Raw genomic sequence first — 115343 nt, 5'->3', positions numbered from 1 at the left:
AGTTTAGTGCTACTAACCCGCAAGCACCCCCATTGTTAAGTATCAATGTTCCGATTGGGTTGGGATTTCGGAATAATCCTGGAGCAATTCAAGTACAAGGACCAGGGAACGAACTTGTCTATAATGCCAAGGCGGGACCCCGTGACAAATTCGACTCCAACGTTACAGGGTTACAAGTCGAACCTGGAAAAACCCTAGCGCTGGTAGGAGGAAATGTTTCTGTTAACCGTGGTGTACTTAGATCCAAAGGCGGACGTATTGAAATCGGTAGTTTCGATAGCAACCAAGTTGTGAGGATACTCCCACAAGAACAAGGCTTATCCTTGGGTTATGAAGGTACCCCCAGTTTGAGAGACATTGAGTTTTCTAACAAATCGTTCGTGAATGTGACTGGAGATGGCGGCGGTTCTATTGCGATCGTTGGTAAGAATATCAATTTAAATTCTGAATCATTTCTATTATCTGATACCCTTGGCGATAAAAATGGGGGAGAAATTAGGATTGTTGGCGACTCTATAATTTTCAATCGAGCCAGTGCCTTATCTAACACCTTCAGTTCAGGGAACGGCGCACAAATTAAACTGGATGCCAATAACATCACATTTCAGAATCAGAGTGGTGTAAGTATTCAGACATGGGGCAGTGGTAAAGCTGGAGACATTAACATTGGTGCAAATTCTTTGGAGATTGGAGGCGGCTCAGCCTTCGTAAGCATAACAATAGGAAATAGCACTGGTCTTGCCGGAGACATCAATATGAGTGTCAAAGGTCCATTGGTAGTTAACACAGCAGGTATAACAGCAGACTCATCTGGCACGGGTAATGCTGGCAAAATTAACATTAATGCAAATTCTTTGCAGATTGAAAATTCGGGTATCAATAGCCGTGCGTTTAACAGTGGTTTTGGGGGAGAAATCAACTTTAATATTGCAGACTCTCTTACGATCAAAGGGACAAATATAACTACTAACACCTATGGCAGAGGTGACGCTGGAAAAATTAATATCACCGCAGGTTCGTTTCGGCTTCAAGAAGGAGTAGGTGTTAGTAGCCAAGCGCAGGAAAATAGCAGAGGCAAGGGTGGAGAAATCAACATTACCGTGGCAGGTACGTTGGAATCAGGAAGAGGTGTAGGTATACAAACAAGCACCTATGGTCAAGGTGACGCTGGGAAAATTAATATTCGTGCAAATTCTTTAAGAGCGAAAAACTCAGCGATTTCTAGCAATACAACGGCAAGTGGCACAGGTAACGGTGGAGAAATCAAAATTACAGTGGCAGATCTGTTTGATCTCAACGCAACAGGTGTGAAGACACAAAACTTGGGCAATGGTAATGGAGGTGATATCCAAATACAAACCAACAATTTTTCTCTAAGCAATGGCTCACAAGTCTCTGCCAGCACCTCCGGAAAGGGAAATGGCGGGGGTGTCACCGTTAATGCAACTGGCAATATCTCAGCAGATGGTCAGTTTACGAACGGAAACAAAAGTGGATTTTATAGCACTGTTGGATCATCAGGCGTGGGTAATGCTGGAGGAGTTAACATCACTGCGCGATCGCTCTCTCTAACTAATGGCGGTACAGTCTCTACCAGTAATGCTGGCAGTGGTGCAGCAGGCAACATTACAGTTACAACCGCTAAAGACATCCGGCTGGACAACCAAGCATCTATTGACGCCAACACCAAAGGGGGACAGGGGGACATTAGCCTGAATTCTGGCGACTTCATTTTGCGTAACAACAGCAACATCACCACAAACGCCCAAGGCACAGCCGGTGGAGGTAATATCAGGATTAACACTGAAAACTTAGTTGCCCTAGATGATACCAGTATCACTGCTAATGCGGAAAAAGGCTTTGGCGGGAGAATCTTCATCACCGCTCAAGGTATATTTCGTTCCCCAGACAGTAAAATCACCGCCATTTCTGAAGCTGGCCAGCAGTTCAATGGAATTGTGCAATTTAACACACCCGAAATTGACCCCAGTCAGGGATTATTTGAATTGACAGAAACTGTTACAGACGCCGCACAGCAAGTGGCCCAAAATCCGTGTATAAAAGGTTTTGGTAGTACTTTCACCATCACCGGACGTGGCGGATTGCCATCTGATCCCAATAAAATCCTCAGTAGTGACAATGTGCGCGTTGATTTAATTGAGCCTGTCGTCAGTACAGTAAGTTTAACAACTGCAACAGAAAAGAAACCATCTCAACAGCCAACTGTCAAAAAGATAATACCAGCCCAAGGCTGGATATATAACGACAAAGGTCAGGTGGTACTGGTAGGTTATGATCCCACCAAAACTGGTCCACAACGTGAGCAGCCAGCACCTACTAGTAACTGTGCAGCAACCAGATAAAATTCTTTACAACTAGAACAACCAAATTCAACTAAAATACTTAAAATTAATACAATCTTTTGCCACTTGCTCTCTATGTGATGAGCGCAATTGGCAAATCTAATTTCGGGTAGACACTGCTTACCTGAAATTTGCCATTGTCATCGATAAGACAGTGCCCACCCAACAAATTAACTGCTGTAAATGCGTCAACAAGAAGGGGTGCAAGGGTGTTGGGGCAACGCCAAGATGAGCGCTCAGCGGCTCGACTGAGGGGAAGCTGAGCGGCGTCGTTCGCGTAGCGTCTCCGTTCGGCCTCAAGCCGTGCCCGTTCGCGCAGCGTGTCCCTTTGGGACTCAGGGCTCAGGAGATAGCTTCGCCGAACGTCCGAACGGTGTAAGGGTGTGAAAAATAAATCAGTGGACTGCTTGACACCTTTGGTGGTTCAGGGGCTTTGTTGTACAAAAATATCGTTTTTTCTTTCCGCTTACACCCGCGCGTTTTGGTTACAGCTTAGCTTTGACTCATAAAAACCAATGTAAAAAATCTTTAGAAAAAATGCATACTCGTATGAAAACATTTAGGCGATTGCACAACGTTAACAAAATCTATTTGCTGTCTTTACTCGCTGTACCTCTATGCACTCTGGGCAGTCTTGCGCCTATGAGTATTGCAGTTGCGCAAGTCTCTGCTGATGGAACTGTATCCACCACAGTTACCACTCCTGACGGCAAAAATTTCAACATCAATGATGGAACTAGAAGAGGAGGAAATCTTTTTCACAGCTTTAAAGAATTTTCTGTACCCACAGGTGGCTCGGCGAACTTCAATAATGCAACGGATGTCCTAAACATCATCAACCGGGTGACAGGTGGTTCTGTTTCTAATATTGATGGTTTAATTAGAACACTCGGCAAAGCGAACTTATTTTTACTCAATCCAGCAGGGATTATTTTTGGACCAAATGCCCAATTAAATATCGGTGGTTCCTTTTTGGGGAGTACCGCGAATAGTTTTTTATTTGACAATGGGTTTGAATTTAGTGCGACTAACCCGCAAGCGCCGCCATTGTTAACTATTAATGTTCCGATTGGATTGAGGTATCGCGATAATCCCCAAAATATTACTAGTCAATCTGCTGTTCTTAGTGTTCCTCAAGGAAACTCCTTCGCACTGGTAGGTGGTAACGTCAGTTTAAATGGCGGTGCAATAACAGCACCAGGAGGACGAGTTGAGATAGGAGGATTGTCTGCTCCTGGGATAGTTGGGTTGAGTAGTAATGGAAGCTTGAGTTTTCCTGTGGGAGTACAATTCGGTGATATATCGCTCACAAATGGTGCAACTGTTGATGTACGTGCAACAGGAGCAGGGAGTGTCGTCCTGAATGCCGGAAATATAGACCTTTTGGGAGGAAATATTTTTGCTGGCGTTGGCAAAGGATTAACAGCAGATAACTCACCACCAGGAGACATTACACTCAATGCGATTGGGAAAGTGACTATTAACTATCCCAGCCAAGTGACTAATATTGTAGATGAAGATGCTACTGGCAATGCAGGTAACATTAATATTAAAGCTGGTGAAATTTCGATCACGAATAAGGCTAGTACTCCAACAGATTCTCCGCTTCCTCCTACATTAAATACAAGCCCGCGTGGAAGTGGACCTTCTGGAAACATATCACTTGAAGCCACCACAGGCTCGATTTCTTTAATTGGGCAGGATGCAAGTGCTGGGGATACACTTATCTCCACTTACGGCGGTGTACCACAAAGCGGAAACATATCACTAAAAGCGAATACTTCTATATCTTTAGACAATGCTTTTTTGGTTGCGGGCAGCTTCGGCGGAAATGCGGGCAATATATCATTGGAAGGTAATCAGTTTGTATCATTAGTAAACAATAGCTCCGTTGTTAGCCAAGTCTTTGGTAGAGGAAGAAATTCTGGCAACATTACAATACAATCGTCTGGTCCGGTCTATTTGCAACATACTTTGGTCAACACTGCTGTTGGATTTCCCGATGCAACCAGAACATACCCAACACTAGGCAATGCAGGTGATATAAACATTAGTGGAAGCTCTATTTTTATCACAGATGGCACAGAAGTCTCCTCTAGATCCTTCAACAGTGGTAACTCTGGTAAGATTGTGATTAATGGCACTAATCGAGTAGAAATTTCAGGCAAAGAGCCACTTATATCGGACGACAGCGATCGCTCTGGTGACTTTGAAAATACTACGGTGACAACGACTAGTAAGCGATTTGCCGGAGGTAATGCTGGTGATATCACTATCAATACTCGTAACTTACGTGTATCAGATTATGGTACTGTCACAGCAACAACTGAAGGCAATTTTAGAGGCGGCAATATAAATATTAATGCCAGTGCTGTTGACTTGACTAACGACGGACAAGTTAGTGTTAGCAGTTCAGGAGGAGGAAGTGCAGGCTTGCTAACAGTTACGGCTAACTCCATCAAACTGGACAACCGAGCATCTATTAACGCCAACACCACAGCAGGACAGGGCAACATTATCCTGAATTCCGACGACGTTATCTTGCGCCGCAACAGCAATATCACCACAAATGCGACAAACATAGCTGATGGAGGCAATATTACCATCAACACTGACAACCTAGTTGCCTTGGAAAATAGCAAAATCACAGCCAATGCCCAACAAGGTTATGGAGGGAAGGTAAACATTACAACTAAAGGTAATAGATTTCTTTCTCCAGACAGCGTGATTAGTGCGACTTCCGAACGCGGTCCACAGTATAGTGGTACTGTGCAATTTAACACACCAGAGATTGATCCTAGTCAAGGATTATTTGAATTGACAGAAACTGTGATCGACCCCGGACAGCAGATTGCCCAAAACCCCTGTGCTAAAGGTTTTGGTAGTACCTTTACCATCACCGGGCGTGGAGGATTGCCAACTGATCCTAATAAAATCCTCAGTAGTGACAATGTGCGTGTTGATTTAATTGAGCCTATTCCCAGTACGGTAAGTTCAACAACTGCAACTTACACGCAACGATCTACCAATCCACCTGTCAAACGCATAATACCTGCTCAAGGTTGGATATATAACGAAAAAGGTCAGGTGGTGCTGGTAGCATATGATCCCACCAAAACTGGCCCACAACGTCAACCGCAAACACCTGCGAATAGTTGCGCCGCAGACAGATAAAATTCTTCACAAGTAAAACAACCAAATTAAACGTACAATACTGATACCATTCTTGCAGCATAATTCTTGTCCGCGAAGAAAGAAATTTCTTGGCTCAAAGTTTAAGTCCGTTTTAACTAACATCTTGCAGCATTCTCAATTATCGGGAGGCTGAGCCTCCCAACCCTCGTTCCTGGGCTACAGCCTGGGAACAAGATATCGAGGCTCTGCTTCGTTGTTGATACTGGTGCAAGATCTGATTTTTAACGGACTTTGGCTATGCAGCCCTGAACGTTAAGTTCAAGAGGTACTAAAGTCAAGGTGCAAGATCTAAATAAGGGGGTTTAAGTCCCTCACTAAATCTTTGATGAGCGTGCTTAACAAGACAGTGACGAACCCCAATCCCCCACTAAAGGATTGTTGACTCCTGTAGAGTGCAAAAGCGCAGCCCATTCTGAGTTGGTGAATTCTTCAATATTTTCTAAAACAGCTCAGGACTTACGCAACTAATACCTGCTAGTCGTTGTGCTGTACGTTGAGGTATGTGTCTGTTAACGGAACTTAGGAATTAGTAATCATTATATATTTTTGACAGAAGGAGCCAAATATGATATTCCACAAATATCTACTCAGAAAGATACGAAATTTATCCAAAAGAATATATAAAAAGCGATCGCTTGTTCTGGCAGCCTTATTATTTATCCTCTCAGGAATATCGCCTGTTGTTGGGGCTAAAGTTTCTTCGCCAACCTCACCAACCTCGATTGTCCAATCTCCATATGATGCTGAACAGTTAGCTAACAAAGCAGTCAAATTCTATCAGAGTGGAAGATTTGAGGAAGCAGCATCAGCTTGGAAACAAACAGCGAGTGTTTTTGCTGCTAGAAGAGATAGATTAAATCAAGCAATGGCGTTGAGCAATCTCTCTTTGAGCTATCAACAACTGGGACAGTGGGAACAAGCTAAAAAGGCAATCGAAGACAGTTTGGCACTTTTGAAAACACCATTACAAGGAAAACAAGAATTAAAAGTCTTGGCTCAAAGCTTGGAGATTCAAGGCTCTTTGCAAAGAGAATTAGGTCAAACAGCAGATGCTCTCAACTCTTGGCAAGAAGCAACTAAGATTTATGCAAGAGCGAATGATCCAGAAAAATTAGCACAGAGCAAGATTAATCAAGCTCAAGCGATGCAAGATTTGGGTCTTTATCCTCGTGCTTGTAGTACTTTATTAGAAGTTTTCAATCAAGAACTCGGGGTAAAAAGCTGTGATAAGTTAGGTCAATTAACTCCAGAAGAACTCACGAAAAAACTTCAAGCCATTGAACTTCAACGTCCTTCTGTATACAAAGTTGTGGGATTACGAAGTCTCGGAGAACTGCAGCGATTCATTGGTCAATTAGAGCAGTCTCAAATGATTTTGAAAGCAAGTTTAAAGCAAGCTCAAAATTTAAATTCTCCCCAAGAGCAAGCTGATGTTTATCTGAGTTTAGGCAATACAGCACGTGACTTAGGTGAAGTTGATCTAGTTCGGGACACAAGAGAGGAATCTCAACGAGAAGCACTTGATTCTTACACTAAAGTCGTGAAGCTGTCTCCATCGCCAACTGTGCGACAACAAGCAGAACTGAATAAACTGAGCTTGTGGTTGAGCGAGTTGAAACCAAAAAAATCGTCAGAATCACAACAGTCGGAGAACTTGTCGCAAGAAGATAATCAGAAAACAATATTAGAAGCAGAACAATTATGGAACAAGCTCAATCCTGAACTGAACAACTTGTCTGCTAGCCGGACAGGAGTGTACCTCCAAATCAACTTTGCTCAGAATTTACTCAAATTAGCTCAACAAGAACAATTCCCACTCCAAGCTAATTCCAAACTCCCAATCCTTGACGACATTGATAGGATATTGGTGAAAGCTGCACAACAAGCCAGAAGTTTGGAAGACAAAAGAGCCGAGGCTTATGCTTTGGGAAATCGTGGCAGACTGTACGAACTGAAGAAAGATTTACCGAAAGCAGAAGAATTAACAAAACAAGCTCTAAGTTTAGCTTCCAGTTTTTCAACACCAGACGTAGCTTACCAGTATTTCTGGCAGTTGGGGCGGATACGTAAAGATCAAGGAGAGACTAAGGATGCGATCGCCGCTTACACCAAAGCATATAATGCCCTTCAGTCACTACGCAGTGAGTTAGTAGCAATCAACCCAGAAGTACAGTTTTCTTTTCGGAACAATGTCGAACCAGTTTATCGAGAGTTAGTTGAGTTAGATTTAAAATATGTAGATTCCTTAAAACAAGCAGGAACAAAACAGGTAGATTCATTAAAACAAACTCAAAAAAAGGAAAACCCTCAAACATACATAGATCAAGCTCGTACCGTTATTGAATCTCTACAATTAGCTGAATTAAACAACTTTTTCCGAGAATCCTGCGTAGAGGCAAAAGCCCAAAAGATTGATGATATAGATAAAACCGCAGCAGTTATCTATACAATTGCTTTGGAAGACCGGTTAGAGGTTATTCTGAGCCTACCAAATCAACCTTTAACCCTTCATACAGCTCCTGTTGGTCCAGGAGAACTTAAGAAAATTGTACAAGACGATGTGCAACGTTCTCTCGCCACTTTTACCAGTAAAGAGAATGACTTTTTGCCTATATACCAAAAATTGTATGGCTGGATAATTCAACCACTGGAAGCAGAGTTAGCAAACAGTAAAGTCCAGACTTTGGCTTTTGTACTGGATAAAGACTTGCGGAATATCCCTATGGGTATTCTTCACGATGGCAAGCAGTATCTACTAGAAAAGTATGCCATTGCTGTAACACCTGGTTTGCAGCTAGTGAATCCAAAACCAATTTCAAAGGTTGGTTTGAGAGCTTTAACAGCCGGACTCAGCGAAAACCCCCCAAATGAGAGTTTTCCAAAATTAAGTTACGTAAAGCAGGAACTAGAACAAATCGAAAAATTTGGAGTTTCATCTAAGGAACTCCTCAACGAAAAATTTACTACCGCCGAGATTCAAAAACAGACTGCTGCATCTCGTGTTCCTCCCATAGTCCATCTAGCAACTCATGGTCAGTTTAGCTCCAGGGTTAAGGATACGTTTATCCTCGCTTGGGATCGCCGCATCAATGTTAAAGAATTGGGTGGCTTACTGCGAGACAACACCCAGTACCAGCGTACACCAATCGAATTATTAGTTCTCAGTGCTTGCCAGACAGCTAGTGGAGATGATCGAGCTGCTTTAGGATTGGCTGGAGTTGCGGTGCGTTCTGGAGCACGCAGTACACTGGCGACACTGTGGTCTGTAGAAGATAAAAGTACTGCTCAAGTCATGGGTGAATTTTATCGTCAGTTAGAGCAATCCAAGAAGACAAACATAAATAAAGCACAAGCCTTGCAACAAGCACAATTGGCTCTCAAAAATCAGCTGGCTCTCAAAAATCAGGATTACACTCACCCCCATTTCTGGGCACCGTTTGTACTAGTGGGGAATTGGCAATAAACGACACACACAATAAAATTGGGCACAGGATGCTGTGCCCATTGGTGTCAATTATACTGTGATCAAGGGAGGCTACAGCCCTCCAAATGGGTATTCCCAGTCGGAGACTGGGAACGAGGCAAAATAGCAAGTTATGTTGAATACAATTTGGCGATCACTTTTCTACGAGACGCTGCTTTGTATGCCTACGGCACGCCTTACGGAAGAGCGCATGATTGCGTGCTCTGCACTTACGAGGTCTGCGCAGAGCAGAGATTGACCACCCGTACAAGTAGAGTTTTACAACCCAGGGGGCATAAGTACCTTGTCAACTTCAATAATCACACCATTGCTTGCTTTGATAGAGGGATGCTTACCAATCGCATTATTCAGCTTGACTGTGCCTTCTGGGTCAACAGTTATTTTGATTTGATCCCCTTCAACAGTTGTGACTAATTTACCATTTAGGTCTTGGTCTTTACCAGTAATATTACTAGTAACTAAATGATACTTCAGCACTTTGGCTCGATTTTGTGGCTGGCTATATCGCTCAAAGTCCTTTTTAGGTAAAGCATTAAAGGCTTCATTGGTTGGAGCAAATATTGTGTAATTACCTTGCTTCAAAGTATCCAGAAGACCTGCTTTTTTCAACTCATGATAAAGATTAGCAAATTTAGTATTTTGGCTTAGTGTATCAGCAATGCTTTTCTCAGAGTTGCGGTAGGGATAACTGCGATGAGCTGAAGGCTGAAAAAGAGCCATAGGAGGATAGAATTTGGCTAACACAGGAACACTGATGAGGGTAGTGACACCAGCAATTCCTACAGCGCAAGCTAATTTCTTGAACTGGCTCTTGGTGATTGGGGCTTTTAGAGGATTTTGATTAAGCATAAGTAGATGAGGTTTAACTAAACACTTGAAAACTTTTCCAACTTCTAGTCGCAGACTCTTAGCCGGAAACCACCCTTTAAGATTGTACGGATAGGAGGCTATAGGAGAAAAGCTCGACGTCAGTCGCTACAAGGGACGTAACCTCAACGCCAGTTACCTGTAGAGGAGGCAGTACTATAACGCACTGTCTACCCACGGCTCTATCTTCTCCTACTCATGGTCTAACAGTTCATGTTCAGCCAAGTCTTAGTCTCAATGCTTACTACAACCCAATCAAGGGTGATTCCCGAAATCTTTTCTGAAAAATAGCAGCGATTTTTGCATTCTGTGATTCTGAGTCAATAAAAAGCTGCTTGTTTGCTGCAAAACCTTTTTTATAGTTCCAACGATTCGTGAAATCCTACTTCTTTTTATATTTCGCTGTTTCTAGATTTGTTGTTTGTTTCCCTTATTTTTTGTTTTTCTCTACAATTATACCTTTAGATTGTTGTTTGTAATTTGCAAACTCATAAAATTTTACACATTATTTGCGACAAATCGGTGAAAACACCTCAGATTGCACGTTTTGTCTTAAGGTACTCAAGAGCCAAGGTTCTCCGGTTAAGGATAACTTTTGGCTCTTGACAAGATTCACGGCTTAAGATATAAAGCCTGAGAGGTTATAGTCCGTCTTCAGAGCAAACAACTAGTTAATTTCTTCCTTTGAAGGAGTCAAGCCACTCTTGGACTTGTCCTCTGGCAATATCGCGAGCACCTAAACCAAACGACAATGCAATAGCAACGGCGATCGCTCCCAGTAAAAGTCCAAAAGCTAAATTCACAATATCACTAGCAACACCAATCTGTTGCAGTGCCATTGCAGATACAAAGGCAATAATCGCAATCCGGGTGAGTTGTCCCAAAATCCGTGCTTGGCGATTGCCAGAACTGGTAATAATGCTGAAAGCAAGATTTGCCAGAAACAAACCGATAGCGAATACGACCAATCCGGCCAAAATCCGCCCCAACACTACCACAATACCACTCACCAATACTGTGAGCGCTGGAATGTTCAGGATATTAACTGCTGCCAAAGTTGCAAACAGCATAATACCGACAAGAGCGATAATGCCGACGATTTCCGACGGAGTGCTCTTTGATACTCCAGGTGCTATTGGTTCTTGTGCAATGACGACTCGTCTGGTGGGTGATGGCAGACCGAGAACAGAGAAAATGTTGTTAAATCCTATACTTGTGAGTATATTAGTTACCAACTCTGATACAAACCGCCCAACAAAATAGGCAATAATCAAAATAGCTATTGCTGTAAAGATACTCGGCAGTACATTGAGAATCTGTTCCAGCATTGAGATTGCCGGTACGGAAATCGCTGCAATTTGCAGTTGATTGAGTGCCGCAATTGCGACAGGAATCAAAATCAAGACATAAACAATTGTACCGATAATCATCGATAGGGATTGCGTTCCTGAAGCTCCACTCAAACCAAACCGATTTCCCAAATTGTCAATTCCCGTTGTCCCCAGTAAGTTTGTGACAATTCGACGCACGATGTTAGCCACAAACCAGCCAATCGCAGCAATTAACGTTGCACCCAAAATATTGGGTATTATTGAGATAATCTGTGTGACAAGAGATTCAACTGGTACTAATGCTTGGGTTAACCCTAAATTCTCAAGCAACGGGATGAGAAAGACTAAAAAGATAAACCAATACAGAGCATTGCCAATCGTCTCACTGATAGACAAGCTATTGAGATTTAGCCTATCGTCTTGTGGTGGATTTAATCGTTCGTCTATCCGCAACGCTTGTAGTGCGCGTATGGTTATCAGCTTGACTAGACTAGCTACTAACCAGGCGACTCCTAAGATAACCGCAGCACTCACTAGTCTGGGTAAAAAGTCACCAATTTGATTGAGAAAACTGTTGAGCGGCTGAGAAGCAACTCTAAGTTGTAACGTATCTAAAACGGCAACTATTGTTATGAGTAGGATGCTCCAGAAGACTATGCTGGAGATAATTCCCTCTACTTGAGGAACATCCCTACCACCGGTTATCCCCGAAGCAATGCGGTTGTCTATATTGGTGCGTTTGAGGAGCGAGCGTACTACAGCAGATACAATAGCAGCAATCAGCCAGCCAACTAACAAAATCAGCACTGCTCCCAGCAAACGGGGCATAAAATTAAGTACCTGTTGTAGAGTTCCTTGCAGGTAAGTGACTGTATCGGGTCGTTCCGATGGCAAGGTTGGCGATTGTGCTAATAATTGTTCTGAGAAATATCGCACCCTCATTGATAAACCAACTTCCATCACCTGGGTTATGTCTTGCCAAGTTGTGTTCATGGTTGTTCAGAATTAAAGTTGAGTGTTATTGCAGAAAACACCTAGATGTTTCTGATGTAAATTGTCCTGATAATCCTACGCTTCCGTAAATTATCAGCGTTTTGTCTATAAATTTACCAGCAAAGTTCTACAAAAAAATGAATATCAAGAGTAATTTTTTGACTTTGATACTTTTTTTTGATTTTCTTAAACAATAGAGTATTTATACCATATACAGAGCAACACTCAACTGAGTTGCCATACTTTTACAAATCCGTTGGCAGTGCGGAATTTCGCGTTACTCTAAATGCAGCCATACCAAAAAAGATGTGGAATGTCTCAAGTCTTTGAACAGTCAATTCAAATTAACGCCACAGCCACAACTGTGGAACGCTGCATTACCGAAAATACTCTTATGCATCGCTGGCTCAATCCCGTCTTGCGTTGCGAACCTGTTGGTGTGTGGAGTACCAATGTTGGTAGCAAAAGTCGGTTTGTGATTCAAATACCAGTCATAAAGCCGACATTGGATAGCACAGTAGTGGAAAGACAGCCCGGTTTGGTTGTGTGGGAGTTCCAGGGTTTTTTTAAAGGGCGCGACGTTTGGGAATGTCAACCTCTAGACAAAGGAACCTGTCTAGTTAACCGCTTTGAGTTCGAGATTCCCAACCCTCTTGTCAGTTGGGGTTTCAAAACCTTTGCCCAAAATTGGACAAAACAAGATATGCAATCTCAACTGCGTCGGCTTAAGCGGGTTGCAGAGGAAATCCAACAAGGGTTTCAATAAGCTTGTTGTACTTTAAAGTCAAATCTTTTTGATTAAGATATGGTTATGTGATGCATCGGATTTCACGTAACATCTGGTGATTCTGGTTCACTTGGTGGTTCGTTACCAATGCCAAGCTGTTTTTTGCTGCGTTTTAACTGTTTCCATAGTGCTTTAATCTGGTTGTAAGCATCTGAGGGAGAGATTTTGCCAGATGTTTCTAAAGACGTGATATAGCCTATTTTTTGAGCGAATTGTTGGAGATTAGCGTTAAATACTAAGTTTTTGGGCTTAAATTGACCATAGTAGCGACCACGAGGATGAAGAAAGCTGTCTTTGTCTTTTTGATTTTGATCTTCCATCAGTTTAGCGATATTTATTTTATGGTATTTAACCTTATCTTAAATAGAGTATTTTTTTTAACAAATAACTCTTTGGAATTATGTATAATCTTTCTAAAGAGAGAGTTTGGTTCAGAGCAAAAAGGGCGCATTGCTCAAATGCAATCCGCCCAAGCCATCTCAGGAGTAAATAGATTTCCTGGTAGTTGTCGGGAAAAGGGAAAGGTTGTGTTTTTTCCTTTTCCCCTTTAACCTTTTCCCACAAGAGTGCAAAAAGCACTTTTGTGCATTGGTCTAATCAAGTGATCTAGTGGTTGCACTAACCTGGCTGATGTTTATGTTCAGAGTTATGAGAACAAGTTTGCAAATCTTGATGCATCAGTTTTTCAGTAATGTCTTTAAGAGTTGCATCCTTGGGTATTAAGCCAATCCAAGCATCTATTTTTTCTACCTCAAAGCCGACTTCACGGCGATCGCCCACTTCCATCAAAGGACGGCGAATTAATAGTGGCTCTTTTAACATCAGCATTAAGGCTGTTTGGGCATCCAAATTTTCCGGAACTATCTCACCAGATTTTACCCGTTTGGCAGAACGATTAAACCATTCAGATACAGGGCGATCGCCAAAAAATGAGCGTAAACGTTCAGCAGTCCAAGGTTCAGTGAGCAAGTTGTATGCTATGACTTGATGACCTGCAGCTGTAAGCAAAGTTTTTTGCTTTGTACCACCTTGACAGCCTGGTTTTTCATAGAAAATTACTGTTGCCATAGTATCGTCCTAATTAGTTAATTTCTTGCAACAATCCGGTATGGGGCTATTTGGAACCGCAGAGAAACGCAGAGAAATTAAAAGATTAAAAATTCTTCGCCGTATGGCTCACTGTATCAAATTCAAAACGATCTTGCATACGAGTTTCACCATAAATATTGAAGGTTACAGTTGGTTGAGAACCCACTGCCTCCACGCTGTGAATTGCATCAGGAGTCAAGCTAATAATATCCCCTGGAAATAAAGTTAATTCTCCTGTTCGTTCAATTTTATCCTGAAATTCTGAATTAGGGGTTCGCTGCCAAAATGTATTTTTTTCTTCTCCTTTTAACACAGCGACAATACCCCAAGTTCCATGATTGTGAATAGTTGATAACGTTCCTGGCGCAAATGTTACCGTTTGTACAGTAAAAGGAAAACCTAACTCATCATAAAGAAGAACAACAGAAACTCCTGTTTTAGAAGAAGGCTCTAAATATCGACTTTGTACCCAGTACGAGTTAACAATTAACCGCCTGACTAACATCCGAATTTCTGGAAGATGACTGGTTTGATCTTCAGTATTACTGAGAGCATCTTCTACTTCAGTCAGGAATCGATAAAAGCGATAATTCTCTCTGAGTAAGTCCCATGGTCTGACAGATTGACAGGTTTGATACTGCCCGTCTTCAGTAACAAGCCAATCCCTTCCTTTCATATGTTTTAGACCGTATAATCAATGATATATTGAGCATCAACTTAAAACTTGATAACTTATTATTTAGTAATAATTCTGGATCGGGGAATCCAGAATACAGCATGAATCAAGTGATTGTAGCTATTGGGGTACAAAAATTTAGATTTTAGATTTTAGATTGGGTTAATTACTGCTAACTCCTGAATTCTTACATAATTTATTCATCTTCTTCGACTGGACGTGTCAAAATATTGTGTACAATACTTCCTCCAAATTCATTTTTTTTATCTACTTCCTTGACTTTCGCACTGATTTCTTTAGCTTTTTCTATATCTCCTAGTTTTGCCAAGACCAGTCCAGAAGCTGCATAAGCAGTTAGATATAATCTAATATTTTGTTCTTCTTGACGAGTGATTAATATTTGCTTAAGTTGCTGCCAATCCTCAGGTAAATGCTCTGATGTTTTAACTTTTTCTAGAACTTTAACTGCTGTTCGCCACGCCATGTGATAGTTATTTTTATAGAAAAAGTATCTATATGCTGCCACTAAGACATCAGTGCTCTCTTGCGTTTTTGCTAAAGCTTGGTTAATATAATTTTCTGATTCGGAAGTATTTTCCCAATGTTCGGCAGCCAATATTAACAACTGTTTGATGTCCTCTGGAACCTCAAACCATGAAAATTTTTCGGTATCAACTTGCATAAGACTTCTCCTTTAGGAATGGGGAATAGGTATTACCAATTTCCTATTCCCGACTCTCAATTTAAAACCTGGTGAGAATGTACAACAGGGTGAAAAGAACAATCCAAATGATGTCTACAAAGTGCCAATAAATTTCTGCCATTGCAATGCCAGTGTGTTTGGTGTCAGAATAGTGACCGGGACGGCGGGAACGCCATACCACACCCAAAATTAATAACACTCCGACAAGAACGTGCAAACCGTGGAATCCAGTCATTAAGTAAAAACAGTTGGAAAAGACATTGGTCGTCAAGCCGTATCCTAAACTGAGATACTCAATTACCTGACCGACTAAGAAAATTGCGCCCATGATAGCGGTGATTTTGTACCACTTCTGCATACCTTGGACATCATTCTTTTTGATTGCTGTATCACCCAAGTGAATCACAAAACTGCTGGAAACCAGAATGATAGTGTTAATTGCAGGCAACAATAACTCTACTTCGGTTCCTTCTGGAGGCCAAACTTCGGTAATGCCTCGAAAGAATAAATAACTGGCAAAAAATCCACCAAACATCAGAGATTCAGAGGCGAGGAACACTAACAGTCCCAAGACTCGTAAATCTGGATGTTCTTCGTGATGATGTTCTGTACTCGTCGATGTTGCTATAGTCATATCGTCTGCGCTGTGAGTATGTGTCAAAACGGGTGAAGCGAAGACCCCTTACTCGCCCAGAACTGAAGTTCCGGGCTTATAGCCCAAGTCCATTAAAATGGACCCAAAACCACCTTGGTTGATAACTTGCACCATTCTCAACAAACGTAGGGTGGGCACTGCCCATCAAAATCGCAAACCCTCATTTTAATGTTGGTAGGCAGTGCCCAACGCCAGATGCTTCAAGCCGGGAAACCCGTCCAACGCACTGGCTCCCCTACAAAAATAGCGTTATTGATAGTGGTGCAAGATCTGAGTTGGTAAGCTTTTGTTATCAGCCAGGGATTTTAACCCCTGGCAATTGTGTACTAAGCACCGACCTGAGTTGCAGCAGATGGCTGTACCTCAAGACTATGGTTCAAACCGTAGTCGTAGGGACCGTGAGTAACGACGGGCAATTCTTCCCAGTTTTCAATCAGTGGTGGTGAGCTGGTTGTCCATTCTAAAGTCAGAGCATTCCAAGGATTATCACCTGCTTTTGCTCCAGCAACCCAACTCCAGAGAATGTTGATGGTAAACGGAATCACTGAGACCGCCAAGACATAAGCACCAATGGTACAAATCTGATTCAGGCTGACAAATTGCGGATCATACATTGCAACTCGTCGGGGCATTCCTTGTAAACCCAACTCGTGCATGGGTAGGAAGGTGAGATTTGTGCCAATGAAGGTGAGGATAAAGTGAATACGACCTAAGGTTTCATTCACCATTCGTCCGGTCATTTTCGGGAACCAGTGATAGATTCCGGAGTAGATACCAAACACGGAACCACCAAACAAGACGTAGTGGAAGTGCCCCACCACATAATAGGTGTCGTGGACGTGCATATCAAAGGGGGCTGTTCCCATTGTCACGCCGCTTAAGCCACCCATGACAAACATCGACAACAAGCCAAGGGCGAAGAGCATGGCAGTTGTGAAGCGAATTTTACCGCCCCAAAGGGTTGCTACCCAGCCGAAAATCTTCACGCCAGTGGGAACGGCAACAATTAGGGTGGAGATAGTGAAGAACATCCGCATCCAACCAGGTGTACCGCTGGTAAACATGTGGTGTACCCAGACGAACAAACCCACGACGCAGATTGCCAAACTGGAATAGGCGATCGCCTTATACCCAAAGATTGACTTACGCGCGTGAACCGGAATCACCTCGGACATGATGCCGAAGATAGGCAGAATCATCAGATAAACTGCCGGATGGGAATAGAACCAGAATAAGTGTTGGTAAATAACAACGTTACCGCCTGCATCTGGTTTAAAGAACGATGTCCCAAAATTGATGTCAAACAACAGCAACACTAACCCCGCTGCTAACACAGGTGTGGAGAGAAGTGCGAGCACGGAGGTTGCCATAATTGCCCAGCAGAACAAGGGCAATTGATCCCATTTCATACTGGGAACTTTCATCTTCCAGATGGTGATGACAAAGTTCAGCGAACCCAAAATTGAGGATGTTCCTACCAAGACAATGGCAAGTATCCACAGGCTTTGAGCGGTGTTAGCTGTGACTAAGCTTAGGGGTGGGTAAGCTGTCCAACCAGATTGCGAGCCACCGAAGATGAAGCTAGCTGCTAGCAGTAAGCCAGCGGGTGGGTTTAACCAAAAGGCGATCGCATTCAGCTTGGGAAAAGCCATATCCCTAGCGCCAATCATCAATGGCACTAGATAGTTACCAAATCCACCAATTGCACTGGGTACGATCCATAAGAAAATCATGATCGTCCCGTGATTGGTCATGAAGGCGTTATACAGGTTAGGGTCAATTAAATCTGCATCTGGTGTCGCCAGTTCGGCACGCATGACAACAGCCATGAGTCCACCAATCAGATAAAACACGAATGCCGTAACCAGGTATTGGAGACCAATAACCTTGTGGTCAGTATTGAATGTGAAGTAATCGTACCATTTCCACGCCTTGGGATGTTTTTGGACAACCGTCTGATTACCAGATCGATTGTCTTCGGGTGGAGTGTTACGTGGAAGTTCTACTTGGGTCATAAGCTGCTAAACATTTAGTTTGCTCGTTTAAGCTGATGAGGCGATGAGGAGGTGGGGAGGTAGGGAGAATAATAATTATTGACTCCTGACTCCTGATTTGTGACTTCTGACTCCTTACAGCTATTTTTGAATTTGAGCCAGAGTTGCAGTTGTGACTCCCATTTGTTGCGCGTGGGGAGCAAGAAACTCTGATGTGGATAAGTCTGCTGGATTGCTAGCAACCGCTTTTTGCATGTCTTGCTGTTGGGCAATGCGGTTTTCAGAGAGCCAGCTTTCAAACTCTTGAGGCGTGTCAACAACAACTTGTGCTCTCATTGAGCCGTGGTAGCCGCCGCAAAGTTCAGTACAAACTACTGGATATGTACCTGGTTTGGTGGCGACAAATCGCAGTTGTGTTGGAATACCAGGAATGGCATCTTGCTTCAGCCGGAATTGTGGCACCCAAAACGAGTGAATCACATCCGTTGCAGAAATGTTGAGTAGCACGTCAGCACCAACTGGAACGTGTAATTCTCCAGTATTCACTCCACTTTCGGGGTAGTCGAACAGCCAAGCAAACTGCATTCCGGTGACGTTGACAACCAAATCGGCTGGTTTACCTAGCTCTGTGGGAGTTGCGCCAATACCAATTTTAGGGATTGGTGCAGGGGAAGGGATTTCTGACTCATCGAGTGAGGCATCACTTAGAGTAGCAGCAATGGCACTTCCTGGCATTTGGGCAACATGAGCTGGGGAATGGGGCATATGAGGATGACTCCCCACTTCAAACCCTCCCATGCGGTTAAAAACATCAACGCTGTAGATTCCTAAGCAGAGGACGATAATAGATGGGACAGCCGTCCAAAAAACTTCTAGTGGTAAGTTGCCTTCAACATGCACGCCATCTGTATCATCTCCTGGACGGTGACGATACTTAACCAAAAAAATCACAATGGTTCCTTCTACCACCAAAAACAGAGCGGTGGCAATAGAAAGCATAACGTTAAAAAAACCGTCTACCAAAGGCGCTTGTTGCGATGCTTGTATCGGTAGTAGACTGTGGTTTTGTCCAACCCAAATGCTGAGAACTGTAACTACTATCCCAGCAAGTAGGGTCCATAGTGAAACAGGAATTTGTTGCATAAATACCTGGTCGGTAAAACGTCATTGAAGGTGTAATTTTCTGGGTTTTACCTCAGTACACCGCATCCTGTGCTCTTGATATATGGTAAGAGCGAGAAAACAGAGTAGTTGTGTCTCTTGCTTACATAGCTAATTGCTAGTAGCATCTTTAGTCATGTGTTTCTTGTCATTTATCATTTGTTTAGTTTTAATGACTAGTAATTAATGACTAATGATCCTCATGGCACAATTAGCTGATTCACCACATTTATTTTCTATGTTTTTTAGGGAAAACTCGGGGGAATTTTAAGATTTTTTAATTCTTTTATTCCCCCAAAAAACGGAAAACTATCTCTCAACTTAAAGTACAAGGCTTTGCACTTTCAGATAATTGAGTTGTAGAGGAGGTCGATCAGAGTCTTGGTGATTCTTTAGCCTATCTAAGCAGCAAATTTTTATTTGTTAACAGCTTACACTTTAAGATGTACGAATTTGTTTGCTGTGAACTTTTTACTCTTACGTTCCTGTAACTTTAAATATTTCCCTCTCGTTACCTTGCTACTAAAGTGAGAAGTTGTTCTCTAGATACCTAAATCTAAAACTTTTGTGAGCCACTTGCCGCCTTGACACTTTGTGTCGTATGCCCAATGTCTGTGTTTAGGAGTTTGGCAAAGTGGCGTTCAAAGGCGCGTCTTGTGAGGAGATACCCGGAGGGTTAAACAGCAACTTTTGAACCAATTTCTGAACAACCCAAAAACTCTAGTTATTCAATGCGGAGTGAGTATAGCAGTTCTTGGAACAAATTCTGGCACAAGCTTCACAACCCACGCAGTTATCTGGATTAGCAACTGTCATGACTTTCTTTTCAATTTCATCATCATCCTCATCATCGACAAATTCTCCTTCTTCGTTCATTGCCTTTAACAACAGTACATTGTGACCGCAGATTTTAAAACATCTACCACAGCCGATACATTTTTCTTGGTCAATTTCCTGAACGAATTTGGGTGTCCAAGTTTTACCACCAAATGTTAATCCTGTTAGCGTTGCCATGAAGTTCCGTTCTGCTATCGTTACACATCTGTTTGACTGTAATGTTGTGAGAAGTTCTTACAAATTTGAATCCGCTTTGAAATAAACAACAAATGAAGACTTGTTATTCAATAACAATTTAAAAAAAATCTCATTTCCAATAAATATTTAATGACTTCTGATATATAAGCTCCATAAGCTCATGTTTCGCTCATTAGTAACAAACCGAAATAAATATTTATGAAATATTAAATAGTAAGAAATATTAAAAATTAGGCTCTGGTTACAAGCCTTAAATAGCTTCCAATGGAATACGCGAAATAAGGATGTGGTTAAGTAGTACGGCAAGCAAAATTTCTTATTGTCGGAAAAATAATGTGGTAGTGAGTCAGTAGTGAGTAGTCAATTAAGAGGACACATCCAGGGAGACTTGAGCCAGACATCTCAACGATTAAAGTAGGAAAAAGCCTTATGTCTTATACAATTCCTAACAACAGTTGCGTTGGATGTGACAACTGCCGTCCCCAATGTCCTACTGGTGCAATAAAATTAGAGAACAATGAATACTGGATCGACCCAAGTCTATGTAACAACTGCGAAGGCTATTATTCCAAACCCCAATGTGTAGCTAGTTGTCCCATAAACTTGCCCATCCCCATGCAAGCGAAAAGAGGCAGATGTAAAGTTGATATCAGAGATGCTACTAGCCCAGATTTATTTGCCAACGGTAAGAGCAACCCATTTGCATCGGCAATTGCTATCTGGGAGGCTTGCAATGTACTCGCACAGCGTTCTTCACTACCTTGGGAAATTGATGAATACGGAAAGGCGTGTTATAGCCGACAAGTGAACCACGGGCGAGGGGCGATCGCATTTCACATCACCGAACCAAGCAATGCAAGCGAACTCGCAACAGAATTAGGAGTTGTCGAGAAGCTCGATATCAGAGCAACTTGTATGCATTTGATTTTTGCAGCTCATGCAACAGCTTTAGATCAGCCTTGGGAGCAAGTCTTCACCATCGACGATCGCCAAATTGAGAAATATTTAGGGCTAGAGAAACGCAAAGACTTGAGCAAAGCTACTAAATTGACTTTAATGAAAAACTTGGTGCAGCAAACTTGCTCGCTGATCACCTCGCTTAATTGGCCCCAACAAGGTCGAATTAGGGGATTTTCAGTGGAAGGAAGCCGTTTGTGGCACTTAGTAGAAACTCACCATCACTTTCAAGAAGATGACTTGGGGTGCAAATATTTGGTTGGACTCACTTTTAAAGTCAAAGCAGGTATATGGGCGCAGTATTTCCTAAACAAACAAGGATGCAAAGAACAAACCACATTTTATCAATATGGTAGCTTGCCCAAATCCCTGTTAACGACTGTGATGAGTATTTGGCAGCAACACGAAGGAGCAGCGCGACTGATGCTGTGGTTGTTGTTCAAAACTAAAATGGGTAAAGAACAGCGGATTACAGTTCCCACCTTGCTGCGTGTTGCTTACGGTGAAGAGAAAGTCACGCTTGCTTGCAGAAAACGAGAAGAACGCAAGCGACTGCTACGAACTTTTGAAAACGATTTGGAAGTCCTCAATCACTATGGTATCAAACCAGCTTTCGATCCGGTGACATACCCAGCAGCGATTCAACCGTTATGGGCGAAATTGGTCGATATTCCTGAAGATCCAGATGATGCCTTAGAGTTTTGGATTAAGGACGGCAGCGCAAAGACAAGCCTAACGGATACAGCTCCCCGTGGCAAGTGGAACATGTTAATGAATGCCCGGATTCTGTCATTTACACTCCCTCCAGACTGGGAGCAACAAACCACTACATCTCAAAAAAAGCAGCGCACAACAAAAAATCGAACAAAATCAAAAACCACAGCAGGGTATCTGCTAGGCGAACAGATTTTGCAAGCAAGGAAAAATCTCAAGCTTTCCCAAAGAGAATTGGCGAAAATGGCAGGTAAAAGCCAAAGTTGGATTCGAGATTTGGAAAATGGTCGCCTCAAAGCCAAGTCAGAAGACCAAGTGGTGCTAAGGAAAGTGCTGGGAATTGCTGGATAGGGATTTTTGATTTTACAGCAGTTTTCATTTATTTGAACCACATCTGTCGTAGGGGCACAGCATTGCTGTGCTTAAATATAGCACTACTATCAAATTTCACTGTAGAGTCTGGTTGCTGTGAATCCATATTTTGGATCAGGTGTTGCTTCATAGGCTAGGCTTACTGCTACACGACAGATGTTTTCCCTGACAAGTTCTGTCACTCTATGAAGACATTGATCGGCGCGAAGTAAGTATGCATCTCCTGGGAGATGGTGTTTCACCTGAATAAGATTTTCTGCTCTAGCCTTTTCAACAGCAGGCTTAATTTTTTCTTCAGGAGCAGCTCCAATACTGGAACACCACTCACGCCAACCTTGTACGAACTCTACCAAGCCGCCATTCTCCACAGGAGGAGCTTCAAAAATTAATGTGAGAACATATGCTGTATCATCTAGATGCCATCCGTGAGTTGCCTGATTAGAAAGCAGACAGTTCATTATCATAAACTCATCTCCATGAAGACAAGGGTAAATCTTACCTCCTATGATCGCTTGGATGAGTTTGACTACTTCGTAATTCGAGTACAGGCTCCATAATGTTAGAGACTCTTGTAGTATTCTTCTCCCTCCAAGAATACTCATCAGACGAGGTGTCTCGTAACCAGGCATCGTAAAGTTTCTCTTAGTTACAAATTGTTCCAACCTCTTGACTTCTGCTTGAAGAAAGGAAAACGCCTCACTATTGAGTAGGCTAGGTAGTTTGACATAGCCCTTGCAAGCAAACTCCTGTTGCAGTTCAACGAGAATCTTCTCCTGACTGTATTTCTCAGAAAGGAGATTCATAATTAAAGAGCGTTTTACCTCTGAACTTTGCAATGCGGTAGTGCTAGACAGCATAATTGTTTGTTCCTTAAATGTAGAATTTTGAAGATTGCTTCGGATCGGCTCTCTAGTGGCTTTATGTAGTTTATAGGTTGCTGTTCTACAGCTAGAGCAGTAGTTCAATATACTTGTTTAGTTTATATTTTTGTAAAAAATCAGGCGATATATTAGAGACACCAAACACAGTTCCAAAAAAGTTAATAGCAAGATTCTTTAACATCAGGTTCATCGAGTATTTAAGATAACCAACAAGGTAACAATCGGTTAGCTGCTCTGTATCTTAACTTCGATATCTGGCTCGCCCTTCTGAGCGCTTTGACTTAAAACCACTGCAGCTAAGACAAAAATCGCCCCAATTATACCGCGTATTCCAAGATGCTCGTCAAGTAGCCAAAACGAGAAGATTGCCGAGAACACTGGCTCTATTGTGTAGAGTAAGGCTGTTTCGGAAGCTGAAATCCAGCGCTGTACCAAAGTTTGAAGCCAGATGACAGCAGCAGTTGCCACCAGCGCTAGGTAAACAATCGCTCTCCAGTGCTGGCTTATTGCCTCAAATTGGTTGAGGACTTGCGAGTTACTCCAGAGTGCCCCTAGCCCTCCAATGAACAACAGTTGGACACTAGTGAGTGATAAAGTAGGGTGGTGTGAGGTGACTCGCTCTATGAACAGTGTATAGAGTGCATAAACAACAGCACCACTAAACATCAACAAATCGCCAATTCCTAACTCTCCCCCTTCCCAAAACATCACCCCAATGCCGATCGCAGCGAGTCCAGCAGCGAGGAAAGTTCTCAGCAGCACGCGCTGACCGCTTAGCCATCCCAGCAGAGGTACAATGAGTGCGCTCAGACTGGCAATAAATACTGCTCGGTTTGCTGGTATGGTTTGAAGTGCAATTGTTTCGGTAGCTAAGTAGAGGAAGAATAAAAGTCCTAAAATCAGACCATCGCGAAGCAAAAGCGCGTTGAGACTCCGTAAGTTTACGGCAAAAAACACTGCTGCTAACACAAAGCGTGTGGCGATCAATGCACTTGGTGAAAGATCACTAACTATATCTTTAGTCAATGGGAAAGTCGTAGCCCCAACTAAATTAATAAAAATCAGCAGTATTATTCCTTTAACGTGCAAGGCGTTTTCGGTTTGCATAAATAAATTGATTGGATTCTCTTAGGTTGTAGCTATCCAGCCGAAATCTGCTGCGGGAGGTACGCAATTTTTTGGGATAACCCCACTAAGTGTATTGTCCTTATAAGTGGCAATAAGCCTGTGGCTTGACGCTATATGTATCACACATAACGCAATTGTCGAATCACAAATTAATTAAGCTGTTATCCAATTTTAGTAATTGGGTATTTCAGGTTCTCTGAAATTTAGAATCCACGTTGCATAAATTGGCAATCACGCCCATTCATCACTAAAAGTGGGAAAAAACCCAAATAATCTGTTACTCGACATATTTGGAAGTTCCATTATTAATAGTTGGTCTTTTTCTCAGTCAAGATTCAACGAATGTTTTATCAAGCCTTTGATATGGAGATTAAGTTGAAATTGAATCATTTGACTAATTGATAAGTTTTTAGCTCCAGCCACAAAACCAATGCATTGAGGAGACTGACATTGACATTGAAATGGTCTATCCATTTCCCATTCTGTTGAAGGGTAAAAGAAGGTTAACTCCTCTCCTACCGAGATGTCCCTTGCAGCAATCACTTGCATCCGATGAACATCTACAAATGTTGTCGGAGAACAAGAATGATTCATGGCTTCTAGTAGCTGATCAAGAATATGTTCTTGAGTGCTAATCTGAACACTTAAAAAATCTGCATCTGTTTTGGATAAGTAAGGCAAGATGTCATAGATGACCTCGCCCTCCTTAATTTCACGTGTTGCGATCGCTGTTCTATTTAAGTTTCTTTGTCCAACAACCTCAAACAGATCTTGATCGCGTGCAAGCAGCAAATGGTTGCTGTCTACAAACGAGGCAGTTCTTTGTGTTTCCAAGTTGATTTATCCCAACGTTCCGTCATTATTAGTCTACCGTTCTTTCAGGCACGATTGTCCTAAAAAGGGAAGATTGTACGCACTCGGAATTCAACTACTCCCTTCGGTAGTCTAAGATTACCCTCAGACTTCTGTGCGCACGGAAGTGTCCTCGTCTATGTCCTGCGGACACGCTGCGCTAAGGCGGTTTGTTTTCTTTCCCCTCACCTAACGCTTCGCTGCTGCATAGTGGCAGAACGCCCACATCAATCCCATCATCAAAAGTGCGTAAAAGCTCTACTTCTTGTCGCGCTTACATCGCTGATCAGACACAGTTGTTCAGAGTGCGATTGGCTTTGCCACTGCCCCTTGGGCAATCGCGCATAGTCGCAGACGCCCTTAGCGTATCGCTTGGGAAAATAAGCTAACTTGAGAACAGCCTTTATATTCAATACTTCCAAAACTTGGAGGTTTTTACAATGAAATGGACACTTGAAGAAGCCAAAAAACAGCTTCCTTTAATAATTAATGCTACAAGTCTTGAACCTCAGCTAATTTATACTCAAGAGGAATTAGTGGCTGCAATTGTAGATCCTGAGCTTTTTAAAGAATTTTTAAACTGGCGGCAAAAAACTGCGAAAACATCTCTAGCTCCAGTCTTTAAAGAACTTCAGCAATTATGTAGCGAAGAAAATTATACTTTAGAAATACCAGCACGAAGCGACCGCAACAATTATTTGACAAAGTTGCGAAGCGTGCGATTGCGCAGAGCGCAGACGCCAAGGGCGTATCGCTTTTAAGTCTTTTGACTCGAAGTTTTGTGATAGCGTATATGCTATCATAATAACATGGCAATTAAAATTGTAGTTGATACCAGCGTTTTTATTAGTGCGCTGATTAGCTCTAAAGGCTCTAGCAGAGAACTCATTCGACGCTGCTTGAAAGGTGAATATCAGCCTTTGATGGGAAATGCTTTATTTTCTGAGTATGAGTCAGTCATTCAGCGAACAGAAATTGCCGCCAAATGCTCTTTAACTAGTGAAGAAATTTCTACTTTACTTGCATCATTTATGAGTGTCAGTAAATGGATTTCTATTTACTATTTATGGCGACCTAATTTAAAAGACGAAGCTGACAATCACTTAATTGAATTAGCAGTTGCGGGTAATGCTCAAATTATTGCTACTCACAATGTAAAAGATTTCCAAAACGCTGAATTGTTATTTCCTAGCTTATCAATATTAAAACCCGAAGAAATTATTAGGAGTTAAACAAAAATGGCAACTTTAACTATTCGTTTACCAGACGATAAGCATCATAGGTTGAAAGAACTTGCTCAAACCAAAGGCATAAGTGTTAATAAGCTGATTGAAGAACTTTCCACCATAGCAATAGCCGAATTTGATGCCAATACAAGATTTAAAGCAATGGCTGCGACGGGCAATCCAGAAGAAGGCTTAAAAATACTGGCTAAACTTGATAGTCTGACAGAATAAAGCTTTTAGGCGATGATATAAACACTAACATGAGGCGATAGCTTTTCTACAAGACGCTCTTGCAACGCTTCTGCCTTTGGCAGAACGCCTATTGTAGAATATTCTCAAATTTCAGTTGGAAAATGGTCTTGTTTGAACCTAATCACCAAAAGTGCGTAGAAGCTCTGCATCTTAAATACGAAGCCACCAGTCTCTAAAGAGCACGAATCACATCCTTAAGAACAGGTTCTCTTAAATGTTCCCTCAAAGCATCCTGCGTTCCCATATCTACCGAACACCCCAAAACATCCTCTAAATAGAGTCGCACCTCAATAAATTCAAACAATCCCACTGGGCGATCAAACTCTACCAGAAAGTCTACATCACTATCTGGATCAGCTTCATCCCGTGCCACCGAACCAAACAATTCTAAAGACTTCACCCCCATTGCTTGCAACTGCTTCCGATGAGCTGCGACAATTGCCAAAACCTCATCGCGCTTCATTCTTTTTCTCCCCAAGTACTGAAATCAGCATTTTCTGCTTGTAGGATAGCACCAGCTGTATTGCTGGGCAGTTCACTAAGTGAAAAACAACTCCTTAATTCCAGTACTGCCAATTTCCACTGCAAGTGCTGCTAGTAAAAAACCCAAAAGCTGGGTGATAATGACTTCTCCTTCCACGCCAATCCACTTGTCGATACCACTCCCCAAACGCAAAATCAACCAAGTGACAAACATTGCCGCGACAATACCCACGATAACGCTAAGATGTGGACTGGGAGATTCCGACATCAAGAGCATGACTGTTGTCAGAGTACCTGGTCCAGCTAGCAGTGGCAAGGCAAGAGGAGTAATTGCAACATCACGTTCTTGATCAATAACGGGTGTATCTAAGTCTCCTTGAAGCATTTGTAAAGCAATCAACAACAGCAGTAGCCCCCCAGCAACTCGCAAAGACCCCAAGCTGACGTCCAAGTAACGTAATATAAATTGACCACCAAAGGCAAAAAGTAAAAGCACTGCTATAGCTACGACTATGGCTTTATCTATAACTCTGCTTCTGCTGTCTGGTTCCATGCCTTTAGTAAGAACCAAAAGTATTGGTATGTTACCAACTGCATCTGCAAGAACAAAGACAGCAATAAAGGTTTTTACGAGAATCGAGATATTCACAGCAGATCATAATTTATTAGTTGTTCTAAAAAATTACCCCAAATCGGCTTTAGTTTCCTATAACTAAATAGGTGAAACCAAAAGCCAGATGATATGAGTTATGATCGATGCTGGTGAAGCCAAAGAAATAGTAAAATCTTAAAAGGTAACAGGAGCGATCGCCGCAATCTCCGGATCTGAGTTACCTACCTGGCTAGTGCTAAGTATCCATAAACACGCTCCCTGTTTATGAAATATCTCAGTCACGCTATCATTCGCTTTTCGTGGTAAAATGCTTCGCCAACTCACCAAAGCTTTCAAGATTTGTTGTAGAGGACTGTCCGCAAGAGAACTGCCTATACTTGTAGTAGAAGAGTCCTCCCAGTCAGCTCGTGCTATCCCAAAGGGTAACAGATCATGTCTGATAGCTTTGTCTAACTTCACCAACTGCTTAAAACTAGTCGCATATTCGGGATGACGAAGTAACCAGTTTTTAAACTCTGGATTATTTTTGATCGCATACGCAATATCTTTAGCATCGAATTGAATGGCAGCCTGAATAACTTTAATCGCTGCATATAATGCCTGGTTAGAATCTTGAGCACAGTTGTTTGCAGCACCAACATAAGTTGCACCCATCCCATCTCCAATCCGGTAACGCGCTGTCATGATTTCCAACTCACGCACCAAAACTCCCAAGAGTGTACGCTTGACTTCATCGGCATCGTAGTCATTTGTCAGAGCATCTAATTTTATCAGCGTATCGCAAACGGGGCGAATTCCTAACCAACCAAACTGGCGATCGCCCATATAACGAGTCCAAGAAAGCGTTCCTGCAATCAGCCCATCAACGTTGTGACAATAAACTTGGTGATACTCAATCTCAAAGCGTAACTCTCCTGTCAGGGGTTCGCGCACCACTTCTGCCACCCCATACGCAGAATGACCAAAGTAAACAGGGCCTTTCGCTGCGATTTCTCGTTTTTTGCCGCCAATACCGCCATAAACGTGTAGAAGCAAAGCACACTCACCTTCACGCCATTTGGACACTGCTTGCGGAATATCTTTACTCTTGCGATTCAAAAGCACAGATTGTATTTGTCCTTTCTTTGTGGTGATATTATTCCACGAGCGTTTCTTGAGAAATTCCATCGCTAGTTTTCTGCCAACAACCACCTCTCGGGGTTGGACTCGCAACAAAGCACGGGGGGCGATCGCCTGCACAACAAACATTCCGGCAGCGTTTTTTGCACCGTAAATATACCAGCCTGTCTCGTTCAGGGGAGACTTTTCCAGACCATCCTTGGTTGATGAAGAAATATTTTGCTCAGAAGGAATCACCTCAGGCAAAAGCACGACTTCCTCAACAGAGTTAAACTTACGGGAAGCACGATTGAAATGTATAACTCGGAACTGTTCACTTCCTGGCTGGATGGGCTGCAAAAACTTGACTAATCCGTAAAAGCGTCCAGAAATCTGCACCGGTTCACTGATAATGGAAAGGGTGATTTTCCCATTCTGTTCGATCACAATCGGCTCGCGCAGCTTCACGACTATATCATCATTCGGTCTTGAACCAGCCAGCGACTCCAATGGTGTCACCTGACGCCAGTGATTTATCCGAATCGGAACAATTTTCCCCCGTGTGTAGTTGTATAGTGCTTCCGCGTTGAAGTGAACATCCTTTTTGGTTGACTGAACCGATACTTTTGATTCAGGATCGTCAATCCATTGCAAATACACGACTTGTCCTACCAGATGTTTGTGTTTCGCATCTGCGTGATGCACTTCAAACAGAACACCATTAGCACGTTGATCTTGAGGCGGTAAAATTAGTCTTCCCATCCAAGGCGCGATTGGTTCATAAAATTCTGTGTTGACCGACTGATTTAAAGGATAGTATTCTGGTCGATTAAACGCAGCTTCTCGATACCGTTCGTAATTGCTAAGCTTTGTGATCACGAGTTCTTCATTGTAGGGATACTCGTCTCGCAAAATTCCTGATATGATGTCAACTGTTTGACGCAGATAGCTGCGACCATCACTTAAGAATTTATTGGCATCTAAAGGACCACCCGCGCCCATATGACCGACTGGACCGAGTGAAACAAAACTGATTTTACCTAGCCGTTTGGCACGGTTCCAGTAGGATAAGAAGAAGACTTTCCACCGTTTTGGAAACAAAATCGGACCTAAGCGCTCAACTGGGTCTTTGTCACCCACGAGATGGTAAAGATGTTCTGCTAATAGTGCATTAGTATTTCCACTGATGACGCCAGCTAAAGAAATGACCTCAATGGGTGCCTTGTCTAGTGCTTGCTTGAGATAAGAAAGTGCTCCCATTGCTATCTGTCCACCACCGCTGAAACCAATCAGTGTAATTGGGACTGCGCTACCGGGTTTGTAACCGTGGTTAATCAGGCTATTGTACATAACCTGCGCTGTACCTTGATTATAAATTGGTCCGAAGCGCTGGTCAGCAGAAACCGCAACAACAAGCAAATTGCGAATATTAATCGCTAAGGCGAGCAAAGCATTGAAGATACCACCATTCTTGGATTGACTGCGTCGTTCAGCGAAGCGCCAAAAGGGCGAGAGTATTCCACCTTCGGTCAGTGGTCGATTGAAGACTGAATAAGGGATGATTCCTTTAATGAGCACCATATTATCTGGTAAAGCGATCGCTAAATCATGCAAAAACTGATCGCCATCTGGGAAGTACTTGAATGAAGCTTGACCAATGCCATCAAGGTAAATAACATAACGAACAACATTTGTTTGCGGTGGGATTTGTTGTTCTAATATTCCTAGGTTGAGTTTAGTATCAACTTTATCACCATACCAACCAGCCCACCAACCCAACGCTTCGAGGGGTGCTAGGAGTCCAGCAAAGAGGATGGCTATAAAACTAATTTGCAACAAATCGACTGTTAGCTTTAACGCACCTCCCAAAGCGTTGTACCAACCTAACCACAGATGACTCAGTTCCGGAAAGAGTACAGTACAAAGTACGGCAATGAAAACAATTCCTAAAAATATGCTCACTCGCTTCACATTCATACTCTTGTGTTGTCTCCTTTATCACCTGCGTTATTTTGGTTCATTCTACGTAATATCTGCGGTCCCGCTTGCAGAAGTTGTTCTACTCCTTGCATATCTGTCACCAAGTGTGTTCCCGCCACTGTATTAGACAGCCACTTGCCAAGTATTGCAACTGGTCGTCCAATAGTGCGCTGCACAATCTGAAAGACAACCCATCCCAACACACCGCACCATAGCGCTTGCCAAGTACCAATACCAATGGCGACACGCAAGCCCATGACAAATATTAACAGTGTCCAAATAGAAAGCAAGACTTGAATTGCCACACCCAAATAAGGCAATGCCACTAAAAAACTCAATATCAGCGGTGCGTAAGCGAATCCTAATGTAGACCACACGATGTCATAGGGGATATTAGCATGAAATAGTATAAAGCTCACCAGCCATGTACTTAAACCCCAAAATAACACGGTGAATACAAATAACACAGATGAAATGAATAGACTCAGAAGAAACCGAAGTGGTCTGACTCGGTTAATGAATAGTACCGTCCCCTGACCTACAGCTTGAGAAAACCCAGCAACGAGTATAATGTATAACGCTGCTAGTGAAGCTTGGGGTAGGGTTTGAATCAGATCAAAGGCTTGCGGGTTGAGGGCGATCGCCCCACCTGCAAGCTCCCAAAATCTGTCGAGGGCAGTTTGTGTCATGGCAAATGGTATAAAAAAGCTGATAACTGTTTTAGCTGTTATAGTGTATGTTAATTCACCTTAAAATTCAGTATTAACTCTGTTTTTTTTATTTGGTCTTGACTAAAAGCGGCTTGCTTGAGATTAACCAAAAAAGTTCTATCGCTATACCGGGAATCTAGGTAAATAGCTTTGGTATAAACTTTTTTGGCGGTATTTTGAGCACCACTATCCCAATAGGCGATCGCACTCGCAACTAAAGGGTGAGGATTATTTGGTTCAAGAATAGCAGCACGGTTGGCAGTTAGAATAGCTAAGTTATAAATTTGTAATCTATCCAACGCTAAACTTAAGTTAAAATAGGCAATTTCATTATCTGGCTTGAGAATTGCTGCCAAAGTATGAACTAGAACTGCTGCTGTTAAGTTGCTATCAACCAGATAGACAATTCCCAAAGCATTGTACGCAGGAACAAAGGTAGGCTTTTGATATATTGCTTGCCATAAAGATTGTGCTGCTTGTTGTTCTTTTCCTGCTAAATGCAATGTCCAACCCAAATTAACTCGTCCCATAAGATTTTTGGGTTCGAGTTCCACAGATTTTTGCATTGCGGTAATTGCTTCAGGTAGCCGTCCTTGTTGACGATACAAAAGCCCTAATTGTCGATAGTCACCAGCGGTATTGGCAGCACTGGCTAAAGGTGTACCGAGAGCAAAAGTCAAAAATAAAGATGTACAAATTCCACTGGCTATCTTTACTTTTGCTGGTTTCAACACCTTCATATTCAGTTTCCTTTATCAGTTATCAGTTATCAGTTATAGCAGTCCTATTTCATTTGTGTGAAAGTGCCTGCGCTCTGCGCTTAAAAACAAAGTACATTTGTACATTCTTATTCCCTGTTCCCGTTCAGACGTTCAGCGAAGCTCAGTACCTCCATCCCCTTCATAAGGAGAGGGGAAGGGGTGAGGTACCTCGTTTGTTATAAGTGTTTATCCGGACATGATATAAGCTTGCACTCGCTGGTTGTTCTGCAAAAAAGACTAGTCTAGAGTCCAGTTGTTTGATGTAGACAAAGCATAATTTGAATTTGCTGCGCCTATAAAACTCTAGCAAGTCTTATTCTCAAGCTCTTTGGCATCTGCGCCAAAGAGTTTTTTTACGACACAGAAGGATCTTCGGTTGTTTTCATCTTCTGTAAAAGCTGTTGAACTTGGTAAACTTTATCAGGTCTATTTTGTGCCTTAAAAATATTCAAAGCTTTGTTCACAGATGTTAACGCCTCATCTCGGTTGCCTTTTTGCCACAGCACTTGTCCTAAACTTGCTAGTGCATCGGCATATTCTGGGTTAATTTTTAGTGCTTTTTGAAACTCTGCAATAGCTTCTTCCCAGCGAGTTTGGCTAGCAAGAGCAATGCCCATCGCATTATGAGCAAGAGCATAGCTTGAATTAAAACGAATTGCTTGTTTGTATTCACCAATTGCTTCTTCAGCTTTCTCTTGTTGATAAAGGACATTCCCTAGTTGATAGTGTGCAAAAGCATCTTTGGGAAATTTTTTAATTAACTTACGTAAATGTTCCTCTGCAGCTGCAAAGTTCCCCTGACCATAAAAAACATTTGCTTCTTGAATGAGGCGCGATCGCTCTTGATCGTCCCGATCGCCTATTTGTGCTAGTATAAAATTGTTCTGTAATCTCCTATGACTCTGGGGTAACGCTGAGAGGCTATGGTCAGTAATAACAGAATCAGTATTATTTTTTGGCGGTTCTGTAGTATCGGCTAGTACTAATGGTAATGTATCAATAACAGATAAAAACCCCAGTATTATATAAATAAGAGGTTTAGCAAATACCGAATAAGTTAGACTTTTCAGGTTCATAACCCACATTACCTGAATAATTTATCGTTAATGGTTTTAGGGAAGCACATTCAGCATCAAGTAGAGTCAGTATATGCCGTTGAGAACATTTTACCTAAAATTTCCACTTTCAAAAATTAGTCCTTAATAAAATATCTTTGGTCTATATGTGAAGCATCGCCCTTGTTTTGCCAAGCTTATTCCTCCGGCAACAGGCGGACTCAAAGTAGAAACTTTGGGTAATAAGGTGCTTAAAGGCGATCGGATCGCAAATATCATACTGTAGATAAAAATAGCTCGCTTCGCGAGAAAGTCGTTCAACTCAGTTGAAGTATAATTAACACGTATTGATTGCACGCGATAAGTATTTGGTAACTGCTAATGTGGTAATAGGTAATGACTCATACCTCATCCAATTACCGATTACCGATTACTAACAATTACTGATAAAGGTTAGGAGTAAAATTGACTAGCAATACTAACAGAGATTTTAAAAATCAAGTTTCTTGGCAGAAGCGCCTACAGTACAATTTCGACAATTTTATGTCTAAGGGGGGATTGTCAGTATTTCTGGCATTGTTGTCCTTATTTTTTGGAACTTTTGTTGTCATGACAATTGTTCGTTATATATCTGAATTGTTGTTTCCCAACAAAGATATAGAAAGTAGTTCAGAGTTATATTGGGAGGTATTTGTACAGCTTATTGGGCTTAGAGACACAGGAGACAATGCCAATTTAGCGACTAAGATTATTGGTGTGGTCACAATTTTTCTTGGTTTAGTTTTGTTCTCCAGCCTAGTAGCTTTCATTACCCAAGAATTTGAATCAAGACTTCAGATATTGCGTCAGGGTCAAAGTCCAGTTATAGAAGAAAATCATACACTTATTCTAGGCTTTACCGACAGAGTTATAGATATTATTCAAGAGTTAGTAGTTGGTAATGAATCAGAACCAGATGCAGTAGTTGTTATCCTCTCTAAACAAGAGAAAGAGGAGATGGATAATTTCCTGAGAAATAATCTTGGCGAGCTTAAAACCACACGAGTGGTGACTCGTAATGGATCAATCACTAATTTAAATGAATTAAATAAAGTTGGAATAAAAGTTGCTAAATCGGTAATCATTTTGAATGATGCCAAAACTTCAGATCCTGATGAAGTGAAGACTTTAGCAGATGCACGGGTTGTCAAAGCAGTCTTGGCAGTGTTGGCAGCTAACGAAGAGGACTCCCTGCCATCTATTGTTGTAGAATTACACTCGCACCAATATCGGCGACTCGCGGAAAATATTGCTCCAGGAGCAGTTACCACTCTCAATGAAGCTGATATTTTGGCTCGGATTTTAGTTCAGACTTCGCGGAGTGTAGGACTAGCGGCAGTTTACTTAAACTTGGTGGGTTTTGAAGGTAACGAATTCTATTTCTATCGTCCAGAAAAAGGCTGGTATAGCGTGAATTTTGGAGAATTACCATTTCATTTTTCAAATGGTATACCCGTAGGTCTGCGTCATGCAAATGCCACCCTAACAATAAAACCAAGCAAAGATTACCAGTTACTTGAAAGTGATGAAGTTATCATTCTGGCAGAAGATGACTCAAGTATCCAGTTTCATTCACAACCTGTCGTGCAACCTAATAATTTTAACTATGGTGACTGTTGCAAAACCCTAGAGCGAAAACCTGAAAAACATCTTATTATTGGTTGGAATGGCAAAACTCCTATTACCCTAAGTGAATATGCTAAATATCTAATTTCAGGTTCCGAGGTTAATCTGGTGGTACAAGATTTAACATCACAAGTGAAAGCTGAATTTGATATTATTGCCGAAAGTTACTCAGACATTAAGATGGATGCTCTGCAAGTTAATCTAGACTCAGTTGAGCAGCTTCTTCGCCTCAAACCGTATGAATATAACAGCATCTCAATTTTGGCAGGTAGAGGAGAAAACTCAGAAGAAATTGATGCTAAAACCCTCACCATTTTGTTAGAACTGCGGCAAATTTTCCGAGAATATACCGCCGAAACCAAAAACCAAGTCACCACCGAATTAATTGCAGAAATAATTGACTCACAAGACACCGATCTAGTCATTAAAGCAGGTGTTAAAGACTTTATCCTTACTAACCAATTTGTTTCTAAAATTCTCGCTCAGGTATCTCAAGAGCCTAGTGTGATGTCAATCTATGAGGATTTGTTTTCAATAGACGGGAGTGAACTGTATATCAAGCCGATATCGCTTTACTTCTCAAGCAAAGAACTTGGTAGGTTGACTTTCGCTGACTGTGTAAAAGCTGCACAAGAACGTGACGAATTGTGTCTTGGTGTAAAAATTAGCGCACTAGCTCAAAATAAAAATCAAAATTTTGGGATTGACTTAGTACCAAGTTTAGATAAGCCACTAAATTTGACTTTTGATGATGCACTGATTACTTTAGCTGAGGATGAAACATGACAAGCTAATTTTATGTTTCTATGAATTCAACTTCCGAAGAAGTTTAGAAGACCATTTCGAGTTTAGGGCGGTTGGATGAGTTTAAGTTTCCATCAATTCAACTTCCGAAGAAGTTTAAAGTTATGGAAAGCACTGGAAACCTTCGCGCCTTAACCCTTACACCCTTACACCCTTACACCCTCGTCGCGTTTGCGTAGCGCCCCTCAAAGGGGCTAGCGGCGATAAAAATAGTGACCAAACTGCAATACAGATGGTGAGTTCATGGGCAACTACACTTATCAATCCTTGGAAAAACCAAAAATTTCAATCTCTTCCTGCCTAAAAGTTTCTTTTAATATCTTGCGGAGAACACGCTGGATATTAAGGTGTTTTCCTGGTTTTACTTTCGTCAGTGTCAGAAGCAACAGGTTATCCTGCCCAAAATGTTCTATCCCAGCGACTCGCGTGGGTTCGAGAACATCGTGATCATCTGCCTTTAGCTTTTGTCCTATGTTCTCAACGACTCTGTAGACGTGATCTAAATTGGAGTCATAGGAAACGCTAACTTCCACTCTTGCATATATATACTGCTTAGAATAGTTGATAATTGATCCAATATCCCCATTACGAATAATCTGTAATTGACCATCAGGATGTCGAATCTGAGTTGTTCTTAATTCAATCGCCTCCACAATCCCCTCGACAGGTCTTTCTTCCATTTTCCCAGCTTCGATATAGTCACCCACCAAGTAATAGTTTTCAAACAGAATCAAAAATCCACAAACGACATCATTAATGAGATTTTGTGCTCCAAGACCAACTGCTATACCCACAATCCCTGCACCTGCTAAGATAGGCGCAGGATCAATGCCAATGACCTTGAGTATGGTAACTCCGGCAGTGAAGTAGATAAAATATTTGGTGAAACTCCGTATTAAGGGAATGAGCGTCAGCCGTTTCTGTCGGTTTGAGTCATCTGAATCTGTAGTTCTTAGGTAGAATTCATCAAGGATGAAGTAGGCGACTTGAATCAAAACATTGCTGAGAAAGAAAACCCCAATCATCTGAACAATTTTGGGGGTATAAGTACCGAGCCAAGCGATAAACTCTATTTCTGGAACAACGAGATTTACTATGCCGACATAAAGGACGTATTCCAAACATTTTTTGAAGAGTGGAATTAAATGGCGTAAACGCTCGTATAAACGGAGTAGATTGTTAGAACTGGAGTATTTAAGACTAAGAGCATCAAGGGTGTCAACGATAGTAGCAACGGCTTTGACAATGAGTAAACCAACTGTGATGATGATATAGATTTTTAAGGCAATGTAAAGATATTTGGGAACGACTTCTGGAAGGTTAAAAAATTTAGCGCATAGGAGAGCAGATGATATCCAAATGCTATTAGTGATGATGTTTTTTAAGACTTTAAAAAAAGCCTCAGTACTATCATCATTAGCTTTTATTTGATCAGCGCTCTTGGCGTAATCGCAGACCGAGTCTATACCTCGCTGTAAGGGTGGTATGCTGAATTTAACCAGCATCAGTAAGCTCAGACTTTTCAAGGTTGCCGTGAAGATATTGACCCAGAATTGAGTGGGAATACTGCGAACGAAGTTAAGTTGAAATTCCTTGACGTTTCCGCCTCGATAAATCACCACCCCATTCATACCAATCAGCGCAAGACACAGCACCACACAAATCAAAATCAAAAGTCTGCTGACATTTCGGCGCAGGAAAGTAATATTTGCAGATCTCCCTTGAAGCCAAGAAACCTTAATCAACTGCTTGAAAATGATTCCAATCAGGAAGTTAAACAGGAAAAAAATAACTATTAAAGAGACGACTTCAGCCAGAACAATTAGTATATTCATTTTTTGAACATGAATGTCAAATAATTGAGATAGTATTATTAATAATATCAACTGCAGTCAAACCTGGGAATATTAAGTACTTACACCAATCCTATCTGATAGCTTGCGTGGCGTAGTCATAGCTGCATATTGAACGTTTTTTATTGCAGGCTCCTACAGCTACTTTTACCCCGACAAGATATTTTCAACCGCTTGCACAATTAAACCACCAGCAGCTATATCAGATGAAATCAGAGCAATATGCTCATCAAAGAACTGGTCATGATCATCCCAAATGTATGGACGGGTGGAAGTTGGTGGCTGTGCAACGACCTTGCGAACTGCCGTGTATAATTCTACAGTAGCGGGGGAAAGGCACACACGTGCATCGTAATGACCAGCAATTACATGTGTGCGAAGGTCAACGGCTTGGACGCCAAACATCAGTGCGATCGCCATATAATGCTGAAATGTTTCTTATGTTAGTCAGTGCTTATATTAATGATTAGCATTATATAAAACGGGATGTTTTATTTTTTGGAAGTCTCTAAGGTTAAGATGAGCTATATTTTTGGTCATGATAAAGACAAATCTCTTGTGACGAACTTCGGGCAACGATATATTCCATCACTTCCTGCCCAGAATTAACCGGGCAATGCACGACACCAGTTGGAATATATAGGAAATCACCTGCTTTTATATCTACAAATCTATTATTTTCAACACCTAATAAAACTCTACACGTTCCTGTAATAATGTATATCGCAGTCTCAAAAGGATGATAGTGTGGGGTTGCACCTGCTCCTGGAGGAATTACCCCGTGAGCCATACTAAGGTGCTTTGAGCCGACAGTTTCTTCAGTTACACCCCAGCCTCGAACATACCCATGATCTGTATCACAAATCCTTTCTGGCTCCTCAACAACTACAACACTACTCACTTGCTGTGGGATGGAAGTATCTAAAATTTCAGAACTCATAAACTATCAGCTTAAAAACTATACTATTCAAAAGAAATTAGTTGTTACATTTTTTAACATGTCAGACTCTTAATTAAGAATACAAGGACAGTTAAGACAGTCAAAAAATATTTATTTAGACGCCGACCGAGACAAGACGAGCGATCTTCGCGTCAGTCTGGCAACGGCGTCCCCGCTCCCGGTTATCTTATTATCTTGCTACCTACTACCACGGTTTCGTCCCAAACGTCACCGTACAGCCAGTTGCCTCGCGCATTTGGGTCGTTGCTGGTGTAGTATTCCTCCCACGCGCTCAGGAGTTCATCGACCGTAAGCTCTCCGTCGCCGTCACTGTCGAGCTTCTGGAAGGCTAGCTCGCTGTTTGCCGACTTACAGCCAAAGGCTTCGTGAAATTTGGCGAACTCACTTTGTTCGAGGGAACCGTCACCATCTCGGTCGCAGACTTTGAAGGTCGCTTCCGCGAGGGGACGGAAGCCTGCTTTATAAGCTTCGGGGTCTTTGGCGAATGCATTGCGTAAGCCATTGCGCCACTCCTCTGGACTCACTTTGCCATCGTTATCGACATCCATCTTGGCTTGTACATAAGTCCAAAAGTCTGTAAACGTCTGGAACAGTTTTTGTCCTTTGGGACTGTCCTTAGGCTCGCCGAGACAATCAGCAATACGAGTGGCCAGAGCGAGTACATCTTCCCATTCAAAAAAACCGTTACCGTCGATATCGGCGTGAGTAAAACAAACATCGAATTTTCTATCTAACAAATCTTGAGGTGCTGCGACAGACATACTTAATCTCCATTATGTGTTTGCAACTTGGGTTAGATGTGGCGAAGCGCATAGACAACACCCGTAAAAAATAACACACCACATTAGATCAATCAGCGCCTCATCTGGATAAGAACCACTCAAAAAGCAGTATAGTAGCTGGTTTTTTTACGTATATTATGATGTATTATTTTGTGCTCATCATATCATACACATAAGGAAGATATAAAGGACAGATAAGACAGTTAAGCAGACAGTTAAAAAATTATTAGGACAGATAAGACAGTTAAGGAAGATAAGAAAAAATAAAATATCCAGCTGTGTTCCACAGCTAGATATTTTATGAGTTGTAAATCGTTAAGCAGACAGTTAAAAAAATTTACGCTTTATGGTAAAAATGCAAAAATACTTTGCACGCTCGCGCAGTACAGTGAAACCAAACAACGTTTTGCCATGCTCGTCATCAGCGCTTCCCCCACCTATCGGTTAGGAAGCGCTGCAGCCAATTCGGTAAATATCGCCGCAACTTATCCAACCAGACGAAAATGCTGACTAAAGGAATTCCAGAGGAGGCGATCGCTACTGACCGATAAATTTTGGATACTAATGGGCGGGTAAGACCACCAGCCAGCTTGCGCAGGATCACCAGGGAGCAAGAAGCTTGACATTAATAAAAGACCTGCTGGGGGAATGAGCCAGAAGGCGATCGCCCAAAGGGCTGAGACTCCTGGGCGTATCGCTAACAATTCAATCTTTATAAACTTGCTTAATCATCCACAATTTGTTACAAAAGTACAGAGAACTTCTATAAACTTAAACTAGAATGCTAGGCGGACTTACTGGTTTAACAGATCCTAAAGGCGCTGACTGGGGCGAGCGGATGCTCAACACTGTCGCCAGCCAAACGATTCGCCACTTGTTCTCTCAAAGCGAGTCAGTGGAAGTCTCTGTTCGCTGCAATCCTTCAAGTAAACTTTTGCAGGGCAGCATCGATAGCTTCACAATGAAAGGTCGTGGCTTAGTTATCCGCAGACAATTCGCAGCTGAGGAACTTTTTGTAGAAACTGATGCCGTTGCCATTGATTTTAGCTCAGTTTTAAGCGGTAAGCTGCGCCTAAAGCAACCGACTCAGGCTATTGCTCAAGTTACCTTACTAGAAGCAGGCATCAACCAATCTTTTAAAGCAGAATTGGTGACAAAGCGCTTAGAAAATCTTACTACACCAGCACTGACAGCGTTATCTGGCGGTCAACCAGTCTCTTTTCCCGAAGTCGAAGTAAAGTTATTGCCTCAAAACCGATTGCGAATTTTAGCCAAGGCAGATTTAAACAACGGTACACTTGTACCCCTGAATATGACTGTCACTATAGGTATTGAACGACGGCGACGTGTTAGTTTTAAAAACCCAGAAATTGATCTTAACGAGGTAAGCGAAGCACAAAAGGAAATCTCACAAACCTTGAGTCTGGCGCTGGTGGAAATTTTAGATAATATGGTGGATTTAGACCGCTTTGACTTAGATGGGGTGAAAATGCGTCTTAATCGTTTAGAAACAGAGGGTGAACGGCTCATTTTTAGTGGTTATGCAGAAATTGAGCGTATTCCCAAAAATCCCTGATTTTCATTTATCTTCATCTGCTGGACGCAGAGTCTCCAAAATAGCGATCCCAGGCACAGCCTGGGAACGAGAAATTAAGTGTTGAGTTAACGACCAATACCTACGTACTGGAAACCTGCTCTAATCATCATCTCGGGATCAAGGAAATTACGACCGTCAATCATCACAGGGTGGCTCATCAACTGTGCCATTTTTGCGTATTCCAAGTTTTTGAACTGCTGCCATTCTGTCACAAGCACCAAGGCATCACACCCATCAGCAAGTCTTTCAGCATCCGTTTCTACCAGCACACCAGAAAGACCATGACGCATACCTGTTTGAGAAACAATTGGATCATATGCTTTAACTCTTGCTCCCAATCTATTCAACTGCTCAATAACATTAAGTGCTGGAGCATCCCGCATATCATCGGTATCAGGCTTAAAGGTTAAACCCAGCAATCCCACAGTTTTACCTTTAAGAATTTTCAGGGTTTGCTGGAGTTTTTCAATTGCAAGTAACCGCTGGCGTTCATTGACACTCACAGCAGCTTTGAGCAATTGTGTCTCGTAACCGTAATCATCGGCGGTGTGAATAAGTGCAGAAACATCTTTGGGGAAGCAAGAACCACCCCAACCAATACCAGCGTTTAAGAACTTGTTACCAATACGGGAATCTAAACCGATACCTTTTGCCACTTGAGTGACGTCAGCACCAACGCGATCGCAAATATTTGCAACTTCGTTTATAAAACTAATTTTAGTTGCCAAAAAAGCATTAGCAGCATATTTAATCATCTCCGCTGAACTCAAGTCTGTTACCAGCACTGGTACTGGGGGTAGAGATGGATCAGCTGCAAATTTGCGCTCAACAATCGGGGCATACAGTTCTTGCATCATGGCGATCGCTCTGGGACTGTTGCCTCCTAAGACGATACGGTCAGGATTAAACGTATCAGACACCGCCGACCCTTCCCGTAAAAACTCTGGATTACTAACGACATCAAATTTTGCTGTTGTCTCAGCTAAGTTATCGTAGCTTGGCGCTCCACCTGCGGTGATGAGTGTATTTTGGCGTTCGGCAATGCCATCTAAAACAATCATCCGCACCCAGTCTCCTGAACCAATGGGCACTGTAGATTTATTCACAATCACCTTGTACCCACCGTCTAAATGGGCACCAATACCACGGGCAACTGCTTCAACGTAGCGGGTATCGCTCTCCCCTGTTGGTAAAGGTGGTGTTCCCACGGCAATAAATAAAATTTCCCCGTGGGCTACTCCTGCAGCTAAGTCTGTTGAGAACTCAATCTTACCTGTATTAATCGCAGATTGCATAATGTCTGATAGTCCAGGTTCAAAGATAGGCGACTGCCCCGACTTCATTATTTTGACTTTCTCTTCGTTGTTATCTATACAAACAACATCATGCCCGATGTGAGCTAAACATGCACCTGTGACCAGACCTACATAACCAGTACCGATGACGCAAACACGCATTTTTTGCTATTCCTCACTTTTAGGGGTTAATTTTTTACAAGATATTTTCCGTTTTGAAGTCCTGAGTATCAAACTCACCCAATAACAACTCAGGAGATATCGCCCTTGTTGCATCAAGGGGTTTCCTTTCGTTCGAGGGCTAGGAGTTACGGGGCGCCACACGCTCGCGGAAATCTTCTATAGTCAGCTTTAACCCCTGTTGCAAAGGAATGCTAGGTTCCCAATTTAACCAAGTTTTTGCCCTTGTAATGTCGGGACGGCGGCGACGTGGATCGTCAGAAGGTAATGGTTCAAACTTGATCTGTGCGTCGGGGTTCACCAAATCTTGTACTGCTTTCGCCAATTCTAAAATCGTATACTCATCAGGATTTCCCAAATTGACGGGACCAACGTATTCGTTATTCATCAGTCGTATCAGTCCGTCTACCAAATCTGATACGTAACAAAAACTACGGGTTTGCAAACCCTCTCCATAAACGGTTAAAGGAATACCCCGCAACGCTTGAACGACAAAGTTGCTGACAACTCGACCATCGTTTTCTAGCATTCGAGGCCCATAAGTGTTAAATATGCGGGCTACCCGAACATCGACTTTATTTTGTCTGTAATAATCAAATGTCAAAGTCTCAGCAATTCTTTTGCCTTCGTCATAACATGAGCGAATTCCAATAGGATTAACGTTACCCCAGTATTCTTCGCTTTGAGGATGAATTTCTGGATCACCGTAGACTTCACTCGTAGAAGCCAACAAAAACCGTGCCTTCACACGTTTAGCCAACCCCAGCATATTTAACGTCCCCATAACGTTAGTTTTGACTGTTTTCACGGGGTTGTACTGGTAATGTACTGGGGAGGCTGGACAAGCCAGATGGTAAATTTGATCAACTTCCAAGCGAATCGGTTCAGTAATGTCATGGCGGATCATTTCAAAGGAAGGATGATCTAACCATTTGAGTATGTTCCCTTTGTGCCCTGTGTAAAAGTTATCCAAGCAAAGGATATCGTGCCCACCAGCTATTAATCGGTCGATTAGATGGGAGCCAATAAACCCAGCACCGCCCGTTACCAAAATTCTCATAGTTCCCCAATTACTTACAGATATTTGCAGTAGTGATTGCGCTTGTCTTCAGATGACCCAGCCTTGAAACCAAAGTACACTACTAGTGTCTCATTGATAAGGTTTTGTTAAACTTAGCAGTTTACCCATAAATGCTTTTTTGTTATCTTTGCATCTTTTTGCTTCAATTTTTTTGATTGTAAGTCACAAATACCTTTGTTTACACTAGAAAAATAGCAAAATCATCGCAAAAATGTAAGCTGTTTCGCAATATTTTACCGAATCTTTAAAAATATAAAGTTTTTCGTAGATATTCAAAGTTTTTACTTACGTAAAGCCGGTTAAATTTTAACCATAAAAGAACTAAATCAGCTAACTAAAACAAGCTTTACCTTATATAGCGTGTGAATTCTGTACAACTGAGTGGAGAGGTTATAATCTATGCTCATGTCCACAGTCTTTGATTCCTCAATTTTTCAATTAATACCCTTTCACAAAAATCCTGATACATTTGACTCCCTCTACTTCCTCTACCTACCTCATACTAAGTTGCGTTCAAAGAGATAATTTCATAAACGAACCACGTTAGCGTTCGCGCAGCGTGTCGCTTTGCGACTCAGCGTGTCCATAGGACATAGACGCGAACGCGAGTGCGTGCGCCTTCGCGCACAGAGCGCTAAGGAAGAAAAAAGAAGATTACCTGTATGAATGAAACTTGGTATCAACAGATAAATTTCTTAACTGAACCGTATTGGATTCTGAGTTTTGTGTTCTGCGTTGTTGCTCATAGAAGAGGAAAACTTTTTCGTTTCATTTTCCAGTATTGTGAATAGGCGGGAAAAGTAGGAAAAGTAAGTTTTATAGGTTATGGGGCTTGCTGAAGTTTTCGTTCTTTGAATTAATACCAAGTTGCTATATGATAGAGAAAAAAATATAATATCTATCAGTTTTATACATATCTAGGTGAAACCGACGATTTTTAAGGGGTTCTTTAAGGATCACAGTCAAAAGTTTAAAAAAACTCTTCTGATTAACTGAACTCTATCGACATATACGATTCCTCCGCAGATTTTTGAACGCAAGTCAGTACAGTTTGTGTTAAGCGTTAAGAGTTCTCTACCTCAACGAGTTTGTTCATAAACCAAACCAGTCCTATATAACCATGTTGAATTACACAATTCCTTCTGACATAGCAGCTGTGGTACTACTAGTGACTTCAGTTTGTACAATAATATCTTGAGTACGTTGAGGTTCTCCTAGCATAACAATTGAACAGGTGAGTTGCTTAGCTAATTGAGTTGTGACATCGCTAATAGCTAATCCTCCTGGAACAGTGCGATTACGTATAAAAGGTAATACAACTAAGTCATATAATCGTGCTGCTTGCAAAATCGCTTGAGCAGTATTCTCATGAGGTATGATTTGGATTTCTGGTGGATTTTGCAGTGCTAATCTAGAAATCAGTAGAGATAATTGCGATCGCCTCCAAGCAATCTTACTTGAACTAGTACGTCGTTCGCAGACATTTAATACGGTAACTTGGGCTTGATTTGCATCTGCTAAAATCTGTGCAAATTTTACAGGCTGCAATGAAGGTGTCATCAAATTTTCCAGTGGTACCAAGATGCGCTGAAATTTTTTTGGTGATTCTACCAGACGTGTGACTGCTACTGGACAATGGGATGCCCACAAAACGTTATCAATTACATTACCAAATAAACGTGCTTTGAATCCAGTACGTTTACCCCAACCCATGATAATCAAACTAGCTTTTTGTTCTCGCGAAGCCCTACTAATTCCTTGGGCAAAAGCATCGTCAATTCTTAGCAATGGTTCTGCTTCGACTCCCAAGACTTTACTCAGTGCGGTGGCTTTTGCCAGTAAGCGGTGACTTCTTTGCACAGAAGCGTCTAATTGGGGTGCATCCATATGAGCAAAAGCGGTTGCGATCGCTAGTGGTATAATTCTGCCATGAGACTGTCGTGCCAATAGCGCCGCCATTTCAATCAGGTGCTGTTGTGTTTGGGGATTGTGGACAGGAACTACTATACTGTATGAGCTATCGTTTTCTTCTTGGTTCTGGTAAGTCAGATTGACAGTCCCTATGTCTTTCATTCCTGAGTTCGTCAAACCTACAGCGACTCGACTGGTTATGAATAGTCCCAAGGTTGAAGTGATGAGCATAAGGACGATAACGCTACTCAATATCCTATCATCAAGCAGCTTAGCTTGATATCCCATAATGGTTGCTCCTAACGTTGCACCCACTTGAGGTACAGACAGCGACCACATTGTAAGCGTTTCTTGCCAGTTGTAGCGATAAATAAGTTTTACCAAATAAGCAGCGATAAATTTGCTTGCTACTAAACCGATAATAATAAAAAATGTTAGCTCAAGGGTATCAATGCTTTGTAAAAAGGCAGGCACATTAACGAGCAAGCCAACGTTAACAAAGAAGATGGGAATAAACAATACACTCCCAACAAACACGACCTTTTCTTTAACTGGACCTTCTCCCACAGTTTCATTAACAGCCAACCCTGCTAAAAAGGCTCCAACAATTTTTTCTACTCCAATCAATTGTGCTCCCACAGTAGCAAGAAAAACACAGAGTAACACAAACAAAAACTGATTGCCCTCTTCATCACCAGAACGGCGAAAAAATTGTTTACCTGCCCAATCAAAACCTACTAAAACGACAATTGAGTAGAGTGTTAATAAAGTTATTAATGTTATCAGCCGCCCAAAGCTGAATGATCCATCTTTGATTGCTACACAGATGGCTAACACTAACAAGGCAGCAAGATCAGTAACAATACTAGCCCCAATAGAAACACTTATGGCTTCATTATTGACTACACCCAAACGACTAAGAATGGGATATGCCAAAAGGGTATGAGATGCGAACAAAGAGCCAATTAATATTGACGAATTCCACTCAAAGTCAAAAAACCGTCCAATAAAAGTTCCCACGACTAAAGGAACCAAAAAGCTCAAGCTGCCAAATCCCAACGATTGATTTTTTGTGCGACGAAACTGCTGTATATCTATTTCTAACCCTGCGACAAACATTAAGTAAACTAACCCAATGTTTGATAGCACAGGCATCATCGCTGATTCTGTGTTTAATAAATTCCAGCCGTAAGGACCAAGCACGACTCCGGAAACTAGCAAACCTACTAATCCTGGTAGTTGCAACCGCTCAAATACGATAGGCACGACTAAAATAACTACCAGTAAAATCGCAAAGGGAACGATTGGTTCCTTGGCGAAAATTTGGGAAGTTGGTTCCAACGCAAGAACTTGTAAGATGAGTTCCATAGGTAGGACGCAGAAGTGGGCATAGTGAAACTTTGATTACTTAAGCGTAATCGCTGAATCTATTCAATTGCAAAAGTCACCCTAATGAAAAAATCAAAAAACCTTAGCTAGACTACCAAAACGATGATCTAAGAACTAACTATCTATGGATGGATCTGGCTCAATATGAACCGTAAGCGATCGTAGTCATCTTTAAGCAATACGCTCAAGGTACGTCCGGCTTTGATTATCCATTGTCGATCAGCTTTGCGTAACTGATAAACCTCTCGAATGGCAGCTGCAGTTAAAGATTCTACAGGAGCACCATTGATAGAAAGTAGTGTTCGCAAAAAATCTAATTCTTCGGTAAACTTAATAATTGCTTCGCTTTCACATCGGAAAACCGCTTGATGAACTTGTGGGGGACGAGGAGGCAGATACTGAAATACCCTAGTATTTGAAACATGAGCATCTGGTGATTGCTCAAATCCTACAATTGCAGCACGAAACTCTGTTTTTAGCATAGCAAATATCTGGGGTTGTTCCTCTCGCAAGTCCTGCAGTGACAATCCTAGAGCAACTGCCCGATGTACGGAATCCACAGGCATAGTTGTTGCAGAATACACCACAGCATAAATTTGATTGCCTGACTCCTCATCAACTGAACGTACCCAGCTGCCAAAGCTCGGCATAGAGGGAAAGCTCAAATCGTCGGGTTCCAAACACTGAGCTAAAAATTCGCAACTAGAAGTTTCGATAACCTCCGCGATATGATTCGGATGGCGATCGCTTCTATCAAACTGTGGTAAAGGAAGGCGCATAAGCAATTCAAAAAGAAGAATTTACCAATTCCCAAGCCAGAAGTGAGCCAGGGCGGTCTTGGGGTTGGGGGTTTCCAACGCCAGAACAAGCGTGTTCAAAGTAGCGTCTGGGTCAGGAGAGGGAAACCAGGACTATGGCACAAAGTGCCACGCTGCTTTGAACAGTACTGGCTCCCCATGAGCGACTGGCGAACCCCCAAGGGATCACAAGTCAGAAGGCAATTAGTAAGGTCAACAAAGCGCCAGTGTGTTGTTGACCACTCAATCAAAAATTCACTTAGCTTAACAAAGCCCTTAGCCAGGAGGCGACAGTCGCCACGTTACACGAAGCTACCTAGAGGGCGTCCACAAGTCGCGAAACCCGATACCAGTCGCCTCAACGGAGCGAACCTGTGCACGGTAAGACAGCACGGCGAAGTCCTTGTCTCCCGACAAAGGCGACTGCGTAAGCGCAAGTGTGTCCCTTTGGGAGTTACAAGGTAGCGTCTGGGCAGGAGATACCCGAAGGGCGCTGGCTCCCCATAGCGCTACCTCCTCCTGACTAACAGGTGCAAGGTTGTTTAACTAATGACTAATGACTAACGACTAATGACTATTTCGCTTTCTTACGTCCTGCTGTGGTTTCTACAACTTCTAATTCCGAGAGGCGAAAGGTAACGAGTTTATCCCAGTTTCCACCTTCAAACAGGACAGCAACTTTGCCATCACTCAGGCGTTGCACAAGTCCTTCAAAACGATAGTAGGTGTCTTGTGGATTTTTGACGCGAACAGTTGCTCCTGGTAAGATCATCATCTTTTCCCTTGGTTGTTTCCTGTTAATAGCTTAATCTTTCTTAAGCTACGTTTGTATTAGTACTATTTACTCATGCTATTGATTAACCACTATAATTTGGGTTAATAAAACCCACTCCTACAAGAAGTGGGACAGACAGTCGCTGCTTTGGGCTGAGTTTCAACAACTAATACTTCTGCCGTTGCCGAAAATTTGCGACCGATTCTACCAGCCCCAAGGCAATGAAGTTTGTTAGCATTGCTGAACGACCATAACTCATCCAAGGAAGGGGAATCCCTGCGACTGGTGCTAAACCAACGGTCATACCAATGTTAACAATCATCTGAAACACAATCATAGACAAAACGCCTGCAGCGACCAAAGAGCCAAAGTTATCTTTGGCAGTTTGGGCAACATGTAATAGCCGCTGACAAATGAAGCAGAAGATAACCAATACGACTAGACAGCCAATAAAACCAAATTCTTCACCTACAGCGGAAAAGATAAAGTCTGTATGCTGTTCAGGGACAAAATTTAATTGTGTCATAGGACCTTTGAAAAGACCCCATCCCCACCATTCACCAGCACCAATGGCAATGCGCGATTGAATAAGGTGATATCCCGCGTTTAGAGGATCGTGTTCAGGATTCATGAATACAGTCAGTCGGTTTTTTTGATACTCCTTCAAAACATGATTCCAGGCAAAGATACCTAATTCACCACCCAAAAGGTTAAGAGCGATCGCGCCTATACCGCCGATGACGTTTTGTTTCCTAGGCAGAGTTAAAAATCCAACCAGTCCCATAGTAGCTGACCAGATTAACCCTAAGGCTGTTAGAGATAGTTGATTAAACAAAACTATCGGTTGTTCAGATAACGGCCAAGATATGCTGAACAAAATCCCTGCAATAATCGGAGAGATTAGTAGTATTAACCAGCCAGGATGGGCATTTGCCCAATACAACATTCCCAAGACAATCGAACCAAAAACCAATGATGTTGCCAAATCTGGCTGTAAGAAGACCAATCCCCAAGGCACAGCAGTGATTGCTAAAGCCCTGAAGACATTATCAAGATTAGAAGCAGTGCGCTTGTGTAACAGTGCAGCTAGGGTAATAATTAATCCTAGTTTGGCAAATTCTGAAGGTTGTACCGCAATACCAGCAATGTTAATCCACCGTTGTGCTCCTTTAGCACTTTGACCAACTACCATCACAGCAATTAGGCTAAAGTTGGTGATGCCGTAAGTGATCCAGTGCAAGTGAATCAAATTTTCGTAACGGCTTCTAGCAATAAATAGGGCAATAATTAAGCCAATGCCTCCCATGAGCCAGTGCCACCACCAATCAGTGAGTCCCTGATTCAACTCCGTACTGCGGATCATGATACCGCCAAATATGGTGAGAGCAATTGGTAAACAAAATAACAATAAATCTACTTGATGCCAAGGTTTGACCCAGAACTTCCAACTAACTCTGGGAAGCGAACGTTTTGCCAACATTGTATGCGTTTACACTTTAAGTATGAGATTTTAAATTAAAATAACCTAAAATCTGTATTCTAGACTGAGCAACTCCAACCAGGCAAAAATTTGAATTTTTTGTCAAGTTATGTCAAAGCAGCAACTGATACTTTGCCAGCAATTGTCAGGGCGATCGCCTTTAATGCTTGGGCACTAGGCGATTCTGGTTCAGCAACAACCACTGGTACACCTTTGTCACCACCAATTCTAGTAGAAATCTCCAGTGGTACGCACCCCAGCAATGGCACTCCTAACTCAGCGGCTGTCTTGGAACCACCGCCGGAACCAAAAATGTCATACTGCTTATCTGGCATATCTGGTGGAATAAAATAGCTCATATTTTCTACTATTCCTATGATGGGCACATTCATCTGCTGGAACATTCGCAAGCCCTTTCGAGAATCCAGCAGTGCTACATTTTGGGGTGTGGTAACAATAACTGCTCCCACCATTGGCACTGCTTGCGCTAACGTGAGTTGAGCATCGCCTGTTCCAGGTGGCATATCCACAATCAGATAGTCTATTTCTCCCCATTCCACTTGGTAGAGAAACTGGCGAATCACTCCATTAAGCATTGGTCCACGCCAAATGACTGGCTGATCCCGGTCGATTAAAAACCCCATTGAGACTAATTTGACGCCGTAATTGAAAGCAGGTTCCAGAATTTCGCCTTTGTCTGTTGAACGCACTACCATCTCGGCTTCACCCAGTCCTAGCATAGTGGGATCGTTAGGACCATAGATATCAGCATCTAGTAAACCAACCTTCGCCCCTGTTTGAGCCAAAGCAACTGCGACATTTACAGCAACCGTACTTTTGCCAACGCCTCCTTTGCCACTGGAAACTGCAATGATATTCTTAACTCCAGCAATACCAGTGCGATCGCTTAAAGTTTTCTGTTGCGGTGTTTCGGCTGTTACTTCCACAGATACCTCTTTGACTCCTGGAAGCTGTTTCACGGCTTTTTGGCAATCTTCCACAATAAATTCACGCAAAGGACAGGCAGGTGTTGTCAACACTAAGGTAAAGCTAACCTTGCCTCCCTCAATTTTGACGTTGCGAATCATGTTCAGATCTACCAGACTTTTGCGAAGTTCTGGGTCTTGCACTGGTTGCAACACTTTTAGGACTGAACGAGTATCAAGGACATCATACATAATGTTTTTAGTCTTTCGATTGCAATAATTTTTAACAAAACGTTTTGTTATCTACTAGAATCTTAACTTTTAGTGACTCTTAATTTTTCACAGTCTTAAGTCAATAGGCAGTAATCTGTAGTCGGTGAGTCCAAACTCAGTCGTTCTTTTACTCATGACTCATGACTAATGACTAATGACTCATGACTAACAATCAAAACAACCATCTTTGAGAGATTTTCGTTTTCTGGATACCGCTTGTAATGTTGCTTCCTCAACTGCTTGGACTAAGGCTCGTGCTACGCGATCTGCGTAAGGACGAGAAAAAGACCAGATTAAGGGCGACAACCAACCACGTAACGTTACAGAATATGACAAACAAGTGCCACAGACTGTAGATTCTACTTTATAAGTCACCCGTTCTTCTACACCTGGAATTGCTAGTACTCTGACACTCAGTAATTCCCTAGGATTGACGCGTTCTACAAAAATGCGAATCGGAATTGGCGACAAGCGTGTAACCGCTTGATAGATGAGTCCAGGTTTGGGTACTAATCCATATGGAACGTTAGTGCTTTTGAATAATGGATGCCAAGAAACATCTGCTATATCAACCACTTTTTGCCAAAGTTCATCCACAGAAGCAGAACTGATTTCTTGGTAAGTCCGCACTAGAGAAAGGCAAAACCGACGACGTTTGCGCTGGACGAATTTGGATAACCAAGATCCCATTTTCCTATTTCTCCTCGCTACACCTTTTTGGAAACTCTGGCATGGTCAGCATTTGCCTTCAGCCCTTGCATTAAATTTTTTCAAAATTGTCCTCAGCATAGTAAGTCGCCATTTCATATATATGCTAATTTGATGAGTGAAGTGTAACTCAGACTTTTTCATTAACTTTGATTAACAAATACGCTCTTTGAGTCCGGGGACATTAATATACGTTCGCCTTTCGGGGAAGTCTCTGCTCATGGAAAATCCATCGTGCATTATTTTCAAATCCTGGCTCATAACTCGATTATCACTCTAGCGTGTTAATTTGGGCAGCAAAAAAAAAATTAACATAGTGCTCTTGTGAAACTACTTGGTTAGTGACGGCCAGATCAGAAATCCTCTGGGCGAAAAACAACTTTCCTTATATATATCAATCAGCGCCCCCTGCTAATGTGGTCAGAAATTATTCTTTGGACAGAAGTTGAAATTTCCTAGGTAAAAAGTGCTTATAGACTTATTTGCCAGAGTGTTGTGTCCATCCTAAAACTTTACATAAACATAAACAACTTGAAAAAAATCAATAAAAGCACAAGTACACACCCATTTGAGGGAAAATAACTATCTGTAGTCAGGTGCGTCAGTTGTGATTAATGCTTGACTATATTTTGATTGGGCAATTTTAGCCTGCTTTCTGGTGTCAGTTGCTCAGAAATTTTCAGTTGAAAAATTCTTGCTTTTACCAAAATTGTAATAAATGGTTCTTGAGTCTATGGTCATCAACTCCCAAACTCCAACAATGCGGGCAGAATCTACTCAAACTCTACCAACTGACGCCAAAGCCAGAGTTAGTCAGTTCATGAAACAATTGCAAGATAAAATCACTCAAACGTTGGCAGAACTGGATGGTGTAGGGAAATTTCAAGAAGATACGTGGGAACGCCCAGAAGGAGGCGGAGGGCGATCGCGCATTCTACGTGAGGGTGCAATATTTGAGCAAGCTGGGGTCGGTTTTTCGGAAGTTTGGGGTTCTCATCTACCACCTTCAATTTTAGCCCAGCGCCCAGAGGCAGCAGGGCACGGTTTTTATGCCACAGGCACCTCAATGGTGTTACATCCACGTAGTCCGTATGTACCAACTGTTCACCTCAATTATCGCTACTTTGAGGCCGGTCCAGTGTGGTGGTTCGGTGGCGGTGTAGATTTAACGCCTTATTACCCCTTTGCCGAAGATGCAGTCCATTTCCATAAAACACTAAAGCAAGCGTGTGATGCTCATCACCCAGAATATTACCCGGTGTTTAAGCGCTGGTGTGATGAATACTTCTACTTAAAACACCGTGGAGAAACGCGGGGTGTTGGCGGACTGTTTTTTGATTACCAAGAAGGTCGGGGTTCCTTGTATCGCGGTCCTGAGAATGATGGTCCTGCAGCTAGTTACAGTAACCAAGTCGGTACACTAGAACCACGCAGTTGGGAAGAACTGTTTGCTTTTGCACAAGAATGTGGTTACGCCTTTTTACCAGCTTATGTACCAATTGTTGAAAAGCGACACAAAATGGAATATGGCGATCGCGAACGAAATTTTCAACTGTATCGCCGGGGAAGGTATGTAGAATTCAACTTGGTGTATGACCGAGGGACGATTTTTGGATTGCAAACCAACGGACGCACTGAGTCAATTCTGATGTCTCTACCACCCTTGGTCCGCTGGGAATACGGTTATCAACCTGAACCAAACTCTCCTGAAGCCGAGTTGTACGAAATCTTCCTCAAACCTCAAGACTGGGTAAACTGGATACCGAGTAGTCCGAAATCATGAGTTCCAAGAAGTGAAGTATTAATCATCTGCAACTCCAAATTCCCTTGAGAAGCTAAATACGAAAATTCTACACTCAGTATTCAGCACTCACTACTTCTTTAGTGAGTTAGACTACTAAAGAGAAGCACTTAGCAATAAATATGACAGTTGATGTTGTAGCTTTTAAATCATAAGCTACAGCATCGATAAACTTGTCGCAGGTTTGGGTTCCTCACTCAGTCTGGAACTTATTCCAGTAGTAAAAACGAGGAGAAGAGTCGCAAAAACAAGGGTTTTGGCTTTTATCCTGTGAAGAGGAAACTATACCGTAGTCTCTTTATAGAGGAGTGTCAAGGGAAAGTTCAGTGATATATTACATAGATCAAAAAACTTATACTACCCAAGAGGGGAAAACTGTTACCGTTTTAACACCGACTGGTCGCTTGGATATTACTACTGCTTGGCAATTTCGTCTGAAGTTGCAAGAGTGTATTTCTAAACTCAGTCGTCATCTTGTAGTGAATCTCGGTCAAATCAATTTCATAGATAGTTCCGGTCTGACCTCTTTAGTCGCTGGAATGCGCGATGCTGATAAAGTTAAGGGCAGTTTTCGCATTTGTAATGTACATCCAGAAGCAAAATTGGTGTTTGAAGTCACCATGATGGATACAGTTTTTGAAATATTTGAAACAGAACAGGAGGCTTTAGAAAGTGAATCTGATAGTATTGCTAGCTAATATTGCTAGCTAGTACTGAGTTGCATTCAAAGGTAGTAGCTTGGATTAAGAAGCAGTGCACTTACTCACCACACGGATTTTGGCTGTTCGGTGAGTAGACCTCTCCAAAAATGATTTTTAGTACAAGCGCGGGGTATTGGTTTCATAGCCATTTTTGGAGAGGTGTAGTAGTCAAAAGCCCCCATAGCATCTACTGGAGCCAGTGCGTTGGGGAGCGCGCAGCCGAACCGGAGGTTCTCCCCGAAGGACGTCCGGGTTTCCCGACTTGTAGACGCCCGCCAGAAGGCTTCCCGATAGCCGTCAGGCGTGGCGGAGCGCCATAGGGTAGCACCTGGCGTGGAGATCAGATAATTCACGCATTACCATCCCCCTATTTCTAGATGCTATTTCTGAATGCAACTTGGTATGAGCAACAGAAGAATTTTCACGTTACAACTCAGTACTGTTCTCTCTTTGTATAGCAGTAGGGACCTAAAAGTGCTCCCCAAGTGGCTTTTCCAGTGGTGGGATCAATTCCTTTGTCGTAGCTGAGAAATTTATCATCAGTGACCTCAAAGCCTAAGGAAACTTGCACGATATTACCACCGACACTAAAGCAGCAAGGAGTGTCTGGAGGTGGGGTAGCGTTGAACTTATAACTATTGGGGGCTAATAACTGCTGGGTAAGGTTAAGCACACAGCCCGGTAGTAACTCTAAATGATTGGGTGTCAATGTGTTGAGTAAAGCAGGATTTTGACCAGCACCAATCAAAGTACTTGGGTCTTTGATCATATAGTACTGGATTTTTAGAGCTACATCAGGCTCACTTCCTTGCAAAATCCGCATAATGCGCTGGCGGTAGGGTCGCTCTAGGTTGACAATATTGGCTTGTTCAGCAAATATGGTAACGCTGTCTTCTGAAAAAAGAGGGACAAGTCTGTGCCACAGACGAAGGTGAACGTACCAAGCCGGCTCTGCAACAGCTTGTTCTCGATTATCAAATTCACCAGAGAGATAATTAGCTACGGTAAGTAGTTGTGCTGGAAAAGTCATAGGTGTCATATTCACGATTCCATGCAAGCAATTTGGTTGTGCAATGTGGTGAATTGTTGTTATAATCACAGCTTACATCTTCTGTGCTCAAAGAATTGCACACCATAAAAGTAATTTTGGCACTACAGTTTTCGCGCTTAAAACTGAAACTTGGCAAAGTGCCATTAAAGCGAGAGAATAATACTACGTCGCCCTTGATATTTGCTTTGTGAATAACCTCCGTACCGTATCTGATACTAAGCGAACTTTCTACAACCTTCATACCCGTCCGATAAACACTATTTATCGTCGGGTTGTGGAAGAATTAATGGTGGAAATGCACCTACTGTCAGTAAATGTTGATTATAGCTACGATCCTATTTATGCCTTGGGCGTCATCACTGCTTTTGACCGCTTCATGGAAGGCTATCAGCCAGAACGGGATAAGGAGTCTATTTTTAATGCGCTCCTTCGATCTGTAGAAGAAGATCCACAACGCTACAAACATGATGCTCAACGTTTACAAGCATTGGCGACAAGCATAAGCGCTTCAGAACTCACTGCGTGGTTAAGCCAACAAACTCCTCTCAATCGAGATGCTGACTTTCAAGGCTCTTTACAAGCAATAGCGAACAATCCAAAATTTAAATACAGCCGCTTGTTCGCGATCGGTTTATTCTCTTTATTAGAATACTCAGAGCCAGAGTTAGTGAAGGACGAAAAGAAACGCAACGAAGCACTAAAAACAATAGCCAATGGCTTGAAGATCTCTGATGACAAACTCAACAAAGATTTAGAGATTTATTATTCTAATATAGAGAAGATGTCACAAGCTTTGACAACGATGTCAGATATGGTTTTAGCCGACCGAAAAAAGCGGGAACAGCGTGCTCAACAATCAAATACCAAAGTCGCTCCGCCAAAAGCTAACGAATAGTTATAAGTTGTAACTATAAAACGCATAATGATGAATTATGAAGCTAGACCTCTGATTCACAATTCATCATTGATGCTCGTTTATCCCTTACTTTAGAAACGTAGTAGTTTGTATATAAAGCTATTAATAATCGAAAGACTTACTAAAATTTATTTTCTATATGTTTAGGTTTTAGCAACAACAAACCATCTTGTGCAGGGGAAGCAGGAAGAGAAAATACTTCCCCCTCATCCTCATTACCTTTTCGGAGTAGGATTGGTTTGTCCGGAAGGCGCTGTTGGTACTTTAGGTAATACAGGAGAAGTTCCTGGATTAACTGGGCTTACACCTTGGTTAATTTGAGATGGATTGGGTATTGTGGGAAGATTGAAGTTGGGGTTAGTTTGTGGATTGATGGGAGTGATGGGTGAAGTGTTGGGTAGAGATGGTATTGCTGGCGCAGAACCAGACGAGGGTAGAGGCGAAGTTGTCGGTTGATTAGAGAAAGATGGTGTTGTGACAAAAGATATGCGATCGCCTCCCACTTGTCGCCACAAGTCTATCATTGATATAACATCATTGTATGTCGCAGTTTGACTGACTTTCAAAGCTAAAATAGCGTTGGGAGTTTGTTGCAGGTGGCTCTTAAAAGTTTCTTTGATCTGTTCCCGTTTAACTGAGTCATTCTCTACGTAAGTTTGCCCTATAGCATCGATCGTCAAAGTTAATATTTGCCGTTGAGCTGTTGCACTAAGTGTATTTGCATTAGGTTTATTAGTAATAGATGGCGTACTGGTAGTTGATTTCGGTAAATTTATACTAATTTCCTCTTGGCGAGTGAATTGCAAAGCTGCCAAAAGAAAAAATGTCAATATACAAAAAACGACATCTATTAAGGGAATGATTTGAATTTGGACGTCTTCTACTGGAGTCTGTAGGTTAATTTTCATTTTCTTGCTCTTCTACCTGAGTTTGGGGCTTTTTTTGTTAACTATCTTTTGGTTCCGACAAATCAGACTCTGAGGAGGGTTCAGGTGTTTCAGAAAACTTGGATTTACCTCTTTTTCGAGGAGAATTGAGCTTATCTGGTATGGAATCCCCTATGATTGTTACAGGTGGTATTATATTTTCAGATCTCATCTTTGTGTAGTCAGGTGGAGACTGGAGATACAGCAACTCCATATCATTGCCTGCCCTGCGAAAAATTTTCACTTGGTTAACGACTATGCCTTGAAATAAGCGGTAGAATGCCAAAGTAACGATCGCAACAATAAGTCCTGTTGCCGTACTAATCAAAGATTCTCCAATACCAGTGGTAACTCCGGCTGTAGATTCGGTTCCTAGATCACCAATGCGAATAGAGCGTAAAGATTGGATTAACCCTAAAACCGTACCTAACAATCCTAACAAAGGTGCAAGAGCAATCACAGTTTCTAGGAGTTTTTCGCCGCGTCGCATTCCAGCCAATTCATCTTCTGCTGTTGCTTCTAACGCCAGTCGGAAACTTTCTAGATCGCTTTTGGGAAGACTTAGAGGTGCATGGAGAAACCGTCCGATGGGCTGCTTTGTTGCAAGTCTTGCAATATCAGCAGCCGACATCCAATCAACACGAGCTGCATCCAAAACACGATTAACTATCTCCTTTTCCTGGCTTAAAATTCGTAACCAGAACCACAAACGCTCAAAAATCACACTTAAAGATAAAATCGACAGAGCAAGCAATGGCCACATTGCTGGTCCGCCCTTCTTAAACAAGTCTAGGATATCCACTGTTGTAAGTTTCCTCCTTTCATTTGTAGTACAATTGTCCTGAAGCACCGATTATTTTAGAGATTAAAGCACAACTATCATAATTGTTTACCATTCAAGAGTTGAGATGAGTGCAATAACTTACGAGTAGCATCTTCCAGACCAAGTAGGGCGGTTATTCCCACAGGAAGTGTAGGTCATTATTTGCCAAAATTAAAGGTAACTGAAGGTAAAAATCTATGAATCCGATCCAATCACTTTATACTTGGTACCGCAATGTACTTCGTAACCCTAAGTACCGCTGGTGGGTAATTTTAGGAACACTGCTTTATTTTGTCAGCCCAATTGATGTTGTTCCGGACTTCATTCCGATTGTAGGAGAAATTGATGATGTCTTTCTGATGACATTGCTAGTTACTGAGGTGTCTGGGCTAATGATTGAAGGCTTTAAAACGCGTAAAGGTCAGGTTGACCCTCAAGCCACTAATACTACTACCCAGGATTCTACCTCCAGCGCGAATACAATTGATGTGGATGCTGTTTCTGTTAAGTAGTATTTCTAACATTATAAAACCTAACAACCCCCTCCTTTTTGTTTGTCGCTGCTGACAAATGCACTTTTTAGGAAGGGGGATATTTTTTTATTTAGTCATTAGTTATTCATCTGATAAGTAGTTAAAATATATACCAAATATAGCAGAGAGAATTTTTAATTATTTATTTTTCATTACCTATGACAAAACGCCAAATCATCGGACTGCTACCTGCTGGTGGACAAGCAACCCGGATTTCTCCTTTACCACTTAGCAAAGAGTTATATCCGATTGGTTTTCAAGATTTTGGTGTTAAATCTAACTGGCGTCCGAAGGTTGTTTCTCAATATCTGCTAGAAAAAATGCAACTAGCAGGCATTGATAAAGCATATTTTATACTTCGTTCTGGAAAGTGGGATATACCAGCATATTTTGGAGATGGCACGATGCTTTCCATGAGTTTGGGCTATCTCATTATGGGCTTGTCTTATGGTGTGCCTTTCACCTTAGATCAGGCTTATCCTTTTGTCCAAGATGCGATCATAGCCTTGGGTTTTCCTGATATTTTATTTCAACCTAAAGATGCCTACGTACGAATCTTGACACGCCTTGAAGTTAGTAACGCTGATGTCGTCTTAGGATTATTCCCGACTGATAAACCTCACAAAGCAGGTATGGTTGACTTTGACGATCAAGGTAAAGTACGGCTGATAATTGAAAAACCTCCCCAGTCAGATTTGCGATACATGTGGGGTATTGCAGTTTGGACACCTGCTTTCACACTGTTTTTGCACGAGTATCTTATGACTCTTCCGGTAAATAGTAACCTATCGCTGCAACCAGAAATACCGATTGGCGATGTGATTCAAGCTGCGATTAATAAAGGTTTTCACGTGGAAGCAGAAGTATTTGCCGATGGTACTTACCTTGATATTGGTACACCAGATGATTTAGTGCGGGCTGTGCGGCAATTTGCTGCTTTGGTTGGTGAGGAAGGTGAGTAAAGGCGATGGCGTCATCTGGGTATGTCAGATGAGTTGCCGTAATTCATCTAGAGTATTTACCGTTAGGATAGCTCGTTGAATTGCTTTTAATCGCTGTAAATTGGAAATTCGAGCGATTTCTGGCATCAACTGTAACCCTTCAGTGCCAAATTTTACTTCCAAACCCATTTCAATACTCGACAGCTTCTCCTCTCGCCGTCCTCGTTCCTCACCTCGTGCTTCTCCTCGTGCTTCTCCTTCTCTCAAAATTTGCTGATACCAGGGAGATTCGTTTAACACTGCCATATCCCACCTCATGATTTGCTGAACTAATGCACTGTCTAATACGAAGCTAGCAAAAAATGCTAGAACGGTTTCTAACTGATTCAATTGCTCGTCTGCGCGGAGAATTTGCAAAGCTTGTTGTATGGTGGTTTCTTCGGCGCCTCCCTTGAGGATTGGTACAAAGGGAAGCAAAGATAGCACGGGTTGTTGAAAAGCTATTTCCACATCGACTTCCCAAAGATTTATTACGCGGTAGTCTTGACGCACTTGTAAACCTGCAAACTCTGACTCATAGCGCGTGGGAATTTCGATATCACCTTCTTTGTCTTTAAGGATATTGATAAGTACGGGGTAGGTAGGCAAATCAAATTTCTCGCTAGTGCAGCGTATGCTCGCATTCGCTTAGGCATTTCCGGTTTGTAGCGTAATTGTAACTCGTTGAGTACGAGAAATTGCCCATATTGAGGACTTTGAGCGCGGATTAATACGTCACTCTCGCGGCTAATCCATTGGAATTCGGAGTTGAGAACTTCTTGGGCTGTAATGTCGGGAAGTTGCGTTACCCATTTCACCCAGTTATCGGGTGCGAGGCTGATTAATTTTTTGGTGCTGATGTCAGCGGATTTTGGCATGAGGGAGTTGATGCGCGGTTGTGGCGATGACTCATTTTAGTAGGTTATGGGTAAAAAGGCGATCTGCCGAACGCGAGTGCGTGCGCTTTGCGCGTGAGGCAAGCGAAGCTATCGCCTACCCATTAAGCATCCGATTACCCTCACTCCGGAACGGTGGAGAACTCTTTCAACCCCAATCTCTGCTTATTTTTTAGCAATATTGCTTATTGACAAATGCGTGTCACCTTAAACTATAAAAGTTTGACCGTTAATTTTTTGACGGTACTCTCTATAAGCCTGATTAATTGCTTGGATTCCAGCTTTTGCATTGCTAGAAGTGTTGACATCAGGGTGATATAGCCTTGCTAATCTCAAATAAGCACGTTTTACATCTTTTGGATTGTCAGTTTTTTCTACACCTAAAACTTCCCACCATTCTCCAGATGGTACAAACTCAAGTATGGATTCATCACTGCCAAAGGTTTGACGCCAAATCTTGATTGTGCCGCTTTTTCCACCACTCACCAGTGTCTTGCCATCATAACTGAAGGCAACGGGACTGCATCCAGAAAGAGTTTGTAGTAGTTGCCCAGTTCGTAAATTCCAAATATTAATAATACCGTCTGTGCTGCTACTTGCAAGAGTTTGCCCATTTGGGTTTATCGCAACAGATACAACCGATGCTGAGTGTCCATTTAGAGTTTTGAGCAATTCTCTAGTGTGGAGATTCCACAGTTTGATGGTAGTGTCTGTACTACCACTAATTAGAGTTTGACTGTCAGGACTGATGGCAACTGTATTCACTGCTCCTGAATGTCCTCTGAGAATATAAGCCTGCCCCCAATTTTTTAAATCCCAAATTCTGATAGTTTTATCAGCGCTTCCACTGGCAAGAATTTTGCCATTAGGACTAAAAGCAACAGACAAAACAGCGTAGTCGTGTCCATTCAAGGTACATTTTACTTCTCCTGTGTATCGTCCCCAAATTCTGATAGTCTTATCAGCACTACCACTTGCTAGAATTTTTCCGTCAGGGTTGAAGGCTACTGAGTAAACAAAGCCAGTATGACTGTAGGGAGAGTTCAAATAGAAGAGTGTACGGGAAAATTTTTTTGTGTCTAAATACCAACTGCTGATTTTGCGAGCAACACTCCCACTGACAAGTGTCTTACTATCGGAGGTGATAGCAACAGATAAAACTGCCTCTTCTTGCCCAGCTAAAGTGTAAAGCCATTTTCCTGTTTTTAAGTTCCACAGACGAACTGTTGTGTCATTGCTTCCACTAGCTAGGGTTTGGCTGTCGGGAGTGATGGCGATCGCATTCACTGCGGCTGTGTGTCCCCTAAGAGTCTGCACACATTTCCAAGTTTCAGGTGATGCTCCTTTGAGGGAGACAACTTCTGTTTCAATGTTAGGAGGAGAAGTTTGAGCTTTTTTGTGTAATTCTGTCTTGAGCATCTGTAACTCATCCTCAACTTCCAGAGCGGCAAATTTTTGGTTGAGATCTTCACCAGTCAAAAATGCCTCTAACTCCATCAACGCGTCTAACTCGAACACAGCAGAATAAGTTTCCATCTGCAAGATTTTCTCTTCCATTCTGTCGAAAACCTGTGGTGGTGTTTCTCTTGTTCTGGTTTCGTCTAGCAACTTGGCAATACCGTAGGCGGCGAGTCCAAACACAGCACCAATTCCTGCCATAGGAACTGTGCCAATTCCAAAAGCTAAACCTATTTTGGGTGCGACTAATCCCATACCACCGACAACGCTAGAAACACCAGCACCGCCTATTGCACCAATCCCTATTGCACCATAAGCAGCTGCATCTCCCTCTGCTCTTCCCTTGAAAACACCATAAGCAGCAGCACCAACGACAGCGCCAGCACCAACTACAGGAACTGTGCCAATTCCAACTGCCCCAAATCCTCCGGCTAATCCCATCCCGCCTACTGTTGCAGAAATACCAGCACCTGCTATAGTTCCTCCTGCAATAAATGCTGCACCAGTTTTGGAGTTGTGTGTCACTTATTTTTGTCCTCTGTAATTTCAGTTACCTAAGCTACTCACACCCCATAGCTCACAAAGGAGGTAGTAAACCCGGATTGGGTATTACTGCCTGCATAGCTGCTTGTTTAGCTGCGTAAAAAGCTGCTTCAGCACATTTGTCAATAAAATCAAATTCCGGCTTAGAAGCATGAAAAGGCTTGATACCAAGTACTTCTACTTTGTATTTTTGTTCAAGCTTCAAACCATCTGGTATGCAAATGAAACCCATCTCTGAAGCATCGACATTCTTGATCCAGAATTCGTCGCAAAAAATTGCAGGTCTGTCATAGAGAGCTACTTTTAACTTGCCAGATTCGCTGCTGATGTAGAATTTTATTTCGTGTACGTAAGCCATGTTTTTCCTTATCCAAGTTGTTATATTACTTTGTTTCCACACTTAACCAATGATTTGTGTTTTTTAACTATTTTTTTCAACTCGTTATCAAACTTCTTCCATATTGATAAGAAAGAATAAACTAGAATTGGTATTTCTTTCTATTAGCATAGCTATCCGATTGTTAGTTCCAAATAGTTGAGATGCTAAATTAATTCCTAAAATATGAATATTCAGGGTTGGTCTGATGACGAGATAAACTGTATCCTTACTTCTTACTTCTGGTGCTTTACATATTTCGATTTCTAGAGAAGGATATATAAACGATGGTATTTTTTGGAAAACTGTCTGAAACCAGGAAATTAGCTGTTTTTTATCCTGGTTCACATAAGAGCTACTATAATAATTGTCAGAGATTAAGCTTTGAAGTCTTTGTACGTCTTTGGAGTCAATTGATTTTTTGAAATCTCTAAAAAATAGTAAAATATCTCTTTCTAAACCATAAGGATTCCATCTGGTTTCATGTACTTCACGAAATAAGTTAATTCCTGCTTGAAAAACATCAAATAACATAATATTAATTTTACTCAGTCTTACTTTTTCAAGAAACGCGCTCCTTTCCCACGATTGCAATCTGTACACAACGTTTGCAAATTGTTGAGGTCATTACTACCACCTTTGGAAAAAGGTACAATATGATCAACTTCTAATTGCACTTGCTGACTACTGCGACCACAAAAAACGCACTTATAACCGTCTTTGTGTAAAACCGACACACGAACTGATGCAGGAATGTGGCGGGAGCGTTTACTACTATCTTGCTTTGACTTAGTTCGGGATTTGGTAGCAGCAGACTTTTTCACCTTTGGCTTTTTAGATTTATCAGCCTTTTCACTGTTAGCCTGATGAATCAAATCCCGAATAACACCACGCACTAATTTTTGGACAGGATTGAGGGACTGTCTTGTCATTACTTATCAAACAGCTTTTTCAAACCATAAGCAGCTAGTCCAACTACTGCACCAGCTGCTACAACCGGCGCAGCACCAATAGCGACAGCAGTTCCTCCAACTGCTAAACCCATACCTCCAACCACAGCAGAAACTCCGACTCCAACTGCTGCTCCTCCTGCGACTGCACCTATAGCTGTGGCGTCTCCCTCTTCTATTGCCTTCTTAGCCCCATAAGCAGCGGTGCCAATAACTGCACCAGCAGCAGTCACAGGAGCCATGCCGATTGCTACGCCTCCAAAACCTCCAACTAATCCCATACCGCCAACGATTGCGGATACACTAACACCAGCTATAGTTCCTCCAGCTACTAATGCTGTACCTTCTACTTTATCTTTCAGTTCTTCGTTATGATTATCTGTCATTATTTGACTTACGTATGCTTAAGTATATTACATCTAACCTAAACAACTAAATTGTTACTGTCCAGGAATAATCAATAAAATATTGTCTAATCTTCTTAAAGTTTGTTTAAAGCCCTCCACTGCTGGGGATTGCAACCCGTTATGGATGAAACCAACACTTTCCTCACTCCCTCACCCAAGAGTGTTTATTCAGAATTTAAAAGTACTATTTGTTACGCTTTCACCAAGTTTGGCATAGATGAATTTGAAAATTCCAGACATACCTTGCAGTATAGTCTGGAATTATGTCAACTTATTTACAAGAAACTCTAACAACAATCACCGTGAGCATCCATTTTTAGGTAGACAAGAAAATGAAATAAAAATAGCTTCTACCTCTAAACAATCTCCTCATATTGAGTTGAATGTGACATTTTATTCCCGTTTTCCTGTTCCTCATCATCACTGTGGTTAAGAGCGCTATGGTTAGTCTTACTAATCATGTAATCCATGTGTGGTGTCTTAGCACAAACTAGCAGTAGCGCAGCCAGAATCAACAGTAAACCACAAATTGATGCAGCCTGAACCCAAGTAATTTCCAGTGCTCCGTGAACAATGACTTCTCGTAGTACAGATACTATTGACACCTCCACTGCTACTCCTACAGCAATGCTATGCTCCTGCAAGTAAACCATTAGAAGTCGGAATAATTCGACCAAAATCAACAAAAATAGTATTTTTGCAGTCACTTGTTGATGATTTAATGGCACTGTAAGCTGGGTAAATATCTCCCACAGTTGCATAACCATGTAGGCAAACAAACTCAAACACAGGACAATCACAATTAAGTCTTGGAAAGCCTCCATGTTGCGAACAATTCGTTGTCTGTCAATCCAGCGATTGTGAAATAAATATTGACTCTTCTGGCGCTTTTTTTTTTGCATTTTCATTTCCACCGGCACAACTACAGAGCAAATTAGTCAGTCCACCTAATGTTATTAACAAGAACTAGAGTTTTTTTGAGAATTCTATGAGTGGCAAGCTTTGAACAAAAATTATTTACGATTGCTTGCAAAATATTCCCAAACGATCTTTTTCGTAATTTTCTTACCTAAAGAAAATTACGAAAAGCTTTCAAAATGTAGCTGGCACAATCTCAGAACAGGATGTTTGAGAAGTATTGTTGTCAACAAATACACCATTTAGATTTCCCTTTACCTCCCAACCGCATCCGGAAACATCCTAAATGCAGTGCGAGCCGGAAAGCTCGTGTACTAATGCGAGTTTTCCGGCTCGCATTAGGTTCACAAGATTAGAATGCTCTCAAGGCACCGAGGATTTAGGGAACTCGCCGATAAATCTTGGTACAAGACGACACTTTCCAAACATCCTTACAGAGGTGTGGTACAAGAAACACTTTTTATATTTTATGAGAGATTATTTGATACCAAAACTTGGGTTTAATCCCCCTTAATGTTATAGCTTGCGCAGGTGCATTTGGTCAGTGTAGCTGAGGTAGTATGTTTCACAATTGCCCTGCAAGGCGTAAAGTATTCTGGAGTAAATCCAATTGTTCTATTGTTAGTTGATTCATATTTTTGTTTCTATCTCGGAGAGTCTTTAATTCACAGCTTTTGCTTTAAAAAGGTGCGTTAACGCAGCGGTAACGCACCCTATACCCACTTCAGACTTAAGCTGCTATATTTTGCCCAAACTCTATCAAGAAGCGGAACGCTTTCAGAATATAGCTAGCACACTCTTTTGGAGAGGTGTTGTAGAATGATCGCCATGCATTGGCTTTATCTTCATCATAGCGATCGCCCCTTTTCGGATGACTCTCTAACCATGCTAATCGCACGGCGTGACCGATTAACACATCCAACACGATATATTCTTCAATTTGTAAGTTGGGGTTGTTGGATGCAACTGCTGCTAATTCCGTCAACGCCTCAATATTAACTTGTCGGTATTCGGGAGCCTCTATTTTATTTAGCAAATGCTCTACTTGCAAGGCAAAATTCTTTTCTCCTGCTGTCATTTCTGACAAAATGACTTCGCTATCCAAACGGTTGCGGCGTTCTAGCTTATCGCCAATCACCAACCCTTTGCAATGTTCCATCACTAGCCAAACCTGCTTGAAAAAGTCTTTTGGAACACGTCCTGTTGCTCCCTCAGCTTGGCGGAACCGTCGCCAACCGCCGGATGGTACATCTATTTCATCTCCTGAAGCTGGTACCACGATCCAATCTATGTCACTTTCTTTTTGTTTGAGGTGCAGAGATTCTTGCTGACGTAATAGCTGACTCAAGTTGACGTATTCAAATAATACCTGACGTACTCGTGTTTGAACTTCCGAAGGTGACAGTTGCATAAGGTGTTCATAAGCCTCATCCTGAGTAAGGTTTAACTCTTGCACCAGTTCGCTGGTAATCAACAGAATCATGTAACCAATTCTGAGGGTGAGTAGTCCTTTAAACAGTTCTGGTTCTGTCTTGATTAAAGCACTCAGATAAATCAGAACTTCTTGAGTCAGAACGCGATCGCTTATATCTTCCCGACAATAGTCATTTATTTTCTCAACAATTTCGCTGTGCGACAGAGGAATAGTGATGAGTGAATCTTCGCTGTAAGACTTACCCACAGCAACTTGCTTACCCCGCACCACAATACTTGTGACTACGTCCGACAAGCCGATATCGCTCATTTGTCGCAACCCTGCAGCACGACGCACAACTGCCCAAATGCCGGAATCGCCTGCTTTAGTGTAAACTTCATCCAGCAAATCTGCCACAGTTACGGGATTTTCTGCTCCGCCAAAGCCTGTATCAAATTCTAACCCTTCCAAACGAACCAAAGTCTGCAATAATTCTATTTGCTCGTAGAGATTTTCCGATGAACGTAAAGAGGAGAGCAACAATTTTAAGGTTGTTTCGCACTCCATTTTAAATTCTTGAGTATGTTTTAAGGGCCAATTTCCTTCTGGATTGTAAATTAGATACGAGCAGCGAGGCGCAGTATCTTTGATGGAAGATAGAGAATATTCAAAATCATCTTGAAGAAAATCAATCCGTTGTGTTCCAGCAGTCAACATCAACTGATTAAGACGCCCCAATTTTACCCGTACACCGTTACAAATGCCGTTATTTAGTTCTTGCATCAGAGCAAGTAATGCCTCACTACCTGTTTCCAACATGGTATGAGTCAACATTAAAGTCAGGATAGGACGCCCTAAATCAATCCAATATTTTTGGATATAAGCAAGTTCACTTCTAATTTGATAAACCAGAAAATGGTAATCAAGAGTTAAGTAAAACACTTGAGAGTCCAAAACCGAGGGCAGAAAAACAACTGTCTCCCCACGAATACGAAAAATCTTAGATGTTGTGAGACTTCTCAAACGTCGCACTGGACGTCCTGTTAAACCAAGTTTATCGTTGCGTCCAACTTGGGTATAAATAGCTGAAAGATCCTCTGCGAGTCGAACCTGAATTGGTTCGACTTGTTTGGGTGTTTGTGTCTCAATTCCATGAACTGCCAGTTTGGCTTGTAAATCTTCATCTTCTGCAAGTAAAGCGATTTGTACGACAGCTTGCTGGTTTTTTCCTACGCATAAATATCTTCCCAAAGGGTCAATATCTCCAACTGCTATCAATCCTTCACTTAACATTTGACCTAGAAAATACAAACTCTGCGCCCATACGAGCGGAACATTTTCGTTAGGTAAACGTGGCTGAGTTTGAGGTGCTAACTTCTCTGCCTCTATAGATTCTTCTGGGAGATAATAAAGTTCTGGAACTAGATGCAAACCATCACGCTCAATCAATAAAGATTCTAAACGCTCTTGGTAATGTTTCACTTGTTCTTGTTCGCCACGAAACAAACCATCTAGAAATAAATAGGTGAAAAATAAAGGCCATTCACACTCAATTTGCTCGAATTGTTTGAGTTCTAATGGTTCGTAGTGTAAGCGGTTTTTGTCTTCTAAAACTGTTTGGTGTCCATCACGCAGGAAGCGCTTGCAGCCGTATTTTCCTTCGAGTTTATTGATAATATCGTTGTGGGTACGTTCCCGCAGATCTACATCTTCTACAGCAAATGCTGGAAAACCAATAACGCTCAACAACGCGGCATCGATTTCTTTTGAAGACGATTCTCTAGGTAATAGAGATTCTAGCGTAATCCTGGCACGAGCGATTTCATCTGGCAGCGCATGAATCACCGATGCTTGACAACCGTGTACACCAAATAAATCCAAACCATTAATCGCTTCCAATGCAGCTTTTGCCATACCTACAGAACTGGCATTCAATTCTGCATTGCCATGATTAATTTTATTACCTCGTTCCCAAATACCGAAATCTGGAGTACGATACGCCCGTCCAATATAGTAAACTAAATTTTGGACGAAATTCACTTCATCAAATGTGTAAATGATCTGCAATCCTGAAGCAGTCATTTGCGCCAATATCAGAATAAATATTGATGTGGCATCTAATTGCAAATGTCCCCATTCGTCATCACCAACAACAATATCACCCGTAGCAGTGTTGTACTTAGCGTGTAAAGCATCCAACGAAGATTGAGTGTGCTTGAATTGCTCTAATTTAGCGCTTTGGCGCATCATAGCAAATAACAAACCCCGCATCAACTTAACGACGCTATGTTCTAGCTCATATGTGCGTCCCTTGTCATCATCAACTTTCCGGTAGGCGATCGCCAACCCCCAAACTGCCAGAATGCTGTAAACGTTATCACGTACCCAAGCATCAGTGTAATCTCCGTGGGCAGTTATCGCTGTGCTTGCTGGTAGCAAACCTGTAATTGGGTTTTGACGGGTAAGGATAATTGTCTTGATTTGCTGATAATAACATTCAAGACGAGCTTGTAGTTGAGTGGCTGTTTTCATAGTTAATTTGTTACGTTGTTTCACCGAATGCAACCCTGAGATCGTGAAGTAAATTATGTCAGCAAAGCCAAAACTACCTTTGTAGTAGGCACTTGTTTTGTGGATCGAAATGAGAAATGAATTGTCGTCTCCTGTCAAGATACAAGTTAGCTTCTCCATTTTTAGAGAAAGATACTCGAAATGTCAAATTTTTTCAAATATTTATCAGCTATTAGACGACTTTCTCTTGTTCTGAAAATTAGTTTTATTAATACTCCATAAGAATAAACTTCTACATAAGGGTCATAGACACGTAGGAAATCGCTAGAAAAATTGTAGTTTTTCAAAACATAAAACAGATATCTAATTATCATTTTTTTAGAAGGAGTTAATATCTGTTTATACCTGAAAAGCAAAATAATTCTCAATTACTAAAAGTTGTTTATTCCCAAGTCAAAGTCAACTGCACGACTGAATTGATACCAGTGGAGTTATAGCAGTTCTCGTTTGCATGAAGTACATTTTTCAACCTCACCACGCCAGGTGCCTCAAGTCGGGGGACCCGCCCACGGTGAGACAGCGCTGCAGGAGGTGAGACCAGTGCTGCGGGAGGGTCTCCCTCCGCAGGCATCTGGCGAACCCGAAGGGGTCTCCCGACAGAGGCGACTGCGTAAGCGCAAGCGCACGCTAAGAGCGTTCGCGTAAGCGTGTCCCTTTGGGACTTACGCGCAGCGTCTCCGTAGGAGATACGCGTAGCGTCTGGGCAGGAGATACCCGAAGGGCACTGGCTCCCCAACCCCTCTCCGAACTCCGGAGAGGGGAGCGTTTGCGGAAGCTTATGCGGGGTGAGGTGACGACTGTATTGCACCGAAGTGAGAACCGCTATACATGCCAATAGCTCATTTCAGCAAATTGTTGTATAAAAACTAAAATTTAGTATTCCTCATAGGATCATCTTCGCACAATCTTTGGTTGTAGGGGGCTACTTATAAATATCTATCACACAGGTTTTTATAGGCAATGCCCGCCCTAGAACACCGATTCAGTATTCATAATTGTGACTAAAAAACCCGGTTTTTTCCTGTTGAGTTAACGAAACTTCGGTCTTCCCAGTAACAGAAACCGGGTTTTTGGGATTAGTGAATCGGTGTTCTAAAATTTGTGCTCTTCTAATTATAAAATTGAGCGAAAAATGTAACAAAACATACAAAAAAAGAATGAATCTGGAAAAAGTACGCAAATGCAGTTTTTGCGATCACAGCCAAAAGTAAAAATTTTTGCCAGACAAATCATGTTATGAGTAGCCGACAGTAAATATTTTTACTTAAAAAAATTTCCATTAAAAGAAACTTGTACGCTTGACACAGACACTCAGAGTAGTAAAATCTACAGAAATCAATAGGCATCAGGGTGAGAAAAAATTCAACTCAAGTGGAATAGAACTTTCTTTTTCTGACTTTTGATATCTACCAGATTACACTGTTCCAGGTTAGGATTATTAATTAGCGATGCCATTGTATTGGTAATCGATGTTGAATTTCTGAGATTTTATGGACAAAAGTCCACAAGACGGCAGTACTAACCTCCTCTGATCTGGCGAGTTTGTCTCCCAGCGCGGGGGAGGCATTCGGAGGTTTTATCATGCTCTTAGAAGATGTTCGCAATTCGGCTTTTGACATTGGCGACTTAAACCAACTCAAGTTGGATTTGAATAGTACACAACCCGTAGATGTGGGAGAGTACATTACACAATTGCCCAAACAAGACAGGGCGATCGCATTCCGTTTACTCAATAAACATCAAGCTATTGATGTATTTGAATATCTGCCTGCGGAAGTACAGGAAGAAATCATAAATTCCTTGCATGATGTTCAAGTTGCACAAATCATCGAGGCGATGAGTCCGGATGAACGCGCAGAATTGTTTGATGAATTACCGGCTGGGGTTGTCAAACGTCTGTTGCAAGAACTAAGTCCAGAAGAACGGCAAGCAACAGCAACGATTCTCGGCTATGCTGAAGGCACCGCTGGACGCGTGATGACAACTGAATACGTGCGGTTGCGAGATGGGTTAACTGTTGGAGAGGCTTTAAGTAAAATCCGCCGTCAGGATGAAGACAAGGAGACGATTTACTATGCCTACGTCACAGACGATAACCGCACGCTGATGAGTGTTGTCTCCCTACGACAGCTACTGTTTACCTTTCCTGAGGTTTTGATCACAGATATCGCTAGCACTCGCGTCATCAAAGTCAGAACAGAAATGCCCCAGGAAGAAGTTGCCCAAATCATGAAGCGATACGACTTAATCGCTGTCCCTGTGGTTGATCGAGAAGAGAGACTGGTGGGTATTGTCACGATTGATGATGTGGTCGATATTTTGGAAGAAGAAGCCACAGAAGACATTCAAAAACTCGCAGGTGTGAGTGGCGGTGATGAACAGCCTTTTTCGTCTCCTTTGGTAACTCTTCGCAAGCGCTTACCGTGGCTGTTTGGAGTTATGTTGCTTTATATTGGGGCGTCTAGTGCGATCGCCCCCTTTCAGGAGACCATAAAAATGGTGCCAGTGCTGGCTGTGATTATGCCGCTTTTCTCCAACACAGGCGGTACTGTAGGCATTCAAACCTTAACTGTGACAATTCGTGGACTTGGTGTTGGAGAACTAACACCCCAGGATACTTTCAAAATTCTCCGTAAGGAACTTCAAGCAGGACTGGGTACAGCGGTAGCACTAGGACTGACTATGATTATGCTTTCCTTGATTTGGGCACCACCTCAAGAACGTTGGGTGTCGTTAGTTGCAGGAACAGTCATGGCAACAAATACTCTTGTGGCTGTCACTTTAGGAACTTTACTACCAATGGGCTTGAAGCGACTAAAACTTGATCCCGCTTTGGTGAGTGGACCTTTAGTGACAACAATGCTGGATGCCATTGGTTTTGTGATTTTCCTAACCCTGATTTCTACGGCTTTGCATATTTTCCACTTAAAAGCATGAGCTAGACAAATCGACAAAAGAGGATGCAAAGCATTTTCCTTGTCGAAGGAAAAACGTGGAAAAAACGCTTAACCGTATACACACCAGATCGCTATTTACCTCACCCTCGCTTTTAGCTACGCTAAAATCTTTCCCTCTCCTTGAAGGAGAGCCAGTGCGTTGCGGAGAGCAGCGCCTTGCGGAGCCAGTACTGCAGGAGGGTTTCCCTCACTTGGTATCTGGCGTTGGGGTTCCCCCAAAGTCTGTCGGGGGAAGCTTCCCCCGACGAGCTTTGACCGTTGTGGCGACTGCGGGGGGTTCCCCCCGTTGTAGCACCTGGCGTGAGGGATGCTCGATAGGGCAGGGTGAGGTTAAGCGGATGCGCGGTGTTATGATCAGCTTTTCTTGACTAGTGTTTCACCACAGGAACTTCGCCTGGTTTATCGCGCGATACGCACAAGCTAAAGCCTCCGGCTTATCGCTCACCCTGCAAACTAGCTTTGCGCAGCAGCTAAGCGTCGCATACACTGGTATCAACAGGCTTTCATCACCAAGCGTAAAATGCCAGAAAACTCGCAAGACCAGAACACTCCCCTGACGCTGGAGAATTTTTGGAATATTCTTAATTCCAAACCCGTTAGTTTAATAACTCCTGGAGGTTTGGTTGTAGTTGCAGTTCATTTCGCACTAAAATCAGAATTGCGAAATACTGGGCTTTGCTTGCTTGCAGCTGTTGCTGTTTGGTTTGTCATTAAAATTGGTAACAAAATCGCTCCACGCATTGACAAATTACTGGACTGGATATTAAACAACGCTGAAATTCTACTTCAGAATCTGTGGGCAAAGCTGACTTCTCACTTTGAAGGCAAATACTATGAACGACTGGAGTTTGACTGTCGAGAGTATGAAACTCAGGGAATCAATCAAGAAACTTTGCTACTGGAAAATCTCTTTGTTCCATTGAAAATAGCGCCGAAAACCGTTGGTGATATTTCTCAGAATATCATTCAGCAACCAGGGGTGAACCCACTGGAGCAGCAAGAGATTGGCAACCTTTTAGTACGCATGACGCGTGATGATATTAAGTCAAGCTGCTTTGAATTATGCAACAGTTCCTGTACTTACGCTTGCTTATCAATGCAAGAAAGAAGCGGAACAAATTTCTTCTGAAAGTGTGCGACAACAGCTAGAAAAGAAGTTTGAAGAAGGACTAAAGTCTGAGAAACTAGATGAATTTACCCTGGCGGCGGAAGTCAGACTTGCTTCTCGCCTAAATGAATTAAATCATGACTTGAGCCAGAGCAATCGTGAAATTGATACCAGTTACATCACTCATGCAGAATATCAACTCTTTTGGAATGAAACAAATTCTCCCACCAACTCTCCCACCACTCCTGCTAACAAAAGAGACGTTGAACAACCCATCACTAACATCAACTTTTGGGATGCTAATCGTTTTTGTGCTTGGCTTAGCTTAAGAACTCGTAAAGAATTGGGAGAACCGGGAATCTGCTATAAACCAGCGACACAGGCAGAAAAGCAACAACATCCCTGCGAAGAAGATAAAAAGTACGCTGATAAAGAAGGAATTCGGCTCATCCGGTTTCAAGTACCAACTCGCTACGCACAACTAGCTTACTACCTTGCAGCAGGTGAGTGGAAAGAAGCTGACGAGGAAACTAATAAAGTTATGCTTGAGGTGGCTGGGGGAGAAAAACAAGGTTACCTAGAATTAGAGGACATCCGACAATTTCCCTGTGAAGACTTGAGAATCATAGACAAATTGTGGGTAGAGTACAGTAACGGACACTTTAATGTTAGTATCTAGCAAATACATTAGATATTATCTGAATTATCAATTGAGTTTATCACTCTCCCTTTATAACTATGACGCTCTTTATCAATTTCAGCAAAAATTTCTATTAACTCAGGTTGCTCTTTCCAAACTCCGAACAATTGATTGAGTCTTTCTAATTTTTCCTCATCTGTTAGAGGCTTTTGAACTTCAACATGTTTAGTGGAAGAAGGTTCTAAATCAACAATAATTTATGCTCCATCTGGTATACTATCCACTGAGTCTAATAGTTCAATGGTTTGACCGCGTTTAATTCCTCTAATTCTCATCTAATAAGTTCCTCTGGTAATGGTTATTAAGATGCGTAATGGTTTGCGTCTAACATATCCCACAGGAAAAATTTTCCAGCTTATTCAGGTTGTGGCTTTTGAAAAGGATATACATCTTTTATAGCTTGCACCCAACTATCAGACACAGATTCAAGAATGCATAGCCCTTTCCTAAAACAAACACAGACAAACACAGATAAATTATCTGCGTCCATCTGCAGTTCCAAAACTCTAAACCCAAATCTTGCCATCTACATCATCTTAGGTACAGAGATAAGACAAAAATTAGATTGATCGTTCACCTGTTCTAAACGCGAAGTCTTTAACCTATCAAGCCACTTTTGCAGAAAGACTCGATTCATTTTTTGCTCATCTGGATTTTGAGTATCCACTGGATGAGGCATAAGTCCCAAAATCGTTGCTGTAGTCACACAGAACATCGACTTTTGAAAACTTATACAAATTTGAACTCGCAAATCATCTTCTCCCCGACGACTGCGCTGATAAACTTCGTGCAAATAATCTGGAAGATAATGACGCATATCTTGCATCAACAAGGTAGGAGGAATACCCGCACCGCCAATTGGTAAAGGATCGGCATACAAAGCACCATATTGAAATCGAGATTGATCTGCGGGAATTTGATAAGCTTGGGCATTATATGAAACTGTGCCATGAAAAGCGGTTCCCCGGAAGAAAACTGCTTCTACATAAGGGATTGCTGTATCTGCAAGAAATGTCAAACCAGCAGATTTAGGAATGATATCGTAAACTTTATCCCGAATTTTAACTGCGTAGGTAATAGGCTTGTTGGCATCTGCTACCAAACCTGCTTTGACGTGTTCTACAACATCAGGAATACATTTGATTTCACCTTGATCGTAACGGTCTGATAAAGTGAGGAAAATATCAGCCATCACACGCCAAAATTGACCTAAACCCGTGGAGTAAGAACTGACACGCAACTGTTCTGTTAAGAAATCAGGGAAAAGTTGGTTAACTCCCTTGATGATAGGATTATTTTTAAATTTTGCTGCAATAACAGCTTGCGCTCTTTCTTCAAATTCTTTTGAATCTAAGTATTGATCCAACCCACCGCCACCATGCCATATCATCCCTTTCATGCAATATTCGGCATATTCATAATTAATTCTGTCATGCCACCAATGCCGAAATAGTTTCTTAAAAGAAAAGTCTCCATTAAAGTATTTCCAAAATTGGAAAAATACTAAAAATTGATGTTCAGCAACATAAATGAGATTTTTAGAGTAGGCATCTAAAACGATGCCGTAACTTTTCAGAATACCCACGACTTCTATCACATTTTCTTCGGTATCAGGAAGTAATGCCCCTCCTGACTCTAATCGCTCGATATATTCAAATAATGGATAGTTAACAGGTTTATCTTTTATGTTTACCATTGCTATATCTCCTACTTAAAATACATATTTAAAAGTTAGGTTTGTAGTATGCATTTGGGCACATCTTACAAACCTAAGAACAGTCTTTTAAGTTTTGGTTTTTTCCTTAACAAACGATACCGTTGCCACTGGGGTTGGTATATTAACCATCGTCGTCATTGTCGGTTCAGTCCAACGCACAAGCCAATTGGGTTGGACTCCAAAAATCACAATCAGCACAGCTAAAACGACAGCAGGAATACGATCGCCCCAAGAGACACGTGGCAAATTGACGACTTGTGCAGACAAACGCCCGAAAAAGCCACGGTTCATGAGAATTAAGAAGTAAACAGCAGTTAAGCCGGTACCTATCATCGCTAATAGAGTTTGGACTGGGAAAACTGCGAAACTGCCCCGAAAAATGATAAATTCGGAAATAAATCCCACCATTCCCGGTATACCAGCGCTAGCCATTACTCCCAAAACCATCAAGCTTCCAATCACAGGCATACCTCGTTCTGGGTTGAGGAGTCCCTGAAGAACTCCTAAATCACGGCTTCCTGTTTTTTTATAGACAATCCCTACTAATAAAAACAGCAGGGCTGAAATCAAGCCGTGACTAATCATTTGCATGATGCATCCCAAGACACTCAAAGGTGTTGCAGCTGCGGCGGCTAAAAGCACAAAGCCCATGTGTCCAATGGAACTGTATGCTACCATTTTTTTCATGTCGTTTTGGGCGATCGCACACGATGCACCATACAGCACGCTGATAACTGCCCACGTTGCTAAAACGGGAGATACATAACTCCAACCATTCGGCAACAAGTTCATCCCAAACCGGAGTAAGCCGTAAGTTCCCAACTTCAACAGTACCCCAGCCAATAATACAGAAATTGGTGTGGAAGCTTCAACGTGAGCATCTGGTAACCAAGTATGCAGAGGAACTAAGGGAATTTTGATGCCAAAACCAATTAATATTCCCAGCAAGAGTAAGACTTGTGTCTCTACAGACAAAACGCTAGTATTCAAGGCATCCAAAGCAAAGCTAGAAGCTCCACTCAGCCAAACCATGCCCAGAAAACTTGCTAAAATCATTATCCCAGAAACAGCGGTGTAAATCAAAAATTTAGTCGCTGCATAGCCGCGCCGTTCACCACCCCAAATCGCAATCAGGAAATACAGGGGAATCAGTTCGATTTCGTAAAACAAGAAAAATAGCAGTAAATCTTGTGCCATGAAGGCTCCAGTCACGCCAGCGTTTAACAGCAGGAGCAAACTGTAATAAAATCGAGGACGCGAAATATTTTCGTCAGTGCTGTCAATGGCGATCCAAGTCAACAAGCCATTTAATAGCAGCAAAGGTAATGACAGACCGTCTATTCCAAGATAATAATTTAATCCTAACGCATCTATCCAAGGTAGGAATTCGGTGAACTGTTTATTCATTTCCCCAGGATTAAACTGGCTTGCAATGACTATAGTCCACAAGAAAGCGATACTCGCAACAACCAAAGCGACTTTACGAGAAAGTTTTGCTGTTATGCCAAAAGGCAAGAAACCGAGTAAAGCCGCACCTAGTAACGGTATCAAAAGCAAAATACTGAGCATAGGCAACAACGTAGGTAAGGTGAACACAGAACAAGGGATTAGAATGGCAAGATATTCAGTAAGCCTAATGACCAGCTGACGAGAAAACCTAGGAGACTAACGCCTACAAGGATTGTCAATAGGTATCCTTGAGAACGACCAGAAATGCTGTACTTTAAGGTTTGTCCACCAAAAATTGTTGCAAACCCAATTAAGTTAATGAAACCATCTACCAGATAGCGATCGCTCCATGCTGAAATTTTAGAAAGCAGCGCGACTATACTAACGACTGTCACATGATAAAGTCGGTCAATGTAAAAGTCATAACCTAACAAGTCTTGCAAAAATCTCCAAGTAAGAACTCTAGATCTCGACCAAGCTTTGTGCAGATAGATGTTAGACCCTACCCCTATCCCCAGCACTCCAGAGGATACTAACAATGTCACGACAATCCAATTTATACTTTCCCAATCAGGTAAGAGATACCATTGTTGTAGCATCAGGGGTAATAACAAGGTCATTACCGTCAGCGTTACCATTGGCAATGCCATCTGCCAACCGACTTCTGGAGTGCGACGGGTCTTTGGTTGTGGCTGACCCCAAAATATTAAGCGAAATAGGCGTGTCAAATTTAATGCCGTCAAACTATTGACCACCACTAACACACCAATGACCCAAGGGCTAACCAAAGCCAAGCCATCAGCCCATCCTAACATCGCCCAAAAGCTTCCTAGTGGTAGCAGTGTCACCATTCCAGCAGAACCGACAACAAAAGCTGTGGTGGTTGCTGGCATCCTTGACCACAGACCCCCCATTTCGGTTAAATCTTGAGTATTGGTAGTAAATATCACTGCTCCAGAACTCATAAATAAGAGTGCTTTGGCAATGGCATGAGTCAGCAACAGCATCAAAGCTACTCCTCCTTGCTGCATCCCGACTGCCAAAAACGCTAACCCCATGTATGCACTTGTGGAGTGAGACATTGCTCGTTTGATGTCAATTTGAGCCAGTGCCACTAACGATGCACCAATTGCGGTGACTGTACCCATGATGATTAAAGCATTTAATGCAACTGGCGACAGCGCTAAAATTGGTTGTAGTTTAAACAGCACATACGCCCCACCAGCCACCACCAAAGAGTTTCGCATCACTGAAGCTGGGTTGGGACCTTCCATTGCCTCATCTAACCACAAATGTAGCGGAAATTGAGCGCATTTACCCGCAGGTCCTGCAATCAGCCCTAAACCTAACAAAGTTGATGTTGTTGAATTTAAATCTGCCGTCTGCGCCCATTCATACAAGTCAGAAAAGTTCAAGCTACCTGCTAGGGTGGAAAGTGTCACAACTGCCATCAGCAGCAACAAGTCTCCCACTCGCTTGGTCCAAAATGCATCTCGTGCTGCTGTGACGACTAAGGGTTGAGCATACCAGAAACCGACCAGCAAATAGGTGGAAAGAGTTAACATTTCCAGAAGGGCATAGCTGAGAAATAAAGAGTCACTGATAGCTAAGCCACACAGCGCTGCTTCAAAAAATCCCATCAGCCCAAAGAAACGTGCGATCGCCCAGTCCTTTTCCATATAACCAAGGGCGTAAGTTAATGCCAGTAAACTTAACCCTGTAATTAAAACTGTTGTCCCTACAGTAATTGACGAAACTTCTAAAGCAAAGGATAAGTCAAAATCCCCAGCTTGGAACCAGGTAAACAAAAAAGTTTGTGATTCTGTATTCCAAATATCAACGCATACGAACAAGCTGTGGAGAAAAGCCAAAAAGGTTGCCAGCCAGTTGATATAAGCGGCTGGTCTTGGTCCTGTGCGCCGAATTAATCCTATTGCCCACGGTAAAGTTAACAGGGCACCCATTAACCCATAAAAAGGTATACACCAACTTGTTGAAAACAGAATCTGATTCATTCAAATATTCCTTTTTGCTCCGATTAATAATTACTTTTTCAGTTTAGGAAATGATTTCTCCTATTCTCTACTTTTAAACATTATTTTTTTTTTATTAATTATTTCATTGTTTGTATCTCAAACACAAACAAAAATCTCATACAATTCATAATATCTTTTTTATTATCCTTACTTGTTTTTATTCTTACAGCATAATCTGATAACTCAAATCATCTAGTTGAGCAGGTAGATAATCAAAAATTATATACTTTTTTCTGATTGTCTTTACAAAGAGTAACAGCCAAGGAAGAACTGTCCTAACACTCCTTAAGTTTCGCGTCATTCCTCTTGAGGCAGAATTTGCACCTTTATTAACCTGTTTGCTGCAGATAGTATAAAAAAATTATAAAACAGAAGTGTCTGCTCTAGGAATCTATGAAGTTCGGTTGAGCAGAATTGTCGTTATCCAGTAATATTAATTTTTATTAATTGACTTTATTATAAACTATTATGGTAATTTATATTGTCAGGGACGCCAAGCTTTTCTATGCTTAATTTGGGAAAGGTTTTAGATCTCAAGATGAGCATCCCCGTAGAAAAATTTTCACCTGAGAGTACATATTGCACTAAATTTGTGGGAGTTATGCGATGCCAATTGCGGTTGGAATGATTGAAACAAAAGGGTTTCCGGCAGTCGTTGAAGCTGCTGATGCGATGGTGAAAGCCGCTCGCGTTACTCTAGTAGGGTATGAAAAAATCGGTAGCGCTCGGGTGACTGTGATTGTCCGAGGAGACGTTTCTGAAGTGCAAGCTTCTGTTGCTGCTGGAGTGGAAGCAGCTAGAAGAGTGAATGGCGGTGAGGTGCTGTCCACTCACATAATTGCCCGTCCTCACGAAAACCTGGAATATGTTCTGCCAATTCGTTATACCGAAGCCGTGGAGCAGTTCCGTACTTAGCAATTTTGGAAATTCATTCTTCAGTGCAAGGCTTAGATTAAGCGGCAAAAAGCAACTGAAGAACGAATCAAGCTTTCAGCCAACAGCCCAACTGCTGACGGCTTGAAAAATCTGAAGTTGTTGGGGTTGTCGTATTGGGCTTTGGTTGTATTCAAATCTTAAAAACAAAGGATTTAAACTTATGTCAATTGCAGTAGGAATGGTAGAAACTTTAGGGTTTCCTGCGGTAGTAGAAGCAGCAGATGCGATGGTAAAAGCCGCCCGCGTGACTTTAGTTGGCTACGAAAAAATTGGTAGCGGTCGCGTAACCGTGATTGTACGGGGAGACGTTTCTGAAGTACAAGCTTCAGTTGCTGCTGGGGTTGAATCAGTCAAGCGAGTCAATGGTGGACAAGTGCTGTCTACCCACATCATTGCTCGTCCTCACGAAAACCTGGAATACGTGCTACCAATTCGTTATACAGAAGATGTAGAACAGTTCCGGGAGAATGTGAACGCAATTCGTCCCTTCGGCAACAGAAGACCATAACGTGTAATGCAAATTGCTAAAGTTCGCGGCACAGTAGTGAGCACTCAAAAAGATCCAACTCTGCGAGGTACTAAGCTACTGCTGTTGCAATTAGTAGATGAACAAGGACAAATTTTGCCAGAATACGAGGTGGCCGCTGATAGTGTGGGTGCGGGAATAGATGAGTGGGTACTTATTAGTCGTGGTAGTGCCGCCCGTCAAGTTATGGGTAACGAACAACGTCCAGTAGACGCTGCCGTAGTGGCAATAATTGATACAATCCACGTTCAAGACCGCGTGATTTACAGCAAAAAAGACCAGTATAGATAGTCATGATAGTTATGAGTCATTAGTGAGCCAAGGCTATGCACCGACATTTCCCCATGTTGGGGACTGGCAAGGTAGCGCGCCCTGTTTTGAAAATTTTCCTCGTGCCGGCTCTGGCGTCCCTTGTCCCGCAGCGCGTGTCACGCCACTTGCTCTACTTGGGGAGCTTGGGACGAGCGCGTCTGGTAAACCCGAGTACGGGCAAGGCAGGGCTATTGAGATACCCGGAGGGCTATCCGGGGAGACTTCCAGTCTCGCTGCGATAGCCGAATGGTCTGCCGCAGGCATAGATCGCCAGTCAGCCTAAGTCGGGAGACCCACTTGCAGTGCTGGACTCACCCGTTCGGGGTTCGGCAGTTGCTCCTGGAGGAAACCACACCACATACTACAAGTCGGCACAGCCGACTTGTAGCAACTGACGTCCCGTTGTAGCACAAGCGCGTTCTCCCGACCTAGGCATGTGGCCTCCGCACTGCCTCACCAACGCAGTGGCTCAACGGATAGGTGCCTCAAGTTGGGAGACCCTTTCGGCAGTTTCTCATGGCGAAGCTAGTCCTATGAGCCGGCTAGCCCCGCAATCAGCGTAGCCGTGCTGCAGGGATAGGGGCGCGCTCGTCGTCGTAAACCGACACGCTCTTGCAAGGTAAACGCCAACAGTACTGGCTCTTGTGCAGGCGACTGGCTCTCCCTTTGGACTTTCCCATTGGGTCATTAACTGTAAACAGATGACTTTTGACTAATGAAACAGAGGAGGAATCTAGCGATGGCAGTCCGCAGCACGGCGGCACCCCCAACCCCGTGGTCAAAAAGTTTAGCTGAGCCAAACATCGATGAGACAGCGTTTGTGCATCCCTTTTCCAACATTATTGGGAATGTATTTGTGGGCGCAAATGTAATGGTTGCTCCGGGAACTTCCATTAGAGCGGATGAAGGCACACCCTTTTACATAGGTGAAAACACTAATATCCAAGATGGTGTCGTCATTCATGGGTTGGAGCAAGGTCGAGTCATTGGTGATGACCAAAATGAGTACTCTGTATGGATTGGCACCAATGCATCCATTACTCACATGGCGCTCATTCATGGACCAGCTTATGTTGGGGATAATTCCTTCATTGGCTTTCGCTCTACGGTGTTCAACGCCAGAGTAGGAGCAGGTTGCATCGTGATGATGCATGCTTTAATTCAAGATGTGGAAATTCCACCAGGAAAATACGTACCTTCAGGAGCAATAATAACAACTCAGCAGCAAGCGGATCGCTTACCAGATGTGCAAGCACACGATAAACAATTTGCTCATCATGTGGTTGGGATTAATCAGGCCTTGCGCTCTGGTTACATCTGTGCTGGGGATAGTATGTGTATAAATACTGTTCGGAAGGAATTGACAAAATCTTATACAAGCAATAATGGGTTTGAAAGGAGTAATGACGTGGCAAGAAGTAGCTTGGGTGTTGAAACAGTCGAACAAGTACGTTATCTGTTAAATCAAGGGTATAAAATTGGTACAGAACACGTAGATCAGCGGCGGTTCCGTACTGGCTCTTGGCAAAGTTGTACACCAATAGAAGCAAGATCAGTTGGTGATGCGATCGCAGCTTTGGAAGATTGTCTGACCAGTCACAGCGGCGACTACGTTCGTCTTTTTGGCATTGACCCCAAGGGTAAACGGCGCGTGTTAGAAACAATTATCCAACGCCCAGATGGAGTCGTAAATAATCCGCCTACTAACTTCAAAGGTCATACCAATCAAACAAACAGAAGCTATAACGATAAGAGTTACAGCAATAGCTACAGCAACGGCAGTGGTAGTGGTAAACTCAGTGGCGAAACTGTAGACCAAGTACAACAACTCCTTGGCTCTGGTTACAAAATTGGTACAGAACACGTAGATGAGCGTCGCTTCCGTACAGGTTCATGGCAAAGCTGCCAGTCCATTGAAGTCACTTCCACAAGAGAAGCTGTTAGCGCATTGGAACAATGTATGGAAAATCATCCAGGTGAGTACGTACGCTTGATTGGTATTGACCCCAAGGCAAAACGGCGCGTATTAGAAAGTATTATCCAACGTCCTAACGGTCCAGTTGGCTCATCCGACAGTTATAAGTCTACAGCTAGTGCGCCAGCTAGTGGGGTGCCAGTAAATTATTCTGCCACATCAACAGGAACAGCAACCAGTAAACGCCTCAGTTCCGATGTAGTAGAACAGCTACAGCAACTCATCAATGGTGGGTATAACATTAGCGTAGAACATGTAGATCAGCGACGTTTTCGCATAAATTCGTGGTCAAGCGCTGGGCAAATTCAGACTCGTTCTGCACAACAAGCCGCAGCAGCATTAGAAAACTATTTAGATCAATACCAAGGGGAGTACGTGCGACTTATTGGTATTGAGCCAAAAGCTAAACGCCGGATAGTGGAAACAATTATCCAACGGCCATAAGACAAAACCACAAACAAACAAAAAGAACTGGGGACAAGGGGAAACAGGAGCGAATGAGCGGTGAAAAACTTCTCCCACTCCTTCAGTCTCTGGTTCCCTCACTCCCTCCTATTCAAAGGCTTCTGAGGTTACATATCATGTCTGTGCCGCCACTGCGCCCAAGTTATGACTTTGATTCTTATATAAGTGGCGAGGTGATAATTCATCCAAGTGCAGTACTTGCACCAGGTGTGATACTCCAAGCAGCTCCAAACAGCAAAATAATTATTGGTTCGGGTGTTTGTGTTGGTATGGGGTCAATTCTCCAAGTCCATGAAGGAACACTTGAGGTAGAAGCAGGAGCAAATCTGGGAGCCGGTCTTTTGATGGTTGGTAAAGGTAGAATAGGGGCAAATGCTTGTATTGGGGCAGCAACAACAATTTTTAATTGTTCTGTTGATCCGGGACAAGTCCTACCTGCGGGTTCTGTTCTGGGAGATACAAGTCGCCGTATTTCTGAATCTCCTACACAAACCGAACAAACAACCCAGGAATCATCCATAACTAACCCTACTTTCAGTACTACAGAGTCAGAAAATGGGACAGGTAGACAAAAAGGAGAGGCAGGCAAGGAGGAATCATCTGCCATATCTCCCTCCTCATCTTCCTTATCCCCACCAGTTTCCACTCAAGACTCTCAAATCAGTACTTACATTTATGGACAACAAAGCATACAAAAGCTGCTAGTTACATTGTTTCCCCATAAACAGTCGTTAAACAAACCTATATCTGACGGTGAACCTGAATAAGTGTTAATTGTTAAGTTGTCAGCAATTAAAAAAGCAACTAACAATTGACTACCCTGGAGAATTGAAATGGAGGCATACAGTCAAAGGTCTATAAGCAATATCCAGGCATCGCGCCGTCGAGACACACTCAGTGAAAGTGCGTTGGGATTAGTGTCTACCCGCAGTTTTCCAGCAATGGTTGGTACAGCGGATATGATGCTCAAAACCGCTGGAGTTCACCTCATTGGATATGAAAAAATTGGCAGTGGTCACTGTACTGCGATCGTCAGGGGTGGGATAGCTGATGTACGTCTGGCGGTAGAGTCTGGTGTGCAAACTGCTGAACAATTTGGTCAGTTGGTTTCTAGCTTGGTCATTGCCCGTCCTTATCCCAACCTAGAAGTGATACTGCCTATCAACAGCCGCCTGAGTGCACTTTCTCAAGACAGCTACAACCGCCTGAGCAACCAAGCAATTGGTTTAGTAGAAACGAGGGGATTTCCAGCGTTGGTGGGAGCTGCTGATGCGATGTTGAAAGCTGCCGATGTCCAATTGGCAGCTTACGAAAAAATTGGTGCGGGTTTGTGTACAGCCATTATTCGTGGGTCGGTGGCAAATGTCGCGGTGGCAGTAGAAGCTGGTATGTACGAAGCAGAACGCATTGGAGAGTTAAACGCAGTCATGGTCATTCCAAGACCATTGGAGGAATTAGAGCAAACCTTGCCAGTTGCAAGTTGCTGGATAGAAGAACGTCAACCGTTAAAGTTACCTATCAACATCAAGGAGCAAGTCGCAGAAACAGAGTTAGTAGAATTGCCAGATTTAACCAGGTTACCTCTAAAAATGACCGAAGAATGACTGCCAGTGAAAAAGTTAAGAGTTAAGAGCTAAGAGTAGCCAGTTGTGTAGACATTTCCCTGGTTAAGCAAACTGGCTTTGAAGAATGAGTCCTTTGTCTTTTGAGTTTACAAATGACCCTTCTGGTCTAGTCCGTTCGCCCTGGGGGCACGCACTTGCACAGGGAACACAGGCACACCCTATGGCTAACGCCACGCCTTACGGCTATCGGGAACGCCCGTCGCCGTGAGAGGGCAGACCCTCCAAAGAGCGCGCTTACTCACCAGTCACCCGCTTTCGGGTTACCCACCAAAGCAGTGCTGGACTTACCCCACTGGCTCACAAATGACGAACCACTCATCACTCATAACTCGTAACTTGAGCAACTTAGCATCAAGGTATGTAACCTTGGCTGGAAGGTGTCTTACGCTGTTGAGTGCTTCTTTAGAATCATAACTTTATCCCTATCATAAGGAAAATACCATTATTTGAATAGTTTTAGTAGATATTTATCTATGTTTAGATCATTCGCCTTATATTCAAAGAAGCAACTAACCCAAGTTGCTAGTTATCAAAAAGTGCCTAATTTTAAGTACAAAGTCTCAAATTATAGTACTTAGCAATACTGAAACAGTCATTTTTTGTATTCTTTAATACCGTTTAGACGCACTAACTAGCAACTTACGTAACTATCTCCAGCAAGAGCCGCTAGGTAAAGTCAGAGCGTCAACACTTGTAACTTTTAGATGAGCAAAGCTATATCAATTTCAAGTGTTCAGTGATACTAGATTTATATCTATAAAAATCACTATAAAAGGAGAATAGCTTTTGAACCAAGCGACGCTGCACCAGTTAAAGGTGTTCGAGGCTGCGGCGCGTCACAGTAGCTTTACTCGTGCCGCTGAAGAACTCTTTCTCACTCAACCCACTGTTTCCATGCAAATTAAGCAACTCACAAAATCAGTTGGGTTGCCGTTGTTTGAACAGGTAGGAAAGCGCCTCTATCTTACAGAAGCGGGACGGGAACTATTTGCCACTTGTCGGCAGATTTTCGACACAATTGCCCAACTTGAAATGAAAGTGGCAGATTTAAAAGGGTTAAAGCAAGGACAATTGCGGTTGGCAGTCATTACTACAGCTAAGTACTTCATACCACGTTTATTGGGTCCATTTTGCCAACTTTACCCAGGAATTGATATCGCCCTGCAAGTGACAAATCATCAAGGCATTCTGGAACGTATGAGCAGTAATATGGATGATTTGTATATCATGAGCCAAGTTCCAGAACATTTAGATGTCAATTACCAGCCATTTTTAGAAAACCCTTTGGTCGTTATAGCACCAGCTAATCATCCTCTGGCAATGGAAAAAAATATTTCGATTGAACGTCTTGCTGATGAACCTTTTATTATGCGCGAACCAGGTTCAGGAACAAGGCGATCAGTGCAAGAATTATTTGATCATCAGAAAGTGATGGTGAAGGTTAAGCTGGAACTGGGCAGCAACGAGGCGATTAAGCAAGCAATTGCTGGTGGCTTGGGAATCTCCGTTTTGTCTCGACATACTTTAGTGACAGATAATAAAGATTTAGCCATTCTGGATGTAAAATACTTTCCCATCCAACGGAATTGGTACATGGTTTACTTAGCTGGTAAGCAACTGTCTATCGTTGCTCGTACCTATTTTGAGTATCTACTAGATGCTGCAAAGCAATTTGCAGATCAAACACTAAGTTCTAGTCTTTTTCAGGCAGACAAAAATAGTTAGAGAGGTATAAATTTATTGATAAGACTAATATCAATAACAGTTTCAAAGCAGTAAAAAATCTGTCTTTGGATTGAAATCATCAACTATTTAGCAATGCCCCTTTTCAGCAAAAATGGAGGAGATGTTTGGGTAAAGGCAGCAGTTAGTTAAGGGACAGTTCACCCATACGATTAAATAAGCAGCAAAAGCATTCACAATCAGAGAAAACTGACAGTGACTAGTAAAGGAAGCATCGGCTGTGCGAAAAACAGTAGGAACCGAGATTGTATCTGTGATAGTGTATACGGATATTGCCCTGGTGACACGACGAAGCGCGATCAAGGAAGCGTCAAGCCTCCAGCTTATCGCACTAACCGGACAAGAACGAGAATTAGAAATTCTCCAACTGCCAGTTACGCTGTTAACTGAGTCCATCAGGGTTAGTGGTAGAGCTGAAGTTGTAGTACACCTACTGGGAGTCAGCACAGAGCGAGTCTTCTCTTGCGAACCCTTTGCCGAACGATTGAGCCATTTGACAAGGCAAATCCAGCAATTAGAAGCAGAATGGAACCTCTTGCAAGCACAAATCGATGCTTTGGCTTTGCAGTCAAAGTTTATTGAAGGTTTACGTGAGAAAACAGAGGAACCTTTTGCACAAAGTCTGTCGCGGAAAAATCTTAGCTTGAGTGAAACTTTGGATTTTCTCAACTTTCTAGGAAGCCAGTACAGCGAGTATGCTATTGCGACAACGGAGTGCAAAGTCCAACAGCAAGAATTAGACAAGCAGCTACAGGTTCTGCGTCAACAGTGGCAACAACTACAAACACCATCACCCAAGGAAAGTTTTACCTTGAGTGTGGGGATTGAGCCTGCGGGTGCTGGAGAGTTTGAGCTAGAAGTCTGTTATGTAGTCAATTACGCTAGTTGGACTCCGCTGTATGACTTGCGAGTCAATACAAGCAGCAATTCCATCAATCTTACCTATCTGGCTGAAGTCACCCAAAGTACAGGTGAAGATTGGACGAACGTATCTCTGACTTTGTCTACCGCAAAACCTGGGTTGGGAACTTTACCACCATTACTGGAACCTTGGTACATTGACGTACTGCGTCCACCAGAGTTTTTGCGTATGCAAAGACTAGCAGCTATGCCTACTCCTCCTACTGGAGATAATCCAACATCAGAAACCGAACAATTTCAGGAAAATTTGGTCACTGGAGAAACTGTTGTTGCAGAAGTTTCTAAACAAGGAAATACAGTCACTTTTGAGGTGAACAGCAGTGGAAAGATTCCCAGTGACGGCACACCTCATAAAACGACAATTTTTAACGGCGATTTCCCTTGTAGCTTTGAGTATGTGGCAATACCACGCTTGTTTAGCTTTGCTTATCTACAAGCAAATGTAAAAAATACTGTTAATTGTGTCACTTTATTACCAGGAAAAGCGAATATTTTCCGAGATCATACATTTGTCGGAACAACTCAATTAGAAAATGTTGCACCAGGGCAAGAGTTTAAGCTCAACTTAGGAATTGATGAAGGTTTAAAAATTGAACGTGATTTAGTAGAACGTCAGGTAGAGAAAAAACTGATTGGCAACAATTGCAGGATTACTTATGCTTATCGGATAGTTATAACTAACTTACAAAATCAAGAAGCAAATTTAAAAGTCATTGAACAATTACCAATCAGCCGCAACGAAAAAATTAAAGTCCGTCTCAACCGTAGTAATCCGCAAATTCAACTTGGTGAAATGGGAATATTGGAATGGTCTTTAGCTCTTTCACCGCAGGCACAACGTGAGGTATATTATCAGTTTGTTGTTGAACATCCACCTGAGTTAACAGTCGTTGGTTTGGATGTTTAGCCAACTTGTGTATGATCAATTACGCCTGACACAAACCAAAAGTATAAAGAACGAGTGTTTGAATGTAGTCGTTGCGGTTTTGTGATCGACCGTGACTTAAATGCAGCTATTAATTTGAGCCACTGCTCGACTAGGGTTTCCCGGCTTGAGGCATGTGGCGTATCGCGTTTGGCTAAAACGTGAATGCTTTCTGAGGGATAACCGCTCCCATGCTCCCCATGAAGAAAGAAATAGAATGTCTAGACTTGTCTAGCTTTTATGTAGCAGGTTAAGATAATTGCACAAATGTCTGCGAGGGTGCAGGAAAAGGCGATAAATCTAGCTTGGAAACTGGCTTTCGCAGATATTTAACCACACCTAAGTCTTGATTCTCTGGGGCAGCGAAGTATTTAATCGGGTCATCCACTTTGCCTTTGTCATTTGCGACACTAAAATGGTACAAACCACGAAAAATCATCTCCAAAGAAATGCGGTCAAACGGTAGAGATAATTCGTCAGCAACCCCATCTCCCAAGTCAACCAAAACAGCATAAAATAACCAAGTACCCCAGACTTGTAGCTTGATACCATTCATAGAACCAGTCCATAAATAAGATAGCCCCAGCAAGCGTTTTACTGTGTAGAAAGCTTCTTCAACTCTCCATCTTCGGCGGTATAAATCTGCCACAACATAAGGAGGTAAAATTTGTGGGTCAAGGACAGAAGTAATGTAAGAATAGCTAGTTTTACCAACTTTCAGTAGACCGAAAACTTTTGAAAGTTGACGAAAGAATAAGGATTTCAGCCGTCGTTTTGGAGGCTGGCGATCGCTTATGGTCGCGATGGCTATGCGCGTCCATCCAGAACAGAGGTGCTTGAAAGGTAGATTAGAAGCTAATTTCGACTGCTTGCATTTTTACCGGAAAATGAATGAAGGACGCTTAAAGCTTCTGGAAAACTTTTCGGTCTACTGAAGCTATTTATGTATGGTTCATTTTTTTCACAACTCATTTAGGATTGCTATAGTAGTGTCTCAGTTTGAATTTCAAGATTGGGTTGATTCCGACCCTTCCGCTTTGTTGCTATACTTGGCGAAGCTCAGTGCCGCTGTCATGCGCTGAGTCGCACGCTCAACTATAGGTCGAGGAAGAAAATAACGAATGGTAAATGACGATGGCACCAAGATAATTTCCTGGGGAACGCCAGAATCAGCGGCGATGTTGGCGAACGTCAAACGAGCGATGGCGATAACCGCCAAGCTTAACCGTTTGACGTTCAACGATGTAGACGAAATCCGAGCCTTGTTCAGCGAACTTATCGGCAAAAAAGTAGACGAGAACTTTTTACTGCTCCCGCCATTCTATACTCTCGGCGGGGACGAAATCCGTGTCGGGCGTAACGTCTCCGTAAATCAGAACTGCACTTTTTATGACGTTGGCGGCCTCGACATTGCTGACGATGTAATGATCGGGCCGAACGTGAGCATCATCACGACAGGTCATCCCCTTGAACCTTCGCAGCGCCGCAAGGTCACAATCGGCAAGCCCATCGTAATTGAGAGAAATGTTTGGATCGCAACAGGCGCAATAATTATCGGCGGGGTGACGATAGGCAAAAACTCGGTTGTAGCTGCAGGTTCGGTAGTCACCAAGGACGTTCCCCCCAATGCCCTTATCGGAGGAAATCCGGCGCGTGTCATTCGTTTGGTTGGCGAACTGGAGCATCCGGCAGAAGCCATGAGCGAAAATTCAAATTGAGACACTGCCGTTGTGAAGCCAGGGTAAACGCATCTTATTTACTAATAAAAACTAAGAAAGATTTAAAAATGACATAAATAATTGTAAAATTTGAGGAAATGATAAAGAAAACAACTCAATTTTTTTCTCAAACTGTGAATAAGCTTATATTCATCTGAATGGCTATTCAATAATACTAAAAATATTCAATTAAGGGGGAAATAAAAGCATATTTCCCCTGAGAATAAAGAAACATTTAATGTCAAATACTTAACTCAAGTTTTGATCTACTGTTTGAAGCTAACGCTAAAACATTTAGTAAATAGTTGTTATCCATCGCCGCGAGGAACTGTTTATTTTTGATTCCTCATTTCACACGCTTTTCTTTACCTAACTGGAGTAGCGCAGATCGCTCTAGTAAAGAAAAGCTAATTCTTCATACTTTCACAACCTTTAACGTTCTTAAGCTTGTATCAGCACAACCACTAATAAATCCACCCAACTCTTGAATGTGTTGTAAATACTCTAAAGCACATGGAGAAATAACTTCTCCAGGCATCAAGATGGGAATTCCTGGTGGATATGGACAAATGATTTCCGCACAAATGCGTTCTGAGGTTTCTTGAAATGGCAAGGTTTCTGTAGGAGAAAAAAAAGCTTCACGGGGCGAAAGATGTATGGAATTTCCTGTGATGCTAAACAAATCCTTTCCTTCCCTCATTAATAGGGAGTAGGCAGGAGATGGAGTTTTTCGATACTCTTTACTAAGGGTAAGAAAAGCTTGCACAAGTTGTTCAATATCCTTTTGGGTGTTACCGAAACTGATGATGAAAGTCAGATGTTGTAGTGATGAAAATTCAGCCGTAACGCCCAGCTTGTCATTCAGAATTTCCTCAGCTTCAAAGCCAGTCAAACCTAAGCCAGAAACAGTGACGGTTAATCGGGTTTTATCTAAAGCAACAAAACCAGGTGATGTCTCATGAAGAGGGATTTCCAAAACCGATAAACCAGGGATTTGACTAATACGAGTTCTCGCTTCTTGGGCTAGTTGCAATGTGCGAGACATCAACTCTTCACCATAAAGCGCCATTTGCTGACGGGCTGCATCCAGAGAAGCTAAAAGTAAATAACTAGGACTAGTTGATTGTACCAGTTGCAATGCTTTACTCACACGGTCAATATCTATCTTGTTACCTTGAACATGCAGCATTGATGCTTGAGTCAATGCACCTAGTACTTTGTGAATAGATTGTACGCTGATGTCAGCACCTGCGGCTAAAGTTGGAGTGGGTAGTTGGGGATGAAAGGCAAAGTGTGCACCATGTGCTTCATCCACAATTAAGGGGATGTTATGTTGGTGGGCGAGGGAGGCTATTGCCCTCACATCTCCACAAACACCGTAGTATGTAGGGTAAACCATAAACACTGCTTTCGCATCAGGATGCTGTTCCAATGCAGCTTGTACAGCCGTGGGAGTGATACTGTGAGCAATATCTAAAACTGAGTCATATTCTGGATGGATAAAAATTGGGATAGCGCCGCAGAGAATTAAACCTGCGATCGCAGAAGAATGAACATTCCGAGGCAGAATAATTTTATCTCCTGTAGCGCAAGTCGCAAGAATCGCCGCTTCAATTCCGCAGGTAGAACCATTGACAAGAAACCAAGTCTGTGACGCAGCAAAGGCTTCAGCCGCTAGTTGCTGCGCCTGCTGAATAACGCCACTTGGTGCAAAAAGGTTGTCTAATTCTGCTAATTCTGGCAAGTCAGCACGAAACACTGCTTTGCCAAAAACATCAGTTAAGGATTTGGAAATTCCTTGTCCTCGTTTGTGCCCTGGGGTGTAAAAAGGAGCGTGAGGACGTTCTGCACTGGCTTTTAAGGTGTCTAATAAGGGTATTTGGTTTTGATTGAGCATTTTGGCAACGGATTTTGTCGCGGATGTAGTGGATGAGTTACTTTGTAAGTCTCACAGATAATCTATCCGTTACATCAGTTATTTCATCCGTTGCAAATAGTCATATTGGAAGATGTCAGCAGCATCTGTTGTTATCTAGGTTGGTAAGGTCGAATGATTTCAGTAAAGATACTATGATTTATCCCAATCCTGGACAATTACCTGAACCACAGCTTCCTCCTCCATTACCAAATCCCGAACCATCACCGGAACCAAGAATTCCACAACCCATACCAGGACCGGTACCAGAACCAGTTCCTGCTCCGATTCCGCAACCAGTTCCAGCACCTATTCCCCAACCTGTACCGGCACCTATTTGAAACTCCTTGCGAGTAGTTTTGTTTTAAGATAGCGTTTGGTACCAAATCCAAAATTTCAAATCTAAGATGCTACGAGCCGGAATTGTCGGACTCCCCAACGTTGGAAAATCGACTTTGTTTAATGCCGTGGTTGCCAATGCCAAGGCAGAAGCAGCCAACTTCCCTTTTTGTACTATAGAACCGAACGTCGGCATTGTCTCTGTGCCGGATGAGCGGTTAAATGTTTTATCGAAGATTTCCTCCTCAAAACAAATTGTTCCGGCGCGTGTTGAGTTTGTAGATATTGCCGGTTTGGTCAAAGGTGCTAGCCAGGGGGAGGGACTGGGTAACCAATTTCTCTCCCACATCCGGGAAGTTGATGCAATTATTCATGTCGTGCGATGTTTCGAGAATGATGATATCATTCACGTTGCTGGTTCAGTTGAGCCAGCACGAGATATTGAAATCATCAATTTAGAGCTTGGTTTAGCCGATTTGGCACAAATTGAACGACGGATTGAACGCACCCGTAAACAAGCTCGTACTAGCAAAGAAGGACAGATTGAATTAGCTTTGCTGGAAAAATTAGCTGCTGTATTAAATGAAGGGAAATCAGTACGGCAAGTTAGTTTGACCGAAGAAGAAGCCGAGATTATTAAACCACTAGAACTGCTCACCAATAAACCGATCATTTATGGTGCCAATGTGTCTGAAGATGAATTGGCAACGGGTAATGAATACGTAGAAAAAGTGCGAGAAATTGCATCAGCTGAAAATGCACAAGTTGTCGTCGTTTCTGCCCAAGTTGAATCGGAATTAGTTGAATTGCCAGAAGAAGAACGGTCTGAATTCTTGGCATCTTTGGGTGTAGAAGAAGGTGGTTTAAAATCTTTAATTCGCGCTACTTATACTTTGTTAGGTTTGCGTACTTACTTCACAACAGGAGAAAAAGAAACCCGTGCTTGGACGATCACAGCAGGAATGTCAGCACCACAAGCAGCCGGTGTGATTCACAGCGACTTTGAACGAGGATTCATTCGGGCAGAGACTGTTGCTTATAAGGATTTATCCACAGCAGGTTCAATGAATAGTGCCAAAGAAAAAGGGCAAGTTCGCAGTGAAGGAAAAGATTACGTCGTGCAAGAAGGCGATGTGATGTTGTTCCGCTTTAATGTGTGATTTTGTGAAATTGAAGTAATTATAAACCCGGTTTCTTCAAGAAACTGGGTTTCTTAATTAGGCTTGAGAACTATAGCTATTCTTAATCCCCGGTTGTACGCCCAATGCAAGAGTTGCTGACACGCGGTGCCATGTTTAATTCGGAAGTTCTGTAAAGAGTTTTGGAGCCGGAACTTTTCCCTTTATAATTGAGTTTTAGTGCTTGAAAGTTCTAAAATTCAGCACCAAATTTTTGAAATTGTTCCGACACTAATAAAACTGGGAACTTCTATCTCTTAAAACCCAACCAATAACGCCCACTAGCCGTTTTCTTTTTAAGATGCCTGTTCGTTACATACATTAATTACATAGCGTAAGAAGCGTACTGCCTCAACAGCCCGACTCACTTTGCTGCGATAGGAGGAGCCGTGCCGAATTTCGCGGAGATTGATTGCTTCTTGGATAAGCTGATGCCACTTTGCTGGAAGATGCACCAATGCATATCGGCCAGCCTCCGTTTTTGAGGTGATATCATGCTCTCTTAAAGTGTAAAAGAGTCGCACAACGCCAAGCACAGCCCACTGAATACCACTATCCGTTAGTAAATATGCTACTTTACTTGGTGATCGTGTCCAACTCACCCAATAGCTGTTCAAATTTTCCTTCATCTTTATTTGCAACAGATTCCAATCTACTGCAAATGCAAGCATTTGTGATGGAAGTCCAATGATGGAAATGCCTCGATGTTTTAACACCCACCAGGTGACCAGGTTCACATCATGATAACCAGCAGAACGCAGGACGCGATCATGGTAGTAGGGATAGGGAGCAATTTCTTGTTGCGAGCGCCCAAGGTCTTCCCATTGCAAATAACTTCCTTCTAGTTTCCACTGTGGATAGATCAGTTCTAGCTCTTGATGGACGGCTTTTAGATTCTCTACCTCTTGTGCTGTAGCTCGTCGTGTGAGGATAGTAATGAAGTCAATGTCACTCAAGTGTGGGTTGAACGCACCAAGTGCAATAGATCCATGAATATAGCAAGCATCTATAAGATCAGGTAGTTCGGTTCGTAATGACAACAAATAATCAGCTAATATTGGACGAATACATTCTGGTATGCGAGTATCCATACTCCACTCCGTAAATTTTTGTTGTTCAAAGGCAGTAAAAATTAAAAGCCAATCATAGCAAGGTATGAGCGCAACTTGGCACTCCTACCGCAGCAACTCTTGCCATACCCCTTGTAGTAGATCTAGTGAGGAATGTGAGCATTTTCCCTACACCCGCAACCCGTGTGAGGCGATAACCGCGCATCATTCAATTTAAGCCGAATTGTTTCTGTAGTTGGTAACTCTTCGTCTTTACAACTAAATTTCTCTATTAGTTCTTCTGCCTCTACTTGTAGAATCTTCAGCGAATTTAATTCCTCCGCCAATCAATTCAAAATTTCAAATTCAAGATACTTATTAGTCATTATCAAATAACTAACAAAAAATAACAAAATATTATGGTTATGATTCCAGTCATTGATTTTCATCTCTTCACTAGTAGTGATGCAACAGACAGGCAAACTGTCGTTCAACAAATCTATCAAGCTTGCCATCAAATAGGATTCATGTACTTAAAAAATACAAACATATCAAATGACTTAATTCACCAAGTACTTAAACAAAGCAAAGACTTCTTCGATTTACCTTTAACAGTAAAGCAACAGTTAGCTTGGACGGATGAATTTAGCAATCAAGGTTACGTTGGTTTTGAAAGAGAACGCCTGAACCCCAACAACCCAGGAGACTTGAAAGAAGCGTTTAATATTGGGAAACAAAAGTTAACAGATATAGATGTCACAGATAAATTATCTTCTCCTGCAAAAAACCCTCATATTCTCAACTTTTACCAAGCTTGTACAGAACTTGCTAACAATGTGTTGCAAGCGATCGCTTTGGCTTTAAAATTACCAGAAGATTTTTTTGCCACAAACCATAACCAGCAAAATCATACTTTGCGGCTGCTGCACTATCCATCTTTATCCCAGCCACCCAAACTACGACAAGTTCGCGCTGGTGAACACTCCGACTATGGCAGTATTACCTTGTTATTTCAAGATGAAGTTGGGGGATTAGAAGTACGAACAGCATCAGGAAAGTGGATTGCAGCTGCACCAACTCCTGATACCATCGTCGTCAACACTGGCGATTTAATGGAACGCTGGACAAATCACGTGTTTTGCTCAACTAAGCATCGAGTGATGATTCAAAATGATGATACACTCAACCAGTCAAGATATTCTGTGGCATTTTTCTGTCATCCCAATGACGATACAGAAATTGTTTGTCTAGAAAGCTGTCAAAGGGACAAATCACCTATTTATCCTCCTATTCTTGCAGGAGAATATCTTTTAAGCCGTTTACAGGCAACTTATTAAACGGTTCTTGAATAAACCTACCACCTACAAAATGTCTACCTTGATCTTGGGTGAGGAAAACCAATGAATACCGGATTTCTTCGTTCTCACTCTATCAGCTCGCCCATATTAAAATCTATTCTTACCCAACCTTTGAGTCTTCGTAAATTGTCGAGAATCAGTAAGGGAATCTGCCAGTGATGTACGAGCAGAAAGGGTAAGGGATCACTTACCTCAAAAATTGCTTCTTTCCCCCGCAAAATGTTTCTTACCCAAGTTTGCAGTTGCTTAAACGATCTAATCTCATTCAGCCGCCAAACTTCGTGGTACAGCCAGTAGGTTGGCTTACTATCAGCAAGAGGCTGCAAAGATTCAGCCAGAGGTTCTTTACCAAGATAGGCATCCGCTACCCCTGGATGATTGTAAAACATAGTAATGGCGGAGTGAGTACGGGGGTTACACTCAATCGCGTAAACAGTTCCGTCTTCTGCCTCGATGAAGTCAAAGGAAAGTTGCCCGGTTTTTCCCAGTTCTTTGGTAAAGTGACTCGCCCATTGCATAATTTCTTGCTGATCAACGTTTTCGTAGTTGACTTGAAAGGCGGACGACTCACAGCAGCAGTACATTCTTGACTCTCCATCTCGCGCGGTAGTGTGAGTGCAGTATTCCTTTCCAGGGATGAATTCCTGCATAATCCACGGGTTTTCCTCACTGATAGGCAGACTCTTGACAAACGCTGCTGTTTCTGCTTGTGTATCGCAAGGTAGCTTGGTGAGATTCAAGCGACGTATTTGATCGTAGGGGATGCTTTTAATAATGTATTTGCGCTTCTCCTGAGAAAAGTCAAAGTTGATGACTTGTTCAGGATCGGTAATTTTGAAGGATTTGGGGACTGATAAACCGAACGATCGCGCTGTTTCGGCAAAGGCAAATTTGTCATCCAGGATCTTCGTGACATCAGCATCGAAGTGGAAAAACTCTACATCGTCTGGTAATGGTCGCTTGCCGTGATCGTAGTGGATGACAGAAAAAATGGCTACAGGGATAAAAAAGTCGATCTTTTCTTTTTTGGCGATCGCGTGTAGGGTTTCAACGTAGCCTTCTAAGTCTTTGCTTGGATCGGGAACGGTATAAAAGCCTGCAACAGAGTTAGAATATTTATTACCACTTGGCCAGAATTTCTCGATGTCAATTATAATCACCCGATGCCCAGCAGCATGAAATGAACGCGCTAGCTGAAGAGTTTTCGTCATTCTCGCGCCAGCGATCAAGATATTTTTGGAATTGGGGTTGACAACAATTGACTTGCCAAATGGTTGCTTGAGAAAGTTCCACAATAGCGAAGTCAAAACGACGATGCAGTTTAAGGGAAATGCGATCGCCAGTAATACAAGAGTGCCTAAGTTTTGGAAAACTACAAAAATCTGCTCCTTCATACTTATAATTGTGACATGATAGTGGAATCAGTGGTTGGTCACTTGGAAAAATCAAGCGGGACAAGCAGATGCAGTTCTGCCCTTGCTTCTTAGCTTTCCTAAACTCGCATATATGATCGTCAAGCCATCTCGAATTGGTAATAACACTTGCTCAAATCGAGAATCATCTTTGACGATGCGATTGAAAAGTCTAAACTATTAAAAACCCTTAGACGAATAGGATGTGCCATGCCGACCTATCGATCCAAAACCTCCACCCAGGGACGCAATATGGCGGGTGCCCGTGCGCTCTGGCGCGCCACCGGAATGCACACTGCGGATTTCGAGAAGCCAATCATTGCGGTCGCCAACTCTTTTACCCAATTCGTACCCGGCCACGTTCACCTGAAGGATCTAGGCCAATTGGTGTGCCGTGAGATTGAAGCTGCTGGTGGTGTAGCCAAGGAATTCAACACCATCGCAGTGGACGACGGCATCGCCATGGGGCATGACGGGATGCTCTACAGTCTGCCCTCGCGTGAGATCATTGCCGATTCGGTCGAGTACATGGTCAACGCCCATTGTGCCGATGCCCTGGTCTGCATTTCCAACTGTGACAAGATCACCCCTGGTATGTTGATGGCAGCCCTACGTCTCAACATTCCCGCAGTATTCGTCTCCGGCGGTCCTATGGAAGCCGGTAAGACAAAGCTGTCGGAACACAAACTGGACTTGGTGGACGCCATGGTGGTTGCTGCGGACGACAGTATCAGCGACGAGGTTGCCGAGGAATATGAGCGTTCCGCCTGCCCAACCTGTGGCTCCTGCTCTGGCATGTTCACCGCCAACTCCATGAACTGTCTCACCGAAGCGATTGGCCTTGCCTTGCCAGGTAACGGCACTGTGCTTGCAACCCATTTCGACCGTAAGGATCTGTTCCTCAACGCCGCGCGAACCATTGTCAGTATTACCCGTCGCTACTACGAGCAGGACGATGAATCGATACTGCCACGCTCCGTGGCCAGTTTCAAAGCGTTTGAAAATGCCATGATGCTGGACATCGCCATGGGCGGTTCAACCAACACCATTCTGCACTTACTAGCCGCCGCCCATGAAGCTGGTGTTGATTTCACCTTGACCGACATCGACCGCCTGTCGCGTAAGGTTCCACAATTTTGTAAGGTGGCACCTAATACACCCAAGTATCATATCGAGGATGTTCACCGTGCTGGCGGCATCCCCAGCATTCTCGGCGAACTTGATCGTGCCGGACTACTCCACACAGAGGTGCCGACGGTTCACAGTAAGACGCTCTTGGAAGCGCTCGATCACTGGGATGTCATGCGTACTGATGACGAAGCCGTCCACACCTTCTTCAAGGCAGGCCCTGCGGGTATTCCAACTCAGCAAGCTTTCAGTCAATCGACCCGTTGGCCCTCACTCGACCTGGATCGGGAAAACGGCTGTATCCGCAGCGTCCAAAACGCCTTTAGCACTCAGGGCGGACTTGCTGTGCTATATGGCAACCTGGCTGAGCGCGGTTGTATTGTTAAGACGGCAGGCGTAGACGAAAGCATTCATGTGTTTGAAGGTCGGGCGCGCATCTATGAAAGTCAGGATGCCGCTGTCAAAGGAATTCTCAGCGATGAAGTGAAATCCGGTGACGTGGTGATCATTCGCTATGAAGGTCCGCGTGGTGGACCTGGCATGCAGGAAATGCTCTATCCGACCAGTTACCTTAAATCCAAGGGTTTGGGTAAGACTTGTGCCTTATTCACCGACGGTCGCTTCTCAGGCGGTACTTCGGGCCTCTCGATTGGTCATGCCTCTCCGGAGGCGGCGGCGGGCGGTAATATTGCTCTGGTTCAAGATGGCGATCGCATCGTGATCGACATCCCCAATCGTACCATCAATGTGGATCTATCGGCGGAGGAATTAGCCAATCGTCGTGTTGCCATGGAAGCGAAGGGCAAAGATGCTTGGAAGCCGGAGCTACCCCGGCAACGTCGGGTGACTCCCGCGCTCAAGGCTTATGCACTGCTGGCGACGAGCCCGGATCAAGGCGCGGTACGAAACCTGGAAATGCTCGAGTAGAGAAATACAAAAGACAGAAAAACGGGGGTTGTGTCACTTGCAACAGGTCAATGGTAAGGTGGGAAAGCCTATCCTTGCCTCCCCACCCTATTTTGGATGTGAGTAAAATTTTTGCCATCAACCGAACATCAGCGATTTATAGCTACACCAGTTATAGCCATTTTCAGGTAATGGAACCACAAACTACGGTAAGTAGACAGAGAGTGATTGTTTGATTCAATGCCAGTATCTTATTCATTTGTGATCAAGCCAATAAGTAGCTATCATGAGCTGCGTACACCAGGACATATGAAAATTTCTCTTTTCTTCTGAGTTCTGAGTTTGGTAGCTGAGCCTTGTCGTTCGCGTAGCGTCTCCGGAGGAGATAGCTCTAAGTTCTATTTTCAAGTCAATCGTGATGAACTGCGTTCACTCCTTCCCTCCTTATTTTCAAGACAGGCTTACTATCACTTAGGGGTTGCAGAGGTAGAGGTTTTATATCTTACGTCTTCTCCAAACTGTATGAGTTTCCCGATGTTGAAATCAATCCTCACCCAAGTTCTTAGGGAGCGCAAACTATCAAGTAATAGTAAAGGAATGTGCCAGTGATGTACCATTAAGAACGGTAGTGGGTCGTTAACTTCAAAGATTGCATCCTTTCCTCGCCAAATATTTTTAAACCACATTTGCAACTGCTTTAACGATCTAATTTCATTAAGTCTCCAAAGTTCGTGATAAAGCCAATAAGTAGGTTTACTATCACTCAGGGGTTGGAGAGGTTCAGCTGGAGGCACTTTACTAAGATAGGCATCCGCAAAACCTGGATGGTTGTAATACATTGTAATCGCAGAGTGAGCGCGAGCGTTGCACTCGATCGCATAAATCGTCCCATCTTCCGCCTGAATGAAGTCAAAACAAAGTTGTCCAGTCAGTTGTAATTCTTTGACAAAATGACTCACCCACTCTTGAATTTGTGGGTGTTCAACGTTTTCGTAATTGACTTGAAAAGCAGATGATTCACAGCAGCAGTGTACTGTTAATTCACCGTTTCTCACTGTATCGTGAGTACAGTATTCTGTTCCGGGAATAAACTCTTGCAATATCCAAGGGTTATCTTTACTAATTGGCTTATTTTTAACAAAAAGCGCCATTTTTTCGGGAGAATCCATTGGTAGCTTAGTCAGATCTAAGCGTAAAACAGAGTCATAGACAATACTTTTGAGAATGTATTTGCGCTTTTCGTTAGAAAAGTCGAATTTAAGAACTTGTTCGGGATCTGTAATTAAGAAGGTTTTCGGGACAGATAGCGAGAGTGAGCGTGCTTTTTCTGCAAACGTAAACTTGTTATCCAGCATACTCATCGTATCAGCATCGAAGTGGAAATTCTCGCAATAGCCTGATAACACTGGCTTACCCTCGGAGTCGAAGTAGCTGGCAGCAAAAATGCCTACCGGGACAAAAAAGTCTATGTTTTCTTTTTTGGCGATCGCACGCACGGCTTGAGTATAAGCTTCTAAGTCTTCTTGCGAGTCAGGAACTGTGTAAAAGCCAGCCACAGAGTTGGAAAATCGATAACCACTGAACCAGTATTGGTCGAGATCAAATAAAATAACTCGATGCCCAGCAGCGTGAAATGATCGCGCCAGTTGAAGGGTTTTGGTCATTCTACCACCACCGATCAAGATATTTCTCGGATTCTCGTTCAAAACCACTTGTTTGCTGAACCGTCGGCTGAAAAAATTCCACAGCAGCGATGCGAGTACGACGGTGCAGTTAAAGGGAAATGCGATCGCCAGTAATGCAAGAGTGCCCAAGTTTCGGAAGATTGCAAAAATCTGCTCTCTCATAGTTGTAATTGTGACATGATAGTGGAACCAGTAGCTGGTGGCGAGTCAGAGGTTAAGCGGACAAACAGATGCGCTCCTTCCCTTGTTTAGACGACGATGCAGTTCAGAGGTTAAGCGGACAAACAGATGCGCTCCTTCCCTTGTTTAGACGACGATGCAGTTGAAGGGAAATGCGATCATCGCCTCCCCATTTTTGACTTGCTCCTGTGGTCGCAAGTAAACTTGCCCTGAAGCAACGTGTTGTCCACACAGATCAATCTGTTGGCAGACAACAAATTGTCGTCTATCAGTATTTTAAAGTACTGCACATATTCAGTTTTTTTAGCATCAATGGACACCAAGTCAAATGACTGCTCTGCTGCTGCTAGCTTGTAGAGTGTTTCTAATGCTGGTGCCAATTCTACACGAATTTTGCCACTGTGAGGGGCGTTAGCAAAACGTTGAACATTCAAGTAGCTCTTGAGCGGTTGTTGAAGAAACTTCTTGCAAAAGTCAAATTTATGAAAGTCAAACCACAGATAAGTAAGTAGGCGTGAAAAAACCAAACTATGTAAAGATAAGTAAATACGGAGAATGCATCTACCGAGGTGATTGAGATATGGGCGCTCGTTTAAGGGTATTTCTAACTCGTGAGGAAGATAAAACCCTGTTAAATCTGAGAACTGCGGATGTACCACACAAAGTCAAAGAACGAGCAGACGTAATCAGGTTAAATGCACACGGCGCTTATGTAGAAAAGATTGCTGCTCACTTTAACTGGGATACACAAACAGTTAGAGACGTTTTACACAAATGGAAAAAGCTTGGTATACAAGGACTTTGGGAATTGCCAGGTAGAGGTGGGAAATCGAAGTACAAGGAAGAGGACATAGTTTTTTTGGAAGAATGCCTTAAAAGGGAACCACGTACATATAACAGTCTTCAGTTAGCCCAAAAGTTAGAAAGCGATTGCCTACGGCAGAGCTACGCTTAACGCTCTATTAAATTGAGTCCCGACAGATTAAGACGGGTGCTTAAAAAAAGGGGATCATTTGGAAAAGAGGTTTGAAATTGTCATAAAGGGAAACAAGACCCAAAAATCAGAGAAATAAAGCAAGCAGACTTAGATATGCTGCAACTGGAGAAATAGACCTAAAGTATTTGGATGAATCAGGGTTTTGTGCATGGAGCGAACCTGGTTATACCTATTACCAACGAGGAGAGCAAAAGCGCCTAGAACAAACAACGCGTCGTGGTCGTAGATTAAGCATTATTGGGTTTCTTCAACCTTTAATCAGTTAAGCGTTAAGCGTTAAGCGCAATGCACTGCGCCGCCCTGAGCTTGTCGTAAGCGCAAGCGCAGTCCGTTCGCGAAGCGTGTCCGGAGGACACAGGACTCAGGGAGCTTGCGTTGCCCTGAGCTTTATCGTAAGCGCAAGCGCAGTCCGTTCGCGGAGCGTGTCCGGAGGACACAGGACTCAGGATGGAAGTGTTCCCTGCTATAAGTACAGATAAATTATTTGCGTACCGCTCATAAAAATCTGTACAAAGCTACTCACAAGTAGTCAAAAATAGACATTTACGTTTGTAGTCTTAGTCCAAAGTGCTAAAACTACAGGGATAAACGGCAATCCCACTATCCCATCCATAAAGTTTGGGATTACTTTACGAGCTATATTCAAGCTTCCATTTTAGTTACAGTTACTAACCCTTACGGCGAAGAAGCTAAAGGCATACAGAGCGCACAACTCAGAAGAAATTCTAATTATGAGTTGTGCGTTCTGAATTCCTGTGAAGTACCCCATCTTACCTATGCCTGACGGCAGGCTGCGCGAACGGTTGAAGATGGGGCTTCCCCCGTTTCCAACTAGCATAAGGACGGTCTTATTCGTGTTCAGGGCTTCCCGTTTCATCCGTCGTTGCCACGTTAGGTACACTCATTGTAGACTGTCAATCAAAGGGACATTGAGTCCCCTTGATTGAGGGCGCAACCTCGCCCACCGCACTCCTGTATGGGGAATTCCGTCCAAATGCGTTAAAAGGTGAAAGTGGTGCGGAGTACGCCTACAGTTGTTGTGTCATTTCTACTGTTGCCTTCGGGATTAAACAGGACAAATGCTCCTGGAGTAATGCTGATATTATCACTGACTTTAAAACGATAGTAAGCTTCTAAATGATAAGGAACCGCCCGCCGCTCACCAGCAGGAGTCAGTCTAGCATCACCATCTGCAGAAGTCCGATAAAGTGGCTGTCCAAAAAGAATCCCCGCATTGTTTCCTGGTTTGAATAAATCATTGAAGTGCAATCCCGCCATCCAACTTGTGAAGGTGGTAGAAGCATCAACACGACCCGAAGAATCATCAACAAACATTGCTGCACCGTAGCCAGATAAAGCAACTTTTGGAGATAAACGCCAAGTTACTGTACCGCCAAAAGAGTTTAGTTCAACTGGTGTTCCCAATGAAACACCAGCCAAAGCACCGAAATCACTACTGCTTAATCCTGTACCCAGGATGTTGATTTCGTGATAACTGTGGGCATAGTTGAAAGCAATATCCAGGGAACTACTTGGTCTAAAGGTTAATTGTGTCGCCACGATACTACTACCTCCAAACACACCTGCTCCCAAAGGTGTGTTAGAAACTCCCGGCAGACCCGGAACATCCGCAGCAGAAGTAGGAATATTGGCATTTGCGCTCGCATAAAAAGCTCTTACATCAAACTGCTTTGATATGTCAAAGATAAATCCTGCAGCCGATGCCAAACCAGTACCCGAAGTACCACCGGAGACACGCACCACGGGGTTCAAACCTGCAAAGCGAGAAATCGCTTCTTGTCCTTCACCATAAAAAGGTATGATGCTACCAAAGGCATCCGATGATTCCACTGCAGTTCCAGCAAACAAAGTTAATTTTTTAGCAATGGGAAAGATATAAACCAGCTTGTAAAGCTCAACGTCATTGCTACCAGTGCTCGACAAAGTTTTAGGATCGACGCCAGGAAATTGCGGTTCAAAACTGACACGAGCGCTACTGGCACTAAATCCTGACGGAGCTAATCCCAAAGATTCTTGAAGGCTACCGCGACCATCCAAACCACCTAAAAAGTTATGAGCTTGCAAACCAGTAATCAGTAAGTCTTTGCCTGTAAAACTGGTGTTGAGATTCAACCGCACTCTATTTGTCAGGATAATATTTGGATCATTCCTACCAGGAGCGCCTCCTGTAGCACCAATAGCTGCAATAATAGCTTCACCACTTAGTTTAGTTGTTGTGGAAAACTGATTTGCCTGCAACTCTGCTGTGCGAGCTTCTACAACATCTACCCGACCTCGCAGTGTCGCAAGTTCTGCTGTGAATTCTTGTTGCAGTCTCTGCAAGGTGGCTAAATCCTCTCTTTTTACCAAATCAGCAGTCGCTGTGGCAACAAGTTCGTTGACTCGATTGAGACAGGCATTTAAGCCAGCAGCAAATTCATAGCGAGTCATCGCGCGATTGCCTCGATAAGTACCATTCGGATACCCAGCAATACAACCGTAACGCTCAACCAGGGATTGCAGTGCTTGAAACGCCCAGTCCGTAGGCTGTACATCAGATAATTGGGATACGGATGTCACTTGTGCTATCACATTTGATGCGGGGACTCGATTTGGAAATTTTGCAGTTAGCCCTAAATTGTTGCTTTCCTGCTTCTGATTCAAAGCAAATGAGTTTTGTTGTTTGCTATCCGCAGATACAATGAATTTTTCCTGAATCTGACTACGTTTTTTTATAGAATGAATCTTACTTTTAACTTCAATGAAAGTACTGTTATTATCTGGTAATTGTTCCGCTGCATCATTGATTATATATGTGTTATTAGCAATATCTGGATTCGGTATTACTTGTGCAGATAATGGTCTAGCAATTAAACATAGAAAGCTGGCTCCGCTAACAGAAGCTAGTAAAAATCTTCTCATGGCAACCCCCACACACTTAAATAGAGAAATTTAGACTGCGATATGGAAAAATAAAGATTAAATAAAATCAAGGCAAACTTTGCAACACTATGTTACTTGCCTCGCTTTCATGAATCCTTATGAAAAGAGTCTTCTTTAGTGAACTTGCTAACTACTTTATGAGTAATTACCGCAAGTGCTTAATTATGATAAATCTATTTAGAGCAATAATGCAAATAAGCTGTTATTCGTAATTTCTATAGTAATCATTTCACCAAGTATTGCTTTATTTATCACAGTCTCATGTTTTGTCTTACAAAATACAAAAGATGACAACACCTGCTTATGACAAAACTTTACTGTATATTTGCGGTATTTTTTTGAGTTAAATTGTAAATTTTTATTAAGCGTTGATAAATTTTTGGTCAAAAATTCTAGTAATTTTACTCTAATCATAGTACAAAATATCACTTATGCTTCATGCACAGGGATCGGGTGAATATCTTTTTATCATTTTTTGATACATAGATAGATTTTATGTAGCTTTCGTAAAAGTAGCCTGAGAATTACGGAATCGCGATCGCTCCTTTTGTATCTCTTATCAAGAGTCTCGCAACACAGAGAAGCAAACTAAATATTAAGAGGATTTTATGAAGCAATATCTGAGATTTGCCAAGCGGTTTAGGCTACTGTTTACCCCCTTGGTAGCGACTTCTGTGCTTTTCACCTCACCCTGTCAAGCTGCTACTTTTGCTTTTTCTGATGGAGAATTAAGTTTGACAGATTTCAATGGAATTCTTTCCACAGAATTTAACAGCCGCAATCATGGTGAGACTGAAGGTCTTGCTATGGGTAAGAACAGTTTTGTAAGCTTGGAAAATTATCTAACCGTAGAAACGTCAAATTCTCCACTAAGAGCATTTACTGATGTTGCTAGTACAGTGAGTGGTGAAGGTATAAACTACACAGGACTTGTACAAAGTGATTCGGAAATTGTTGCTAATTTTGATATAGATGCTGGTAAAACCTTTTCTTTCAATTTCTCCTCTTTTCTAAATCTAGGGACACAAATAGATGCATCTCCAGTAGAAAATGCTCAAGCAAAAGGGGATATTGCCTTTTATCTGTTCGATACTTCAGACATACCAGAAGAAACTCTTTCTGATCTTCTTATTGATTTATTAGACAATCCAGACAGCATCAATAAAAGTCCGCTTTCTTTCTTTTCTCTTGTTGGAAATATCAATACTCTTGGAAATGATTATCTAAACTATCAGAATAGTTCAGATATTACTTTAACCGAAAATTATAAAAAAACTGATGTTGAAGGAAATGAAGAACACACTTTAGTTGAGTATGAGGGCTTTTTCCAACGCTATTTTGAAAAACAAGCAAATCTTACTTTGATTGTGACTAGGAGAAGTCAGGCAAGAGTGACAGCACCTGAACCTTCAACGAGTTTAGCTTTACTATTATTTTTGGGATTACTAGCTATAGTTCATAAAGGTAGATCGCGAGCAAAAAAATTAAAGGACTCTTCTGGAATAATAGTGGTTAAATTGTAGATATAAATGACGTCAAGATCTATACTAAAAATTTGCAAAGAGGTTTTTTCATGGCTACTCCAAACACAATTACTTCTGAACCCTCCGTGTCACCTACTCAGGCGGCGACTTCTGCTCTTTCTTATGGAGATTTCTTTTTAACAAACTTGAGTCAAAGCTTTTCCACTGTCAATAGTAATAATCAGGCTGATACCTCAGCTCATGCGGATGGTGGTACAGCGACTGTTTACAATAATGCAGTCGTAGAAACTGACGATACAGTAGTATCGACTTTTGCAACTAGTTCAGCTTCGGGTGAAAATAGAGATTATTTTGGATTCGCAGAAACTAATGCAACTATTGTTGGTAATTTCTTGATAAACGCAGGAAATACTTTCTCTTTCAATTTTACATCTGCCTTAGATTTAGAAACCTTAATAAATGCTTCACAAAATATAGAGAATGTTAGCGTTATTAGAGAAGTTTCCTTCTTTTTATATGATACTTCTGATATACCGAAACAAACTCTTCCAGACTATCTTGCCAATTTATTATCCAACCCAGATAGTATTGGAAAAAAACCTTTAGTGTTCTTTTCTCTATCTGCAAGTTTAAACACGTCCGGGAATGATAACTTTTTGACAAGCAAGAAAAACGAAAATGTGACAATCACCTCTGAATTGAAAGATTCTAATTTTGCCGGAAGTCAAAAATTTGCTAGTACTTTTGTTCGTGGTTCTGTAAAACGCTCTTTTAAGAATCAAGCAAATATCACTTTAATAGTTTTCAGAAAAGGTCAAGCCAGAGTCGCCGCACCTGAACCTTCACCTACCTTAACTTTAAGCTCAACGAAGCCTAAGTTACTGAGCGTTCCTACCCAAGCAAGACGTCAAAATGCGACTTCAAATCGTTCTTCAGATAGAAAGACTATGAAGGTGAGTGTTGGCAAATAATTGCGATAGCATAATAATCTCATAATTAAATTGGTTGGAGTTGGAGTACCACTAAACACAGAGAATATCTTTTAAGGCTCTTAATAAAAATATTCAATGAAAACCTACGACTGGATTGTTGTTGGTGCTGGTATTACGGGTGCTGCACTCGCCTACGAACTGGTAAATAAAGGCTGCAAAGTGCTTTTACTAGAACAGTATGCAACACCACACAATGCAACTCGTTATAGTTATGGTGGTTTAGCTTTTTGGTCTGGTACCACTCCACTCACTCGCCAATTGTGCGACGAAGGTATCGCACGTCACCGCATTCTGTCACAAGAGTTGGACGCTGATACTGAGTTCCGCGAACTAGATTTATTGTTGACGATTTCTGCCGATACAGATCCAGCAAGCGCAGCGGCGTCCTATACTCGTTTTGCGATCCCTCCCAAATTGCTTAGTTTGAAGGAAGCCTGTGAATTAGAACCTCTGTTGAATCAGGAGGCTATAGCGGCTGCTTTAACTGTCAAACACGGTCACATCCATCCTGGAAAAAGCACCCAAGCTTACATTAACGCCTTTTTGCGTGCAGGCGGTGAAATGGCGATTACCCAAGTTGTGAAAATACTGCCAAAAGCAGTGACAACAACAAAAGAAACATACAACACTGCTAATACAGTAGTGTGTGCTGGTGGATTGAGCCGACAGATCCTCAAATCATCAGGCATTTCTATCAAGCTATATTTCACTCACGCAGAAATGATTGAAACTCCGCCTGTAGATATACAACTGCGTACCATAGTCATGCCAGTAAATCTAAAAAGATTCCAATTAGAAGCAGATTCCACTAAAAATGACGAATTGTGGAATGAATCAGGTCTTGAGCTAGTACCACCTATCTTAGATGCAGGCGCAGTTCAATTTCGAGATGGTAGTATTCGCCTTGGTCAAATCAGCCGCGCCATCACAGATCCTCACACCAATGTTGACTCCAAGCAAAGCGAAGCTGAGTTAAGAGCAAGCATCGGAAAAACTTTGCCAAAATTAAACAAATTACCGGGAACTTGGCATAATTGTTTGGTGTCATTCAGTAATGATGCACTTCCCTTGATTGGCCTCATCCCAGAGCACGAAAGTGTTCACGTTTTTTCTGGTTTTAGCAATCCCCTTGTGATTGTGCCTCCTCTGGCACAACGTTTTGCTAATTGGGTTTTTGGAATGAAAGACGAAATTATTACCAAATTCTCCCCTGCTCGCTTTCAAAACTTGTCCTAGGGCTTATAATAAAAACTAATGCTTAAGCCACTTGCTACAAGTACTCAGCAAAACAGGAATTCCTTTTTATAACACTCACAACCTTAAATGTAGAATCTGTTGGTAGTGTTTGCTGGGATAAGATCCTGTTCCTCTACCACGGCTTTGACTGCATCAGACGCAGCAAGAGCTTCGACACCAGCCGCAGAAATTTCAACAGGAATTGTCCCTAAAACATCAGGACTTTCGGCTAACTGTGTGCCTCCAAAGTCCTGTATAATTTTCCGTATGTAATCTAGAGCTTGCTTGGCTGAGTTGCGTATCCCTTCCATCGCTGCTTTGCGTTCAGCACGTGACTGCCGCAAGCTTATCGGCTTATCTAAATTTTCTAGCTTTAAAAATACAATAACGCTAACCTTCTGTTGAGGCGCTAGATTATTTAGCCGACATGCAAACTCAGAACTAATCTTGTTTTTGCCATTATGATACATGATGCACTTCCCTGATAGTCCTCAACTAAGAGCACTCAAAGCTTCCCAAGGTTGGAGTAAACCCCAACCCCACCTATTGTCAGGACGACGACCTGATCCCCCTGGATGTTTTGCCGTTTCCTTGAGTACATTCATGATATCTGTTACAGTTGCTGTTGGCTTAGCTGCCATCAGTAAAGCCGCAACGCCTGCAACATGGGGAGTTGCCATAGAAGTGCCATCCATATAGTTGTATTCGTAGGTTCCGTGAGGTGTTCTCGTCGGCGGTATGCAGGAGTAGATTTGAGCACCTGGGGCAACAACATCTGGCTTTGTTACCAAAACGTTTGGAGCGTCTCCTGGAAACACCAGACTCGCTCCGCTACTAAAGAATGCGACATCAACCTTGTCTAATGGCAGTTTTTCTATTGCACCCACACTGAAGGCATTATAAGCATTGCCAGGTGAGCTAGTGTTACCGTGGTTTTCGTTGCCGATCGCGACTACAGGTAAAATACCATACTGCATCACCAATATGTCAAGTACCTCAGCAAACAAAGGTTCGTAGTAACTTAAACCAAGGGACATGTTGATAATATCAGCCCCTTTTTCGATCGCCCAAGAAATACCTTCCAATAAGGTTCGTAAAGTCGTATCTCCGATCAGAACACCACCAACTAGCAAATTAGCTTGCGGCGCAACGCCAATAGAGAGACCTTTTGGGGTTTTACCTCCAGCGATCGTCCCACAAACATGAGTCCCATGCTGTCCAGAGTCAAAAGCTGGGTTGGCATTAATCCGCCGACCAAGTGGATCAATGACCACAAACTCTTTGACTCGTTTTTCGAGTGCTGGATGGGCAGCATACACCCCTGTATCTAGTACCGCCACATTGATGTTCTCGCCGGTGGTTGTCTCCCATAATTTAGGAATTTCAAGCTGTTTTAATCCCCAAGTGACGTTATCTTTGTTTTCCTCGGTGAATAACTCAGAATACTCGACTTTCCGGGGTTGGATGAGATGAATTTTTTGATTTGGCAGAATAGCAACCACATTAGGTTGTTCCACCAGGGCTTCTAGCGTCTTGGCAGTCACTTCAACTGTCGCCATTGGCATTGCGCCAGAACCGATAGTAGAAACCTCTAGAGGTTCATTTTGATATCCCATGTCTTGACTTGCTTCGTGGTACTCATCAAAAAGCTTTGCCGCTGCTTGATTAGCAGCCCGCTTTTGAACCTCAACCAACCTATTTTTTAGTTCACGCAAACGACCTCGTGGCGGCAAACCTTCAACTGGTGGCGCTTTGTAGATCACAATCGCATCGCGCTTGTCATCTTGCCCCATCTCGGCAAGAAATGGCTCGAAAGCTGGCGATATCTTATTTTCTGGATTCATTGCGATCTACCTCTTCTTCAATTTATTTTCATCGGCTTAGTTTTTTACCATAGTGTGATTGCGGAATTTTGACTCTATCTTCTGTATTGTTTTTTCACAAATTTTTTCCCGGCTCAGGTATACTGGCAGGAAAAAATGTGCAAACTCTCTGCCAATAGAGCTCCGCTTTGCCAAAAAGCCACTATGGAGATGGACGAAATTCTCGTCCATGTGTCTCTCACCTGCTTATAAAAATAGCAAAAATTTAAATATTATGAACTTTTGACAATTTTTTTCCGATTTGTGTCGAAAATGTGTTATTCATTAACTAATTAATTTTGCTCTCCGAAAATCAAGTTTTTAAATATATTTATAAATTTTCAGTATAAAAGTGTTGAGGGTATGCCCCGGCAGCGCTGCCTCACCCCACCCTGTCGCTACTCAGTTTTACTTGGGGTTTAAATCTTCAAATTGAAAATATCTTTCATTTGAAATTTTGTAGAGTGCAAGCAAGCAGTCCATTTTGAATTGTTATTTGCCACCCTTTATTTGATATAGTGCTGCATTTGTGCTTCTGTATCAATTTTTTCTGAAGCCAAAAGCTCTGTGGCTTCTTGTAAAAGGTGATTTTGTTCTTGTTGAATTTCCTCTAGTCGAGTAGAAATCTCTACCAATCTTTGTTGCTTATCTTTGTGAATTTGTGGAGAGATTGTAGGTAGTACAGTTGGTATAATATCAGTGGTTTTCCTATCGCTCAGTTGCTTAAAGGCCAAGTTACCAAGTTTGGTAAATGATACAAAGCTGAGCTTTGCAAGAGCTTGGAGTAATTTCAAAGGAACTTGCAAAACTGATAAACTGGCTGACTCAACGATACGACCAATTGCTTTGATCACGCTCCAAGTAACAGCAAGGGCAAAAAGCAGAACCACTAAACTGATGATTGGGTGGTTAGCCGCCCAACCAAGAATTTGAACCAGCCGCAAAAGTGTAGGATGTTGCTCAAACCAATCACTCATAGCAGAAGAAATAGCTGTTTGAACAGCCACCGTTGTTGTATTTTTGACTTGCTCTGCTGATTGGAATGTTTGTTCAACAGAAACTTTAGCTTGCTCAAGGGTTGTCGTCACTGTATCAACAGTGCGATTAGTTGCTTGAGATGCTCTTTGCTGCCAAGACTCGCCAATCTCTTGTGCTGATGTCGTTAAAGAGTTAACGCTGTGGTTAAGAAAATCTTTCGTCTGGTGAAAGCCTAGACTGATATCTTTATAGAGTTCGACTAGAAGTGTCATAGAGTATTTCACAACGGACACTGAAAGCAAGATGATGAATTGATGAACTTGATTCTATGTAAGCAAAAATTTATCCGGTTCATTGTAAACTTTAGGGGATAATGTGTTCTATCCCTAGATAGAAGTGCATTGATAATAGCTGTTTGTCTTTGTACTTAATCTTTACTCGTAAGATTATTGTCACAGTCTCGTGAAATCATTGAGTAGTCTCAAGAATTAGTGCAGTATATCTTTAAACAGATTGAATTCTCTACTGAGACAAAAAAATTACAATTCTTTTTTTAATGATAATGAATTATCATTCCTAGGTTAGAAGCTAAGAACAAGTACTATTTGTTACAAATTAAGAAGAGATGATTTGAAATAGCAAGCGTTAAGCGGTTGTAAACACAATACCCATGTACTTAAGCGAGGAGTTTTTTTTAGGGAACACCAACCTTAGCTTTTACGTCAAAATACAAGAAACACATACCCCAGTCTTTTACCAAACTCATATGCCTTAGTAAAATCTTTTAACCTGCTAATAAGCAATTTCTGCTAATTCATGCAAATTAGTAAATTTTGTCTTTACTAACATAATAAAAACATACTGTTACACAGATAATTAAGATAATCGTCTTCCATGTGAAGATCTACAACCTTGTCTACCCTAGCATTTGAAATGTTATGAGTATGACACTTTAGCAAAAAGTCTTATATTGCCTATTTTTAACTAGGGAACACTTTTTTTGAGCTATACACTGTCACAAACCCCATGAATGTCATTACCCGTTCGCTGAGTGTATTCAGCCTGTCTGTGTTTGCGTTAGCAGCCATACCATCTGTTGCAGGAGCGTTGGAAACTCCAACAACTCCCAAACAGACAACAACACAACAAAATATTTGTTCTTCCGATAGGGGCGAGAAATTACCGCCTTCAGCAGTAGATAAGCAAAGCCCTTCTCCATTTTATAACCTTGCAAAGGCAGGTTTTACACAGAAGCCAGATGGTTCCTGGGTTTGTTATGTCAAAGATCAAACAAAACAGAAGCGCTATTACACTTTGTTCAAAGTGCAACAAGTCAATGGAGCGCTTGTGGCTAGTTCCTTTCTAGAAAATGGCACTCTGAGCGAGGGACAGGATGTTCGCAGCTTGGACTTGTTCATGAGCCTGATTTCAAACTATACGAATACAAATCAAGGGGATCGTCAAGGTATCCAAAGGTATTTAGAATCCTTTATAACTCTCGTCAAGCAAGGAAAAGTGCCTGCGTCAGGTCGAGGGTATCTTTTTGATGTAGCAAGCCGTGGATTTGTGCTATATCAGCCCATTACAGGACAACTTCAGGGCACAGCAATCACGATTAACATCAACTCGCCTCAAAATTTAGATTCTTCTCCGGTTTCTCAGGCGAAATCCCATGGAGGGAGAGTGTAGAAACATTCAACATTCAAAACGAAATTAAAAAAACTCTCTCAAATAATCTTTTTGAATTAGAAATTGGTTTTTCCTCAGTCCCCTATTGCCTTATTAACAGGAGGTTCATCTTGTTTAAATCTCGTATTACAAAAAGTCTTATCGCGTTCTCATCCTATATGGCGGCAATACTGAGTGGGCCTCAACAGGCTTTGGCTCAGCTCAGTATTGGCAATTACGGTGTCCAGCCAGGACTAGAGTCAAATTATCTCCGGTATCAACTCTCCGGCCAGGATTTGAGTAAAATGCGAGTCATTCCTGGATGTGACGTGGGATTTGGTGCTGCTTGTAATAAGTCTGGAGCAGTACTACAGCAATTAGTGGAATCTAATAACGGACCTAGTTACAATGACCTCTTGACCCGAGCCGCTGGAGGGCAGCAAAACTTTCAAAATTTTGCCTCTTTCTACGGAAATAATCCTAATCTTGAAAAGATACCGTATACCTCATTCTGGCAAAACGACAGTCCTTATATTATGGATGGGTATCGGTATACTCTTGGGCAAACAGTTGGTCGGACACCCCAAGCAGGTTTGGGACAGGTTACCAAGAACTTTTACTGGGCACCCGAAGGATCTGGAAACTCGCTTGATCCTCGCAGTGGGTTATTGAACCTAAAATACTCTTATGGGCGTTTGCTGTTGCAAGAGGTCGCAAAAATTCCCAATTGGAAGCAGCAGATTCAGGCTCAAGATTTGCCACCAGAGGTCAAGCAATATTATGTGAATAATGTCTCTCAAGGGTTGCGTGCGCTGAATAGTGGCAATGAGGAGCAACTAGAAGGAAGGCTTCTTAATGTCCTCTCCTCACCATACTCTCCAGAAGGAGGTCCGTTCAATCGTCCAAATGCTGGTATTCCTCCAGAGTTTGACCAGATTGCTGGGCAAGGTGTTCCAGGAGACGTCGTTGCAGGGGGAGTTCCAATATTGCCTGGGGGAGACGTGATTAGTCAAGAATTTGCTCCTATTCCTGAAGCAGATGTTGTCACACGAGCCGGAGGTGCGGGTTTCCCATACTGGGCACTCGCTGGTATTCCATTAATTCTTCTACCTTTTCTTTTGGGTGGTGGAGATGATAATTCCTCAAGAAATGTAGCTCAAACTCCTCCTGGCGGTGGCGGTGTAACTCCTCCAGGGGGCGGTGTAACTCCTCCGGGCGGCGGTGTAACTCCTCCAGGGGGCGGTGTAACTCCTCCAGGGGGCGGTGTAACTCCTCCAGGGGGCGGTGTAACTCCACCACCTCCAGTACAGCGTATACCAGAGTCATCAACCTTAACGCCTCTTTTGTTGCTGACAATGATCATGTCCATCCTCAGCTACAGAAAGTGGCTCAAGCCCGGTGTACGGATGTAAAAATTAAAATAAATTAAAATCCGTTAGTGCACTTAGACTGCTGGAAGATACCAACTTGGTATACTTTACCAGCACACCTCTGATGTAACGGGGTGGAAGTGGCTGGCAATTGGCACGACGATGGGCTAGTTTTTCGTCAGATATATGTAAATGTAGTGAACGAGCATGGGCATCAATGGTGATGGTATCGCCTTCTTTAACAAGAGCGATCGCCGCGCCCCCAACTGCTGCTTCTGGCGCAACGTGATCTACACTTGAGGGATACCACCCACTTTGTGTAAATCTGTAGCGAGATATCGACCACTAGGTTTTAAATCGCACAAAAGCGGTTTATATTGAATCAGCGATGACT

Annotated in this window: 94 protein-coding genes and 3 pseudogenes (2 of these 97 only partly in view); 39 read left to right on the top strand and 58 right to left on the bottom strand. The window is 42.4% G+C overall.

What is annotated here, in order from left to right:
• The 3 genes from DP114_RS11755 to DP114_RS11745 all read left to right on the top strand — a co-directional run.
• Nucleotides 1–2363 carry the 3' portion of a two-partner secretion domain-containing protein gene (locus DP114_RS11755; RefSeq protein WP_172195195.1) on the top strand. 451 nt of this gene lie to the left of the window's left edge, so the window shows 2363 of its 2814 coding nt (coding positions 452–2814); its start codon lies off the left edge, out of view; it ends in the stop codon at nucleotides 2361–2363.
• 642 nt (nucleotides 2364–3005) lie between these two features.
• Nucleotides 3006–5537, top strand: a complete 2532-nt coding sequence (locus DP114_RS11750; protein ID WP_171976154.1) for a two-partner secretion domain-containing protein — start codon at nucleotides 3006–3008, stop codon at nucleotides 5535–5537.
• Between the two features lie 586 nt (nucleotides 5538–6123).
• Nucleotides 6124–9021, top strand: a complete 2898-nt coding sequence (locus tag DP114_RS11745) for a CHAT domain-containing protein (protein WP_171976153.1) — start codon at nucleotides 6124–6126, stop codon at nucleotides 9019–9021.
• Between the two features lie 279 nt (nucleotides 9022–9300).
• Here the strand turns inward: DP114_RS11745 and DP114_RS11740 are convergent, their stop codons facing one another.
• Both DP114_RS11740 and DP114_RS11735 read right to left on the bottom strand, forming a co-directional pair.
• Nucleotides 9301–9891 (bottom strand): fasciclin domain-containing protein, encoded by a 591-nt coding sequence (locus tag DP114_RS11740; protein WP_169264398.1) that lies wholly within the window; start codon nucleotides 9889–9891, stop codon nucleotides 9301–9303.
• A 689-nt stretch (nucleotides 9892–10580) separates the two neighbouring features.
• Complete coding sequence (locus DP114_RS11735) at nucleotides 10581–12233, bottom strand: mechanosensitive ion channel (RefSeq protein ID WP_171976152.1); 1653 nt, start codon at nucleotides 12231–12233, stop codon at nucleotides 10581–10583.
• Nucleotides 12234–12546: 313 nt separating this feature from the next.
• Between DP114_RS11735 and DP114_RS11730 the strand changes: the two genes are divergently transcribed.
• The gene (locus tag DP114_RS11730; RefSeq protein WP_171976151.1) at nucleotides 12547–12999 is read left to right on the top strand and encodes an SRPBCC family protein; all 453 of its coding nucleotides are present in this window, start codon (nucleotides 12547–12549) and stop codon (nucleotides 12997–12999) included.
• 62 nt (nucleotides 13000–13061) lie between these two features.
• Here DP114_RS11730 and DP114_RS11725 read toward each other — a convergent pair whose 3' ends face one another.
• From DP114_RS11725 to fdxB, 8 genes are all read right to left on the bottom strand, one after another.
• Nucleotides 13062–13340, bottom strand: coding sequence for a DUF7219 family protein (locus tag DP114_RS11725; RefSeq protein WP_169264396.1), 279 nt, complete (start codon nucleotides 13338–13340; stop codon nucleotides 13062–13064).
• 298 nt (nucleotides 13341–13638) lie between these two features.
• Nucleotides 13639–14088, bottom strand: coding sequence for an ArsC/Spx/MgsR family protein (locus DP114_RS11720; RefSeq protein ID WP_169264395.1), 450 nt, complete (start codon nucleotides 14086–14088; stop codon nucleotides 13639–13641).
• Nucleotides 14089–14173: 85 nt separating this feature from the next.
• On the bottom strand, nucleotides 14174–14785 hold the full coding sequence (locus DP114_RS11715; protein ID WP_169264394.1) for a cysteine dioxygenase family protein: 612 nt from the start codon (nucleotides 14783–14785) through the stop codon (nucleotides 14174–14176).
• Nucleotides 14786–14981: 196 nt separating this feature from the next.
• Entirely contained in the window at nucleotides 14982–15467 is a 486-nt protein-coding gene (locus DP114_RS11710; protein ID WP_171976150.1) for a hypothetical protein, read from the bottom strand.
• A 61-nt stretch (nucleotides 15468–15528) separates the two neighbouring features.
• Complete coding sequence (locus tag DP114_RS11705) at nucleotides 15529–16122, bottom strand: cytochrome c oxidase subunit 3 (RefSeq protein ID WP_169264392.1); 594 nt, start codon at nucleotides 16120–16122, stop codon at nucleotides 15529–15531.
• Nucleotides 16123–16469: 347 nt separating this feature from the next.
• Nucleotides 16470–18158 carry a cytochrome c oxidase subunit I gene (gene ctaD, locus DP114_RS11700; protein ID WP_171976149.1) on the bottom strand — a complete coding sequence of 563 codons (1689 nt, stop codon included), beginning with the start codon at nucleotides 18156–18158 and terminating at the stop codon, nucleotides 16470–16472.
• 120 nt (nucleotides 18159–18278) lie between these two features.
• Entirely contained in the window at nucleotides 18279–19280 is a 1002-nt protein-coding gene (locus DP114_RS11695; RefSeq protein WP_171976148.1) for a cytochrome c oxidase subunit II, read from the bottom strand.
• 738 nt (nucleotides 19281–20018) lie between these two features.
• Entirely contained in the window at nucleotides 20019–20312 is a 294-nt protein-coding gene (gene fdxB / locus DP114_RS11690) for a ferredoxin III, nif-specific (protein ID WP_171976147.1), read from the bottom strand.
• A 450-nt stretch (nucleotides 20313–20762) separates the two neighbouring features.
• On the opposite strand from fdxB, the gene DP114_RS11685 reads away from it, so the two are divergent.
• Entirely contained in the window at nucleotides 20763–22355 is a 1593-nt protein-coding gene (locus tag DP114_RS11685) for a helix-turn-helix domain-containing protein (RefSeq protein WP_171976146.1), read from the top strand.
• A gap of 89 nt (nucleotides 22356–22444) precedes the next feature.
• Here DP114_RS11685 and DP114_RS11680 read toward each other — a convergent pair whose 3' ends face one another.
• From DP114_RS11680 to DP114_RS11670, 3 genes are all read right to left on the bottom strand, one after another.
• The gene (locus DP114_RS11680; RefSeq protein WP_169264388.1) at nucleotides 22445–23233 is read right to left on the bottom strand and encodes a HalD/BesD family halogenase; all 789 of its coding nucleotides are present in this window, start codon (nucleotides 23231–23233) and stop codon (nucleotides 22445–22447) included.
• A gap of 249 nt (nucleotides 23234–23482) precedes the next feature.
• Nucleotides 23483–24364 (bottom strand): DMT family transporter, encoded by an 882-nt coding sequence (locus DP114_RS11675; RefSeq protein ID WP_169264387.1) that lies wholly within the window; start codon nucleotides 24362–24364, stop codon nucleotides 23483–23485.
• Between the two features lie 345 nt (nucleotides 24365–24709).
• Entirely contained in the window at nucleotides 24710–25219 is a 510-nt protein-coding gene (locus DP114_RS11670; RefSeq protein ID WP_246163126.1) for an SET domain-containing protein, read from the bottom strand.
• A 458-nt stretch (nucleotides 25220–25677) separates the two neighbouring features.
• Here DP114_RS11670 and DP114_RS11665 point away from each other — a divergent pair, with 458 nt between their 5' ends.
• From DP114_RS11665 to DP114_RS11655, 3 genes are read left to right on the top strand one after another with little or no spacing between them, the layout of a single operon-like run.
• Nucleotides 25678–25998: a prevent-host-death protein gene (locus tag DP114_RS11665; protein WP_246163124.1), complete on the top strand. Its 321-nt coding sequence runs from the start codon at nucleotides 25678–25680 to the stop codon at nucleotides 25996–25998.
• Between the two features lie 48 nt (nucleotides 25999–26046).
• Complete coding sequence (locus DP114_RS11660) at nucleotides 26047–26469, top strand: putative toxin-antitoxin system toxin component, PIN family (RefSeq protein WP_171976145.1); 423 nt, start codon at nucleotides 26047–26049, stop codon at nucleotides 26467–26469.
• A 6-nt stretch (nucleotides 26470–26475) separates the two neighbouring features.
• Entirely contained in the window at nucleotides 26476–26694 is a 219-nt protein-coding gene (locus tag DP114_RS11655; RefSeq protein ID WP_171976144.1) for a toxin-antitoxin system HicB family antitoxin, read from the top strand.
• Nucleotides 26695–26887: 193 nt separating this feature from the next.
• Here the strand turns inward: DP114_RS11655 and DP114_RS11650 are convergent, their stop codons facing one another.
• The 6 genes from DP114_RS11650 to DP114_RS11625 all read right to left on the bottom strand — a co-directional run bounded on the left by DP114_RS11650 (nucleotide 26888) and on the right by DP114_RS11625 (nucleotide 33436).
• On the bottom strand, nucleotides 26888–27178 hold the full coding sequence (locus tag DP114_RS11650) for a nucleotidyltransferase family protein (protein ID WP_171976143.1): 291 nt from the start codon (nucleotides 27176–27178) through the stop codon (nucleotides 26888–26890).
• Between the two features lie 75 nt (nucleotides 27179–27253).
• Complete coding sequence (locus tag DP114_RS11645; RefSeq protein WP_169264383.1) at nucleotides 27254–27847, bottom strand: MarC family protein; 594 nt, start codon at nucleotides 27845–27847, stop codon at nucleotides 27254–27256.
• A gap of 138 nt (nucleotides 27848–27985) precedes the next feature.
• A complete protein-coding gene (locus DP114_RS11640) occupies nucleotides 27986–30886 on the bottom strand; it encodes a CAAX protease (protein ID WP_171976142.1) in 2901 nt (966 codons plus the stop codon).
• Nucleotides 30883–31578: a hypothetical protein gene (locus DP114_RS11635; protein WP_171976141.1), complete on the bottom strand. Its 696-nt coding sequence runs from the start codon at nucleotides 31576–31578 to the stop codon at nucleotides 30883–30885. The genes DP114_RS11640 and DP114_RS11635 overlap by 4 nt, the downstream gene beginning before the upstream one ends.
• 50 nt (nucleotides 31579–31628) lie before the next feature.
• Nucleotides 31629–32339 carry a tetratricopeptide repeat protein gene (locus tag DP114_RS11630; RefSeq protein WP_171976140.1) on the bottom strand — a complete coding sequence of 237 codons (711 nt, stop codon included), beginning with the start codon at nucleotides 32337–32339 and terminating at the stop codon, nucleotides 31629–31631.
• A 374-nt stretch (nucleotides 32340–32713) separates the two neighbouring features.
• A complete protein-coding gene (locus DP114_RS11625) occupies nucleotides 32714–33436 on the bottom strand; it encodes a tetratricopeptide repeat protein (RefSeq protein ID WP_171976139.1) in 723 nt (240 codons plus the stop codon).
• Between the two features lie 444 nt (nucleotides 33437–33880).
• On the opposite strand from DP114_RS11625, the gene DP114_RS11620 reads away from it, so the two are divergent.
• Nucleotides 33881–35866: a CASTOR/POLLUX-related putative ion channel gene (locus DP114_RS11620; protein ID WP_216669991.1), complete on the top strand. Its 1986-nt coding sequence runs from the start codon at nucleotides 33881–33883 to the stop codon at nucleotides 35864–35866.
• A gap of 278 nt (nucleotides 35867–36144) precedes the next feature.
• On the opposite strand, the gene DP114_RS11615 is transcribed toward DP114_RS11620, so the two are convergent.
• From DP114_RS11615 to DP114_RS11595, 5 genes are all read right to left on the bottom strand, one after another.
• A complete protein-coding gene (locus DP114_RS11615; protein WP_171976138.1) occupies nucleotides 36145–37719 on the bottom strand; it encodes a mechanosensitive ion channel family protein in 1575 nt (524 codons plus the stop codon).
• Nucleotides 37720–37884: 165 nt separating this feature from the next.
• Complete coding sequence (locus DP114_RS11610) at nucleotides 37885–38157, bottom strand: hypothetical protein (RefSeq protein WP_246163122.1); 273 nt, start codon at nucleotides 38155–38157, stop codon at nucleotides 37885–37887.
• Nucleotides 38158–38251: 94 nt separating this feature from the next.
• Complete coding sequence (locus DP114_RS11605; protein WP_169264377.1) at nucleotides 38252–38677, bottom strand: cupin domain-containing protein; 426 nt, start codon at nucleotides 38675–38677, stop codon at nucleotides 38252–38254.
• Nucleotides 38678–38859: 182 nt separating this feature from the next.
• Nucleotides 38860–39459 carry an EF-hand domain-containing protein gene (locus DP114_RS11600; protein WP_169264376.1) on the bottom strand — a complete coding sequence of 200 codons (600 nt, stop codon included), beginning with the start codon at nucleotides 39457–39459 and terminating at the stop codon, nucleotides 38860–38862.
• Between the two features lie 506 nt (nucleotides 39460–39965).
• A complete protein-coding gene (locus tag DP114_RS11595; RefSeq protein WP_169264358.1) occupies nucleotides 39966–40184 on the bottom strand; it encodes a hypothetical protein in 219 nt (72 codons plus the stop codon).
• Nucleotides 40185–40261: 77 nt separating this feature from the next.
• On the opposite strand from DP114_RS11595, the gene DP114_RS11590 reads away from it, so the two are divergent.
• Nucleotides 40262–41056 (top strand): LmeA family phospholipid-binding protein, encoded by a 795-nt coding sequence (locus DP114_RS11590; RefSeq protein ID WP_171976137.1) that lies wholly within the window; start codon nucleotides 40262–40264, stop codon nucleotides 41054–41056.
• A gap of 86 nt (nucleotides 41057–41142) precedes the next feature.
• Here the strand turns inward: DP114_RS11590 and DP114_RS11585 are convergent, their stop codons facing one another.
• The 8 genes from DP114_RS11585 to DP114_RS11550 all read right to left on the bottom strand — a co-directional run bounded on the left by DP114_RS11585 (nucleotide 41143) and on the right by DP114_RS11550 (nucleotide 51874).
• Nucleotides 41143–42534 (bottom strand): UDP-glucose dehydrogenase family protein, encoded by a 1392-nt coding sequence (locus tag DP114_RS11585; RefSeq protein ID WP_171976136.1) that lies wholly within the window; start codon nucleotides 42532–42534, stop codon nucleotides 41143–41145.
• Between the two features lie 139 nt (nucleotides 42535–42673).
• Entirely contained in the window at nucleotides 42674–43612 is a 939-nt protein-coding gene (locus DP114_RS11580; RefSeq protein WP_169264373.1) for a UDP-glucuronic acid decarboxylase family protein, read from the bottom strand.
• Nucleotides 43613–44761: 1149 nt separating this feature from the next.
• The gene (locus DP114_RS11575; protein WP_171976135.1) at nucleotides 44762–46912 is read right to left on the bottom strand and encodes a cation:proton antiporter domain-containing protein; all 2151 of its coding nucleotides are present in this window, start codon (nucleotides 46910–46912) and stop codon (nucleotides 44762–44764) included.
• A gap of 143 nt (nucleotides 46913–47055) precedes the next feature.
• The gene (locus DP114_RS11570) at nucleotides 47056–47712 is read right to left on the bottom strand and encodes an HAS-barrel domain-containing protein (RefSeq protein ID WP_169264371.1); all 657 of its coding nucleotides are present in this window, start codon (nucleotides 47710–47712) and stop codon (nucleotides 47056–47058) included.
• A 592-nt stretch (nucleotides 47713–48304) separates the two neighbouring features.
• Complete coding sequence (locus DP114_RS11565; RefSeq protein ID WP_169264406.1) at nucleotides 48305–48502, bottom strand: NAD(P)H dehydrogenase subunit NdhS; 198 nt, start codon at nucleotides 48500–48502, stop codon at nucleotides 48305–48307.
• 169 nt (nucleotides 48503–48671) lie between these two features.
• A complete protein-coding gene (rodA, locus tag DP114_RS11560) occupies nucleotides 48672–49985 on the bottom strand; it encodes a rod shape-determining protein RodA (RefSeq protein ID WP_169264370.1) in 1314 nt (437 codons plus the stop codon).
• A 107-nt stretch (nucleotides 49986–50092) separates the two neighbouring features.
• Nucleotides 50093–51163 (bottom strand): Mrp/NBP35 family ATP-binding protein, encoded by a 1071-nt coding sequence (locus DP114_RS11555; RefSeq protein WP_169264369.1) that lies wholly within the window; start codon nucleotides 51161–51163, stop codon nucleotides 50093–50095.
• Nucleotides 51164–51349: 186 nt separating this feature from the next.
• Nucleotides 51350–51874: an SRPBCC family protein gene (locus DP114_RS11550; RefSeq protein ID WP_169264368.1), complete on the bottom strand. Its 525-nt coding sequence runs from the start codon at nucleotides 51872–51874 to the stop codon at nucleotides 51350–51352.
• A gap of 751 nt (nucleotides 51875–52625) precedes the next feature.
• Here DP114_RS11550 and hemF point away from each other — a divergent pair.
• The gene (gene hemF / locus DP114_RS11545) at nucleotides 52626–53675 is read left to right on the top strand and encodes an oxygen-dependent coproporphyrinogen oxidase (protein ID WP_171978167.1); all 1050 of its coding nucleotides are present in this window, start codon (nucleotides 52626–52628) and stop codon (nucleotides 53673–53675) included.
• A 347-nt stretch (nucleotides 53676–54022) separates the two neighbouring features.
• Nucleotides 54023–54391, top strand: coding sequence for an STAS domain-containing protein (locus DP114_RS11540; protein WP_169264404.1), 369 nt, complete (start codon nucleotides 54023–54025; stop codon nucleotides 54389–54391).
• A gap of 436 nt (nucleotides 54392–54827) precedes the next feature.
• Here the strand turns inward: DP114_RS11540 and DP114_RS11535 are convergent, their stop codons facing one another.
• A complete protein-coding gene (locus DP114_RS11535) occupies nucleotides 54828–55424 on the bottom strand; it encodes a chromophore lyase CpcT/CpeT (RefSeq protein ID WP_169264403.1) in 597 nt (198 codons plus the stop codon).
• A gap of 208 nt (nucleotides 55425–55632) precedes the next feature.
• Here DP114_RS11535 and psb29 point away from each other — a divergent pair, with 208 nt between their 5' ends.
• Nucleotides 55633–56340 carry a photosystem II biogenesis protein Psp29 gene (gene psb29, locus DP114_RS11530; RefSeq protein WP_171976134.1) on the top strand — a complete coding sequence of 236 codons (708 nt, stop codon included), beginning with the start codon at nucleotides 55633–55635 and terminating at the stop codon, nucleotides 56338–56340.
• A gap of 236 nt (nucleotides 56341–56576) precedes the next feature.
• Here psb29 and DP114_RS11525 read toward each other — a convergent pair whose 3' ends face one another.
• Entirely contained in the window at nucleotides 56577–57269 is a 693-nt protein-coding gene (locus DP114_RS11525) for an ExbD/TolR family protein (protein ID WP_171976133.1), read from the bottom strand.
• Between the two features lie 37 nt (nucleotides 57270–57306).
• On the bottom strand, nucleotides 57307–58089 hold the full coding sequence (locus DP114_RS11520) for a MotA/TolQ/ExbB proton channel family protein (protein ID WP_171976132.1): 783 nt from the start codon (nucleotides 58087–58089) through the stop codon (nucleotides 57307–57309).
• Between the two features lie 218 nt (nucleotides 58090–58307).
• Between DP114_RS11520 and DP114_RS11515 the strand changes: the two genes are divergently transcribed.
• Both DP114_RS11515 and DP114_RS11510 read left to right on the top strand, forming a co-directional pair.
• Complete coding sequence (locus DP114_RS11515; RefSeq protein WP_169264364.1) at nucleotides 58308–58622, top strand: YkvA family protein; 315 nt, start codon at nucleotides 58308–58310, stop codon at nucleotides 58620–58622.
• 179 nt (nucleotides 58623–58801) lie between these two features.
• The gene (locus DP114_RS11510) at nucleotides 58802–59605 is read left to right on the top strand and encodes a sugar phosphate nucleotidyltransferase (protein WP_171976131.1); all 804 of its coding nucleotides are present in this window, start codon (nucleotides 58802–58804) and stop codon (nucleotides 59603–59605) included.
• Nucleotides 59606–59629: 24 nt separating this feature from the next.
• On the opposite strand, the pseudogene DP114_RS11505 reads toward DP114_RS11510, so the two are convergent.
• The 8 genes and pseudogenes from DP114_RS11505 to DP114_RS11470 form a co-directional block, all read right to left on the bottom strand.
• A pseudogene (locus tag DP114_RS11505) lies at nucleotides 59630–60501 on the bottom strand (Rpn family recombination-promoting nuclease/putative transposase).
• A 225-nt stretch (nucleotides 60502–60726) separates the two neighbouring features.
• The gene (locus DP114_RS11500) at nucleotides 60727–62502 is read right to left on the bottom strand and encodes a DnaJ domain-containing protein (protein ID WP_216669990.1); all 1776 of its coding nucleotides are present in this window, start codon (nucleotides 62500–62502) and stop codon (nucleotides 60727–60729) included.
• A gap of 52 nt (nucleotides 62503–62554) precedes the next feature.
• The gene (locus DP114_RS11495) at nucleotides 62555–62878 is read right to left on the bottom strand and encodes a hypothetical protein (RefSeq protein ID WP_211178372.1); all 324 of its coding nucleotides are present in this window, start codon (nucleotides 62876–62878) and stop codon (nucleotides 62555–62557) included.
• Between the two features lie 87 nt (nucleotides 62879–62965).
• Nucleotides 62966–63430, bottom strand: a complete 465-nt coding sequence (locus DP114_RS11490; protein WP_171976130.1) for a hypothetical protein — start codon at nucleotides 63428–63430, stop codon at nucleotides 62966–62968.
• Nucleotides 63431–63450: 20 nt separating this feature from the next.
• Nucleotides 63451–63828 (bottom strand): HNH endonuclease, encoded by a 378-nt coding sequence (locus tag DP114_RS11485; protein WP_171976129.1) that lies wholly within the window; start codon nucleotides 63826–63828, stop codon nucleotides 63451–63453.
• Nucleotides 63828–64232, bottom strand: a complete 405-nt coding sequence (locus tag DP114_RS11480; protein ID WP_216669989.1) for a hypothetical protein — start codon at nucleotides 64230–64232, stop codon at nucleotides 63828–63830. Before DP114_RS11480 ends, DP114_RS11485 begins: the two co-directional genes overlap by 1 nt.
• Before the next feature lie 377 nt (nucleotides 64233–64609).
• Nucleotides 64610–65155, bottom strand: coding sequence for a phosphate-starvation-inducible PsiE family protein (locus DP114_RS11475; RefSeq protein ID WP_169264359.1), 546 nt, complete (start codon nucleotides 65153–65155; stop codon nucleotides 64610–64612).
• Nucleotides 65156–65901: 746 nt separating this feature from the next.
• Entirely contained in the window at nucleotides 65902–69117 is a 3216-nt protein-coding gene (locus DP114_RS11470; protein WP_171976128.1) for a glycoside hydrolase family 15 protein, read from the bottom strand.
• Between the two features lie 1620 nt (nucleotides 69118–70737).
• Here DP114_RS11470 and mgtE point away from each other — a divergent pair.
• From mgtE to DP114_RS11455, 3 genes are all read left to right on the top strand, one after another.
• Complete coding sequence (gene mgtE / locus DP114_RS11465) at nucleotides 70738–72093, top strand: magnesium transporter (RefSeq protein ID WP_169268269.1); 1356 nt, start codon at nucleotides 70738–70740, stop codon at nucleotides 72091–72093.
• Nucleotides 72094–72633: 540 nt separating this feature from the next.
• Nucleotides 72634–73242 carry a hypothetical protein gene (locus tag DP114_RS11460; RefSeq protein WP_169268268.1) on the top strand — a complete coding sequence of 203 codons (609 nt, stop codon included), beginning with the start codon at nucleotides 72634–72636 and terminating at the stop codon, nucleotides 73240–73242.
• Entirely contained in the window at nucleotides 73148–73900 is a 753-nt protein-coding gene (locus DP114_RS11455) for a GUN4 domain-containing protein (RefSeq protein WP_169268267.1), read from the top strand. Before DP114_RS11460 ends, DP114_RS11455 begins: the two co-directional genes overlap by 95 nt.
• Before the next feature lie 547 nt (nucleotides 73901–74447).
• Here the strand turns inward: DP114_RS11455 and DP114_RS11450 are convergent.
• From DP114_RS11450 to DP114_RS11440, 3 genes are all read right to left on the bottom strand, one after another.
• A complete protein-coding gene (locus DP114_RS11450) occupies nucleotides 74448–75617 on the bottom strand; it encodes a CO2 hydration protein (protein ID WP_169268266.1) in 1170 nt (389 codons plus the stop codon).
• An 87-nt stretch (nucleotides 75618–75704) separates the two neighbouring features.
• The gene (locus DP114_RS11445) at nucleotides 75705–77207 is read right to left on the bottom strand and encodes an NADH-quinone oxidoreductase subunit M (protein ID WP_169268265.1); all 1503 of its coding nucleotides are present in this window, start codon (nucleotides 77205–77207) and stop codon (nucleotides 75705–75707) included.
• Nucleotides 77208–77245: 38 nt separating this feature from the next.
• Nucleotides 77246–79102, bottom strand: coding sequence for an NAD(P)H-quinone oxidoreductase subunit F (locus tag DP114_RS11440; RefSeq protein WP_169268264.1), 1857 nt, complete (start codon nucleotides 79100–79102; stop codon nucleotides 77246–77248).
• Nucleotides 79103–79729: 627 nt separating this feature from the next.
• Here DP114_RS11440 and DP114_RS11435 point away from each other — a divergent pair.
• From DP114_RS11435 to DP114_RS36275, 10 genes are all read left to right on the top strand, one after another.
• Nucleotides 79730–80038, top strand: coding sequence for a carbon dioxide-concentrating mechanism protein CcmK (locus tag DP114_RS11435; protein WP_015209255.1), 309 nt, complete (start codon nucleotides 79730–79732; stop codon nucleotides 80036–80038).
• Nucleotides 80039–80219: 181 nt separating this feature from the next.
• Nucleotides 80220–80567, top strand: coding sequence for a carbon dioxide-concentrating mechanism protein CcmK (locus DP114_RS11430; RefSeq protein WP_048869679.1), 348 nt, complete (start codon nucleotides 80220–80222; stop codon nucleotides 80565–80567).
• A 6-nt stretch (nucleotides 80568–80573) separates the two neighbouring features.
• Nucleotides 80574–80876 (top strand): EutN/CcmL family microcompartment protein, encoded by a 303-nt coding sequence (locus DP114_RS11425; protein WP_169268263.1) that lies wholly within the window; start codon nucleotides 80574–80576, stop codon nucleotides 80874–80876.
• Between the two features lie 22 nt (nucleotides 80877–80898).
• Nucleotides 80899–81180: a hypothetical protein gene (locus DP114_RS11420; protein WP_172195193.1), complete on the top strand. Its 282-nt coding sequence runs from the start codon at nucleotides 80899–80901 to the stop codon at nucleotides 81178–81180.
• Nucleotides 81181–81636: 456 nt separating this feature from the next.
• Complete coding sequence (locus tag DP114_RS11415; protein WP_171976127.1) at nucleotides 81637–83316, top strand: ribulose bisphosphate carboxylase small subunit; 1680 nt, start codon at nucleotides 81637–81639, stop codon at nucleotides 83314–83316.
• Between the two features lie 137 nt (nucleotides 83317–83453).
• Nucleotides 83454–84104, top strand: coding sequence for an LbetaH domain-containing protein (locus DP114_RS11410; RefSeq protein WP_171976126.1), 651 nt, complete (start codon nucleotides 83454–83456; stop codon nucleotides 84102–84104).
• Between the two features lie 66 nt (nucleotides 84105–84170).
• Nucleotides 84171–84941, top strand: a complete 771-nt coding sequence (locus DP114_RS11405; RefSeq protein ID WP_169268259.1) for a carbon dioxide-concentrating mechanism protein — start codon at nucleotides 84171–84173, stop codon at nucleotides 84939–84941.
• Nucleotides 84942–85748: 807 nt separating this feature from the next.
• Nucleotides 85749–86687 carry a LysR family transcriptional regulator gene (locus tag DP114_RS11400; RefSeq protein WP_169265696.1) on the top strand — a complete coding sequence of 313 codons (939 nt, stop codon included), beginning with the start codon at nucleotides 85749–85751 and terminating at the stop codon, nucleotides 86685–86687.
• Nucleotides 86688–86925: 238 nt separating this feature from the next.
• Nucleotides 86926–88533: a mucoidy inhibitor MuiA family protein gene (locus DP114_RS11395; RefSeq protein ID WP_169265695.1), complete on the top strand. Its 1608-nt coding sequence runs from the start codon at nucleotides 86926–86928 to the stop codon at nucleotides 88531–88533.
• A gap of 18 nt (nucleotides 88534–88551) precedes the next feature.
• On the top strand, nucleotides 88552–88716 hold the full coding sequence (locus tag DP114_RS36275; protein ID WP_370460801.1) for a zinc ribbon domain-containing protein: 165 nt from the start codon (nucleotides 88552–88554) through the stop codon (nucleotides 88714–88716).
• A 118-nt stretch (nucleotides 88717–88834) separates the two neighbouring features.
• Here the strand turns inward: DP114_RS36275 and DP114_RS11385 are convergent.
• Nucleotides 88835–89347: pseudogene (locus tag DP114_RS11385) on the bottom strand (transposase); the annotation flags it as partial.
• A 325-nt stretch (nucleotides 89348–89672) separates the two neighbouring features.
• Between DP114_RS11385 and DP114_RS11380 the strand changes: the two are divergent.
• Entirely contained in the window at nucleotides 89673–90269 is a 597-nt protein-coding gene (locus DP114_RS11380; RefSeq protein ID WP_171976124.1) for a sugar O-acetyltransferase, read from the top strand.
• 415 nt (nucleotides 90270–90684) lie between these two features.
• On the opposite strand, the gene DP114_RS11375 is transcribed toward DP114_RS11380, so the two are convergent.
• On the bottom strand, nucleotides 90685–92166 hold the full coding sequence (locus tag DP114_RS11375) for an aminotransferase class I/II-fold pyridoxal phosphate-dependent enzyme (RefSeq protein WP_171976123.1): 1482 nt from the start codon (nucleotides 92164–92166) through the stop codon (nucleotides 90685–90687).
• 173 nt (nucleotides 92167–92339) lie between these two features.
• Between DP114_RS11375 and DP114_RS11370 the strand changes: the two genes are divergently transcribed.
• Nucleotides 92340–92525 (top strand): hypothetical protein, encoded by a 186-nt coding sequence (locus DP114_RS11370; protein ID WP_169265691.1) that lies wholly within the window; start codon nucleotides 92340–92342, stop codon nucleotides 92523–92525.
• Between the two features lie 66 nt (nucleotides 92526–92591).
• A complete protein-coding gene (gene ychF / locus DP114_RS11365; protein ID WP_171976122.1) occupies nucleotides 92592–93683 on the top strand; it encodes a redox-regulated ATPase YchF in 1092 nt (363 codons plus the stop codon).
• A 314-nt stretch (nucleotides 93684–93997) separates the two neighbouring features.
• On the opposite strand, the gene DP114_RS11360 is transcribed toward ychF, so the two are convergent.
• The gene (locus DP114_RS11360; protein ID WP_169265689.1) at nucleotides 93998–94792 is read right to left on the bottom strand and encodes an aminoglycoside adenylyltransferase domain-containing protein; all 795 of its coding nucleotides are present in this window, start codon (nucleotides 94790–94792) and stop codon (nucleotides 93998–94000) included.
• Between the two features lie 377 nt (nucleotides 94793–95169).
• On the opposite strand from DP114_RS11360, the gene DP114_RS11355 reads away from it, so the two are divergent.
• Nucleotides 95170–96087, top strand: coding sequence for an isopenicillin N synthase family dioxygenase (locus tag DP114_RS11355; RefSeq protein WP_171976121.1), 918 nt, complete (start codon nucleotides 95170–95172; stop codon nucleotides 96085–96087).
• Nucleotides 96088–96173: 86 nt separating this feature from the next.
• Here DP114_RS11355 and DP114_RS11350 read toward each other — a convergent pair whose 3' ends face one another.
• Nucleotides 96174–97502 carry an ATP-grasp domain-containing protein gene (locus DP114_RS11350; RefSeq protein ID WP_171976120.1) on the bottom strand — a complete coding sequence of 443 codons (1329 nt, stop codon included), beginning with the start codon at nucleotides 97500–97502 and terminating at the stop codon, nucleotides 96174–96176.
• 147 nt (nucleotides 97503–97649) lie between these two features.
• Between DP114_RS11350 and ilvD the strand changes: the two genes are divergently transcribed.
• Nucleotides 97650–99575: a dihydroxy-acid dehydratase gene (gene ilvD, locus DP114_RS11345; RefSeq protein WP_318284463.1), complete on the top strand. Its 1926-nt coding sequence runs from the start codon at nucleotides 97650–97652 to the stop codon at nucleotides 99573–99575.
• 446 nt (nucleotides 99576–100021) lie between these two features.
• Here ilvD and DP114_RS11340 read toward each other — a convergent pair whose 3' ends face one another.
• Together DP114_RS11340 and DP114_RS34875 are read right to left on the bottom strand one after the other, a co-directional pair.
• Nucleotides 100022–101401, bottom strand: coding sequence for an ATP-grasp domain-containing protein (locus DP114_RS11340; protein ID WP_171976119.1), 1380 nt, complete (start codon nucleotides 101399–101401; stop codon nucleotides 100022–100024).
• A 176-nt stretch (nucleotides 101402–101577) separates the two neighbouring features.
• Nucleotides 101578–101853, bottom strand: a complete 276-nt coding sequence (locus DP114_RS34875; protein ID WP_246163114.1) for an O-methyltransferase — start codon at nucleotides 101851–101853, stop codon at nucleotides 101578–101580.
• 146 nt (nucleotides 101854–101999) lie between these two features.
• On the opposite strand from DP114_RS34875, the gene DP114_RS11330 reads away from it, so the two are divergent.
• Entirely contained in the window at nucleotides 102000–102374 is a 375-nt protein-coding gene (locus DP114_RS11330) for a helix-turn-helix domain-containing protein (RefSeq protein WP_169265684.1), read from the top strand.
• A 1041-nt stretch (nucleotides 102375–103415) separates the two neighbouring features.
• Here the strand turns inward: DP114_RS11330 and DP114_RS11325 are convergent.
• Nucleotides 103416–105338 carry an iron uptake porin gene (locus DP114_RS11325; protein WP_171976118.1) on the bottom strand — a complete coding sequence of 641 codons (1923 nt, stop codon included), beginning with the start codon at nucleotides 105336–105338 and terminating at the stop codon, nucleotides 103416–103418.
• Nucleotides 105339–105967: 629 nt separating this feature from the next.
• Here DP114_RS11325 and DP114_RS11320 point away from each other — a divergent pair.
• From DP114_RS11320 to DP114_RS11310, 3 genes are all read left to right on the top strand, one after another.
• Entirely contained in the window at nucleotides 105968–106882 is a 915-nt protein-coding gene (locus tag DP114_RS11320) for a hypothetical protein (RefSeq protein ID WP_171976117.1), read from the top strand.
• Between the two features lie 86 nt (nucleotides 106883–106968).
• A complete protein-coding gene (locus tag DP114_RS11315; protein WP_171976116.1) occupies nucleotides 106969–107814 on the top strand; it encodes a hypothetical protein in 846 nt (281 codons plus the stop codon).
• A gap of 96 nt (nucleotides 107815–107910) precedes the next feature.
• The gene (locus DP114_RS11310; protein ID WP_171976115.1) at nucleotides 107911–109071 is read left to right on the top strand and encodes an NAD(P)/FAD-dependent oxidoreductase; all 1161 of its coding nucleotides are present in this window, start codon (nucleotides 107911–107913) and stop codon (nucleotides 109069–109071) included.
• 83 nt (nucleotides 109072–109154) lie between these two features.
• On the opposite strand, the gene DP114_RS11305 is transcribed toward DP114_RS11310, so the two are convergent.
• The 3 genes from DP114_RS11305 to DP114_RS11295 all read right to left on the bottom strand — a co-directional run bounded on the left by DP114_RS11305 (nucleotide 109155) and on the right by DP114_RS11295 (nucleotide 112183).
• Nucleotides 109155–109541, bottom strand: coding sequence for a hypothetical protein (locus DP114_RS11305; protein WP_169265679.1), 387 nt, complete (start codon nucleotides 109539–109541; stop codon nucleotides 109155–109157).
• Between the two features lie 21 nt (nucleotides 109542–109562).
• The gene (locus DP114_RS11300; RefSeq protein ID WP_171976114.1) at nucleotides 109563–110915 is read right to left on the bottom strand and encodes a S8 family serine peptidase; all 1353 of its coding nucleotides are present in this window, start codon (nucleotides 110913–110915) and stop codon (nucleotides 109563–109565) included.
• A gap of 524 nt (nucleotides 110916–111439) precedes the next feature.
• Nucleotides 111440–112183, bottom strand: coding sequence for a hypothetical protein (locus tag DP114_RS11295; RefSeq protein ID WP_171976113.1), 744 nt, complete (start codon nucleotides 112181–112183; stop codon nucleotides 111440–111442).
• A 754-nt stretch (nucleotides 112184–112937) separates the two neighbouring features.
• Between DP114_RS11295 and DP114_RS11290 the strand changes: the two genes are divergently transcribed.
• On the top strand, nucleotides 112938–113600 hold the full coding sequence (locus DP114_RS11290; protein ID WP_169265677.1) for a hypothetical protein: 663 nt from the start codon (nucleotides 112938–112940) through the stop codon (nucleotides 113598–113600).
• Nucleotides 113601–113710: 110 nt separating this feature from the next.
• A complete protein-coding gene (locus DP114_RS11285; protein WP_171976112.1) occupies nucleotides 113711–114991 on the top strand; it encodes a hypothetical protein in 1281 nt (426 codons plus the stop codon).
• 3 nt (nucleotides 114992–114994) lie between these two features.
• Here the strand turns inward: DP114_RS11285 and DP114_RS36270 are convergent, their stop codons facing one another.
• Together DP114_RS36270 and DP114_RS36265 are read right to left on the bottom strand one after the other, a co-directional pair.
• Nucleotides 114995–115201: a dihydroxy-acid dehydratase domain-containing protein gene (locus tag DP114_RS36270; protein WP_370460800.1), complete on the bottom strand. Its 207-nt coding sequence runs from the start codon at nucleotides 115199–115201 to the stop codon at nucleotides 114995–114997.
• A 123-nt stretch (nucleotides 115202–115324) separates the two neighbouring features.
• Nucleotides 115325–115343: pseudogene (locus DP114_RS36265) on the bottom strand (dihydroxy-acid dehydratase domain-containing protein); its annotated part runs 328 nt beyond the window's last position; the annotation flags it as partial.

It is taken from the genome of Brasilonema sennae CENA114 (assembly GCF_006968745.1).
GTDB classification, from domain to species: Bacteria; Cyanobacteriota; Cyanobacteriia; order Cyanobacteriales; family Nostocaceae; genus Brasilonema; species Brasilonema sennae.
Note: the sequence above shows the minus strand (reverse complement) of the source record. Positions and strands in the feature narration are given on the sequence as shown.

Excerpts from the sequence above, each read along its gene's own strand:
- DP114_RS11750 (WP_171976154.1), top strand. The coding sequence starts at position 3,006 with ATGAGTATTGCAGTTGCGCAAGTCTCTGCTGATGGAACTGTATCCACC.
- DP114_RS11745 (WP_171976153.1), top strand. The coding sequence starts at position 6,124 with ATGATATTCCACAAATATCTACTCAGAAAGATACGAAATTTATCCAAA.
- DP114_RS11740 (WP_169264398.1), bottom strand. The coding sequence starts at position 9,891 with ATGCTTAATCAAAATCCTCTAAAAGCCCCAATCACCAAGAGCCAGTTC.
- DP114_RS11735 (WP_171976152.1), bottom strand. The coding sequence starts at position 12,233 with ATGAACACAACTTGGCAAGACATAACCCAGGTGATGGAAGTTGGTTTA.
- DP114_RS11730 (WP_171976151.1), top strand. The coding sequence starts at position 12,547 with ATGTCTCAAGTCTTTGAACAGTCAATTCAAATTAACGCCACAGCCACA.
- DP114_RS11725 (WP_169264396.1), bottom strand. The coding sequence starts at position 13,340 with ATGGAAGATCAAAATCAAAAAGACAAAGACAGCTTTCTTCATCCTCGT.
- DP114_RS11720 (WP_169264395.1), bottom strand. The coding sequence starts at position 14,088 with ATGGCAACAGTAATTTTCTATGAAAAACCAGGCTGTCAAGGTGGTACA.
- DP114_RS11715 (WP_169264394.1), bottom strand. The coding sequence starts at position 14,785 with ATGAAAGGAAGGGATTGGCTTGTTACTGAAGACGGGCAGTATCAAACC.
- DP114_RS11710 (WP_171976150.1), bottom strand. The coding sequence starts at position 15,467 with ATGCAAGTTGATACCGAAAAATTTTCATGGTTTGAGGTTCCAGAGGAC.
- DP114_RS11705 (WP_169264392.1), bottom strand. The coding sequence starts at position 16,122 with ATGACTATAGCAACATCGACGAGTACAGAACATCATCACGAAGAACAT.
- ctaD (WP_171976149.1), bottom strand. The coding sequence starts at position 18,158 with ATGACCCAAGTAGAACTTCCACGTAACACTCCACCCGAAGACAATCGA.
- DP114_RS11695 (WP_171976148.1), bottom strand. The coding sequence starts at position 19,280 with ATGCAACAAATTCCTGTTTCACTATGGACCCTACTTGCTGGGATAGTA.
- fdxB (WP_171976147.1), bottom strand. The coding sequence starts at position 20,312 with ATGGCAACGCTAACAGGATTAACATTTGGTGGTAAAACTTGGACACCC.
- DP114_RS11685 (WP_171976146.1), top strand. The coding sequence starts at position 20,763 with ATGTCTTATACAATTCCTAACAACAGTTGCGTTGGATGTGACAACTGC.
- DP114_RS11680 (WP_169264388.1), bottom strand. The coding sequence starts at position 23,233 with ATGCTGTCTAGCACTACCGCATTGCAAAGTTCAGAGGTAAAACGCTCT.
- DP114_RS11675 (WP_169264387.1), bottom strand. The coding sequence starts at position 24,364 with ATGCAAACCGAAAACGCCTTGCACGTTAAAGGAATAATACTGCTGATT.
- DP114_RS11665 (WP_246163124.1), top strand. The coding sequence starts at position 25,678 with ATGAAATGGACACTTGAAGAAGCCAAAAAACAGCTTCCTTTAATAATT.
- DP114_RS11660 (WP_171976145.1), top strand. The coding sequence starts at position 26,047 with ATGGCAATTAAAATTGTAGTTGATACCAGCGTTTTTATTAGTGCGCTG.
- DP114_RS11655 (WP_171976144.1), top strand. The coding sequence starts at position 26,476 with ATGGCAACTTTAACTATTCGTTTACCAGACGATAAGCATCATAGGTTG.
- DP114_RS11650 (WP_171976143.1), bottom strand. The coding sequence starts at position 27,178 with ATGAAGCGCGATGAGGTTTTGGCAATTGTCGCAGCTCATCGGAAGCAG.
- DP114_RS11640 (WP_171976142.1), bottom strand. The coding sequence starts at position 30,886 with ATGAATGTGAAGCGAGTGAGCATATTTTTAGGAATTGTTTTCATTGCC.
- DP114_RS11635 (WP_171976141.1), bottom strand. The coding sequence starts at position 31,578 with ATGACACAAACTGCCCTCGACAGATTTTGGGAGCTTGCAGGTGGGGCG.
- DP114_RS11630 (WP_171976140.1), bottom strand. The coding sequence starts at position 32,339 with ATGAAGGTGTTGAAACCAGCAAAAGTAAAGATAGCCAGTGGAATTTGT.
- DP114_RS11625 (WP_171976139.1), bottom strand. The coding sequence starts at position 33,436 with ATGAACCTGAAAAGTCTAACTTATTCGGTATTTGCTAAACCTCTTATT.
- DP114_RS11615 (WP_171976138.1), bottom strand. The coding sequence starts at position 37,719 with ATGAATATACTAATTGTTCTGGCTGAAGTCGTCTCTTTAATAGTTATT.
- DP114_RS11610 (WP_246163122.1), bottom strand. The coding sequence starts at position 38,157 with ATGGCGATCGCACTGATGTTTGGCGTCCAAGCCGTTGACCTTCGCACA.
- DP114_RS11605 (WP_169264377.1), bottom strand. The coding sequence starts at position 38,677 with ATGAGTTCTGAAATTTTAGATACTTCCATCCCACAGCAAGTGAGTAGT.
- DP114_RS11600 (WP_169264376.1), bottom strand. The coding sequence starts at position 39,459 with ATGTCTGTCGCAGCACCTCAAGATTTGTTAGATAGAAAATTCGATGTT.
- DP114_RS11590 (WP_171976137.1), top strand. The coding sequence starts at position 40,262 with ATGCTAGGCGGACTTACTGGTTTAACAGATCCTAAAGGCGCTGACTGG.
- DP114_RS11585 (WP_171976136.1), bottom strand. The coding sequence starts at position 42,534 with ATGCGTGTTTGCGTCATCGGTACTGGTTATGTAGGTCTGGTCACAGGT.
- DP114_RS11580 (WP_169264373.1), bottom strand. The coding sequence starts at position 43,612 with ATGAGAATTTTGGTAACGGGCGGTGCTGGGTTTATTGGCTCCCATCTA.
- DP114_RS11575 (WP_171976135.1), bottom strand. The coding sequence starts at position 46,912 with ATGGAACTCATCTTACAAGTTCTTGCGTTGGAACCAACTTCCCAAATT.
- DP114_RS11570 (WP_169264371.1), bottom strand. The coding sequence starts at position 47,712 with ATGCGCCTTCCTTTACCACAGTTTGATAGAAGCGATCGCCATCCGAAT.
- DP114_RS11565 (WP_169264406.1), bottom strand. The coding sequence starts at position 48,502 with ATGATCTTACCAGGAGCAACTGTTCGCGTCAAAAATCCACAAGACACC.
- rodA (WP_169264370.1), bottom strand. The coding sequence starts at position 49,985 with ATGTTGGCAAAACGTTCGCTTCCCAGAGTTAGTTGGAAGTTCTGGGTC.
- DP114_RS11555 (WP_169264369.1), bottom strand. The coding sequence starts at position 51,163 with ATGTATGATGTCCTTGATACTCGTTCAGTCCTAAAAGTGTTGCAACCA.
- DP114_RS11550 (WP_169264368.1), bottom strand. The coding sequence starts at position 51,874 with ATGGGATCTTGGTTATCCAAATTCGTCCAGCGCAAACGTCGTCGGTTT.
- hemF (WP_171978167.1), top strand. The coding sequence starts at position 52,626 with ATGGTCATCAACTCCCAAACTCCAACAATGCGGGCAGAATCTACTCAA.
- DP114_RS11535 (WP_169264403.1), bottom strand. The coding sequence starts at position 55,424 with ATGACTTTTCCAGCACAACTACTTACCGTAGCTAATTATCTCTCTGGT.
- DP114_RS11525 (WP_171976133.1), bottom strand. The coding sequence starts at position 57,269 with ATGAAAATTAACCTACAGACTCCAGTAGAAGACGTCCAAATTCAAATC.
- DP114_RS11515 (WP_169264364.1), top strand. The coding sequence starts at position 58,308 with ATGAATCCGATCCAATCACTTTATACTTGGTACCGCAATGTACTTCGT.
- DP114_RS11510 (WP_171976131.1), top strand. The coding sequence starts at position 58,802 with ATGACAAAACGCCAAATCATCGGACTGCTACCTGCTGGTGGACAAGCA.
- DP114_RS11495 (WP_211178372.1), bottom strand. The coding sequence starts at position 62,878 with ATGGCTTACGTACACGAAATAAAATTCTACATCAGCAGCGAATCTGGC.
- DP114_RS11490 (WP_171976130.1), bottom strand. The coding sequence starts at position 63,430 with ATGTTATTTGATGTTTTTCAAGCAGGAATTAACTTATTTCGTGAAGTA.
- DP114_RS11485 (WP_171976129.1), bottom strand. The coding sequence starts at position 63,828 with ATGACAAGACAGTCCCTCAATCCTGTCCAAAAATTAGTGCGTGGTGTT.
- DP114_RS11480 (WP_216669989.1), bottom strand. The coding sequence starts at position 64,232 with ATGACAGATAATCATAACGAAGAACTGAAAGATAAAGTAGAAGGTACA.
- DP114_RS11475 (WP_169264359.1), bottom strand. The coding sequence starts at position 65,155 with ATGCAAAAAAAAAAGCGCCAGAAGAGTCAATATTTATTTCACAATCGC.
- DP114_RS11470 (WP_171976128.1), bottom strand. The coding sequence starts at position 69,117 with ATGAAAACAGCCACTCAACTACAAGCTCGTCTTGAATGTTATTATCAG.
- mgtE (WP_169268269.1), top strand. The coding sequence starts at position 70,738 with ATGCTCTTAGAAGATGTTCGCAATTCGGCTTTTGACATTGGCGACTTA.
- DP114_RS11460 (WP_169268268.1), top strand. The coding sequence starts at position 72,634 with ATGCCAGAAAACTCGCAAGACCAGAACACTCCCCTGACGCTGGAGAAT.
- DP114_RS11455 (WP_169268267.1), top strand. The coding sequence starts at position 73,148 with ATGATATTAAGTCAAGCTGCTTTGAATTATGCAACAGTTCCTGTACTT.
- DP114_RS11450 (WP_169268266.1), bottom strand. The coding sequence starts at position 75,617 with ATGGTAAACATAAAAGATAAACCTGTTAACTATCCATTATTTGAATAT.
- DP114_RS11445 (WP_169268265.1), bottom strand. The coding sequence starts at position 77,207 with ATGCTCAGTATTTTGCTTTTGATACCGTTACTAGGTGCGGCTTTACTC.
- DP114_RS11440 (WP_169268264.1), bottom strand. The coding sequence starts at position 79,102 with ATGAATCAGATTCTGTTTTCAACAAGTTGGTGTATACCTTTTTATGGG.
- DP114_RS11435 (WP_015209255.1), top strand. The coding sequence starts at position 79,730 with ATGCCAATTGCGGTTGGAATGATTGAAACAAAAGGGTTTCCGGCAGTC.
- DP114_RS11430 (WP_048869679.1), top strand. The coding sequence starts at position 80,220 with ATGTCAATTGCAGTAGGAATGGTAGAAACTTTAGGGTTTCCTGCGGTA.
- DP114_RS11425 (WP_169268263.1), top strand. The coding sequence starts at position 80,574 with ATGCAAATTGCTAAAGTTCGCGGCACAGTAGTGAGCACTCAAAAAGAT.
- DP114_RS11415 (WP_171976127.1), top strand. The coding sequence starts at position 81,637 with ATGGCAGTCCGCAGCACGGCGGCACCCCCAACCCCGTGGTCAAAAAGT.
- DP114_RS11410 (WP_171976126.1), top strand. The coding sequence starts at position 83,454 with ATGTCTGTGCCGCCACTGCGCCCAAGTTATGACTTTGATTCTTATATA.
- DP114_RS11405 (WP_169268259.1), top strand. The coding sequence starts at position 84,171 with ATGGAGGCATACAGTCAAAGGTCTATAAGCAATATCCAGGCATCGCGC.
- DP114_RS11380 (WP_171976124.1), top strand. The coding sequence starts at position 89,673 with ATGGTAAATGACGATGGCACCAAGATAATTTCCTGGGGAACGCCAGAA.
- DP114_RS11375 (WP_171976123.1), bottom strand. The coding sequence starts at position 92,166 with ATGCTCAATCAAAACCAAATACCCTTATTAGACACCTTAAAAGCCAGT.
- DP114_RS11370 (WP_169265691.1), top strand. The coding sequence starts at position 92,340 with ATGATTTATCCCAATCCTGGACAATTACCTGAACCACAGCTTCCTCCT.
- ychF (WP_171976122.1), top strand. The coding sequence starts at position 92,592 with ATGCTACGAGCCGGAATTGTCGGACTCCCCAACGTTGGAAAATCGACT.
- DP114_RS11360 (WP_169265689.1), bottom strand. The coding sequence starts at position 94,792 with ATGGATACTCGCATACCAGAATGTATTCGTCCAATATTAGCTGATTAT.
- DP114_RS11355 (WP_171976121.1), top strand. The coding sequence starts at position 95,170 with ATGGTTATGATTCCAGTCATTGATTTTCATCTCTTCACTAGTAGTGAT.
- DP114_RS11350 (WP_171976120.1), bottom strand. The coding sequence starts at position 97,502 with ATGAAGGAGCAGATTTTTGTAGTTTTCCAAAACTTAGGCACTCTTGTA.
- DP114_RS11340 (WP_171976119.1), bottom strand. The coding sequence starts at position 101,401 with ATGAGAGAGCAGATTTTTGCAATCTTCCGAAACTTGGGCACTCTTGCA.
- DP114_RS11330 (WP_169265684.1), top strand. The coding sequence starts at position 102,000 with ATGGGCGCTCGTTTAAGGGTATTTCTAACTCGTGAGGAAGATAAAACC.
- DP114_RS11325 (WP_171976118.1), bottom strand. The coding sequence starts at position 105,338 with ATGAGAAGATTTTTACTAGCTTCTGTTAGCGGAGCCAGCTTTCTATGT.
- DP114_RS11320 (WP_171976117.1), top strand. The coding sequence starts at position 105,968 with ATGAAGCAATATCTGAGATTTGCCAAGCGGTTTAGGCTACTGTTTACC.
- DP114_RS11310 (WP_171976115.1), top strand. The coding sequence starts at position 107,911 with ATGAAAACCTACGACTGGATTGTTGTTGGTGCTGGTATTACGGGTGCT.
- DP114_RS11305 (WP_169265679.1), bottom strand. The coding sequence starts at position 109,541 with ATGTATCATAATGGCAAAAACAAGATTAGTTCTGAGTTTGCATGTCGG.
- DP114_RS11300 (WP_171976114.1), bottom strand. The coding sequence starts at position 110,915 with ATGAATCCAGAAAATAAGATATCGCCAGCTTTCGAGCCATTTCTTGCC.
- DP114_RS11295 (WP_171976113.1), bottom strand. The coding sequence starts at position 112,183 with ATGACACTTCTAGTCGAACTCTATAAAGATATCAGTCTAGGCTTTCAC.
- DP114_RS11290 (WP_169265677.1), top strand. The coding sequence starts at position 112,938 with ATGAATGTCATTACCCGTTCGCTGAGTGTATTCAGCCTGTCTGTGTTT.